This is a genomic window from Sphingopyxis sp. YR583, assembly GCF_900108295.1.
GTDB lineage: Bacteria > Pseudomonadota > Alphaproteobacteria > Sphingomonadales > Sphingomonadaceae > Sphingopyxis.
In genome coordinates this window covers 114308-229650 of sequence record NZ_FNWK01000003.1, presented here as the reverse complement: position 1 = coordinate 229650, position 115343 = coordinate 114308, and the positions used below count along the sequence as shown (strand labels likewise).

General features: G+C 61.8%; 103 protein-coding genes (2 of these 103 running past the window's edge). 57 read left to right on the top strand and 46 right to left on the bottom strand.

The features are described 5' to 3' along the window. The 3 genes from BLW56_RS16680 to BLW56_RS16670 all read right to left on the bottom strand — a co-directional run. On the bottom strand, positions 1–1235 hold the 5' portion of the coding sequence (locus tag BLW56_RS16680; protein WP_093511835.1) for a TonB-dependent receptor. It extends 1120 nt beyond the left edge of the window; only the first 1235 of its 2355 coding nucleotides appear in the window; the start codon lies at positions 1233–1235; the stop codon falls past the left edge of the window. A gap of 695 nt (positions 1236–1930) precedes the next feature. Then, the gene (locus BLW56_RS16675) at positions 1931–4087 is read right to left on the bottom strand and encodes a CaiB/BaiF CoA-transferase family protein (RefSeq protein WP_093511834.1); all 2157 of its coding nucleotides are present in this window, start codon (positions 4085–4087) and stop codon (positions 1931–1933) included. Then, entirely contained in the window at positions 4084–4494 is a 411-nt protein-coding gene (locus BLW56_RS16670) for a GFA family protein (protein ID WP_093511833.1), read from the bottom strand. Before BLW56_RS16670 ends, BLW56_RS16675 begins: the two co-directional genes overlap by 4 nt. Positions 4495–4608: 114 nt before the next feature. On the opposite strand from BLW56_RS16670, the gene BLW56_RS16665 reads away from it, so the two are divergent. Then, positions 4609–6021, top strand: coding sequence for an aldehyde dehydrogenase family protein (locus BLW56_RS16665; RefSeq protein WP_093511832.1), 1413 nt, complete (start codon positions 4609–4611; stop codon positions 6019–6021). A 4-nt stretch (positions 6022–6025) separates the two neighbouring features. After that, positions 6026–7231, top strand: a complete 1206-nt coding sequence (locus BLW56_RS16660; RefSeq protein ID WP_093511831.1) for an acyl-CoA dehydrogenase family protein — start codon at positions 6026–6028, stop codon at positions 7229–7231. Here BLW56_RS16660 and BLW56_RS16655 read toward each other — a convergent pair. Together BLW56_RS16655 and BLW56_RS16650 are read right to left on the bottom strand one after the other, a co-directional pair. Next, on the bottom strand, positions 7228–8232 hold the full coding sequence (locus tag BLW56_RS16655; protein ID WP_093511830.1) for an acyl-CoA dehydrogenase family protein: 1005 nt from the start codon (positions 8230–8232) through the stop codon (positions 7228–7230). The two genes, BLW56_RS16660 and BLW56_RS16655, sit on opposite strands and share 4 nt — an antisense overlap. A 1-nt stretch (position 8233) precedes the next feature. Next, positions 8234–9856: a GMC family oxidoreductase gene (locus tag BLW56_RS16650; RefSeq protein WP_093511829.1), complete on the bottom strand. Its 1623-nt coding sequence runs from the start codon at positions 9854–9856 to the stop codon at positions 8234–8236. A gap of 113 nt (positions 9857–9969) precedes the next feature. Between BLW56_RS16650 and BLW56_RS16645 the strand changes: the two genes are divergently transcribed. Genes BLW56_RS16645 through BLW56_RS16625 form a run of 5 tightly spaced genes read left to right on the top strand, consistent with a single transcriptional unit; the run spans position 9970 to position 15499 of the window. Next, positions 9970–11148 (top strand): aromatic ring-hydroxylating oxygenase subunit alpha, encoded by a 1179-nt coding sequence (locus tag BLW56_RS16645; protein ID WP_093511828.1) that lies wholly within the window; start codon positions 9970–9972, stop codon positions 11146–11148. Positions 11149–11186: 38 nt separating this feature from the next. After that, positions 11187–12686, top strand: coding sequence for a class I adenylate-forming enzyme family protein (locus tag BLW56_RS16640; RefSeq protein WP_093511827.1), 1500 nt, complete (start codon positions 11187–11189; stop codon positions 12684–12686). Between the two features lie 19 nt (positions 12687–12705). After that, positions 12706–13932 (top strand): cytochrome P450, encoded by a 1227-nt coding sequence (locus BLW56_RS16635; protein ID WP_093511826.1) that lies wholly within the window; start codon positions 12706–12708, stop codon positions 13930–13932. Positions 13933–13934: 2 nt separating this feature from the next. Beyond that, entirely contained in the window at positions 13935–14333 is a 399-nt protein-coding gene (locus BLW56_RS16630) for a Zn-ribbon domain-containing OB-fold protein (protein ID WP_177176000.1), read from the top strand. Beyond that, the gene (locus BLW56_RS16625; RefSeq protein WP_093511824.1) at positions 14333–15499 is read left to right on the top strand and encodes a thiolase C-terminal domain-containing protein; all 1167 of its coding nucleotides are present in this window, start codon (positions 14333–14335) and stop codon (positions 15497–15499) included. Before BLW56_RS16630 ends, BLW56_RS16625 begins: the two co-directional genes overlap by 1 nt. On the opposite strand, the gene BLW56_RS16620 is transcribed toward BLW56_RS16625, so the two are convergent. Continuing rightward, on the bottom strand, positions 15496–16128 hold the full coding sequence (locus BLW56_RS16620; protein WP_143043496.1) for a TetR/AcrR family transcriptional regulator: 633 nt from the start codon (positions 16126–16128) through the stop codon (positions 15496–15498). The genes BLW56_RS16625 and BLW56_RS16620 overlap by 4 nt on opposite strands. A gap of 76 nt (positions 16129–16204) precedes the next feature. After that, positions 16205–16924, bottom strand: coding sequence for an SDR family NAD(P)-dependent oxidoreductase (locus BLW56_RS16615; protein WP_093511822.1), 720 nt, complete (start codon positions 16922–16924; stop codon positions 16205–16207). A gap of 74 nt (positions 16925–16998) precedes the next feature. Here BLW56_RS16615 and BLW56_RS16610 point away from each other — a divergent pair, with 74 nt between their 5' ends. From BLW56_RS16610 to BLW56_RS16560, 11 genes are all read left to right on the top strand, one after another. Then, on the top strand, positions 16999–17868 hold the full coding sequence (locus tag BLW56_RS16610) for an alpha/beta fold hydrolase (RefSeq protein ID WP_093511821.1): 870 nt from the start codon (positions 16999–17001) through the stop codon (positions 17866–17868). Between the two features lie 196 nt (positions 17869–18064). Next, positions 18065–20473 (top strand): TonB-dependent receptor, encoded by a 2409-nt coding sequence (locus tag BLW56_RS16605; RefSeq protein WP_256203582.1) that lies wholly within the window; start codon positions 18065–18067, stop codon positions 20471–20473. Positions 20474–20838: 365 nt separating this feature from the next. Beyond that, positions 20839–21078, top strand: coding sequence for a hypothetical protein (locus BLW56_RS16600; protein ID WP_093511819.1), 240 nt, complete (start codon positions 20839–20841; stop codon positions 21076–21078). Beyond that, positions 21075–21821, top strand: a complete 747-nt coding sequence (locus BLW56_RS16595) for an HAD-IIB family hydrolase (protein ID WP_093511818.1) — start codon at positions 21075–21077, stop codon at positions 21819–21821. The genes BLW56_RS16600 and BLW56_RS16595 overlap by 4 nt, the downstream gene beginning before the upstream one ends. A 154-nt stretch (positions 21822–21975) precedes the next feature. Next, positions 21976–24246, top strand: a complete 2271-nt coding sequence (locus tag BLW56_RS16590; RefSeq protein WP_093511817.1) for a glycosyltransferase family 4 protein — start codon at positions 21976–21978, stop codon at positions 24244–24246. A 7-nt stretch (positions 24247–24253) separates the two neighbouring features. Then, complete coding sequence (locus tag BLW56_RS16585) at positions 24254–25558, top strand: glycoside hydrolase family 130 protein (RefSeq protein ID WP_093511816.1); 1305 nt, start codon at positions 24254–24256, stop codon at positions 25556–25558. Continuing rightward, positions 25555–26520: an NAD(P)/FAD-dependent oxidoreductase gene (locus BLW56_RS16580; protein WP_093511815.1), complete on the top strand. Its 966-nt coding sequence runs from the start codon at positions 25555–25557 to the stop codon at positions 26518–26520. Before BLW56_RS16585 ends, BLW56_RS16580 begins: the two co-directional genes overlap by 4 nt. An 82-nt stretch (positions 26521–26602) precedes the next feature. After that, positions 26603–28750 (top strand): catalase, encoded by a 2148-nt coding sequence (locus tag BLW56_RS16575; RefSeq protein WP_093511814.1) that lies wholly within the window; start codon positions 26603–26605, stop codon positions 28748–28750. Between the two features lie 12 nt (positions 28751–28762). Continuing rightward, positions 28763–29995: an NAD(P)/FAD-dependent oxidoreductase gene (locus BLW56_RS16570; RefSeq protein WP_256203578.1), complete on the top strand. Its 1233-nt coding sequence runs from the start codon at positions 28763–28765 to the stop codon at positions 29993–29995. A gap of 131 nt (positions 29996–30126) precedes the next feature. Next, positions 30127–32511, top strand: a complete 2385-nt coding sequence (locus BLW56_RS16565; protein WP_177175999.1) for a GAF domain-containing protein — start codon at positions 30127–30129, stop codon at positions 32509–32511. Positions 32512–32543: 32 nt separating this feature from the next. Beyond that, a complete protein-coding gene (locus BLW56_RS16560) occupies positions 32544–32921 on the top strand; it encodes a response regulator (protein ID WP_218140540.1) in 378 nt (125 codons plus the stop codon). An 84-nt stretch (positions 32922–33005) separates the two neighbouring features. Here the strand turns inward: BLW56_RS16560 and BLW56_RS16555 are convergent, their stop codons facing one another. From BLW56_RS16555 to BLW56_RS16545, 4 genes are all read right to left on the bottom strand, one after another. Then, positions 33006–33764: an NYN domain-containing protein gene (locus tag BLW56_RS16555; protein ID WP_093512065.1), complete on the bottom strand. Its 759-nt coding sequence runs from the start codon at positions 33762–33764 to the stop codon at positions 33006–33008. 171 nt (positions 33765–33935) lie between these two features. Then, entirely contained in the window at positions 33936–34070 is a 135-nt protein-coding gene (locus BLW56_RS20960; RefSeq protein ID WP_256203577.1) for a hypothetical protein, read from the bottom strand. A gap of 95 nt (positions 34071–34165) precedes the next feature. Beyond that, on the bottom strand, positions 34166–34390 hold the full coding sequence (locus BLW56_RS16550) for a hypothetical protein (RefSeq protein WP_093511812.1): 225 nt from the start codon (positions 34388–34390) through the stop codon (positions 34166–34168). Then, positions 34387–34692 carry an antitoxin Xre/MbcA/ParS toxin-binding domain-containing protein gene (locus tag BLW56_RS16545; protein WP_143043494.1) on the bottom strand — a complete coding sequence of 102 codons (306 nt, stop codon included), beginning with the start codon at positions 34690–34692 and terminating at the stop codon, positions 34387–34389. Before BLW56_RS16545 ends, BLW56_RS16550 begins: the two co-directional genes overlap by 4 nt. A gap of 578 nt (positions 34693–35270) precedes the next feature. On the opposite strand from BLW56_RS16545, the gene BLW56_RS16540 reads away from it, so the two are divergent. Genes BLW56_RS16540 through BLW56_RS16525 form a run of 4 tightly spaced genes read left to right on the top strand, consistent with a single transcriptional unit; the run spans position 35271 to position 36709 of the window. Then, a complete protein-coding gene (locus BLW56_RS16540) occupies positions 35271–35906 on the top strand; it encodes a hypothetical protein (RefSeq protein ID WP_143043493.1) in 636 nt (211 codons plus the stop codon). Further along, positions 35899–36189 carry a hypothetical protein gene (locus BLW56_RS16535; RefSeq protein ID WP_143043492.1) on the top strand — a complete coding sequence of 97 codons (291 nt, stop codon included), beginning with the start codon at positions 35899–35901 and terminating at the stop codon, positions 36187–36189. Before BLW56_RS16540 ends, BLW56_RS16535 begins: the two co-directional genes overlap by 8 nt. Then, positions 36179–36412 carry a hypothetical protein gene (locus BLW56_RS16530; RefSeq protein ID WP_093511809.1) on the top strand — a complete coding sequence of 78 codons (234 nt, stop codon included), beginning with the start codon at positions 36179–36181 and terminating at the stop codon, positions 36410–36412. The genes BLW56_RS16535 and BLW56_RS16530 overlap by 11 nt, the downstream gene beginning before the upstream one ends. Positions 36413–36439: 27 nt before the next feature. Beyond that, a complete protein-coding gene (locus BLW56_RS16525; protein ID WP_093511808.1) occupies positions 36440–36709 on the top strand; it encodes a hypothetical protein in 270 nt (89 codons plus the stop codon). 175 nt (positions 36710–36884) lie between these two features. Here BLW56_RS16525 and BLW56_RS16520 read toward each other — a convergent pair whose 3' ends face one another. From BLW56_RS16520 to BLW56_RS16490, 8 genes are all read right to left on the bottom strand, one after another. Next, a complete protein-coding gene (locus tag BLW56_RS16520) occupies positions 36885–37142 on the bottom strand; it encodes a hypothetical protein (protein WP_177175998.1) in 258 nt (85 codons plus the stop codon). 85 nt (positions 37143–37227) lie between these two features. Next, entirely contained in the window at positions 37228–37434 is a 207-nt protein-coding gene (locus BLW56_RS16515) for a hypothetical protein (RefSeq protein ID WP_093511806.1), read from the bottom strand. A 16-nt stretch (positions 37435–37450) separates the two neighbouring features. Beyond that, positions 37451–37594, bottom strand: a complete 144-nt coding sequence (locus BLW56_RS20670; RefSeq protein ID WP_177175997.1) for a hypothetical protein — start codon at positions 37592–37594, stop codon at positions 37451–37453. A gap of 24 nt (positions 37595–37618) precedes the next feature. Then, positions 37619–37876 carry a translation initiation factor IF-1 gene (gene infA, locus BLW56_RS16510; protein WP_093511805.1) on the bottom strand — a complete coding sequence of 86 codons (258 nt, stop codon included), beginning with the start codon at positions 37874–37876 and terminating at the stop codon, positions 37619–37621. 14 nt (positions 37877–37890) lie between these two features. Continuing rightward, complete coding sequence (locus BLW56_RS16505) at positions 37891–38097, bottom strand: cold-shock protein (RefSeq protein WP_093511804.1); 207 nt, start codon at positions 38095–38097, stop codon at positions 37891–37893. Between the two features lie 420 nt (positions 38098–38517). Continuing rightward, positions 38518–39129 (bottom strand): hypothetical protein, encoded by a 612-nt coding sequence (locus BLW56_RS16500; RefSeq protein WP_143043491.1) that lies wholly within the window; start codon positions 39127–39129, stop codon positions 38518–38520. Positions 39130–39154: 25 nt separating this feature from the next. Continuing rightward, positions 39155–39769, bottom strand: coding sequence for an MliC family protein (locus BLW56_RS16495; protein ID WP_177175996.1), 615 nt, complete (start codon positions 39767–39769; stop codon positions 39155–39157). Between the two features lie 27 nt (positions 39770–39796). Further along, positions 39797–41824: a M13 family metallopeptidase gene (locus tag BLW56_RS16490; RefSeq protein WP_143043490.1), complete on the bottom strand. Its 2028-nt coding sequence runs from the start codon at positions 41822–41824 to the stop codon at positions 39797–39799. A 176-nt stretch (positions 41825–42000) separates the two neighbouring features. Between BLW56_RS16490 and BLW56_RS16485 the strand changes: the two genes are divergently transcribed. From BLW56_RS16485 to BLW56_RS16470, 4 genes are all read left to right on the top strand, one after another. Beyond that, positions 42001–42489 (top strand): hypothetical protein, encoded by a 489-nt coding sequence (locus tag BLW56_RS16485; protein WP_256203572.1) that lies wholly within the window; start codon positions 42001–42003, stop codon positions 42487–42489. A gap of 215 nt (positions 42490–42704) precedes the next feature. Next, on the top strand, positions 42705–43412 hold the full coding sequence (locus BLW56_RS16480) for a hypothetical protein (protein ID WP_256203571.1): 708 nt from the start codon (positions 42705–42707) through the stop codon (positions 43410–43412). A gap of 79 nt (positions 43413–43491) precedes the next feature. Beyond that, positions 43492–43791, top strand: coding sequence for a hypothetical protein (locus BLW56_RS16475; protein ID WP_093511799.1), 300 nt, complete (start codon positions 43492–43494; stop codon positions 43789–43791). Between the two features lie 50 nt (positions 43792–43841). Continuing rightward, positions 43842–44651 (top strand): CPBP family intramembrane glutamic endopeptidase, encoded by an 810-nt coding sequence (locus BLW56_RS16470; protein WP_093511798.1) that lies wholly within the window; start codon positions 43842–43844, stop codon positions 44649–44651. Here the strand turns inward: BLW56_RS16470 and BLW56_RS16465 are convergent. Then, positions 44648–45316, bottom strand: a complete 669-nt coding sequence (locus BLW56_RS16465; RefSeq protein ID WP_093511797.1) for a hypothetical protein — start codon at positions 45314–45316, stop codon at positions 44648–44650. The two genes, BLW56_RS16470 and BLW56_RS16465, sit on opposite strands and share 4 nt — an antisense overlap. A 221-nt stretch (positions 45317–45537) precedes the next feature. Here BLW56_RS16465 and BLW56_RS16460 point away from each other — a divergent pair, with 221 nt between their 5' ends. The 4 genes from BLW56_RS16460 to BLW56_RS16445 all read left to right on the top strand — a co-directional run bounded on the left by BLW56_RS16460 (position 45538) and on the right by BLW56_RS16445 (position 52220). Beyond that, a complete protein-coding gene (locus BLW56_RS16460) occupies positions 45538–46047 on the top strand; it encodes an RNA polymerase sigma factor (protein WP_143043489.1) in 510 nt (169 codons plus the stop codon). Further along, positions 46044–47081, top strand: coding sequence for a FecR family protein (locus tag BLW56_RS16455; RefSeq protein WP_093511795.1), 1038 nt, complete (start codon positions 46044–46046; stop codon positions 47079–47081). The genes BLW56_RS16460 and BLW56_RS16455 overlap by 4 nt, the downstream gene beginning before the upstream one ends. Positions 47082–47154: 73 nt before the next feature. Next, on the top strand, positions 47155–50127 hold the full coding sequence (locus tag BLW56_RS16450) for a TonB-dependent receptor (protein WP_177175995.1): 2973 nt from the start codon (positions 47155–47157) through the stop codon (positions 50125–50127). Continuing rightward, positions 50127–52220 carry an Atxe2 family lasso peptide isopeptidase gene (locus BLW56_RS16445; RefSeq protein WP_093511793.1) on the top strand — a complete coding sequence of 698 codons (2094 nt, stop codon included), beginning with the start codon at positions 50127–50129 and terminating at the stop codon, positions 52218–52220. The genes BLW56_RS16450 and BLW56_RS16445 overlap by 1 nt, the downstream gene beginning before the upstream one ends. Before the next feature lie 71 nt (positions 52221–52291). On the opposite strand, the gene BLW56_RS16440 is transcribed toward BLW56_RS16445, so the two are convergent. Next, positions 52292–53203: a LysR family transcriptional regulator gene (locus BLW56_RS16440; protein ID WP_093511792.1), complete on the bottom strand. Its 912-nt coding sequence runs from the start codon at positions 53201–53203 to the stop codon at positions 52292–52294. 98 nt (positions 53204–53301) lie between these two features. Here BLW56_RS16440 and BLW56_RS16435 point away from each other — a divergent pair, with 98 nt between their 5' ends. Then, positions 53302–53679, top strand: a complete 378-nt coding sequence (locus BLW56_RS16435; protein WP_093511791.1) for a nuclear transport factor 2 family protein — start codon at positions 53302–53304, stop codon at positions 53677–53679. After that, entirely contained in the window at positions 53676–54464 is a 789-nt protein-coding gene (locus BLW56_RS16430; RefSeq protein WP_093511790.1) for an SDR family oxidoreductase, read from the top strand. The genes BLW56_RS16435 and BLW56_RS16430 overlap by 4 nt, the downstream gene beginning before the upstream one ends. A 188-nt stretch (positions 54465–54652) precedes the next feature. Here BLW56_RS16430 and BLW56_RS16425 read toward each other — a convergent pair whose 3' ends face one another. The 4 genes from BLW56_RS16425 to BLW56_RS16410 form a co-directional block, all read right to left on the bottom strand. Continuing rightward, positions 54653–55051: a MerR family transcriptional regulator gene (locus BLW56_RS16425; RefSeq protein ID WP_093511789.1), complete on the bottom strand. Its 399-nt coding sequence runs from the start codon at positions 55049–55051 to the stop codon at positions 54653–54655. 54 nt (positions 55052–55105) lie between these two features. After that, positions 55106–57070 carry a TonB-dependent receptor plug domain-containing protein gene (locus BLW56_RS16420; protein ID WP_256203567.1) on the bottom strand — a complete coding sequence of 655 codons (1965 nt, stop codon included), beginning with the start codon at positions 57068–57070 and terminating at the stop codon, positions 55106–55108. A gap of 148 nt (positions 57071–57218) precedes the next feature. Continuing rightward, positions 57219–58397, bottom strand: a complete 1179-nt coding sequence (locus tag BLW56_RS16415) for a molybdopterin molybdotransferase MoeA (protein ID WP_256203613.1) — start codon at positions 58395–58397, stop codon at positions 57219–57221. Positions 58398–58446: 49 nt separating this feature from the next. After that, positions 58447–60003 carry an acyl-CoA synthetase gene (locus BLW56_RS16410; RefSeq protein ID WP_093511786.1) on the bottom strand — a complete coding sequence of 519 codons (1557 nt, stop codon included), beginning with the start codon at positions 60001–60003 and terminating at the stop codon, positions 58447–58449. A 138-nt stretch (positions 60004–60141) separates the two neighbouring features. On the opposite strand from BLW56_RS16410, the gene BLW56_RS16405 reads away from it, so the two are divergent. Further along, entirely contained in the window at positions 60142–60900 is a 759-nt protein-coding gene (locus BLW56_RS16405) for an SDR family NAD(P)-dependent oxidoreductase (RefSeq protein ID WP_093511785.1), read from the top strand. Positions 60901–60962: 62 nt separating this feature from the next. On the opposite strand, the gene BLW56_RS16400 is transcribed toward BLW56_RS16405, so the two are convergent. Genes BLW56_RS16400 through BLW56_RS16390 form a run of 3 tightly spaced genes read right to left on the bottom strand, consistent with a single transcriptional unit; the run spans position 60963 to position 64174 of the window. Continuing rightward, on the bottom strand, positions 60963–61922 hold the full coding sequence (locus BLW56_RS16400; protein ID WP_093511784.1) for an SDR family NAD(P)-dependent oxidoreductase: 960 nt from the start codon (positions 61920–61922) through the stop codon (positions 60963–60965). Then, on the bottom strand, positions 61919–62758 hold the full coding sequence (locus tag BLW56_RS16395; RefSeq protein ID WP_093511783.1) for an enoyl-CoA hydratase/isomerase family protein: 840 nt from the start codon (positions 62756–62758) through the stop codon (positions 61919–61921). Before BLW56_RS16395 ends, BLW56_RS16400 begins: the two co-directional genes overlap by 4 nt. After that, the gene (locus BLW56_RS16390) at positions 62759–64174 is read right to left on the bottom strand and encodes an aldehyde dehydrogenase family protein (RefSeq protein ID WP_093511782.1); all 1416 of its coding nucleotides are present in this window, start codon (positions 64172–64174) and stop codon (positions 62759–62761) included. Positions 64175–64306: 132 nt separating this feature from the next. On the opposite strand from BLW56_RS16390, the gene BLW56_RS16385 reads away from it, so the two are divergent. From BLW56_RS16385 to BLW56_RS16365, 5 genes are read left to right on the top strand one after another with little or no spacing between them, the layout of a single operon-like run. Next, positions 64307–66082 carry an N-acyl-D-amino-acid deacylase family protein gene (locus BLW56_RS16385; RefSeq protein ID WP_093511781.1) on the top strand — a complete coding sequence of 592 codons (1776 nt, stop codon included), beginning with the start codon at positions 64307–64309 and terminating at the stop codon, positions 66080–66082. Beyond that, positions 66079–67386: a cytochrome P450 gene (locus BLW56_RS16380; protein ID WP_256203565.1), complete on the top strand. Its 1308-nt coding sequence runs from the start codon at positions 66079–66081 to the stop codon at positions 67384–67386. The genes BLW56_RS16385 and BLW56_RS16380 overlap by 4 nt, the downstream gene beginning before the upstream one ends. A 56-nt stretch (positions 67387–67442) precedes the next feature. Beyond that, on the top strand, positions 67443–68567 hold the full coding sequence (locus BLW56_RS16375) for a phosphotransferase family protein (RefSeq protein WP_093511779.1): 1125 nt from the start codon (positions 67443–67445) through the stop codon (positions 68565–68567). 11 nt (positions 68568–68578) lie between these two features. After that, positions 68579–70762: a molybdopterin-containing oxidoreductase family protein gene (locus BLW56_RS16370; protein ID WP_093511778.1), complete on the top strand. Its 2184-nt coding sequence runs from the start codon at positions 68579–68581 to the stop codon at positions 70760–70762. Next, positions 70759–71784 (top strand): DUF7065 domain-containing protein, encoded by a 1026-nt coding sequence (locus tag BLW56_RS16365; protein ID WP_093511777.1) that lies wholly within the window; start codon positions 70759–70761, stop codon positions 71782–71784. The genes BLW56_RS16370 and BLW56_RS16365 overlap by 4 nt, the downstream gene beginning before the upstream one ends. A 3-nt stretch (positions 71785–71787) precedes the next feature. Here BLW56_RS16365 and BLW56_RS16360 read toward each other — a convergent pair whose 3' ends face one another. Beyond that, the gene (locus BLW56_RS16360; protein WP_093511776.1) at positions 71788–72378 is read right to left on the bottom strand and encodes a TetR/AcrR family transcriptional regulator; all 591 of its coding nucleotides are present in this window, start codon (positions 72376–72378) and stop codon (positions 71788–71790) included. Between the two features lie 337 nt (positions 72379–72715). Here BLW56_RS16360 and BLW56_RS16355 point away from each other — a divergent pair, with 337 nt between their 5' ends. The 9 genes from BLW56_RS16355 (at position 72716) to BLW56_RS16310 (ending at position 86442) form a co-directional block, all read left to right on the top strand. Continuing rightward, positions 72716–74896 (top strand): TonB-dependent receptor, encoded by a 2181-nt coding sequence (locus BLW56_RS16355; protein WP_177175994.1) that lies wholly within the window; start codon positions 72716–72718, stop codon positions 74894–74896. 55 nt (positions 74897–74951) lie between these two features. Beyond that, entirely contained in the window at positions 74952–76304 is a 1353-nt protein-coding gene (locus BLW56_RS16350; protein WP_093511774.1) for a cytochrome P450, read from the top strand. A 5-nt stretch (positions 76305–76309) separates the two neighbouring features. Then, on the top strand, positions 76310–76627 hold the full coding sequence (locus BLW56_RS16345) for a 2Fe-2S iron-sulfur cluster-binding protein (RefSeq protein WP_093511773.1): 318 nt from the start codon (positions 76310–76312) through the stop codon (positions 76625–76627). A 74-nt stretch (positions 76628–76701) separates the two neighbouring features. Next, positions 76702–79050, top strand: coding sequence for an enoyl-CoA hydratase-related protein (locus BLW56_RS20955; RefSeq protein ID WP_093511772.1), 2349 nt, complete (start codon positions 76702–76704; stop codon positions 79048–79050). After that, positions 79047–80219, top strand: a complete 1173-nt coding sequence (locus BLW56_RS16335) for a CaiB/BaiF CoA transferase family protein (protein ID WP_256203564.1) — start codon at positions 79047–79049, stop codon at positions 80217–80219. Before BLW56_RS20955 ends, BLW56_RS16335 begins: the two co-directional genes overlap by 4 nt. Positions 80220–80512: 293 nt before the next feature. Further along, complete coding sequence (locus tag BLW56_RS16330; RefSeq protein ID WP_093511771.1) at positions 80513–80962, top strand: nuclear transport factor 2 family protein; 450 nt, start codon at positions 80513–80515, stop codon at positions 80960–80962. A gap of 1330 nt (positions 80963–82292) precedes the next feature. Continuing rightward, positions 82293–84584, top strand: coding sequence for a TonB-dependent receptor (locus BLW56_RS16320; RefSeq protein WP_177175993.1), 2292 nt, complete (start codon positions 82293–82295; stop codon positions 84582–84584). 259 nt (positions 84585–84843) lie between these two features. Continuing rightward, entirely contained in the window at positions 84844–85947 is a 1104-nt protein-coding gene (locus BLW56_RS16315; RefSeq protein ID WP_218140539.1) for a cytochrome P450, read from the top strand. Between the two features lie 78 nt (positions 85948–86025). After that, complete coding sequence (locus BLW56_RS16310; protein ID WP_177175992.1) at positions 86026–86442, top strand: nuclear transport factor 2 family protein; 417 nt, start codon at positions 86026–86028, stop codon at positions 86440–86442. Between the two features lie 221 nt (positions 86443–86663). Here BLW56_RS16310 and BLW56_RS16305 read toward each other — a convergent pair whose 3' ends face one another. The 5 genes from BLW56_RS16305 to BLW56_RS16285 all read right to left on the bottom strand — a co-directional run bounded on the left by BLW56_RS16305 (position 86664) and on the right by BLW56_RS16285 (position 92835). Further along, on the bottom strand, positions 86664–88844 hold the full coding sequence (locus tag BLW56_RS16305) for a molybdopterin-containing oxidoreductase family protein (RefSeq protein ID WP_093511766.1): 2181 nt from the start codon (positions 88842–88844) through the stop codon (positions 86664–86666). A 385-nt stretch (positions 88845–89229) separates the two neighbouring features. Next, on the bottom strand, positions 89230–90210 hold the full coding sequence (gene moaA, locus BLW56_RS16300) for a GTP 3',8-cyclase MoaA (RefSeq protein ID WP_093512056.1): 981 nt from the start codon (positions 90208–90210) through the stop codon (positions 89230–89232). A 132-nt stretch (positions 90211–90342) separates the two neighbouring features. Continuing rightward, positions 90343–90921 carry an NADPH-dependent FMN reductase gene (locus tag BLW56_RS16295; protein ID WP_093511765.1) on the bottom strand — a complete coding sequence of 193 codons (579 nt, stop codon included), beginning with the start codon at positions 90919–90921 and terminating at the stop codon, positions 90343–90345. Further along, positions 90918–91889, bottom strand: coding sequence for an acyl-ACP thioesterase (locus BLW56_RS16290; RefSeq protein WP_143043486.1), 972 nt, complete (start codon positions 91887–91889; stop codon positions 90918–90920). Before BLW56_RS16290 ends, BLW56_RS16295 begins: the two co-directional genes overlap by 4 nt. A gap of 58 nt (positions 91890–91947) precedes the next feature. Further along, positions 91948–92835 (bottom strand): MaoC/PaaZ C-terminal domain-containing protein, encoded by an 888-nt coding sequence (locus tag BLW56_RS16285; protein WP_218140538.1) that lies wholly within the window; start codon positions 92833–92835, stop codon positions 91948–91950. A 145-nt stretch (positions 92836–92980) separates the two neighbouring features. On the opposite strand from BLW56_RS16285, the gene BLW56_RS16280 reads away from it, so the two are divergent. After that, entirely contained in the window at positions 92981–94249 is a 1269-nt protein-coding gene (locus BLW56_RS16280) for an acyl-CoA dehydrogenase family protein (protein WP_093512054.1), read from the top strand. Between the two features lie 77 nt (positions 94250–94326). Here BLW56_RS16280 and BLW56_RS16275 read toward each other — a convergent pair whose 3' ends face one another. Beyond that, positions 94327–95694 (bottom strand): aromatic ring-hydroxylating oxygenase subunit alpha, encoded by a 1368-nt coding sequence (locus BLW56_RS16275; protein ID WP_093511762.1) that lies wholly within the window; start codon positions 95692–95694, stop codon positions 94327–94329. Positions 95695–96015: 321 nt separating this feature from the next. Next, positions 96016–96339 carry a Rieske (2Fe-2S) protein gene (locus BLW56_RS16270; protein WP_256203611.1) on the bottom strand — a complete coding sequence of 108 codons (324 nt, stop codon included), beginning with the start codon at positions 96337–96339 and terminating at the stop codon, positions 96016–96018. A 222-nt stretch (positions 96340–96561) separates the two neighbouring features. Here BLW56_RS16270 and BLW56_RS16265 point away from each other — a divergent pair, with 222 nt between their 5' ends. The 3 genes from BLW56_RS16265 to BLW56_RS16255 all read left to right on the top strand — a co-directional run bounded on the left by BLW56_RS16265 (position 96562) and on the right by BLW56_RS16255 (position 98876). Next, positions 96562–97548 carry a thiamine pyrophosphate-dependent dehydrogenase E1 component subunit alpha gene (locus BLW56_RS16265; RefSeq protein ID WP_093511760.1) on the top strand — a complete coding sequence of 329 codons (987 nt, stop codon included), beginning with the start codon at positions 96562–96564 and terminating at the stop codon, positions 97546–97548. Beyond that, positions 97545–98528 carry an alpha-ketoacid dehydrogenase subunit beta gene (locus BLW56_RS16260; RefSeq protein ID WP_093511759.1) on the top strand — a complete coding sequence of 328 codons (984 nt, stop codon included), beginning with the start codon at positions 97545–97547 and terminating at the stop codon, positions 98526–98528. Before BLW56_RS16265 ends, BLW56_RS16260 begins: the two co-directional genes overlap by 4 nt. A gap of 117 nt (positions 98529–98645) precedes the next feature. Then, positions 98646–98876: a biotin/lipoyl-containing protein gene (locus BLW56_RS16255; protein ID WP_093511758.1), complete on the top strand. Its 231-nt coding sequence runs from the start codon at positions 98646–98648 to the stop codon at positions 98874–98876. Between the two features lie 70 nt (positions 98877–98946). Here BLW56_RS16255 and BLW56_RS16250 read toward each other — a convergent pair whose 3' ends face one another. Further along, positions 98947–99549, bottom strand: a complete 603-nt coding sequence (locus BLW56_RS16250; protein WP_177175991.1) for a MarR family winged helix-turn-helix transcriptional regulator — start codon at positions 99547–99549, stop codon at positions 98947–98949. A gap of 178 nt (positions 99550–99727) precedes the next feature. Here BLW56_RS16250 and BLW56_RS16245 point away from each other — a divergent pair, with 178 nt between their 5' ends. From BLW56_RS16245 to BLW56_RS16230, 4 genes are all read left to right on the top strand, one after another. Next, positions 99728–100894 carry an acyl-CoA dehydrogenase family protein gene (locus BLW56_RS16245; RefSeq protein ID WP_093511756.1) on the top strand — a complete coding sequence of 389 codons (1167 nt, stop codon included), beginning with the start codon at positions 99728–99730 and terminating at the stop codon, positions 100892–100894. A gap of 49 nt (positions 100895–100943) precedes the next feature. Further along, a complete protein-coding gene (locus BLW56_RS16240) occupies positions 100944–101705 on the top strand; it encodes an SDR family NAD(P)-dependent oxidoreductase (protein ID WP_256203563.1) in 762 nt (253 codons plus the stop codon). A gap of 190 nt (positions 101706–101895) precedes the next feature. Then, the gene (locus BLW56_RS16235; protein WP_093511754.1) at positions 101896–102795 is read left to right on the top strand and encodes an SDR family NAD(P)-dependent oxidoreductase; all 900 of its coding nucleotides are present in this window, start codon (positions 101896–101898) and stop codon (positions 102793–102795) included. Positions 102796–102829: 34 nt separating this feature from the next. Further along, entirely contained in the window at positions 102830–103636 is an 807-nt protein-coding gene (locus tag BLW56_RS16230) for an SDR family NAD(P)-dependent oxidoreductase (protein ID WP_093511753.1), read from the top strand. A 15-nt stretch (positions 103637–103651) separates the two neighbouring features. Here the strand turns inward: BLW56_RS16230 and BLW56_RS16225 are convergent, their stop codons facing one another. The 5 genes from BLW56_RS16225 to BLW56_RS16205 are packed head-to-tail and all read right to left on the bottom strand — an operon-like array spanning position 103652 to position 108416. Continuing rightward, positions 103652–104836 (bottom strand): acyl-CoA dehydrogenase family protein, encoded by a 1185-nt coding sequence (locus BLW56_RS16225; protein WP_093511752.1) that lies wholly within the window; start codon positions 104834–104836, stop codon positions 103652–103654. Then, entirely contained in the window at positions 104833–105720 is an 888-nt protein-coding gene (locus tag BLW56_RS16220; RefSeq protein ID WP_093511751.1) for an HpcH/HpaI aldolase/citrate lyase family protein, read from the bottom strand. Before BLW56_RS16220 ends, BLW56_RS16225 begins: the two co-directional genes overlap by 4 nt. A 2-nt stretch (positions 105721–105722) precedes the next feature. Beyond that, positions 105723–106178 carry a MaoC family dehydratase gene (locus BLW56_RS16215; RefSeq protein WP_093511750.1) on the bottom strand — a complete coding sequence of 152 codons (456 nt, stop codon included), beginning with the start codon at positions 106176–106178 and terminating at the stop codon, positions 105723–105725. Beyond that, a complete protein-coding gene (locus tag BLW56_RS16210; protein WP_093511749.1) occupies positions 106178–107374 on the bottom strand; it encodes an acetyl-CoA acetyltransferase in 1197 nt (398 codons plus the stop codon). The genes BLW56_RS16215 and BLW56_RS16210 overlap by 1 nt, the downstream gene beginning before the upstream one ends. A 19-nt stretch (positions 107375–107393) precedes the next feature. After that, entirely contained in the window at positions 107394–108416 is a 1023-nt protein-coding gene (locus tag BLW56_RS16205) for a 3-oxoacyl-[acyl-carrier-protein] synthase III C-terminal domain-containing protein (RefSeq protein ID WP_218140537.1), read from the bottom strand. 690 nt (positions 108417–109106) lie between these two features. Here BLW56_RS16205 and BLW56_RS16200 point away from each other — a divergent pair. Continuing rightward, positions 109107–110336 carry an acetyl-CoA C-acyltransferase gene (locus tag BLW56_RS16200; RefSeq protein ID WP_093512053.1) on the top strand — a complete coding sequence of 410 codons (1230 nt, stop codon included), beginning with the start codon at positions 109107–109109 and terminating at the stop codon, positions 110334–110336. 31 nt (positions 110337–110367) lie between these two features. Here the strand turns inward: BLW56_RS16200 and BLW56_RS16195 are convergent, their stop codons facing one another. The 4 genes from BLW56_RS16195 to BLW56_RS16180 all read right to left on the bottom strand — a co-directional run bounded on the left by BLW56_RS16195 (position 110368) and on the right by BLW56_RS16180 (position 115170). Next, on the bottom strand, positions 110368–111927 hold the full coding sequence (locus BLW56_RS16195; RefSeq protein ID WP_093511747.1) for a class I adenylate-forming enzyme family protein: 1560 nt from the start codon (positions 111925–111927) through the stop codon (positions 110368–110370). Between the two features lie 173 nt (positions 111928–112100). Then, entirely contained in the window at positions 112101–112871 is a 771-nt protein-coding gene (locus BLW56_RS16190; RefSeq protein ID WP_093512051.1) for an SDR family NAD(P)-dependent oxidoreductase, read from the bottom strand. Positions 112872–112906: 35 nt separating this feature from the next. Then, positions 112907–113977: a phosphotransferase family protein gene (locus tag BLW56_RS16185; RefSeq protein ID WP_177175990.1), complete on the bottom strand. Its 1071-nt coding sequence runs from the start codon at positions 113975–113977 to the stop codon at positions 112907–112909. A 50-nt stretch (positions 113978–114027) separates the two neighbouring features. Beyond that, positions 114028–115170 (bottom strand): CaiB/BaiF CoA transferase family protein, encoded by a 1143-nt coding sequence (locus BLW56_RS16180; protein ID WP_093511745.1) that lies wholly within the window; start codon positions 115168–115170, stop codon positions 114028–114030. An 80-nt stretch (positions 115171–115250) separates the two neighbouring features. Between BLW56_RS16180 and BLW56_RS16175 the strand changes: the two genes are divergently transcribed. Further along, positions 115251–115343: the 5' end (the start) of an AMP-binding protein gene (locus BLW56_RS16175; RefSeq protein WP_093511744.1), read on the top strand. 1449 nt of this gene lie beyond the right edge of the window; 93 of the gene's 1542 nt are visible here — the first part of the coding sequence; it begins with the start codon at positions 115251–115253; the stop codon falls past the right edge of the window.

The window sequence follows — 115343 nt, the reverse complement described above, 5'->3', positions numbered from 1 at the left end:
CTGCTGGTATTGTCTTCGAACCACATGCCTGCCTGCAGGTGATTGAAACCCGCTTCCCAGCTGAGGCTTGCCAGCGCGCCGGTGCGATCGATCGTATAGCGCGTATCGCGGATCTGGACGGGCACATCGTCGGACGTGTCCGCCGTGCCCTGTTTCGACCAGCCCATGATCCAGTTGTTTCCGGCGCCCTTGTTCTTGTGATGATAGCCCTGGACGCGCAGGCCAAGGCCTTGCGTGATGTCGAATTCGCCCGTCAGATAATAGAGATTGTCGTCGCGCAGGATCTGGCCGTTGGTGAAAGTTACGTCCGAACGTTTTTCGGGGGCGACCGAATCCTTGCATTTCGTCGGCGCGGTCGGACCGGTTACGGCGCAATAGGCGCGGTCGAGATAGGCCTGCCAATTCGGTGCATAGCCGCCCTGATCCCAGCCGAGGCGGTTCAGCATATCCTTCGAAATATAGGCGTCGCTCGCCTGGTTGGTGCGCGAGATATCGGCAAAGGCTGTGATCTTGCCGCCGCTGAATTCATACACCAGCTTGCCGTTGAACTGTCGGCCCGTCGATTTGTTGTAGGCGGCCTGATCGACGAACAGGTCATATTCGTGGATCTGGCCCGACACATAGGCCGAAAAGCCGCCATGTTCGCCGGTGTCGAAGCGCAGATAGGCACGCTTTGCACGTTCGCTGCCGACGCTTCCGTTGAAACGGATGCCCATGTCCTTGCGCGGATCGCTGGAGAAATAGGTTACGGCGCCGCCGAGGTTGCTCGTCGAGGGAATGGCGAGACCGGCGATCCCCGTCGCGAGTTCGGCGCGGCCTAGATTTTCCGAGATCAGCGCGCGGCTGATGCTGAGGCCGTTGTAATTATTATACGCGCCATCGCCGAGCGGCACGCCATCGAGCGTGTATCCGAGGTGCGTCGTGTTGAAGCCGCGTACCTGCAACGACAGCGATTTCTCATTGATGCCCAATGCGTCGATCGACTGCGCGCTCACACCCGGCAGGAAATTCAGCGCCTTTTGCGCGCTGGCTCCCGGGGGCAGCGTGTCCAGATTGGACGGCAGCAGGGTTGAGACCGAACGCGTCTGGCCGCTGCCAATCACGACGATTTCCCCGACATCGACATTGTCCCCATCGATATTATCGACGGGCGAAAGCTCCTGCGCGTTCGCATGCGACGCGTAGCTCAAACAGGCAATCGCCAATGCGAAAGCCGACACGGATTTCTGGAACATTCATACCCCCACAAAAGAAAAACGCCGCGATCCCTCGTTCGCGGCGCCGACCATCGTCTGGGGCGGGCCTATTCCATGCGTTGATGACGCTTTTGCTACGGCATTCGAATTTCAGGAAAAATGGGCAGCGGCGGCCAAGCCGCAGCGGCCAAATGGTCTTAACGTCTGGCTGATACGAATCTCGCTCATTGGCCAACGACCCCCAAATGGCCTGCCGATTGATCCTATGAGGAGGTTTCTGCGACGACCTTTTTCCGATGCTCCGCTTCTTTTGAGAGTCTGTTCGCCGGAGGGCCGGCCGGCATCCGCGATCTGCAAATGCCGGTCGAATTTATCCGCTCCGCCTAGCAGTTGCCCTTAACTCCATCAGCGCAGTCTGCAGCGGATTCAACGTCTTTTCCCGCGCCTTCGACTGTGTTGCAGGCGGGCAGGATCAATAACGATCCACTAATGGCGAAAATTGTCAGAAACTTTCTCATTCTCTCTCTCCAACCACAGGGCGAAGCGCCCTTGAGTTTCGATATTTCGACAACCGCAGTTCGCAGCGATTGTTCCGTTGCATCGGCGTCACGCTGGCCGAAGCGTTCGAAATGATCGCTAGGTTGGGGAGAATGGTCGGGTGTAGCGCTTTCGCAGCGATCCGGCGGATGGATCACCGCTATAAATGGCGTCGCACAAGCGGCCATTACGGTCCGCTATCGCGTCAACTTCTCGCTGTGCTTGCGGATCGTTTCGAACACCGTGTCCCGGGTCGGTTGCAAAACGTCCACTCCTACCAATTGCTCAACTTCCGCTCTGTCGAGGCCCAGCCAATCCTGTACGACCTCGACACTCTGCTCTCCGGCGAGCGGTGCTGGTTGCACGGGGGCAGGGGGCTTGCGCAGGAAAAGCGCGGCGTCGCTTTCCGAAGTCACCGGGTCGGGCAAGTAAGGATGACGATCGACCCGGAAGCTGCCGCGCTCGCGGTAATAGGCGAAATCGGGCAGATCGGCGACGCGCAGTACGGGCGCGGCGGCCAATCCTTCGGCTTGGAGGGCTCTCGCCGCACTCATCGCGTCGAGGCAGGCGACCCGGTCGGCGGTCGACGCCAGATCATGTTCATGCGCGACCGTCACGACGCACCATTCGTCGTCGCCTGCAGCGGGAACGATTGCGGTGACCGGTGCGCTGCTCTTTTCCGGCGTAAGGCATGCCGCAAATTGCGCGAGCATTACCTCGGCCTGCGAGACGCTGGCGCTGCCGCCGCGCCCCGTCCGTTCGCGGCGGACGAGCAGCGCCAGCGCACCGAGCGCGCTGATGCGTCCCGCGACATGGTCGGGATAGACCGTTACCGCATCGCTGAAGCTCTCGGGATCGTCCGCGTAACGCCACATCCGCGTCAGTCCGGTGGCCGCCCGCACGAGGGGGCCATAGCCGAGCCGCTTCGCCCACGGGCCGGTCGGGCCGAAGGCTGAACTGTCGGCCATCACGAGGCGTGGATTGATGGCAGCCAGCGTTGCCCCGTCGAGGCCGAGCGCATCGAGCGTGCCGGGCTTGAAGTTCGACAACAGCACGTCGGCCTTGCGCACCAGATCGAGGAACAGCGCGTGTCCGCCCTCGTGCCGCAGGTCGAGCCCAAGGCTGCGCTTGCTGCGGTGGCCGGCCGCAAAGCTGGCCGACAGACCATAGGGCAGATAGGATTGCCGCGATCCGTCGGGGAAAGCCGCGCTTTCGACTTTCACGACGTCCGCGCCGCCATCGGCGAACATCCGCCCCGCCTCGGCGCCGACGACAATGACGCCAAGGTCGAGAACCTTGAGGCCTTCGAAGGGAAGGGCGATTGCGGCGTCGCCCGGACGCGGGACGTCCGCGTCCGTCGCTCCGCCCACAGGGCCCATGCGCATGCCATCGATTGTCAGCACGCCGTTCGCGACTGTCGTGGTGGTGCCGTCGGCGAGGGGCAATTCGGTCAGCGCCTGACGCGCCGCGACCTGCTCGCTCGCTGCGAATTCGTCGAAGCTCAGCAGCGACGCGATCGGAACGCCGTGCGCCTGACCTTCGCCTTCGAGATCGGCGCGCGTGCGCGAGCGGAAGAAGTCCGCCAGCGCGTCCTGCAGTTCGGCCGATTGCTGGCGCGTGCTGATTTTCGTGAATTCGGGTCCGGCGAAAGCTTCGGGCTCTCCCATCCAGCGGAACATGCCCTGCCACTGACGTGATGCGAGGATGCAAATGCGAACCTGTCCGTCTGCGCAGCGAAAGATCGGATATTGTGTGCCCTTGGCCGGCCGGTCGCGCGAAAGCAGGTGGACCGGACGCCCCATCGTCGCGCTGCCATTGATGCCATAGCCCGGATCGAGCGCCGAAAAGTCGATAAGGTCGCCGCGCCCGGAACGGAGCGCCTTGTACCATGCGGCAAGCACGACATAGGCGCCTTGCGCGGCAGCGCATTGCCAGGCCAGTTCGCCGGGCGGAAGCAGCGGGGCGCGGCCGCGGATTCCAGATCGCGATAAGCTTCCCGATAGCGCGTGCAGCACGGCGTCGCTTGCCTGCCAGTCGCTGAAGCTGTTGCCGATGCCGAACGGGCTGACAAGCATTAGCACGAGCGCTGGATTCTCTGCCGCCAGCGCATGATAGTCGATGTTTGCCGATGGCGGCGCTACGATGATATGCGCGTCGCTCAGCTTGGCATCATCGACGGGCCCGGCATGGAGCGCTTTGCCGGCGTTAGCCGCTATGTCCGCGGTGGCGCCCGTTGCGGGAACGAACCGGTCGACGCGCGCTCCCAACTCGGCAAGATAGCGCGTAATCGGTGCGAGCGGTCCATCGACCAGATCGACGACGCGAAGCCCCGACAATGGGCGTCCGGCGCTCATCCCAGGTTGCGGGGAAATTGCGGCAAGCTGGCCGGTATTTCGACCCACGGCAAGGCGGTCGCGGTCCAGACATGGATAGCCGGCACGAACCGAGTTGGGTCGTCGGCGGTTCCCGCCTTGACGATCGCGACCTTGGGCGACGCCGCCGACAGCGAGCGGATCGGCGACCCGCATGTCGCGCAAAATTGCCGGAGCACCGGCTGGCCGCTTTCGGTGTCATGGTCCTCATGGGTCGTGAGGTCGCCCGTCAGCTTCATCGCATCGGCGGCGACCACGACATTGACCGAAAAGGCGCTGCCGGACTGGCGGCGACAATTGGCGCAATGGCAGACCGCGACCGTGATCGGATTATCGCTCAACCGGTAGCGTACCGCGCCGCAATTGCACCCGCCTTCGATCTTGTTCATTCCGCTCTCCCTTGGCATCTTTCCTGTTGCTCTTTTATCTAATGACATTAGTTTATGGAAACGACAACAGTCAATCGGTCGGTACGATATCGATCGCAAGAGGTGGAGAGGCAGATGAGCAACACTTTCACAATGACGATCGACGGCCACGCGGCGGTCTCCGGGGCAACGATCGATGTTCGCAACCCGGCAACGGGCGAGGTGTTCGCGGTTGCGCCAGACGCTTCCGCTGCCGATCTCGACTCCGCTTTAGCCGCTGCGACACGCGCTTTCCCCGCTTGGCGCGACACACCGATCGCCGAGCGCAAGGCCGCGCTTGCCAAGGCGGCCGACGCGATCGAAGCGCATGCCGATGAACTTGCCGCGCTGTTCGTGAAGGAGCAGGGGCGCCCGCTCCCCGGCGCGAAGATGGAAATCCTGGGCGCGGCGATGTGGATGAAGGCGACGACGATGCTCGACATTCCCGTCGATGTCACCGAGGACAGCGACACCCGCCGGATCGAGGTGCATCACGTCCCTCTGGGCGTCGTATGCGGGATCGTGCCGTGGAACTTCCCGGTGCTGCTCGCCTCGTGGAAGATCGGCCCCGCGCTGATGGCGGGCAACACGCTGGTGCTCAAACCCTCACCCTTTACGCCGCTCTGCACGCTCAGGATCGGCGAACTGATCCGCGACGCCTTTCCCGCGGGGGTCATCAACATCATCAGCGGCGGTGACGCGCTCGGCCCGTTGATGACCGCGCATCCGGGCTTCGCAAAGATCAGCTTCACCGGATCCACCGCGACCGGTCGCCGCGTAATGGAATCGGCGGCGAAGGATTTGAAGCGCATCACGCTCGAACTCGGCGGCAACGACGCCGCGATCGTGCTGCCCGATGTCGATGTCGACGCGGTCGCGGCGCAATTGTTCGAGGGCGCGTTCCACAATACCGCGCAAGTCTGTGTTGCGACCAAGCGGCTCTATATCCACGCTGACATCTATGATCGTCTGCGCGACCGGCTGCACCAGCTTGCAAAGGAATTGCCCGTCGGCGACGGGGCGGAGCAGGGCAATCGCTACGGCCCGATCCAGAACGAACCCCAATATCGCCGCGTTCTCGCGCTGCTCGACGATGCGCGCGCTAACGGGCTGACCCTGCTCGAAGGTGGTGCTGTGCCCGATCGCGGCTATTTCGTGCCGCTGACGCTTGTCGACAATCCGCCTGAGGACAGCCGTGTCGTGGTGGAAGAGGCGTTCGGCCCGGTGCTGCCGCTGCTTAAATTCACCGATATCGACGATGTCGTCGCCCGTGCGAACGACAGCGACTATGGCCTTGCGGGTGCGGTGTGGTCGGCCGATGTCGCCGCGGCGACCGCGATCGCGCACCGGCTCGACACCGGCACCGTCTGGATCAACCAGAATCTCCAGTCGACGCCCTTCACGCCGCTTGCCGGCGCCAAGCAGTCGGGTTTCGGGCAGGAGAATGGTGTGCCGGGTCTGCTCGAATTCACCCGCCCCAAGGCGATCTTCATTCCGAAGGCGGCTTGATCCGATGCAGCTTCGCCCCGAAGACGAAGCGTTCCGTGAAGAGGTCCGCGCCTTCTTCGCGGCCGAGCTGACCCCCGAGCTGCGCTGCGCCGGCAAGCTGATGACCTCGGTCTACGCCGACCATGCGTCGCAAATGGCCTGGCAGGCAAAGCTCCATGCGAAAGGCTGGGCGGCGCCCGCATGGCCGGTGGAGCATGGCGGCTGCGACTGGAGCGTGGTGCAGCACCATATCTTTGCGAGCGAACGCGTCCGCGCGGGCGCGCCCCCGGTGTCGCCGATGGGGATCAAGATGTGCGGCCCCGCGATCATCGGCTTCGGGACCGAAGAGCAAAAGGCGTTCTTTTTGCCGCGGATGCTGAACGGCGAGCATTTCTGGTGTCAGGGCTATTCGGAGCCCGGCGCGGGGTCGGACCTCGCGGCGCTGCAGATGAAGGCGGTACGCGACGGCGATGATTTCGTCTGCACCGGGACCAAGATCTGGACCACGCACGCCAATGTCGCAAACTGGATCTTCTGCCTCGTCCGCACGACGAAGACCGACCGCAAGCAGCAGGGAATTACCTTCCTGCTGATCGACATGACCTCGCCGGGGATCGAGGTGCGTCCGATCATCATGGCGTCGGGCGAGCATATCCAGAACCAGATTTTCTTCGACAATGTCCGCGTTCCGGTCGCCAACATACTGGGCGAAATCGACAATGGCTGGACGGTCGCCAAATATCTGCTCGAATTCGAACGCGGCGGCAGCGCCTATGCGCCCGAGATCGAGGTCGCGCTTGATGAACTGGCGCAGCAGGTCGCGGCGCGACCCGTCGGGCCGGCACGCATGCTGCTCGACGTGCGGATAGCGGAGGCGCGCATTCGCTGCGACATTCTCGGCCGGCTTGAGAGTGACATCTTGACCCGTCTCTCTGCTGGCGCGCCGACCGGCGCCGATGCGTCGATGATGAAGATACTCGGCACCGAATTGAACCAGCGCGTGACCGAACTCGCGCTCGATGCTGCGGGGGCGTTCGCGCGCGCGTTCCAGCCCGGCGTAGCTATGCCGGGCGGGCCGATCCCCGGCCATGACCTCGATGATTATTGCAGCGGCGAAGTGTGGCAGGCGATCGCGCCGCTCCACTATCTCAACGAACGTGCGAGCAGCATCTATGCGGGGACGAACGAGATCCAGCGCGGAATATTGGCGAAGGCGGAACTGCGGATTTAGGCGAGCGCCATATAGCGCGCGAGATGCTCGTCGCGGGTGCCGAACTCGCTCTCGATCACCGTCAGTCGCTTGAACAGCGCTGACACCGGCAGCTCTGCAGTCATTCCCATGCCGCCATGCAATTGCACGGCGTTCTGCCCGACGAAGCGGCCAGCGTCGGCAATCGTAACCTTTGCGGCGCTGATCGCCTTCGACCGTCCGGCCGGATCGAGATCGAGCGCATCGGCCGCCAGCGCTGCCGCGGCGGCGGCACGTCGCGCCTCGATATGCATATCGACCAGCCGGTGCTGCACGACCTGAAAGTCCGAAATCGCTTTCCCGAACTGCTCGCGCTGCACGCAATAGTCCCGGGTGTCGGCGACGAGCCGGGTCATGATCGCGGCGGCTTCGGCTACGATGGCGGCTGCGCCGAGATCGAGAGTTTCGGCAATATCGTCCGGTTCGACGTTTAGCCGCGCCTCGTTCGGCACGGTCACGTCGTCGAGCAAAAGGTCGGCGGCGCGGCGGCCGTCGATCGTCGGATAGGCCTTCATTGCCAGCGCATCGCGTGCGATCAGGAAGGCGGCGGGGCCATCGTCGGTTGTCGCCGTCACGATCGCGGCCTCGGCCTCGGCCGCGCCGATGGCGAGCAACTTGCCGCCCGAAAGCCGCCAGCCCGCAGTGTCGATTGCGGCGCGCGCGGGCTCGCGGTCGTCGACCGTCGCCAGCGCGATTTTCGCCTCGCCCGCCGCGATACGCGGCAGCCAGTGCGCCGCCGCGTCGCCGCCGGCGCGGTCAAGCAACACGCCGGCGAGCAGCACGCATTCGAGGTAGGGCAGGGCGATCGCCCGCGAACCGAGCACTTCTAGCACCGCAAAGCCTTCGTGCGGCGGCAGGCCGAGTCCGCCATGCGCTTCGGCGAAGGGCAAGCCGAGTACGCCCGCACCGGCCAACGCCTGCCAGCCGTCGTCGCCCGACTTCAGCCGGTCGAACCGCGCGGCAAGGGCGTCCTTCAAATCCATCTCAATCCACCTTTGCTTTCGGCGCGTCGCGAAGGATGATGTCGGCGGCACGCCACGCCATCGCCATCGTCGGCCCGTTGGTGTTGCCCGACGGTATCACCGGCATCACCGATGTGTCGATGACGCGGAGGCCTTGGGTTCCGCGGACACGGAGCGCCGGATCGACGACCGACTCTTCGTCCTTGCCCATCCGGCAACTGCCGACGGCATGATAGCCGCAGGTGCCGAAGCGGTCGTAAGCTTCCATGATTTCCGCATCGCTGTCGAATGTCGGCCCCGGCAGCGTCTCTTCGGAAATCATCGCCGCGAGCGGCGCCTGTTTCGCATAGTCGCGCATCACGCGCACAGCGCCGACCATCGCGGCCCGGTCCTCTTCGGTCGCGCGGTAATTGGGCTTGAAGCTGGCCGCGACATCGGGATCGCGCGTCGCGATATGGATGCTGCCGCGCGAGGTCGGGCGCAGCGGATAGAGTACCGCGTTCATACCGGGATGCTTTTCGAGCTGGGTGCGCTGCGTCGCCATGTCGAAGCTGAACGGTGCGATCAGCATCTGCGCGTCGGGGCGGTTCAGTCCTGGCCGCGTCTTGAACCAGCCGCCGATTTCATAGGCCGCCGCCGACATCGGGCCGTCGCCGGTGAGGTAATATTTGACCGTCGCTAGCAGCAGGCGCCAGCCGCCGAAGACGCGGTTCTGCGACAGCGCCGCCTTGGTCAGCTTCCACTGCATGATGATACCGCGATGCTCGATCAGCCCTTCGCCGACCTGCGCATTGTGATGCACCAGCGGGATGTCCAGGGCGGCAAGCCGGTCCCGGTCGCCGATTCCCGACCGTTCGAGGATCGCAGGGCTCGCCATCGCGCCGCCGCTGACGATGACTTCATGCGCTGCGTCGATTGTTTCGCGCTGACCGTTGTGAATGACTTCGACCCCGACCGCGCGCGTCCCGTCGAAGATTACGCGGTCGACCGTACGGTCGGTCAATATGGTGAGGTTGGGGCGTTTCTCGGCCGGGCGCAGGAACGCCTGTGCCGCGCTCTGGCGTTTGCCCTTGAAGATGGTGCGCGGGGCATAGCCGATCGCGACCTGATCGTCGGGCGCATTGATGTCGGGCTTGTTCGTCCAGCCCATCGCTTCGCCTGCCGCGACCTGTGCGTCCGAGATAGGCAGGCGCTGCGTCGGCATCGAAATCTTCATCGGACCCGCGTCGCCGCGTGTCTCGGCACCGCCAAGCTCGTGATTCTCGAACGCGCGATACGCCGCCCCGATATGCATCCAGCTCCAGTCGTCGCTCGACTGTTCGGCGATCGCATCGAAATCGGCGGGCTGGCCGCGGACATACATCATCCCGTTTACCGAGGACGATCCGCCGAGCACGCGCCCGCGGACCCACGCTTCGGACTGGCCCGCAGTCGATGCCTCGGGCTCGCTCATATGGACCCACAGATGCTTCGGGTCCTGCATCACCTTTGCGAGCCCCTTGGGCATCGAGATGAAGGGATGGCGGTCACGCGGCCCCGCCTCGATCAGCGCGACTCTGATCGCCGGATTCTCCGACAGGCGATAGGCGAGAACGCATCCCGCTGCCCCGGCGCCGCAGATGATATAGTCGAAGCGCATCCTCATCGTCCCTCGATTCCGGCCGCTTTTGCGACACTCTCATCCTCTCCATAAAAAACTATTGTCATTAGGTAAAGGGTGGAATAGGCTAAGCCCAACGATAAGGAGAGGATCTGCAAATGAGCGACGTTGCAGAAGTGGCACGCCCCGCGCGCAAGGTCACGACGCTGGCACAACTGACGCCGAGCCAGATCGAGGCGATCCGCAAGATTCCCGCCGAAAAGGACGCTGTCGTCGTGCCGTTCGGTGCAACCCGACCCAATGCGATCTTCACGGGACAAGAGCGCTTCGACCTCGAACAGGACAGAATCTTTCGCCGCTATCCGGTGCCGGTGACCGTCTCGGCACTGCTCGAACCCGGCAACATCATGGCGAATGACAGCTACGGCTTTCCGATGCTCGTCTCGCGCACCCGCGACGGCACGATCAAGGCGTTCGTCAACGCGTGCCAGCATAAGGGATCGAAGCTGCTCGAAGATTGCGCGGTCCACAAACAGGGCCGCGTGACCTGTCCCTACCATGCCTGGACCTATGGCATCGACGGCAAGCTGATCGGCGTGTCGCGCAGCGAAGCCTTCCAGGATTTCGACAAGAGCCAGCGCGGCCTTGCCGAACTCGAAGCGCGCGAATGGGGCGGCATCGTCTATGTTCAGCTTAATCGCAATATTCCCGCAGACTGGTCGAACCTGTCGCAGCAGGTCGCCGACGATTTCACCGCGATCGGTATCCCTTCGGCGTATGTCTATGGCCGCAAGACCTTTGACCTCAAGGCGAACTGGAAGGTCGTGCTCGAACCGTTTCTGGAGGGCTATCATGTCCAGCGGCTCCATGCCGCGTCGATAGGCGACAAATTCCAGGACGCACCGAACATCGTCGACATGTTCGGCCCGAACATCCGACAGGTGTCCGGTCGCATCGGCTATGTCCCCGAAATGCTCGACGAGGACCCGGCGGCGAACGTCCACAAGCTGGTGACGCACGCCTATACGGCGTTCCCCAACTGCGTCGTGGTGACGAGTCAATATTATACCAGCGTCATGCTGCTGATGCCGCGTGGCCCCGATCGGACGACAGTCGAATATTTCATGCTGACCCCCGAGGCGGCCTCGACCCCGAAGGCAGAGGAAGTATTCGCGCGCTCATATGAACTCATTCTCAGTGTCTTCGGCGGCGAGGATTTTCGCGCTGCCGAGATCAGTCAACAAGGCCTCAACGCGGGCGTTCCCGAAGAGACCGTCTACTGCGGACTCGAGACGAATATCGTGCGCTATTATGAAGCGATCGAAGCGCTTCTGTGATGATTGAACCGGCGGCAGACCGGATGGAGAGGGACTGAATGGCGCAGACATTGCCCGGCGCGTTGGATTGGTGGGCGCGGATGCGGCCCGAGCAGCCTGCGGTAGTGCTCGGCGGCGACCGGCTCAGCTATGCCGAATATAAGGACTGGTCCGACCGGGTCGCGGAGATGCTGGAGGCCGATGGGCTACAACCCGGCGACCGCGTTGCGATCTGCTCGACGAACAGCTTGGCCTATTGCGCGCTCTTGATGGGGATTATCCGCGCGGGCGGGATCGTCAATCCGGTCAACTTCCGCTTCACGCCGCGCGAAATCCGCGAGCTCTGTGAAACCAGCGAGCCCCGCTTCACCTACGCCGCGCCCGACTTCGAAGCCAATGTGGTGGAGGCTGGTCTGACGCCGCGCAAAATGGCCGAGGTTGATGCCTTGCGCCATGGCGAACTCGCGACAGTCGCGCACGACCCCGACCCCGAGGCGCCGGTGGTCATCATCGCGACCAGCGGTTCGACCGCCAAACCAAAGGGGGTCGTATTTACCAACCGCTCGATAACCGCCTACGCCGCGAACTGGGCGGTCGAGGAAACCGTATCGTCGCCGGGATCGCGGATCATCAGCCTCGCGCCGCTCAACACCTCGGCGGGTTTCGTCCAGCTGATGCATTATACGGTGCAGGGCTGCACCATCTTCATGGAGCCGGTGTTCGCGCCCGACGCGATCCTGCAATTGCTGCAGGACGAGAAAATCAATTGTTTCGGCGCGGTGCCGACCTTTTTCGAAGCAATTGCGCGCTGCCCCGGCTTTGCCGATGCCGACCTGTCGTCGATCCGCCTTGCGACAGCGGGCGGCGCGCGCGTTAGCCGGCAATTGCTCGACGCTTACAAGGCCAAAGGCATCACGATCCGGCAAATCTATGGCCAGACCGAGATCGGCGGCAATGCGACGATGATGCCCGAACATCTCGCGATGGACGAGCCCGAGAAATGCGGCTGGGGCTGCGTTTTCATGGATCTCCGTGTCGTTCGGCCGGACGGCAGCGATTGCAGGCCGGGTGAGCCGGGCGAAATCGTCATGCGCTCGCCGGGGATGATGCAGGGCTATTGGCGCAACCCCGAAGAAACCGCGAAGGTCATCCGTGACGGCTGGCTATGGTCGGGCGACATCGGCATGCTCGACGAACGCGGCCTGCTGACCTTCGTTGACCGGATGAAGGATCTGATCATCTCCGGCGGCCTCAACATCTCCGCCGCCGAGGTCGAACGTGTCGTGTGCGAGTTCCCGGGCGTCGTCGAGGCGCTCGCGATCGCGGCGCCCGACGAGAAGTTCGGCGAGACGCCGCTCGTCGTCTATCACGGCGCCGCCGAGGTCGACGTCGCGGCACTGATCGATCACTGCAACGTCAATCTCTCGAACTACAAGGTGCCGCGCTACGTCGCTTTTTCGGCCGACCCGCTGCCGCGCCTCGCGACCGGCAAGCTCTCGAAACCCGCAGTTCGCGAAATCTACGCCCGCGCGCATGAAACGATGGAGCGCGTCCGCTGATGCGCCAGGAGAAAAGTCTATGAACGCCCCCTTGGCTGTCGGCGTCGCGGCGCCGCCGCATGTCCCCGCGCACCTCGTCTTCGATTTCGACATCTACGCCGATCCGCGTATCGGCGAGGACGTGCAGGGCACCTATGCCGCCGCGCTCGCTGATGCCCCCGATATTTTCTGGACCCGTCTCAACGGAGGGCATTGGATCGTCAAAAGCTTCGACGCCATCAGCAAGGTCGTGCTCGATCCCGATCATTTTTCGGTACGCGAGATGCAGATTCCGCGTGTCGAAAATCCGCCTTTCTTCATTCCGCTCAGCCTCGATCCGCCCGAGAATCTACCGTATCGCAAGGCGATGATGCCGATGTTCGGACCGAATGCGATCAAGGCACTCGAGCCGCGGATCCGCGAATGGGCGGTCGAACTGGTCGATGCCGTGGCCGCGAAGGGTCGGTGCGATTTCCAGGCCGATCTGGCGAAACTGTTCCCGGTCAGCGTCTTCATGGAACTGATGGGCATGGACCTGTCGCGGCTTCAGGATTTCCGCCATCTCGCCGAAGCCTTTTTCTCGGCGCAGAATGACGAGGCCGAGTTGGGCCGGCTCAGCGCCGCGATCCTCGGCGAGATGAAAGCGCTGATCGAAGAGAAGAAGGCGGCGCCCGACGACAAGCTGATGTCGCATTTCATCCACGTCGACGTCGACGTCGACGGCCGGACGATGAGCGACGACGAAATTCTCGCGATGAGCTTCGTGCTGTTCCTCGGCGGCATGGACACGGTGACAAATGTCACCGGGTTTGCGTTCCAGCAGCTCGCGCAGATGCCCGATGTGCAGGCGCGGCTCGCCGCCGATCCGTCGCTGATCCCGGCCTTCACCGACGAAGCAGTGCGGCTCTATGGCGTCGTCAACACGCCGCGGCTGGTCGTGAGCGATCAAACTATCGGCGAGGCACAGTTTCGTGCGGGCGAGATGGTGCTCAACATTCTCTGCCTCGGTAGCCGTGACCCGGCGAAGTTCGAGCAGCCCAATGTCTTCGATCTCGATCGCAGAAAGACAGCGCATCTGACCTTTTCGTCGGGGCCGCATCTGTGTGTTGGCCATGTCCTTGGCCGCGCTGAACTGCGCATCCTGACCGAAGAATGGGTGAAACGTATCCCGGCGTTCAACGCGACGCCGGGCGAGAGTCACGCCTTTCGCATCGGCACGGTGATGGCGCTCGAAACGCTGCCGCTCGAGTGGACGGTGGCCGCCTGATCATGCACGCAAATGATGGCGCCGACGCGCCCTATTGGAATGGATTGGCCGAAGGCCGCCTGCTGCTCCCGCGCTGCGGAGGCTGCGGCAATTGGCTGTGGCCGGCGGTCAGCCGCTGCGGCGCTTGCGGCAGCGAACGGATCGATTGGGTCGAGCGCACCATGGCGGGGACGATCTTCTCGTGGACGCGGACCTGGCATCGCTTCGGCTTCACCGAAAGCCTCGACCTGCCGTTCGTGTCGATCGTCGCGACGGTCGACGATTGCGGCATCCGCCTGCTCGGCCGTCTCGACGATCCCGACCAGACCGCGCCCGTGATCGGCGAGCCGATAAGCGGCGCCATCGGTGCGACCCGGGTCGGAGAGCGCGACATCCCCACTATCATCTGGAGCCGCGGCTGATGCACCCGCTTTACGGAACCACCGCCGTCGCGGGTATCGGCATGCGCCAGTACAAGCGCGGTGCGTCGCCGCTCCCCGAACAGGGCGTGCTTGTCAAGGCGATCCGGGCCGCCTGCGCCGATGCGGGCTTCGATCCGGCCGAGGTCGACGGCTTCGTCTCCTATGGCGACGACAAGAATGAGCCGGTCAGGCTCATGCCCGCGCTCGGAACGCGCGAGCTCAAATGGTCGAGCGTCATATGGGGCGGGGGTGGCGGCGGTATTGCCGGCGCCTTCGGGCTGGCCGCGGCGGCGATCATCTCGGGACAGGCGAGCGCGGTGGTCGTTTTCCGCGCGCTGGTCGAAGGATCGAGCGGGCGCCTGTCCGCCGCGGTCATGGCGCATCATCTCAACGATCATATGCTCGCCGCCGGGATCGTCGCACCCGCGCAGGTCTGCGCGATCCGCGCCAACCGCATGTACGAGCATCATGGCGTGCCGATATCGGTTGCCGAGGATCTGGTTCGCGCCTCCTATTATCATGGCGCGCGCAATCCCGAAGCCGTCGCCTATGGCGAGGATCTCGATGTCGAGGCGTTCCGCGACGCGCGATGGATCGCCGAACCGTTCCGGCTGTTCGATTGCAGCCGCGAGAATGACGGTGCCGCCGCTTTCCTGATGGTGTCGGCCGAACGCGCGCGCGATCTGAGGAAGTCGCCCGCCTATCTGCTCGGTTGCGCCAACGGAGCGGAGAAGGGGTGGGGCGACCTGCTCGAGAATGACGACGAGGCGCTCTACCCGACCGCCGGATTCCGCCCGATTGCGCGGCGGCTCTATGCCGAAACCGGGCTGTCGCCCGCCGATATCGATGTCGTCCAGCTTTACGAGAATTTCGGCGCGCAGGGCGTCGCCTCGCTGATCGACCATGGGTTCTGCACTTATGAAAATGTTGCGAACGTCGTGCGGTTCGACAATCTGATCGCGCCGACCGGCAAGCTGCCGGTCAACACCGGCGGCGGCAATTTCGCGCAGGGCTTCATCCACGGCATCGGCACGGCCTATGAGGCGGTGAAGCAGCTTCGCGGCGAGTCGTCGAACCCGGTGCCCGATGCGAAAATCTGCCTGCTTGCGGGCGGCCCCGGCGCGCCGACGGTCAGCTCGGCGATTTTCGGGAACGAAATTCCCTAGTCCAGTGATTGGCCGATGCTGTTCGATTTGATCCGTTCGCGAACGCCCACAAGGAACAGGCGCAGCGACTCGACGAACAGCTGCTCGTCGTCGAACGGATTGTCGGCGATCGCCTTGGCAAGGCTCGGATATTTCTCCGCGTCGACGGCCGGCATCGGTTCGATCCCGCGCGCGCGCGCCGAGGCTTCGAATAGCGCGGCGCCATAGGTGTATTTCTCGACCGCATCGATGACCGTCATCTTGATCGGCGTCGGATAAGGTTCTTCGGACGCCGCGCGGTCATAGGCCGACAATAGCATGTAACGCGGAAAATAGCGCAGGATCAGCGGCGCAGCGTTGGGATGCTTGAGCAACGTCTGGCGCGTCGCGACGCAGCGCGCGATGATCTGTTCCTCGAACGACTGGCCGGTCGCGCTGACCGCCGGCATCTTGACCAGCATGATGCGCGCCACTTCCTGAAGCAGCTCCGACTTGTCCTTGAAATGATGGTAAAGCGAGGGAGGGCGGACGCCGATCTTCTTCGCCACAAGGCTCAGGCTCAGTTCTTCAAGCCCGCGCTCGTCGATAACTTCGAGCGCGGCTTCTGCCGCGTTGCTTCGCGAGATCAGCGGTTTTGAAGGTCTTGCCAAAAGAATATCCTGCTTTCCTTGCCGCTCATGGCAGCGGGTGCGCCGAAGTTCCAGCCTAAAAGGATAAGGTTTTGCGTCATCGCAGCATCAGGCCGCCGTCGACCACGATACTCTGTCCCGTAATATAGGAGGCTTGGGGGGAGGCGAGAAACAGCGCCGCGGCTGCGACTTCGGGCGGGGTTCCGAAACGGCGAACGGGAATGGCGCGCAGCGTGTTGCCGCTCATCCGTTCGTCGGCGCGCACGCCGGCGGTCATTCGCGTCTCGATGAATCCGGGCGCGACCAGGTTTACGCGAACGCCATCGCGCGCCCATTGGTCGGCAACGGCGCGGGTGAAACCGAGCAGACCGGTCTTGCTCGCGGTATAGGCGGGGGCATAGCCGATCGCGATGAAGCTCGCGCACGACCCGATGTTGACGATCGTTCCGCCGCGTTCGCGCAAGACCGGAAAGCAAAGATAGCTGAGCTCGACGGCGGCGGAGAGGTTGACATCGATGACCCGCGAATAGCCCTCCATCGAATATTCGTCGGGGTGCGACTGGCCGGCATTGTTGACAAGGATATCGATGGGGCCGGCCGCTTCGACAAGCCTTGCGCGGTCTGCAGGTTCGTCCATCCGCGCTTGCACGTAGGTAAAGCGCGCCAGATCGTCGTCATAGTCTTGGGCCGTTGGGCGGGTTCCACTGACGATGACGTCGGCGCCGCTGGCGGCAAAGGCGGCGGCAATGCCGAGGCCGATGCCTTGCGTTCCGCCCGTCACGAGGACGCGCTTTCCGCTGAAGTCGAACACGATCATTTCGCTCTCCCGATAAATCTATTGACGTTAGATAATGCGAAGCGCAGGCTCTTGGCAAGCAGGAGAGGCGAGGCATGGCGAGCGGCTTGCAACGGACGGTTTTCATTGCACCAGACGGCGTCCGGCTGGTTGCCGACTGTGGCGGCGATGCGGACGCGCCTGCGGTCATCCTGCTCCACGGCGGCGGCCAGACCCGGCATAGCTGGAGCCGCGCGGTCGACCGGCTGCTCGCCGAAGGGTTCCACGTCGTCAACTTCGACGCGCGCGGCCATGGCGAAAGCGACTGGTCGCCCGAGGGAGCCTATAGCCTCGACGATCGTGCCGCCGATCTCGCCGCCGTGGCCGGAACCTTGGGCGCGCCCTTCATTCTCGTGGGTGCGTCGCTTGGCGGCGCGACGTCGATCGTCGCCGTCGATCGCGGGCTGCGGCCCGCCGGACTGGTACTCGTCGATATCGTCCCCGAACCCGAGGCGAAGGGCGTCGATCGCATCGTCGGCTTCATGCGCGGCAACCCCGACGGCTTCGCGACGGTAGAGGACGCGGTGTCGGCCGTTGCAGCCTATAATCCCGCACGCGAACGCCCGGCAGACAGTCGCGGGTTGATGAAGAATTTGCGTGAAGGCACCGACGGGCGTTTCCGGTGGCACTGGGACCCGCGCATCGTCGATGCACCGCCCGAGGCGCATCATCTGGTCGTCCGTGAAGCCGCCGAACGCCTTGCCACGCTCCCCGACGTGCCGGTCCTGCTCGTCCGCGGGCTCGCGAGCGACGTCGTCGGCGATGCGGGTGTCGCGGCGTTTCGGCGTCAGGTTTCGCGGCTTGAACTGCTCGACGTTGCGGGTGCCGGCCATATGGTCGCCGGGGATCGCAACGACGCTTTCAACGACGGCGTAGTCGGATTTGCGCGGCGCATCTTGAGCACAGCATATCGCGAAAATCCTTAAAAATCATTTAATAACAAAGCCATGTTTCATCGCGCCTAAAACCTTACGGCGTTACATTTTCCAATTGACATTAAATCTAATGGGCATAGGTTAATGATCAAGGCTGCGGATGACGGCCTGCTTTTTGGAGAGGACCGTTATGGATCGCAGTGTTTCGCTTCGCGCTGTTCGCAATGCCTGCCTGGCTTCGGTTATCGTGGCTGCCGGGATTGCCTTCCCCGCACTGGCGCAGACGGCGCCGGCCGACACCGCGCCCGTGGCCGATGAAACCGCTACTGTTCCCGCTGACGGCGAAATCATCGTCACCGCACGCCGCCGCGACGAACGTCTGATCGATGCGCCGGTCGCGATCACCGCTCTGGGCGGCGCGGCGCTCGACAATTATGCGGTGACCGATTTCAGCGACATGGCCTCGCTCGTCCCGACGATGGTCGCGGGCAAGGCCGCATCGGGCTCCTCGGCCAGCATCTTCCTGCGCGGCGTCGGTTCGACCGCGCTCAGCGCCGGGTTCGACCAGTCAGTGTCCTTCGTCGTCGACGGCATGCCGATGAGCCGCGGCCGCGAGATCGGCCTCAGCCAATATGACGTCCAGCGCGTCGAGGTGCTGAAGGGACCCCAAGCGCTCTTCTTCGGCAAGAATGCGACCGGCGGCCTGATCGCGGTGACCACCAACAGCCCGCGCGACGTGTTCGAGGCGGGGTTCAAGGCGGGTTACGGCTTCGAGGCGAAGGAGAAATATGGCGAGGGCTATATTTCGGGACCGCTCGCCGACGGCCTGCGCGCGCGTCTTGCCTTCCGCGTCGCCGACAGCGACGGCGCCTTCACCAACAGCGCCGCCGCGACCTATCTCGATCCACTCGGCATGGAGCGCCACCGCAACAGCAAATATCGCGGCGGCGGCCGGACCTATAGCGGCCGCGCGACGATCGAGTGGGATGCGACCGACAATCTGACCTTCCAGGTCAAGACCGGCTACACCGACCAGAAGGATGGCGGGCCGACTGACATCGTCGAACGCATCTGTGGCGGCGGCCGCACGACGCCCTTTTCGCCGAACCCCTTCGGCGGTCCGACCGGCATTCCGCCCAGCCCCAATGCCGATTGCCGCATCAACGGCCGCTCGGACAGCTCGACGCTGCCGGTCGCCGTGGCGAACGCGAATTACCGTTATGCCGGCGACGGCCACATGTATTCGCGGTTGAAGTCGGGATACGGCATCCTCACCGCGACGCTGACCAGCGACGTGTTCGACGTCACCTCGATCACCTCCTATTATCGCTTCAAGCAGAACGACCTCAACAATGTGTCGGGCGAAGCCTATCCGGCAAGCTTCTCGCAGCTCGCCGATTACCGCCAGACCTCCGAGGAGCTTCGCTTCCAGTCGAAATGGGACGGCGCGGTCAACGTGCTGTTCGGCCTGTTCGCGTCGAGCAACAAATTCATCTTCAACACCGACGCCTATATCTTCCCGGTGCCGATCAGCCCGGTGACCGACACCTATGTCACCTTCAAGCGCGACAACGGGTTCAAGGGCAGCTCGATGTCAGCCTTCGGCGAAGTCACGGCCAATTTGACGGATTCGATCGAACTCGCGGGCGGCGCGCGCTGGAGTTATGAATCGCGCGACAGTTATCAGGCGTCGTTGCCGGCGCATCTGGGCTTTGCGGCGGCGTTCCCCGCCGGGCTGCGCCTCGACGACCGTTACCGTGAAACCGACGTCTCGCCGCAGGTCACGCTGCGCTACAAGCCGTCGCGCGATCTGACCTTCTATGCGGCGTACAAGGAAGGCTTCAAATCGGGCGGGTTCAACATCTCGCAGACCCTGACCCCCGCGGCGACCGTCGCGGCGGGCGAATATGGCGCCGAACGCGCCCGCGGCGGAGAGGTCGGCGCGCGCGCCATCCTGATGGGCGGCGCGTTGTCGCTCAACGCCACCGCTTATTATTACGACTATCTAGACCTGCAGGTGCAGAATTTCGATCCGGTGACGATCGGACAGGTCGTCGCCAATGCCGGTACGCTGCGGGTCAAGGGGATCGAGGGCGATTTCAACTGGCGCTCGGGCGGTTTTTCGCTGCGCGGTGCGGCGGCGTTCAACGACGCGTCGTACAAGGATTATATCGGGCAATGCTATGGCGGCCAGACCGTCGCGGCGGGATGCAATCTGCTCGCGCCGGCACCCGGCGCGGCCTTCACCAGCCAGGATTATGATGGCCGGACGCCGCCGAAGGCGCCGCGCTTTGCCGGGCGGATTGGTGCGAGCTACGACATGCCGCTGACGGCATCGGGTTGGACGCTGCAACTCTCGAGCGACGTCAGCTACACCGGAAAATATAACTTCACCGACACGCTGCGGCCCGACGGCGTGCAGAAGGCCTATACGAAGATCGACGCGGCGCTCCGCGTCAACGGACCAGACGACCGCTGGAGCTTCGGCGTCATCGGCCGCAACCTGACCAACAAGCTGGTGGTCACCGCGGCAAACGATATTCCGTTCGCAGGCGGGACGGGAACGGGCACCGCCGGGACGGGCGTGCTGGCCGACATGTCGGCCTTTGTCGACAATCCCCGCGAAATCTACGTCGAGGTCGGGTTCAAGTTCTGACCGGATAACCAGCCTGCCAATTTCTTTCGATAGTTGCTCAAGTCCTTGAAGCCCCGACCGTTGAACGTAATTGCTTCTGTTAATATCACGGCTCGAAGGACGGCAAAGGGCCATTCGCGCGGGAATGGCCCTTGTTGAGCATATTAGCGGATGGAACCGGTTCCGAGAACGGTCGGGCACGGCAACTAATACAGGTCTGCCGATTGAAAGCCGACATTCTGCTACCGGCCAACAACGGATGCGTGATAAAAATGGACCGCTGAGGTTGCAATGCCCCGCTGAGACACCACATCTCAGTCATTGCCGCGCCAAACTGCGTGCCGGTAACTGAGAGACCATCGCGCTCCCGCCCAAGGAGCGAAAATATGGATCTCAATGAACTTCTCTATCATCATCAGATCGCCCTGATGTCAGTCAGTCAAGCGGCGAGTCGCGGGCATGCGGCGGCAAATTTCGATCTGCCGCTCTATTATGCCAAGCGCATCAACGACTATCGCGACATTCGGGGTTTGACGGGCAATCTCATCATGGTCGGGGGGGCACCGCGGGACGTGGGGCTGTCCGGCCGCGTCGAACGCGATCGGTATGTCGGCGACATGCTTTGAAACATCTTATTGCGTTCGATCTCGACGGCACACTGGCCGAGAGCAAGCAGCCTCTCGACGAAGCGATGGGGGAAGCGCTTGCAGATCTTCTCTCCGTTGCCGACGTGGCCATCATCTCGGGCGGCGACTGGCCGCAGTTCGACAAGCAGATCGCCTCGCGCCTTCCGGTTCGCGTCGACCGTTCGCGATTATGGCTCATGCCGACGACAGGCACGAAGCTCTATACTTTCCATTCCGATGCTTGGCAGGCGGTCTATGCGGAACTCTTCGCCGACGAAGAGAAACAGCGCATATTCGAAGCCTTCGACGCCGCGCTCGAAGCGACCGGCTTCGTGCCTGAAGCCGTCTGGGGCGAGCGCATCGAAGACCGTGGCAGCCAGATCACCTTTTCGGCGCTCGGGCAGCAGGCGCCGATCAACGCCAAGGAAAAATGGGATCCGGACTTTGCCAAGCGCAAGATCATCCAGCAGGATCTTCGCGCGCGCCTGCCGGGATTGTCGATCAACATGGGCGGGGCGACGTCGATCGACATCACCCGCGAAGGCGTCGACAAGGCCTATGGGCTGACCAGGCTGCGCGATGCGAGCGCCACCCCGTTCGACGCGATGATGTTTATTGGCGATGCGATTTTTCCCGGCGGCAATGATTATCCTGCAAAGACACTCGGGCTCGACACAGTTTGTGTGCGCGATCCGCGCGAAACGCTGGCGGTTATCGCATCGATCGTCGCTTGCCTGAAATGACCGGGGCTTCGGGGCGGAGCCGGTGCCCGGCGGAACCAAAGTCCCGCTGATTTGTTCTATTTCCGGACGCGTCGCAGCAGATCGACGGGCGTCCCAACACAATCAATCTATTTGGGTGAGGCCTTCTATCGCTTCATTTTGGAAGGTAAAACCTGTGTACGAAGCTCCCGATCGCACGTCGTTCGATGAAGGCCTTGAGGCTTGTCAATCGCTCCGTCCCGCCGTCGCACCGACCCTCCGGCTCGCATTGGTCGGCGGTTTCCTTCCGCGGCGCTGCGGCATCGCGACTTTCACCGCCGATATATACGCATCGCTTGAGGCGGCTGCGCCCGAGATCGCCGTCGATGTCTATGCGATGGCGCCCGCAGCGACCCCGACCATATTCGACCCGGTGGTCCGTTCCGCGATTATCGAGGGTGATGCCGACAGCTTTATCGATGCGGCAAAACAGATCGAGGCGAGCTGCGCCGACATCGTCTGGCTTCAGCACGAGTTCGGTCTCTTCGGCGGCCTGGGAGGAGATATGGTGCTCGAACTCGTGGACCGGGTTTCCGCGCCTCTGATCATTACCCTTCACACGGTGCTTGCCGAACCCGATGCCGATCAGCGCCGCGTCATGGAGCGGTTGATCGACCGCGCGACCAAGCTCGTCGTCATGTCCGAACGCTCGCGCGACCTGCTGCGCATCGTCTATCGTACCGATGAAGATCAGATCGCGCTGATCGCGCACGGCGTTCCCGACCGACCATTTGGCCGCGCTTCGCAGTTCAAACCGCAGTTCGGGTTCGCGGGCAAACAGGTCGCGCTGACCTTCGGGCTCTTGTCTCCCGGCAAGGGGATCGAAGCGGTTATCGAGGCGTTGCCCGCGATCGTCGAGGACCATCCCGACTTTCTCTATTGCATCGCGGGTGCCACGCATCCCAATCTGCTCGCGCATGAAGGCGAAGCCTATCGCGACCGGCTCCAGGCGCTCGCCGTCTCGCTCGGGGTCGATGCGCATGTCCGCTGGATCAACGCCTTCATGGACACCGACGACCTGCTCGATCTGATCGAGGCGGCCGACATCTATGTGACGCCTTACACCGGGGCGCAGCAATCGACGTCGGGCACGCTCTCCTATGCGATGGCACTGGGCAAGGCCGTGATCTCGACGCCCTATGTGCATGCGGTCGAGCTACTCGCCGATGATCATGGCGTGCTCGTACCCTTCAACGACAGCGAAGCGATCGCGAACGAGATCCGCTATCTGCTCGGCGATTCCGACCGGCTGCTCACGCTGCAGCGGCGGGCCTATGATCGCGGCCGCGAGATGATCTGGCCGGTGTTCGCTGAGCGGACCTGCGCGCTGATCGCGGAAAGCCGCGTCCTGCCCAAAGCCGCGACCATTCCCGACCGGATCGGCATCGACGGCTTCCTGCGCATTTGCGACGATACCGGCATCCTCCAGCACAGCGTTCACATGATCCCCGACCGCGCGCACGGCTATTGCGTCGACGACAATGCCCGCGCGCTGATGCTGATGCATCGGCTCGACGAAGACGCCCTCGGCAGGTGCGGGCAGCTGACTTCAGTCTTTGCGGCGTTCGTGCAGCATGCCTGGAACCCGGACCGCGGCGAATTTCGCAATTTCATGGGCTTCGGACGCAACTGGCTCGAGGAGGTCGGGTCGGAGGATAGCTGCGGGCGAACCCTCTGGGCACTCGGCGCGACGGCGCGCGATGCGCGCGATCCCGGTATTCGGCAATGGGCGCATGAACTGTTCGAGCGCACCGCCGCGTCCGCACTGGATTTCCTGTCCCCGCGTGCGATCGCCTTTGCGATGCTTGGCGCCGACTTCCTGCTCGCGACGCATCCCGAACATGATCTGGCGAGCCGGATATTGCGCAGCGGCGCCGACCGGCTGATCACGCTTTACGAGGTCGCGGCGAGGCCGGACTGGCGCTGGTTCGAACCGGTGCTCGCCTATGATAATGGCCGTCTGCCCGAGGCCATGCTGCGCGCGGGCGTGCGGCTGGAGCGTGCCGACGTCACCGCGTGCGGGATCGAGACGCTGCGGTGGATCAACGACATCCAGATTACCGCTCAAGGTCACTATCGCCCCGTCGGGTCCGACAGCTTCGGTCATGCCTACGAGCAGCCGCGGCCGTTCGACCAGCAGCCGCTTGAAATCTGGGCGGCGATCGACGCGTCTTCGGCGGCGTATGATGTCACCGGTGACGATATCTGGCTGACACATGCGCGGCGCGCCTATGAGTGGTTTACCGGAGCCAATGACCGCGGCGTGATCGTCGGCGATGCGCTCACGGGCACCAGCAAGGACGGCATAAATCCGCGCGGGCTCAATCTGAATGAGGGTGCGGAGTCGGTTATCGCCTATCAGCATGCGACCCATGCCATTCGGGATTTCATCCGCAAAGTCGACTGAGGGGATTATGGTGCATCTGGTCCAGGACGAATTGCGGCTCCACGCCGACCCGACGCGCGTCGTCGTGCGGCCCTTCCACCTTGCATGGCAAGCGTCCGGCCCCGATCTCGAACGCGTGCAGCGTCTGGCGCGCGAAATCGTTGCGCTCGACACGCGCACCGTGCGCGCCGAACTCGCCGTGGTCCTGCGCGATTTCGCCGATCGGCACTGGCAGATCGAGAAGGTGTTCGAGGATCGTTTCGAGCAGATCGAACCGAAGCTCGGTCTCGAGGGCCTGACACTGAAGCGCGAGATGCGGCTCTTGATCGGCGCTTACTTCTGCCATGAATATAGCTATGCCGCCGCGGCGCTGATGAACCCTAGCGTCGTGCGTCATCCCGATCAAAGCGGCTTGCAGGAAGGGAGCATCCGCATTCTCCTGTCGCTGCGCGCGGTAGGCGAGGGGCATATTTCGACGATCGCCTTTCGCGAGGGCATCATCACCCACGACCGCGAGCTGACCTTGCTGCCCCAACCGGGCTTCGCCACAGCGGCGATGCTGGGTCAGCATCGCGAGGACAAGCCTGACGATGTCGTCTCGCTCTATCGTCAGAATGACAGCACGCTGTCAGGCACGGTAATCTTTCCGATCACCGAAGCGCAGCGCAACGGTCTCGAGGATCTGCGGCTGCTCGAGTTCGAGCGCGACAGCGGCAAGAGCGAATGGATCGGGACCTATACGGCCTACAGCGGCCGGGACATCCAGTCGGAACTGCTCCGGACCCGCGATTTCAGGGATTTTACGCTGACACCGATCAAGGGCAAGGCGGGGCGCAACAAGGGCATGGCGTTGTTCCCGCGCAAGATCGACGGGCAATTCTGCATGATCGGCCGGCAGGACGGCAAGAATCTCTATCTGCTGCGCTCGGATGCGGTCGATCAGTGGGAGGACGGCGAGTTGCTGCTCGAGCCACGCTTTCCCTGGGAACTGATCCAGATCGGCAATTGTGGCGCCCCGATCGAGCTGGACGAGGGCTGGCTGGTGCTGACGCACGGCGTCGGCGCGATGCGCAAATATGCGATCGGTGCGGTGCTGCTCGACAAGGCCGATCCGTCGAAGGTGATCGGACGTACCCCCAACCCCATCCTCTCTGCCGCCGACGAGGATCGCGAGGGCTATGTCCCCAATGTCGTCTACACCTGCGGCGCGATCCGCGTCGGCGACGATATCTTCCTGCCCTATGGCGTCGCCGACAGTTCGGTCTGCTTTGCGTTCGTCGCGGTCGCCGACATCCTGGCGGCGATGGACTATCCTGCGCGGATCGCCCGTTGAAGGCGGACTCGCGTTCGGCTGATGAGGGGCTCGCGCTCGATGTGCTGATCGTCGGCGCAGGACCTGCGGGACTGACGGCGGGCATGTATCTTGCGCGCTACCGTCGAAGGGTACGGATCGTCCATGACGGCAGTTCGCGGGCGCTCTGGGTTCCGCGCTCGCGCAATATTCCAGGCTTTCCCGAAGGGATCGCCGGCCCCGATCTCATCGCACGCATGAGCGACCATGCCGTGCGCTACGGTGCAGAGATTGTCGAAAGCAGGGTCGAGGAAATCGCCTGCGGACAAAATGACGAGGGCTTTCGTACCCGCCTCGCGGACGGCGCGACGATCGATGCCCGCGGCCTGATCCTCGCGACCGGCGTCGACACCAATCTCGCCAAGCTTGATAGCGGCGATCACGACAATGCGGTTCGGAACGGCGTGCTGCGCTATTGCCCGATCTGCGACGGCTTCGAACATGGCGACGAGCGGATCGCGGTCCTCGGTTCCGACCTCCGTGGCGCCGCCGAGGCGATGTTCCTGCGGCAATATTCGAGCGACGTGACGCTCATCCCGAAATGGCAGGTGGCGCTGACCGATCGGCAGCGGAGCGAACTCGAAGCGAGCGGCGTCGACGTTCTCGAAGGCCGGGTTCTCCGCCTCGACGCTACCGAGGAGGCGATGTTCGTCACGATCGAGGGCGAGACCGAGCCGCGCCGGTTCGACACGCTCTACCCGGCATTCGGATCGACCCCGCGCAGCGAGCTTGCCGCCATGCTGGGTCCGCTGACCGACCCCAATGGCTGCATCCCGTTCGGTGCTTTTTCGGATGGACTGCTTCCCGGCGTTTATGCCGCGGGCGACGTCATCGAAGGTCTCGACCAGATCAGCGTCGCGATCGGGCAGGCCGCGATGGCGGCGACGCGTCTCCACAACTGGCTCCGCGAACAGGACGGGCATGTGATGGCCGATCAGAAATAGTCAGGGAAAGCGACGCACGGCGAAACCTAAGCGCGAGCGAGGGGTTGAGGATGCAAGCCCCTCAAAATTCAAGGAACCGATCATGGCCAAGAATCCCGCGCCATCGCCTGCGACCGTCCACGCCCTCGGCGACCATCAGCCTGGCGAGGGTCGGGTTGCCCCGGCCGGCAGCCGCGGCAATGGCGATGAACTGCACCAGCAGGTCGAAGGCGACGTCACCGATCCGGCCGCATATCTCACCGACAATTTCGGCCACCGCATCTCCGACAACCAGAATTCGCTGCGCGCGGGCGAACGCGGGCCGACGTTGCTCGAGGACTTCGTCCTCCGCGAGAAAATCTTCCACTTCGACCATGAGCGCATCCCCGAGCGCATCGTCCACGCCCGCGGTTCGGGCGCGCACGGCGTGTTCGAATGCACCAAGGCGATCCCCGGACTGACCAAGGCGTCGATCCTGCAGAAGGAGGGCGCGACGTGTCCGGTCTTCGTCCGCTTCTCGACTGTCGCGGGCGGCGCGGGATCGGTCGACACGCCGCGCGATGTGCGCGGCTTCGCGGTCAAGCTCTATACCGACAGTGGCAACTGGGATCTCGTCGGCAACAATATCCCCGTCTTCTTCATCCAGGACGCGATGAAATTCCCCGACCTCGTCCATAGCGTGAAGATGGAGGCCGACCGCGGCTATCCGCAGGCCGCAAGCGCGCACGACACTTTCTGGGACTTCATCGGCCTGATGCCTGAGGCGATGCACATGATCATGTGGGCGATGTCCGACCGCACGATCCCGCGCAGCCTGCGCATGATCGAGGGTTTCGGCGTCCACACCTTCCGCTTCGTCAATGAAAAGGGCGAGGGCAAGTTCGTCAAATTCCACTGGAAGCCGGTGCTCGGCATCCAGTCGACGACGTGGGACGAAGCGGTCAAGATCGCCGGTGCCGATCCCGATTTCCACCGCCGCGACCTGTTCGAGGCGATCGATGCGGGCGACTTCCCGGCGTGGGATCTCGGCGTGCAGGTGTTCGACGAGGCGTTCGCGACCAAGCAACCCTATGATGTGCTCGACGCGACCAAGCTGATCCCCGAGGAGGATATCCCCGTCGAGATCGTCGGCCGGATGACGCTCAACCGCAACGTCGACAATTTCTTCGCCGAGACCGAACAGGTCGCCTTCCTGCCGTCGAACATCATCCCCGGCATCGATTTCAGTAACGATCCGCTGCTGCAGGGCCGGCTCTTCTCCTATCTCGATACGCAGAAGTCGCGGCTGGGCACGACCAATTTCCACCAGATTCCGATCAACGCCCCCAAATGCCCGTTCCACAATTTCCAGCGTGACGGGATGATGCAGACGCTCGTGCCGACCGGGCGGGCCAATTACGAACCCAACAGCCTGGCCGAAGCCGGCGAGAATGGCGGTCCGCGCGCCAGCATCGAAACGGGCTTCAGAACCTTCGAGACCAACGACGAACGGAACGATCCGGCGCAGAAGCTGCGCATTCGCGCCGACCTCTTCGCCGATCATTTCAGCCAGGCGCGTCTCTTCTACCTGTCGCAGACCGAGAATGAGCAGGCGCATATCGCCTCGGCGCTCGTGTTCGAACTGTCGAAGGTGACACTCGATCATGTCCGCGCCCGCGTCGTGGGCCAGCTTCGCAATATCGACGAGGATCTGGCCAAGCGCGTTGCCGCAGGGCTTGCGATCGACCTGCCTGCAAAGGAAAAGGCCGCGCGCGCGCCGGTCGATCTCAAGACCTCCGACGCACTGTCGATCCAGAAAAATGCCGACGACACGATGGAGGGCCGCAAGGTCGCGATTCTGTTCGCCGAGGGGTCGGACAAGGCGGCGATCGAAAAGCTGAAGGGCGCCATCGAAAGCGCCGGCGGCACCGCCTTCCTCGTCGCGCCCAAGGTCGGCGGGATCAAGGTCAAGGGCGGCACGCTCAAGGCCGATGGCCAGCTCGCGGGTTCGCCCTCGATATTGTTCGACGCCGTCGCATCGATCCTGACCGACGAACAGGCCAAGGCGCTGTCGAAGCAGGGCGCGGCGGTTCAGTGGTTCATGGACGCCTATGGCCATTGCAAGACGATCGCGCACGACGAGGCGACGCAGTTGCTGCTCGACAAGGCGGGGGCCGAAAAGGACGGCGGTGTCGTTGCGATCGACAAATTCGCCGACGTTGGAACGCGGCGCCACTGGGCGCGCGAAGCCAAGGTTCGCGACCTTGCCTGATCGCCTTTTTTCGTGAGCCGCGCATCGGCGACCCATCATCGCGACCTCCGGACCGGCCAGTCGATCTGGTCGGCGCGGCGTCGTCCGGCCATTGAGGAAAAGCCGCTGACCCGCGATGTCGCGTGCGATATCGTGGTGGTCGGTGCCGGCATATCGGGCGCGCTGATCGCCGAGCAACTGTCAGACGTCGGGTTCGATGTCGTGATCGTCGATCGCCGCGGCCCCACCAACGGCTCGACCGCGGCCTCGACCGCGATGCTGCAATATGAGATCGATACGCCGCTCCATCAAATGGCCGAACGGATCGGCCGCGACAAAGCCGAACGCATCTGGCGCCGCTCGCGCCAGTCGGTCGACGCGCTGCGCGAACGGACCGAGCGGCTCGGCCTCGACGTCGATGGCGCGACGCGCGGTTCGATCTATCTCGACGGCAATATACTCGATGCGGCGGGACTTGCGCGCGAAGCCGAGGCGCGGCGCCGGGCCGGATTCGAGATCGAATTGCTCAAGCCCGCGCAGGTCGAGGATCGCTATGGCATCAAGGGCCGTCATGCGATCATCGGTTACGGCAATTATTCGGCCGATCCGCGCCGCTTGGCCGCAGGCTATCTGAACGTTGCGATTTCGCGCGGGGCGCGGCTCTACGCCCCGGTCGACATTTGCGATGTCGCTCCCTCCGAGGCGGGCGTGACGCTCCGTTCCAAAGACGGACCTGCCATCCGTGCCCAGCATCTCGTCGTCGCAACAGGCTATGAAATGATGAAGGGCGTCCCGCGCAAGGGGAACAAGATCATCTCAAGCTGGTCGATCGCGACCCGCCCGCAGCCCCGCGCGATCTGGCCGACCGCCGCGATGATCTGGGAAGCCGCCGATCCCTATCTCTACATCCGGACCACCCCGCGCGGCGAGATCATCTGCGGCGGCGAAGACGAGGAAATCGCCGATGCGGCGCTCCGCGACGCGAAGCTTCCCGACAAGACCGCTACGCTGTCGCGCAAGCTTGCCGCTCTGTTGCCGGGCGTCGATGCGACACCCGCGCACAGCTGGGCCGGCAGTTTCGGCGACAGCCCGGTCGGCACGCCGACCATCGGACGGATCCCAGGCATGCCGAACTGCTATGCTGCGATGGGATATGGGGGGAACGGCATAACCTTCTCGATGATGGCGGCACAGATGCTGCGCGGCCTGATTTGCGGCTATGGCGATGCGGATGCCGACCTGGTCAGCTTCCACCGGAAATTTTGACTGCCGACGCCGGATCCATTGCGCCGGAGACCGCTTGCCTCCTTGGGGGCTTTCGGCAGCGCCGGAATATCGGGCGGCGAATGTTTATGTTGGCATCGCACGCGTCAATCGGCATGGTGGCCGCGCTCTGAGTGATCCTGCTGCCGGCAGGTCTCGAGACCCTAGGATACTCCGTGCAAATGTCCGACGCGATAGTTCTTTCCCGCGAGGAGCGGCGGCTCGAGGCTCTGCGGCGGTATGAAATATTGGACACGCCGCCGGAGGAAGCCTTCGACGAGGTGGCGCGGCTGGCCGCGCGCATTTGCGATGCGCCGATTGCCGTGATCAATCTGATCGACGACGGGCGCCAGTTCTTCAAGGCCGAAGTCGGTTTGGGGGTGCGCTCGACGCCGCTTGAAACTTCCTTCTGCGCGACCGCGATCCTGGAGGAAGATTTTCTCGTCATACCCGATGCGACAAAGGATCACCGTTTCAATTGCAACCCGTTGGTAACGGCCGAAAACGGACTTCGATTTTACGCCGGAGCCTTGCTGAAGACCGCCGAGGGCCTGCCGATCGGGACGCTTTGCGTGCTCGATACCCGTCCTCGTAACCTGGGGGACCTCGAGCGGGACGCGCTCCGCACGCTGGCTAACCAAGTGATGGCGCAGCTCGAACTCCGCCTGGCCTTGAAGACACGCGCCGATGCCGAGGCGCGCCATAGCGCGATCGTCGAGAGCGTTACCGACTATGCCATCATCGCGACCGACCTTGCGGGCCATGTCACCGAGTGGAACAGCGGAGCCGAACATATCCTCGGTTGGTCCGAGGAGGAAATGCTGGGGCAGTCGGCAGATCGGTTCTTCACACCGGCCGACCGGGCGGAGGGCGTGGTCGAACAGGAAATGACGGCGGCTGCCTCATACGGCCGGGGGATGGACGAACGCTGGCACCTGCGCAAGAGCGGCGAGCGCTTCTGGGCAAGCGGCGAAATGATGCCGCTCTACAAGCAGGGCGATATTCTTATCGGTTACATCAAGATCCTGCGCGACCGGACGCACGAGAAGCTTCGTGCCGATCGTCTCGCTGCCAGCGAGACGCGCTTGCTCGCAAGCCAGAAGGCCGGCCGGATCGGTACATTCGAGTTGGACGTCGCAAGCGGCCGGATGAGCGTCACGCCGGAATTCTGTGCAATTTTCGGCGTTCCGGTGGCCGATCATCATTCTGCTGCCGAATTCGAGGCGCTCGTCTTCGAAGAGGACCGTCATATTCCTTCCAATATCGCGACCCGGAGCGACGGACGGGCCATCACCGACGTTGAGTATCGCATTCGACGCGCTGACGATGGCGCGGTTCGGTGGGTGTCGCGCAGGGCGGAATTTGCGGTCGATGAGGACGGCCGTACCGCCCGTATGTTCGGGACGATCCAGGACATCACCCAGCGCAAGCGATCGCAAATCAAGGTCGCCGCTCTCCTCGAGATGGGCGACCGGCTTCGGGATGCGGAGGATCTTGGAGAAGTCTTTGCCGCCAGCGCCGAGATTCTCGGTCGGACGCTCGCTGGTCAGCGCGCGGGATATGCCTTGATCGATCTCCAGACCGGCACCCTCACCGTCGAACACGCCTGGGTTTTGGAAGGCGCCGAGAACTTGACCGGCGTTCACGGTTTGAATCGGTTCAGCGCGACGGTCGCGGCGCTTTCGCCGGGCGGCGCTCTCGTCGTGGAGGATAGTCATGCTACCGTCGAACTCGCCCCTGATCGCGCAACCTATGAACGGATGGATACACGCGCGCAGATCATGGTGCCGCTTTTCCGGCGCGGCGAACTTGTGGGTGTGCTCTTTGTCCATAACCGCGATGTGCGGACGTGGACGGACGAAGAGATTTCCTTTGCGCGTAACGTCGCGGACCGCACTTATGCCGCGGTCGCTGCGCTGCAGGCCGAAGCCGATCAGGTGATTCTCAACGAGGAGCTCAGTCACCGGCTCAAGAATACGCTGGCGATGGTTCAGGCGATTGCGACGCAAACCCTCAGGAATGTTACCGAGCGCGATGCGGTCGAGGCGCTGACATCGCGGATTATCGCCCTCAGCACGGCGCACGACATCCTCTTGCAGGACAAATGGCGCGCGGCGCAGATGCATCAGGTCGCCTCCGCTGTGCTCGCCCTGCATGCCGAGCCGGATCAGGTCGAAGTGGCGGGCCCCCCCATCGGCCTGTCGCCGAGGGCCGGGCTCTCGGTTTCCCTCCTGCTGAGCGAACTTGCGACAAATGCTGCAAAATATGGATCCTTGTCGGAACCTCGGGGTCGGGTACGCGTCGAGTGGAATATCGACAACATAGATGGTCGGCCCCTGTTGACCCTGACCTGGACGGAAGCGGGTGGCCCGGCTGTTATCGAGCCCTCGCAAAAGGGCTTCGGATCGCGGCTCATACAGATGGGGCTGGTGGGCATGCGCCAGGCCGAACTCGACTTTGCGCCAAGCGGGCTCATCGCCCGCTTCACTGCGCCGCTGTCGCTTCTACAGCATGATTAGGCACACGGCCTTGCAGGAATGGAAAACAGATCATGGGCCAGTCGATGCCGTTGCGCCGTCCGATTGTGCTGGTCGTCGAGGATGAACCAATCCTGCGCCTGCTTGCGCTGGATCTCGTCGAGAGAGCCGGGTTCGAAGCGATCGAGGCAGCGGACGCGGACGAAGCCATTTTGATCCTCGGAAGCCGCGAGGATATCGCCATCGTCTTCACCGACATCCAGATGCCCGGTTCGATGGACGGGATGAAGCTCGCCAACGCAATTCGTGATCGCTGGCCGCCCATAAAGATCATATTGACCTCGGGACATTGCCGGGAAGAAGAACTGGATCTCGGCCCGGGTCACCTGTTTTTCGCCAAACCTTATGATCCGGTTCGCGTTGGACAAGCGCTAGTGAATATGGCCGGCTGACCCGGATCTGTGGATTTTGGCGAGCCGTTCCGGTGGATAGCAAAATGAATTGCCATTTCTCAGGAGGGCGAGTGGAACCGTCACTCAGGCCTGTCTGGGCTGGCGTCGCGCGGCTTTCTTCATCCTGATGTAAACACCCCGTCCGCGGCTCCTGTCGATTTCGAACGAACCGGTTTTTTCGACGAGGTCGCCGAGCTTGGCATAGCCATAGGTCCGGGGATCGAAGTCGGAGCTGAGCACCGCCAGACGTTGCCCTACGCCGCCGAGGGCGACCCAGCCATCATCGTCTTCAAGCTGTGCCATCGCGGTTTTGATAAGGGCGGTCGCTTGGGGAAGAGGGCGGGTGGTGGACGCCGGGCGCGTGTCGGGCTTGCCTGGCTCGGCGGGGGCCGGCGCTTCGGGAAGCAGATTTTCTGTATAGATGAACCGGCGACATGCCTGCCTGAAGCTTTCGGGGGTTTTGAGCTCGCCGAACCCGTAAACATCGACACCCTGCTCGCGGATGCGCGCCGCCAGCCGCGTGAAGTCGCTGTCGGACGAAACGAGGCAGAAGCCGTCGAACCGGCCGCTGTGCAAGAGGTCCATGGCGTCGATGACGAGTGCGATATCCGAAGCATTTTTTCCGGAGGTGTAGGCGAAGTTCTGATGCGGCATGATCGCGTGCGTCGCGAGGATATCCGCCCAGCTTTTAAGTCTGGTGCTCGAGAAGTCGCCGTAGATGCGGCGTACGCTGGCTTCGCCGATCTTGGCGATTTCTTCGAACAGACCCGGCGCAATGCGCGCCGAGGCATTGTCTGCATCGATCAGGACGGCGAGACGAGGGGAGCGCGGTTCGATTGCCATCATGGCCTTATGCAGCCTTCCTGGCGGTCCCGCCATAACGTTTCGCCACATGCTGACAATGCGTCGAAGGAAGCACCAGCGCCCATCAGCCCGTCGGAAAATATCGACGCCGATATCTTATACGCCGCGGCCGAAGGTTCGGCATCTGAAACACGCCTTTCCTTCATTGCGTTAGCTATGGTCTTTCGGCTTGGCCGTTATTTTCACGGCTGACGCCTCCCTGGCAGCGAGCATCGTTGGGGGCTTTGCCTTGGCGGCTTTGGGTTTGCGGATTTCGCGATTGCTGCGTTTCTGCGACTTGGCCATGGAATATCTCTCCGTTGTGAATGGGCTCGGCTGTTCGATCCGGTTACGCGAGCCGGGAAGGAGCCGAAGCGTGGCTCACCGCAGTGGGTCGGGTTTCAGCGCGACGATGGAGGGCGATAGAAGCGGTGCCGTATGACGTTGCCTTCGATGATATGACCACGAAGTCGCAGCCGCATTTCCTCTGCACCTGTACTCGCGGTGCAGACGAGACGGGTGCCGCCCGACTGCAGCGGCTCGATCGCGCTGATGCTCACGCCCTGCGCAAGGCAAAGGCGTCGAACCTCCTCTTCGGGCAGGGACAGGTTCATCGCGCGGCTCATGACGGGGCGCCGCCTTGTCTGGCCCGAACAGCAGCCGCCACCCGGACGTAGCCCTCGGCGCTTGCAGTCGCCACCGCCAACGGGCGACCGCCAAGCTCGTCATTCTCGGCGTTGAGAAAGGAAACCGCCGGATCGCGGCCACCGAGCAGCAAGAAGGCGAGCTGACTGATATTCCCTTGCCGGCGCGCGGCATCGGGCGCCATAGCAACGCGGCGTGGACGGAAGACAAGTTTCGACCGTCGTTTGGCTGCTGCTGTCTCGGCCAGGCATGAATCCTGAACCTCGTGAATTTCGGATTTCATGCTGCGCCTCCTTCGTAAGCGGGAGCGCGCTGTCTCTCAGCCGCGGCGGCCTACAATGTCCGTGCCGCGATGACCCCTATATGGGTCCTGAAAGCCGGGATGTAAGAGGTCGGCGGTCGGCATGACCGCTTTCTCGATCCATCGCGAAAACGGAATGATTGCGATCGGCTATTCCTGAATAGGCGAAAGGCGGCGGCTATTCGCTGCCGCCTTCGGTCACCAGATTCAGAATCGGCGCTGGCCGTTGCCCCAGTTGCCGACGTCGCATCGCCCGGAGAAGTCGGTTATCGCCTTGACCGTGATGAGTCCCGTCCGGCGGTCGACGGCAATTTTGGGCTTGTTCATTCCGTTGAGGCGATCGTGGCGGTGATCTGGTCGCGCCCGACCACGAGATTTTCGAGGTCCCACCAGCCATAATCGCCGCCCGAGTGGTGTCATGAGCGGCGCGGATCGTTAAAGGTGCATCGAACATGTCTTGTAAATGCTGATGCGACGGCCCATCTAACGAACATCGCTGGCTTCCTTTGGCATGCAGGCGACTGAGAGACCAACGCGCTCCCGCTGAACGGGAGCTGTCCATGGATCTCAATCAACTTCTCTATCATCACCAGATGGCGCTGATCGCCGCGAACCGGGCTCACCGGGACGGGCGCCCCGCCTCCAATTTCGATCTTCCGCGCTATTATGCGAAACGGATTGACGAGTATCGCGCGCGGCGCGGCCTCGGCGTCGGTTCGACACCCATGGCCGATCGAGAGGGCGGCCCGCGGGCAGATCCCCCGACCTCGGGACAGCGCGACGCCTATCCCGTCTTTCTTGGCGACACGCTGGTCGCCGAACTTCTCGTCAATCGGGCGCTGGCCATGACCGAAGCCGAGCGCACCGCATGCGCGCTGGACGGCATCGTCGAGCGCTTGACCGATCTCCACGAAGCGCTGTGGGTCATCGGGCACGACATCTATCAGGCTCTCGATCTCGATGAGGAAAAACTTGCGAAGCTGGCTGACGACCTGCCTCCTCCCGCCTCCGATGACCGGCAGGCCGCGCATTTGCGGCCGTTCGGCTCGCAGTCGGACGAGGGCATCACGCGGAGCTATCTCGAGCAGTTCAGCGTGGGTGGCTTCCATTACAACAATATCGAGGATGCCCGCGCCGCGCTTCGTCGTCAGCGCGGGAGCACCTCGACCGCCGGCAGGCAGGCCAATGATGTCTGACAGCAAAGAGATGCCGGCACGTGCAAATACCAATCCGTTCAGGCGGCGACGATCCTTCGCGCCGCTTCCTCCGCAAGAAGCAAGGCGTCAGGGCGCGATCAGCACGCTCGCATTTCAGTTGCTCGGCGGGCGCGATCCGGCGTTGGCGTTCCTCAACGGCGAGTGCGCGGAACTGCTCGGGAGGCCGATCGCCATCGCGACGCTTAGCGACGCTGGCTTTGCAATCGTCGAACGCGAGATCCGTTCGCGCGCGATGATCGGGGGAGACCGACATGCCGGCTGACCACGAAGCCGAACGGCATATCATCCGCACCTGGTTCGAATGGGAGATCGACGGCCTGGCGCGCAAGGTCATCCTCGTTGTCGAAACCGATCTGGCCATGCAGCCGGACGAGCAGGGGTATGACCTGTTGACGCTCGATACGTTGCGGGCCGCTGCGATCGCCCGGTCGCGGGCCTCGCCGGGCGCGATCGACCGGATCCGTATCGTGCCGGTGCGTTACTGAAGTCCGGAGGGGGCAGGAGAAGCGACGATGGCCGATTATGAAATCACCGGCATCCGGCAAGGCGGCGTCGATGGCCGGCTCCACCACATCGAGGCGGTAAAAGTCGGTGAAAGCCTGTTTCTGGTCGATCAGATTGTCGACTGGATAGAGGGCGGCGTCCATCGCTTCTGGATTTGGTTCCAGGAAGAGAAGATCGGTATTGTGGCGCTATCGCATGGCTCGTCGCGGCGCTTCTATCTCACCGTCGATGGTGGAGGATTCCCGCCGATAGCCTTGCTGTCGCTCCCGCGCGTTTGAAGAGGGCGCGGGAATTCCAACTTTCGTACCGCGCCGGATATCGTGAGGGCTGCTCAGGAGGATCATGAAGTTCCGTCGCAAAAGGGCCTCGCATCTGCATGCGAAGCCCTTTCATCCTCTGCGGTCGTGACCAAAGGAAGCCCATTGGCTTCCCGGGTCGCGAGGAAAGCCTTTGTTATATGACGATAGGCCGATGCTGGGCGATGTCGAGCGCTATCGCATCTGATCCGGCATTTATCATCGGGGCGGGTCGCCGTGCATGTGCGCTGCTATACCCGACAAAATCAGGTTCAAGTCCGCGTTTTGCACGGAACTCGTTGATCCGCCGCGCATAATGGTTCGGCAGATCAAAGCGGGCGGGCGCTTCGCCTTTGCGATGTGTCCGATCGGCGGCGATCACCGCCATCTGGTGATGATAAAAGAGCTGGTTCATATCCATTGAAATTATCCGGAGTTTCGAGTTCGACAGCAACGTGGACGCGGTCGGCCGACCGCGATTCAGCGCGTTGTTTGCGACGTCAGGCAAGGCATTGCGCGCGGACCGCCTCGGCAAGTCGTTCCTTGTCGGCCCGGGCCTGCTCGGATTTGAACTGTCGGTTGGCCAGCGCGTGCCATGCGGCCGCCGAACGGAGATTGCGATCGCGAACCTCCGTCAGGTCCGCCGCGGCTGCGTCGGCCTCGCATCGCTCGGCGTGTTCGCGATAATCGACGCTGGTTGCTGCCACGGCACTTTCCTTTCGTTCAGTCGATCATGTCGGCGATCAGCCGCTTGAGTTCGCGGCGCGAGAGCGTTGGCGAACGGCGCGGCGTGCGGCCTATCACGATCGGATTGCCTGCCAGCGGGAGGCCGGCGAGCGCGGGTAGAATGCTATTGGTCTGAAACATATCGGTCTTCTTGGAATGCACGCGTCAGCGGCGCTTGTGCGCGCCGCCGGCTGGACCGCCGGGTCCGCGATCGCGATAGACGATCCGGCCCTTGGTCAGGTCATAGGGCGTCATCTCGACGCGGACGGCGTCACCGACCACCGAACGGATGCGAAAGCGTCGCATCCGTCCGGCGGTATAGGCGATCAGCCGATGGCCATTTTCTAGGGTGACCCGGAACCGCCCGTCGGGCAGAATTTCCTCGATAGAGCCCTCGAAGCTGAGGACATCTTCCTTGGCCATCGCCGAAAGGCCGGTCAGGCCGTTTCGAGATTAACCGCGGAGATTTTACCGTCGCGACCGGTTTCCAGTTCGTACGAGACGCGCTGGTCCTTGCCCAGCGTCGCCATTCCGGCGCGCTCGACGGCGGTTACATGGACGAAGCTGTCGCCCGAGCCGTCTTCATTCGAGATGAAGCCATAGCCCTTGTCGCTGTTGAAGAATTTGACTGTGCCGATCGGCATTGGATGTTTCCTTTCACGAAAACAGGGTGTCCGCCGGCAAAAGCACCGACAGAGCTGGAAGCGTGAGAAGGGAAGAATCGCCCCGATCGGGGTATCAAAATTCCGTCGCAGGCGACGTTAGCAAATGGCATATGGAGCATCATTTTTGAAAAGTCAAGGATTTTCAATATATTTTAGCGTTACCTCTCAAAATATCCGGGAGAATATTGACTTTCGAAATAGCGGAAAAGACTTGTCGTATTGGGGTTAATCAAGCGTTTTTATTGGTATCCTTGTCCGCGGTTCAGGCGTTTTTCTGTCGGCCATTTCGAAGTGTGCCAAAAATATCGATGCCCTAGAGAGCGAGCGCGCCGAAGCGACCGGAGCGTCCGCTCTCTTTGTTTGGTGGCTGTCTCCACCGACCACTTATGCCGTGATATACTACCGGGATCCCATCTTCCCTTTTTGGCAGCGGATCCCTCCATTGGCGCTGCGCAATTCCAGCTTCTTCGTCCCGGACTTCAGGATTCCCAAGACGGGTCGCCAGCCTGACTTTGTGGTGGGAACCGCAACTCCCCGCACAGATCCTTTGCTGTCGAGCAGAGCAACCCATTCCGGCGTTATCGAAGCGCGCACGCTTCCATTCCAAGGCGGCGGGCTGCATTTCATTTCGGTCGCTGCAGGCGTCGGGTTCGTCCGCAACGCCTTCTGAATCGCCAAGCGCTCCGAATAGGCCGCGGCGACACAATCGCGAGCTGCTTCGACCATCGCGCAAAGGCCGCGACGGCGGAACCAGGTTTCATGTGCCTCGAAGAACATGCTCTCGGGAGGTTCCGCGCCAGCGTCGATGGTCTCGCGCTGCACCGCGCGGTCCATGGCCAGAAGGTCGGGATCGTCGCACACGACCGTGTCGATGGCGTAGACCGTGGCGTTGCAATCGACGCCGCTCTGGGGCGGTGGCGGCGGGATAAATGCTGCGGCTGAGCCGGCCATACCCAGTGACATCAATGCCCCCGCCCACCAAAGCGGCTTGGGATGGCTGGGCTTGCCCACAAGCATTGTCCCGTCTCGGCCCGCTTTATCCTGCGGTCTCGAACTTGCACTTCGCTTCCGCCGCGCCCGGAAGCGCCAGCATCGCTTCGTCGCCCTTGGTCCAGAAGCTGTAGGTGCCGCTCGCGTCCTTGCCGCCATATTTGGCCCCAGACCCGCTGGCTTCCTGTGTCAGCGTAGCCGACTTGTCGCCGCCCCATGTCAAATAGGCAACGCCCGGATCGGCATTGAGATAGCTCACCGAGATCAGCGCATCGATGCCGTCGCACTTGAGTGGCAGCGGACCGATCGAGATCGACTTGGGATCTTCAGCGCGTGCGCCGGCCGATGCCTCGCGCAGCGCATGCGCGCGGGCGGCGTAAAGCGGGACGAGACAGGCCTTCGCGTCCGCACCCGCACCGCACTTTTCGCGCGCGGCGGCAAAGGCGCTCTCGGCCTTCAGCACCTCAGGGATTGCCTGCTTGTCGTTTACCGCGAGCGTCTGGAGCCGGGCAACCTCGCTATCGAGCGCCGCGAGTTGGGCGTCGGCGGTCACGGGCGCAGCGGCGTCGGCCTTTACCGGCGCCTCCTTATCGGCCTTGCTACCGCAACCGGCCAGCAAGAGGGCGGCACTGGCGAAGGCGATTGCTTTGAATGTCGACATCTTGGACTTCCTTTCGATTGTCATTCTTCACCAGATACGCACGCGCTTTTCGGGCGCGATGTATAGATCGTCGTCAGGTGTAACCTTGAAGGCGTCATACCAGCCGTCGATGTTCGCGAGCACGACATTGATCCGCGCATAATTGGGACTGTGCCCGTCCGTCGCGAGCACCTGGCGTTGTAGATCGTCGCGGATCAGTCCGCGCCACACCTGCGCCCAGGCAAGGAAGAAACGCTGGTCGCCAGTGAAGCCGTCGATAACCGGTGGCTCGCCATTTTTGGCGACGTAGCGGCGCCAGGCAGTCCACGCCATTTCCAACCCGCCGAGGTCGCCGATATTTTCGCCCATCGTCAGCGATGGATTGATATGGACACCGGGGAGCGGTTCCTGCGCCGCATATTGCGTGCCGAGCTTGGCCGCTATCGCCTCGAATTTCGCGCTCGCCTCGGGCGTCCACCAGTCGCGCAGCGCGCCGGTGCCGTCATAGCGACGCCCGCCGTCGTCGAAGCCGTGGCCGATCTCATGCCCAATCACTGCGCCCGCCGCGCCATAGTTGACGGCGGGATCGGCTTTGGGATCGAACATTGGCGGACGAAGGACCGCGGCGGGGAAGGTGATCTGGTTGGTGGTCGCCTGATAAAAGGCGTTCACCGTCTGCGGCGTCGTCGGCCAGCGGTTTCGGTCGACCGGCTTGGTGAGGCGGGCCAGATCTTCCTTCCAGCCGAAATTCACCGACCGGACGACGTTGCCGAGCAGGTCCTTGCGATCGATCGTCAGGCTGGAATAGTCGATCCATTGATCGGGGTAGCCGATATGGGGCTCGAACAACGACAATTTGGTGAGCGCCTCCTTGCGGGTCGCGTCGTCCATCCACGGGTTCGAGCGGAAGCGCTCGCCCAGCGCGGCTTCGAGATTGCCGATCAACTCGGCCATTTCGGTGCGCGCTTCGGGCGGGAAATAGCGTTTGGCGTAGAGCTGGCCCACCCCGTCACCGAGGAAGCTGTTAAGCTGGGCCATGCCGCGAACGGACCGCGGGCGGGCGGCCGTGACGCCGTTCAGCACCGTCGAATGAAAAGCGAAATGCGCATTTTCGAACCGCTCGGGCAAATACTCCGCCGCGCCGTCGATCGTTTGGAAGGTGAGATAGTCCTTCCAGCTTGCGAGCGGCACCGTATCGAGCAGACAGCCCACCGCTCCAATGGCCGAGGGGGTGGCGACCCAGAATTTCTTTTGCCCTGCGAGGCCAAGGCCGCCGAGCCAGCCGTCCCAGCCGAATTGGGGCGCGAGTGTCCGCAGGTCATCGAGCGACATCACGTTATATATCTGACGGATGTCGCGCGTCCGTGTCGGTTCCCAATGCGCCGCTGCTATAGCTGTTTCGAGCGCGATGACCCGATCAGCTCGCTTCGCTGCATCATTGATCCCGGCGAGGGTGAACATCTGCTCGACATACCGGCGGTAGGCGACGCGGGCCTTGACGTGGCTATCGGCGCTGCTCGAATAAAATTCCGCCGATGGCAGCGTGATGCCGCCTTGCGCTATCGCCGCGATATAATGGCTGGCGTCGCCGGGATCGTTGAGGATTCCGAGCGAAATCGGGCGCGGCATTTCGTGCTTCGCCATTACCGCCATCAGCGCGCGGCGGTTCGATACGGCATTGATCTCGGCGAGCAGGGGCTTCAGCGATTTGAGGCCATTGGCCTCGATCGTATCGGTGTCCATGTAGGATGAGTAGAAGTCATAAACCTTCTGTCCCGTAGGGCCCTGTTTGGCGGGCGCCGGCGCAAGGTCGGCAAGGATCGCCAGCACCTCCTCGTCGGCGCTGTCCATCAAATTGGTCCAGATCCCGATCGAGCCGCGGTCGGCAGGTATTTTCGCATTCGCGAGCCAAGTCCCATTGACGTAACGATAGAAGTCGTCGCCCGGATCGACCTTGCGATCCATGGCCGACAGATCGACGCCCCATCCGGGGGGAGTTGTCTCCGCGCGAAGCGCAGTTGCGGAGAGACAGGCGCAAAGGCCAGCGACCGAAAGCATCACGACAATCCGAGTCACGCCAGCCCCCTACATTGAAATGATTGAATAATTTCAAGGTAAATTTATGACATTTTCGAGATGCCTTGGCGCCCTTGCCGATATCATTAAACTAAACTAGGCTCAGCGGCGAGTCGATATTTGACTAGTTAAACGTCTGTATACCTTAAGCTTTTTGTGGAGGGGGAGACTTTACGATGTTGTTGACCGCATTGGCGTTGCTTCTGGCTGCCCAGCCATCCGAAGATATGGACGATCGCGGCTATTATGGCGGCATGGACCTTCATCTCATCTGTTATGGCGAGGGCGCACGCCCTCAGGCACAGACGATGACGACGCTACACTGGAACCGACGTCATAAGGAATTCGACAGCGATTATTCGACGATCATATCGCGCCAGGAATTCGACGCCATGGTGCAAGTCGATATCCACGGCGGATATGGTCACATCTTTCTGCCCAAAAAACTGATCCCGCCGGCGCATTCAGGCGGCGATCACGGCTGGTGGGAGATAACCGACCTGGAGGTGGGCCCGCGTGAAATCCGCGGCCGCTACAGGTTGAACGGCCTCAACAAGCCCAAGATCCGGATCGACCGGGTGACCGGCCATGTGTCGATCGAGGGCATGTCGGGTTTCAGCGGCAGCTGCACCGAGGATAATGGCGGGAACACCCGCCGCTTTTGATATTCGTTTCGCGACAGGCGAGCAGCAAAGCTCTCCGCGCGGATGATGATGGCGTCATGTTCGGGCCGCTGGCGCGTGGGCATCCTTGAGGATGCGTTTTGAGCAGGGGAAGACCTATGCAGGCGAACAAGCGGCGCATTCTTATCGGATTGTCAGCAGGCGCGGCACTCGCCGCAGGCGGGATCGCACCGGCCATGGCCCGAAGCGCAAGTCAGATGAGCGACCTTGTCGGGGCGAAAGCGAGTTCCGGCGAAAGCCAACTCGAAGGCCGCGGCTTTACCTTTATCACGGGCAGCAGCGGCTATGATAGCAAAACGAGCTATTGGTGGCACAGCGGCGACAAGAACTGCCTGCAAGTCGAAACGCGCGACGGGCGTTTCGCTCATATCCGCGACGGGTCGAAAGGCGATTGTAACCAGAAGGGCGGCGACAACACTGGCGCGGTCGTCGCCGGGGTCGCCGCAGTCGCAGTGCTGGGCGCAATCCTGGCGCACAAGTCGCACGACCATGACGACAACAAACATTATTCGGATGCGGGCGCCGAGCAGCAATATGAGCGCGGCTATAATGATGGGCTGCACGGAGCAACCTACCAGAATTACGGCCGTAACGATTCCTACTCGAGCGGCTATTCGGCCGGCGTCGAGCAGCGCAGCAGCAATTTGAGCTATCGGCAATATCAGCCCGACCGTGGCGGTTATCATCCGTCGGTCGATATCAGCGACCTCAGCGGCGCGCGTGCCTCGGGCGCCGATGGGGAATTGACGCGGCGTGGCTTCAAGAATGTCGACGGTTTCAAATCGGGCAATACTGCGTACACGATCTGGAGCCGTCGCGACACGCACCAATGCGTTCAGATGACCGTCGCCGACGGCCAGGTCTACGACATCCGCGACATCGGAACCCATCCCAAATGTCGCTGATCCGGCCCCTCCGGTTGAGCCGCTGCTGACAGCAGCGGCTCGCTGGGGCCCGAAGATCGGATTGCCAAGGGAGAATGATATGAAAATGTTGTATTTTGCTGCGTTGATCGCGGCCGCTTCGGTGCCGATCGCCGCCGAAGCCAAGGTGCCGTTCTTCAACGCCACTTGCCCCGGCAAGATCGACGTTCACGCCGATGAGGGCGGTCCCGTTTATCTGAACGGCAAGGAAGCCAAGCTGAAGATCAGCAATCCCAATTATTTCGAGGCGACGCTGAACAAGGTGACGATCTCGGTGAGCAAAAATCCCGATGGATCGCTGAGCGTTTCCTACACCGGACCCAAACGCGCCAATGGCATCTGCCAGGTCAAAGGCGGCTAGGTCGGCCCAATAATGGCGGCTTTTTGCCGTGACGTCGGCAGGGGGATAGCATGAACGCGACGACCGGTCGGCAGGTCCATGGCAAGCTAGGCATCGCCTTGGCGATTTTTCTCGGCTGGGCGGTCATCACAATGGGCTTCGACGTCGCACAAGCGGGCGGCGCGATTTCGCTCGAGGCCCTCGTCAGTCAGCGGATTGTCATCGGCCTTGTCGTGGCGCCGGCCTTCCTGCTCGCCGTCATGGCGTGGCTGCGTTGGGACGGGATCGGTTTCGGGCCGCCGACGCCGCAGCGCGCCCTGCTGCTGCTTTGGCTACCTCTCGCCTATATCGTAGCGATCCTCGCATCGGTGGCTTTACGGGGGTTCCCGCCTGCCGCGACGATTGCCTTCGTGTTCGTCAACACTCTGCTCGTCGGGATTTCCGAAGAGCTGATGTTTCGCGGCATCCTCTTCCGCGGCGCGTTGTCGAGAATGACAATTTGGAAAGCGATCTGGCTGAGCTGCATCTTGTTCGGGCTGATCCACGCCCTCAATGTCTTCATCACCGGCGATCTCGTGCCGGCGCTGCTGCAAGCCTTTGCGGCCTTCATGAGCGGGGTGCTGTTCATGGCACTGCGCATCCGGACCGGTTCACTATATCCGCTGATCATTGTTCATGCGCTCTGGGATTTCTCGCTGTTCGTCGGAATGCCGACGGCTGCAACACCCCAGGCGGCGCCGATCCTTTCACCTCTGGCGATGGCGGCGCCGGTCCTGCTGGTGCTTCCGCTCTTCCTGTACGGCCTGTTTCTGATGCGTCACGTGAGCCGCGATTTTGGCCACTTGTCCGAGGTCGTCGATCGGCCCGCGCTGCGCGGCTAGGTAAAGAGAAAGGCCACGATGATCGAGGCGAGACCAGCCTCGACCATAGCCCAGGACGCCTGCACGAAGCCACGCAGTTTTCCGACCCGCAGATGACGCGAGAACCACAGCGTTTGTAATATGCCGTACCACGCAAGCACGACGATTTGCAGGACGAGACCAGCCAGCTGAACATTGAGTTCGTGCTGGCTGATCAGCAGCGTCGCGAGGCCGGTACCCAAGGCGAAGAGTGCCGCCGTATAACATTGACTGTAGAAGGGCGCTTTCAGCGTGTCGCGATCGAGGCGGAGGTGAAGGCCGCGGACCAGCCGCACAGACATCGCCAACGGGAACAGACTAAACAGAACAATCCGCAGCGCGATGAGGTTTGTGTCATTGGAGATGAGCGATGCGAGGCCATGCTTGCTCGCTATAAGCCCATTCTCGCCGACCAGCGCGATCTCGAGAGCGTGGCTGATGATTAGGGCGAGAAGCAGAAAAAGCGGCGGGCTAAGGGTATCGGTATATTGATCGCTCTCGGCGTCCTGCTGCTCGACGTCCGAATAGTTCATCATGTCGAGAGGGTGCCGAATGATCCTCCAAAGCGTGATGGGGAAGAAAACGAGCCAGGACATGACCTCATAGAGGAGTTCGTCCAACGACTTCAGAATAGAGAACAGGTTCATGGCTCTAACCCCCTGTACAGCAGATAGCGCACCCTAGAGCGTTGATGTCCAATTGTCGTTGTCCAGTGTCAGTCTGGGCAGATTGCTGAGCGTCCGCTTTCGCTCAATCTCGCCGGAAAGCTGCTAGTCCACAATCGGCCATCGGCAGAAATTTCGATTTCGCGTTTCGCAATTGGAAGCCTTGTGCGTCATGGTCATGACGGACAAGGGAAGCGCGACAATTGGGCGAAGTCGAACGAATGGCGTGGCAAAGTGACGATCCGCGATTGCGGATGGCTCTCACTGCATTCTTTTTCCGGCGGGTGGGCAGCTCGGCCGAGGCCGAAGACATGACGCAGGAGGTCTTCGTGCGCCTGGCGCAGCAGGGCGAGCGATCGGTCCGGTCCGCCGATAGCTATATATTCGCGATCGCCGCCAATCTCCTGCGTGATAAGGCTCGGCGCGACCGCGTGCGGGCGACCTACCGCGAGGAAAAGCGCCTTGAGGATTATGTGGGGGTCGATCCACTCGATCCTCACAGGATAGCCTCGGGGCGTGAGAGGCTCGGCAAGCTTGCGCGCTCGCTGGAGACCCTGCCTGACAAGACGCGGCGCATATTCGTGCTTTGCCGTATCGAAAATATCGACAAGGCGACGGTAGCCGAGAGTTTCGGTCTCACAATTCGCATGGTGGAAATTCATATCCGGCGGGCGCTGGAGCATTTGTACGCCGAAGTGGACACTGAAACATGAGCACCTCCGATCCAGCGCCCGAACATGTCGTCATCGAGGCGGCCGAATGGTGCGACCGCGTGGCCGACGGACTGCCCGCACTGGAAGACCAGCTCGCGTTCGAAGCCTGGCTTGACGCCGATCCGCGCCATCGATCCGCCTTCGAGCGCATGGCGGCCATCCTGCTCGACGCGCGGAAGGTAGCGGACGCACCCGAACTGATCGATCTGCGCGCCGACGCGCTGCAGGCGATGCGCGATGCCAACCGGGAAAAGGAAGGCCAGATGCTGCTGCTGCGGCGCCCGCTTCTGGTGGCCATGGCGGCGTGTCTGCTGTTGTTGGTGTCGGGCCTCGTCTATCAAGTCTGGCCACGCGCCGATCTCTACGTCACCGGGATCGGCGAACGCCGTGTCCTCATGCTTGCGGACGGGTCGCGTGTTTCGCTCGATGCCAGCAGCCGGCTCGAAGTCGAATATGACGACGCCAGGCGGAATCTGCGGCTCTTGTCGGGACGAGCGAAGTTCGATGTCGCGAAAGATCCGCGGCGCCCGTTCGCCGTCACCGCCGCCGGGAAGCAGGTCGTGGCTACGGGTACCGCCTTCAGCGTCGAGCTTGTCACCGGGCAATTGCGGGTGGTTCTGTATGAAGGCCATGTCGCGGTTCTGGAGGATGGCCCCCGCGACCGGCCGCCGCGCGCCGTAAGGAACGATCGCGGCCTCGCGGCTGACGAGGCTCTCGTTCCCGGCAAGGCGCTGGTTCTGGACATCTCGCGGGCGAAAACCGCGGTCGAGGATGCCGACCCCGTTCGCTCGCTGGCGTGGGAAGGCGGCCAGCTCGTCTTTACCGACGAGAGGCTCGATCTCGCCGTGCAAAGGGTCAACCGCTATTCGGATCATCGGCTGGTCGTCCGGGGGCCGGCAGCGGCGATCCTTGTCAGCGGGGCGTTCAATGCCGGCGACGCCGAGGGTTTCGTCGATGGCATCGAGGCGCTCTATGGCCTGAAGGCCGAGCGGAGCGGCCGCCAGATCGTCTTGACCGGCGCTGATGGCGACTGATTTCGCAAAATCGAAGCTTGCGCGTCTCCAATTCGACAGTCCGCAGGATGCGGATCGAAAAGGGGGCAATCATATGACCATTCGTGGCGCAATCTATCTTCGTCTCGGGACTTCGGCTCTTGCTGCCTGTCTCGTGCTACCGGCTGCGGCGCATGCGCAGGCCCGTAGCGTCGCAATGACGATTCCCGCACAGGATCTGGGGAGCGCGCTTAAGGCGATCGCCGCCGCATCGGGCGAGCAAGTCATTTTCCGGGGCGACGTCGTCCGTGGGAAACGGAGCAACGCCGTGCAGGGCTCCTATACGGCGGAGCGTGCGATCGCGATTGCGATAGAAGGGAAGGGGCTGTCCATTTCGCGTTCGCCGCGCGGCATCATCTTGGTCGTCGCGAGCACTGCGGTGAGCAAGGTGGGAAAGGGCAGCTCGACTGACGGCGAGATTATCGCTGCCACGCCGGAAGAAGCCGAAATCATTGTTACAGGGTCGCGCATCCGTGGAACTACGCCGCCCGGCGCCAACATCCTGACGATCGACCGGCGGGCGATCGATAGCAGCGGCTACGCCACGACACAGCAAATCCTCCAGTCGATCCCGCAGGCTTATGGTGGCGGTGCGAATGAGGCGACATCGGGGGCGACTGGGGCCAGCGGAGCCAACCAGAATGCGGCCTATGGCTCGACAATCAACCTGCGGGGACTGGGGCCGTCATCGACCCTCGTGCTCGTCAATGGCAGCAGGCCCGCGCTCGGAGGCATATCTGGCACATTCGCGGATATATCGACGATCCCGGTGAGCGCGATCAGGCGGATTGAAGTTCTCGCCGATGGCGCATCGGCGATCTATGGCTCGGATGCCGTTGCGGGGGTCGTGAATATCCTGACGCGCCGGGATTTCACGGGACTGGAGACCAGCCTGCGCTATGCGACGGCTGACGGCGATTTTGACGAGCTGCAGATTAGTCAGATCGCAGGCGCCAAATGGGCGTCGGGCCGGGCCGTCCTCGCTTTGGAATATAATCGTCGCGGGGCGCTTGCGGCGAGTGATCGGGATTTCGCCACACAGGACCTTCGGCGATGGGGAGGGGGCGATTTTCGATCCCAATTCGCCAATCCCGGAACGATTGCAGCCGGAGGACAGACCTTTGCGATTCCCGCCGGCCAGGATGGACGCAGCCTGGCCGGTTCAGACCTCGTAAGCGGCGCGGAAAATCGACAAGATGGTTGGCAAAATGCCGATCTTCTTCCGCGCCAGACCCGATATTCGGCCTATGGGAGCGTGGAGCAGGCCGTGGGTGACAATCTGACCTTCGATGTCGAGAGTCTCTACGCACGGCGGAATTTTGCGCGCCGCGTAAATCCTGCCGGCTATCAATCCAGCATCGTCGTGACGGCCGCCAACCCCTTCTATGTGGATCCGGTCGGTACAGGGATGCCGATCAGCGTCCGTTATGATTTCACCGACGATCTCGGCCCACGGACCGATCTTGGCCATGTCGAGGCCATCAGCGGCACAGCCGGTGCGAGGTTCCGCCGGGGACCATGGGCTATCGACCTGCGCGGTACGTTCGGGCGGCAAAGCGAAGTCTTCCGGACGATCAACATTCCGAACTTTGCCCGGGTTGGAGTTGCGGCAGGGCGAACGGACCCGGCGACCGCGTTCAATCCCTTTGGCGAGGGCTCGAATAGCAGCCAGGCGGTCCTCGATTATATCCGCGGTTCGACAGAAAGCCGGGGCCGTTCGACCCTCTGGTCGGGCTCGCTCAAGGCCGATGGTCCGCTCTTCGACCTTCCGGGCGGACCGGCTCGTCTCGCGCTCGGATATGAGCACCGCGGTGAGCAATTCAGGCGCAACGTCCGGTCCGATCAATATGGCCTCGAGCCAACATTCTCCAATGCCGGGTCGGACGGCGATCGCAATATCGAAGCTTTTTTCGCCGAGCTCGTTGCGCCCGTCGTCGGTGAAGATAACGATATTCCCGGGGTTCGAAGCCTCACGCTTTCCGGCGCGGTGCGCCGTGAGCATTATAATGATTTTGGAGCGACGCTTGATCCCAAGTTCGGGATCAGCTGGGTCGTGATCGACGGCCTCCGGCTGCGGGGAAGTTTCGGAACATCATTCCGCGCTCCCGGATTTGCCGATCTCGTCCAGGACGACCTCTCCAACGTCTCCTTCATTACGCCGCTTGACGATCCCGCGTCGCCGACAGGTACGAGCAACGCACTCTTCATTCGGGGAAACAAGCTTGGAATGAAGCCGGAAAAGGCGCGGACCTTCACGTTCGGCGCCGATATCGAACCGCTCGTTCTTCCTGGCCTGCGGATTGCCGCAACCTATTATGATATCCGGTACAAGGACCGGATCGTCGACTTGACGCCGGTGCTTTTCCAGATGCTGAGAAATCGGGCCTCCTATCAAGCCCTGATTGTCGACGCGCCGCCGCTGGCACTCCTGGAATCCTATATCAACAGCCCGGGTTTTCTCGATTTCTATGGCCTTGACGCATCGGACGTCGACGTCTTCATCGATGCACAGACGCAGAATCTCGCGGTGACGCGCCAGAGGGGCATCGATTTCGACATCCAGTATCGGACGGCGCTCGCGAGCGGGATGGCGCGCATCGGGATCGACGGCACCTATATTCTGCAAATGAAGCAGGCCGCGAGCGGGACCGCGCCCTATGTGAATTTGCTAGATACGATCAACAATCCCGTCGCACTCAGGATGCGCGGCCTTGTCGGCTGGAACAGCGATAGCTGGTCATTGTCCGCGCAAGCAAATTATACCGGCCATTACAGCAACAATATCCTGGCCCCTGCTGAGCGGGTCAAATCCTGGCTCACAATCGATGCGCAGGTCGGATATCGGTTCACTGACCGGAAGGGAGCGCTGTCCGGACTCAGCCTGTCGCTCGGCGCGACAAATCTGTTCGACCGCGACCCGCCTTATGCGGCCTTTTCATTCAACGGTATTACGGCGGTCGGATATGATCCCCAGAATGCCAATCCGATCGGTCGCGTGGTCTCGCTTCAACTCACCAAGAGCTGGTAGTGCGCTTCCGGCTCTTGCAGGGCGCGCTTGCCGTGGCTCTTGGCCTGCTGTGGCCTTCATATGCCCATGCGAATTGCTCCGACGCTGGTCCAGCAGAAGCGGCGCCGGGGACAGAATTGTCGCCGGAAGATCTGGCTCAAAGGCTCGTCCGGCTTCGTGATTTCGGGAGCTTCGGATCTCATCCGGCAAATGATTCGCTGATCGCGGTTTCGCCAGATGGGCACAACATTGCGCTGCAGATCCGCGAAGCGGATCCCGTCTCGAACGATTATTGCCTCTCTTTGCTGATTATCAGCCTTCGGGGTGAAGCTCCTCCGGTCGTCGCCGACAAGGGCGGTGAATTCATCAAGGCAACATTCTCGAATCGCCGCCTTGCGGGTTTCGCCGCCGGCGTGATCCTGCCGGTGGGGCCATCTTGGTCACCCGACGGGAAATGGGTGGCTTATCTTCGCAGGGACGCCGGCGTCACGCGCGTCTGGCGAGCACGCGCCGATGGGGGCGGAGCCGAGCCGCTCCCGACAAAGATCGCTTCGATCGCTAATCTGAAATGGCTCGAAGATGGCAGCCTGCTCATCGTGTCGGACCAGCCGCTCTCGGATGGGCGAGCCGCGATCGAAGAAGAGGGAAGAAGCGGATATCATTTCGATCATAGGGTGTGGCAGATGTCTGGTGCGCGGCCATATCCTGCGGTTGACTACACGCCCACATATGCTCGCCTTGACCCGTCGGGGAATACGGAAAAGCCGGTTCCCCCGGAGCAGGGATCAGCCTTGCTGTCAGCTTGTCCGTCGCAGTGTCCCGCAGAAGCCGTCCAGGCTTCCGCGTCAGGAGACGGCAGGAGGATTGCCTGGGCGGAGCGCGAGCAAATGGACAATATCCACTCGCCGCTCCAGCTTCGTGCCAGAGTTGACGGCAGCAATTTTTCATGTGCTGCCCAAAGCTGTAAGGGGTCGCTGATCTCGAGTTGGTGGACTGGTGCCGGCGATCTGCTCTTCATGCGAAGCGAGGGGCCTGCGCTGCGTAGCCGGCTCGGCCTCTATCGCTGGCGCCCCGGCGCGCGCCACCCGAAGCGGATCATGTCGACTGCTGACCTTCTCCTCGGGTGTGACATAGCGGGTGACGAACTGCTGTGCGCGAGGGAAACGTCCCGGCGACCTCGGCATGTCGTCGCAATCAATATCGAGTGCGGCTCGATAAGAAATGTTTACGACCCTAATCCCGAGTTCGCCCGGATTGCGCTCGGTACGGTCGAACGCCGCGTCTGGAAGTTCCCAGGCGGGGAAGCCTTCGGCGATCTAGTGCTCCCGCTATCACACCGGCGCGGCGATAAGCTGCCCCTCATTATTGTCCAGTACAGCAGTCGCGGGTTCCTGCGCGGAGGAACGGGCGATGAGTATCCCATATTTGCCTTTACGAGGGCCGGATATGCCGTGCTGAGTTTTCATAGACCATCCGATGCCTTTGAAAGCCATCCATCCAGCAACTGGGAAGATAGCATGCGCATCAACGTGGCAGGCTGGGCCGACCGTCGGCGAGTGCTGGCTGCGCTTGAAGCCGGGATAAATGAACTCGTCGCCGAAGGCCTCGTCGATTCTGACAGAATTGGCATCACCGGGTTAAGCGATGGCGCATCGACGGTGCAGTTCGCGCTCCTCAATTCCGTCAAATTCCATGCCGCTGCCGTGAGCTCGTGCTGCGAGGATATGTCGAACTATGCGAGTGTGGGCGAGGAATATTATCGCGATCTCATGAGCTGGGGTTATCCCGCACGAGGGACCGATGGCAACAAATTTTGGGGCGATTATTCGCTCCTCGACAACGCGGCCCGCGTCAGGGTGCCAATTTTGATGCAACTCGCGGACGATGAGTTTCGTATGGCTGTTCCGGCCTATTTCGCGCTGCAGGCCGCCAAGAAGCCCGTCGATCTTCGCGTGTTTGCCGACGAGCACCATATCAAATGGCAGCCGGCTCACCGTTTCGCGATCTATCGCCGAAGCCTCCAGTGGTTCAATTTCTGGCTGTTGGGCCAATATCCGGAAGATCGTGTCGATGGCGAACGATGGATAGCGCTCCGGGCACTTCAGCGGGATTGATGTTTAAGTCCGCTTGCATTTGTCTGAAGCCGATTGCGGGCTGTCCGCTTTCGGCCAGTACCCGTTGAGGTCTAAGACTTTGCCCGGGTTGACGCCAGTTCGCGGGCGACCGACAGGAATGCGGCCAGCCCCGCGGAAGGATGCCTTCGGCCCGGATAGTATAGACAGAGGCCGGGGAAGGGCGGTGTCCAGTCTTCGAGCAGGCGCACAAGCGTTCCATCTTCGATATCGGCCATGACGTCCTGTTCGAAATAGAAGCCGATACCGAAGCCCGCCAACACGGCGGCGCGTGACAGGTTGAGCTCATCGAACGTCATCCGGCCTCTCACCTCGATCTGCGCCGTGTCGCCGCCCTTTTCGAAACGCCAGCGGTAGAGCGCGCCATCGGGCAACCGGACGCGGACGCAGTCGTGGGAAGGCAGATCGGTCGGCACCAGCGGTCGTGATCGCTTGGCCAGGTACGCAGGCGAGGCGACCGCCGCGAAGCGCTGGGCCTCGCCGAGCGGCAGGGCAATCATGTCTGTCGGCACGAGCGACGCGACGCGAACGCCAAGGTCGAAACCGTCTGCGAAAATGTCGCGCAGCTGGCCCTCGGTCACGACGTCGACATGCATGTCCGGATAACGGCGCGAATATTCCAGGAGGAGAGTGGTGAGGGCAGGCGAGCGCGCGGCGAAAGGCGGCGCGTTGATCCGCAGCGTTCCCGTCGGCGTCGCACGGCGTTCGCGGACGATCTCAATGGTTTCGCGAACGTCTTGAAGCGATGGCCCGAGGCGATCGACGAAGACCCGTCCCGCGTCGGTCAGCGCAACGCTCCGCGTCGTCCGGTTGAACAGGCGAACGCCAAGCTCGGCTTCGATCCGCGCAATCATATGACTTAGCGCGGTTGTCGACATTCCAAGATCGATGGCGGCCTGCCGGAAGGACCCGCGCCGCGCAACCGCCAGAACGGCATCGAAGTCCCGAAGAGCAAGTCGCGACATTGTCCCGAATCCTTCACTAGCTCATGTCATATTGGCCCACTTATGCGGATAGTGCCCTGCTCTTACAATGGAGGCAAGTTAAACGAAGGAGACTTGTTATGCAGACCAAGAGTGAATCCGATACCAATCAGCGCGGCACCCAAGCGGTTGTTGCATCCTTGCCCAAACCCATCGCGGACTTTGTTGCCGCCAACGCACAGCTCGATGTAGACGGCATGCTGAAGCCGTTCGCCGCCGATGCTCTCATAGTGGACAACGGCCATCGTCACGCGGGCCACCCCGAAATCAGGGCCCTGTTCGAAGGCGAGGTGGTCGCTGTCAAAGCGATCTTCACCCCGGACAGCGTGCGCCACGAGAAGGGCCGGGTCGTCGTTGAAGGCCCGGCCCATGGCGACTTCAAGGGCAGCCCGATCCGGTTCACCTATGATTTCACGCTCGAGAACGACGTGATCAAGAAGCTTGAGATCACGCTGTGAGCCTCCAGCTTGATCCGGCCGAGTTCGCGGGCAAGCGTGTCGTGGTCAGCGGCGGCACCAAGGGTTTGGGCCGAGCCACCGTCGAACGTTTCCTTGCCGGCGGCGCCCGCGTGATGACCGCCGCGCGCGGAAACCCTGACCCCATTGCTGGCGCCGAGTTCGTCCGGGCCGACCTGACGACGGCGGCGAGCGGCGAAAGCTTGGCTGCAGCCGCGCTTGCGCACATGGGCGGGGTCGATGTCCTGGCTCACGTGATCGGCGGCTCGTCCGCGCCCGGGGGCGGCTTTGCCGCGCTGACTGACGATGATTGGCTCGCCGAACTGAATCTGAACCTTCTTGCTACGGTGCGCCTCGATCGCCTTCTGGTCCCGCAGATGATCGAGCGGGGCGCCGGCGCGGTGGTGCATGTCACCTCGATCCAGTCGGTCCTGCCGCTACCTGAGTCGACCACAGCCTACGCCGCCGCCAAGGCCGCGCTCAGGACGTACAGCAAGTCCGTGTCGAAAGAGCTCGGACCGAAGGGGGTGCGGGTCAATGTCGTGTCCCCCGGCTGGATCATGACCCAAGGTTCTGAAGAGCTGCTGAAGCGGCTGCAAGCCGCCAATGGCGGCACGATCGAGGAGGCTCGGCAACTCGTGCTGGATGGCCTGGGCGGGATCCCGATCGGGCGTCCGGCCGATACTCATGAGGTCGCCGACCTCATCGCCTACCTGGCTTCGGATCGTGCCGCCGCCATCCACGGCGCCGAGTTCGTCATCGATGGAGGCACCGTTCCGACCGTCTGAGGTCATCGCCCCGACGTTCGCACCTCGTGCGGACGTCGGGAGGGCCGGGCCGGCAGTGTCCGTTTTCTCTATTGGTGAACAGGCGGAAGGCATTCTGACGGCACTAAGCTTACGCGTCGCTGCGGCCGACTGATCGTCTGTTTTTTCGACATCTGATCCCAAAATCCGCCTGACCGCAATCGGCCAGCTCACGTCACTGCAGTGGGCCCGAGGGTTTCGATGATCCGGCAGTCGTCGATGGTTCCTTGCTGGCAGGAGGTGATCATCCGGCTCAACTCCGCCCGCATCTTCCCAAGGTCGGCGATCTTGGCGTCGATCTCCGCGAGATGCCGGGTGGCGATCTCGTCGACCGCTCCGCATGGACGCGACCGATCGTCTGAGAGCGTCAGCAGTTCGCGGACATCGTCGAGGCGGAAGCCAAGGTCGCGAGCGCGGCGGATGAACGAGAGCCGCTGTCCATGTTCACTGCCGTAGCTCCGGTAGTTGGCGGCCGTTCGGGCCGCCTGTGGCAACAGGCCTTCCTTTTCATAGAAGCGGATGGTCTCGGTCTTCGTTTTCGTGATGCGTGCAAGCTCGCCGATGCGCATGGATTCAACCCTATAGTTTCTGCAATGTTGGGATAGCGCAGCGACAGGTTACGCTCAACGGCCGCCGAACTTGAACCGGACGCCGCCATTGACCACGAACCCGTCGGTCGGCGCCCAGGCATCGACCGTCCAGCTTCCATCGGGCGCGCGCTGCGGCAGCAGCAGCGGATCATATTTGGTCTGCCGGATATCGAGAATATTCTCGGCGTTCACGAACAGGCTCACCTTGCCGAGGGTGATTTCGGCGAGCGCGCCAAGCTCGAAATAGGGGCGGCTGCGCGCGCGGTAAGGATTGTCGCCGAGTTGCTGACGGCCGGTATAATAGGCCTCGATCCCGATACGGCCCTTGCCATGTTCCTCCCACATGCCGACAAGTCCCGCGGTATGGCGCGGGGTGCGCGGCGTCGTACGGCGCCCGATGCCCGACGGATCGGGTTCGCTGGCGTCGACGAAGACATAGCTGCCGGTGACCGAGAAGCCCTGCCAGCGGTAGCGCAGCATCAATTCGCCGCCGCGCGTGCGCGTCGTGCCGAGTGCATTGATGAGGCGAACGCTGTCGGCGTCGACGTCGACGAGCTGTACCGCATTGTCGATGTCCGATGCGAAGAGGGTGAAGCTCGCCTCGATCGGCCCCTTGGCATAGCCGAAGTCAAGCGAGGCGGTTTTTGCGGTTTCGGTCCTGAGTGGGCCGAGCGGTTCGAGCCGCGACAGGCCCGCCGCCTCGATCTCGTCCACGAAGGGAGTGGGGGCATAGAAACCCTTGCCGAATGAGGCACGGATCGTCCACGGGCCGGGGCGATAGAGCGCCGACAGGCGCGGGCTGAAACGCGTGCCATATTTGCTGTGGAAATCGACGCGCGCGCTGCCCGCGAGCAGCAACTCGTCGGTTAGCTCCTGTTCGACCTGTCCGAACAGGCCGGGGACCGTATAGCTGTAGTCGAAGCCCGGGAAGGCGCGCGAGCGGTAGAGGTCGGCCTGAAACGCCGCGCCCGCGAGCCAGTTCGTCGGCCCGCTTTCCCCGGCGAGCGAGGTTTCGGCGAAGAAGGTGTGCTGCCTGTCGGTTTCGGCGCTGGTGCCGAACAGCTGGCGGTGTCGCTGGGTCATCGCCGAAGCCCGCACGCCTATTTTGCCGAGATTTTCGATCGGGAATTCGGCGACGAGCCCGGCGTCGAGGCGGCGGCTGTCCTGCGTCAGCGGGAAGGGCTGGCCGTCGGGCGTGGTTCGTCCGGCGAGCGTGCCACCGGTCCGGTCTTCGTGCGTCGCACCAACGGTGATCAGCGCGGTTGCGCCATTGTCACCTTCCCAGAAGAGGCGCGGGCGGACCGTCCACCGGTCATAGCCCGGCATGTCGATCCAGCCGTCATCGTCGAGATCCCTGTGCGTCTGGCGGTGATAGCCGCCGGTGAGCGAATAGCTCCAGTTCGCCCCCAGCGGCCGCGAAGCATATCCGGTCACGTCCTGCCCATCGCGGGTCGTTGCGTTGAGCAGCAGTTCGGCTTCCGCGCCGGCCTTCGGGCGGCGCGAGACGAGGTTGATGACGCCGCCAAGCGCCGACGGTCCGTAAAGCGCCGACGCCGAGCCCTTGATCACCTCGACCTGCCCGAGGTCGGTCGGTGGGATTTGGAGCAGGCCGATCGACGAGGGCTGGCCGCCGTAAAGCGGGAGGCCGTCCGAGAGAAGCTGCGTGTATCTGCCCGACATACCCTGCATGCGGATGTTCGACGATCCGAGCGAGGGCGAGGTCACCTGCACGCGCACGCCCGGTGTCTCGGCGACGAGCATCGAGACGTTGCCGGGCGTCATGAGCAGCTTTTCTTCGATCTCTTCGCGGCCGATTACCTCGACGCGGATCGCCTCGTCTTGAACGCGCCGGCCCGAGCGTGTCGCCTGCACAACGATGTCTTCCTCTCCTTCCTCCGCTTCGTCGTGATGACCCTGTGCTTGCACAGCAGGCGTCCACAGCAAGGTGCTATGGAACATCGCAGCCGCTGCAACGGGCAGGAATTTAGAAGGTTTCACGATGGCGTCTCCCGGCTGGTTATTGCGCGACCGCGCGGGAGGCGGCCAACCGGTGGCGCCATAAAGGTTGAAGTCACTACAAGGTCAAGCAATGTCTGCTTAAGCTTTGGGCCCGCTGGAAGCAGACGGTCTCCTAACGGCCGCTTCCTCAAAGGTCGAGCGTTGGGACTTGGGAGCCCGATGCAATCGCAGGCGCATTCGCTGGGCGCCTGACAAGGCTCGTAGAGCGCGCGAGCCTCCGCTGCCCCGAGGCATCCTGATCTCCGAACACGGCGACACCATCGATGCATTCTTCGGCGCAAAGGAAAGACTCACGCGGGCCGTTGGCTTGGAGCGGGGTTCGCGTCCCAAGCATGCGCCAGCGCAATGCGCTCTTGGCGTTTCCGCCAGACAAGCCCGTGATCAGCGGCACGAGAAAGAGCCGGGCTACGGTCAGAGCGGCTGTGGGATTCCCTGGCAGGCCGATGACATGACGAGTATCGAGGCGTCCATACCATGCGGGTTTCCCCGGCTTCATGGCGACATCGGCGAATGCCATATCCAGTCCAATCGAAGCGAGGGCGGCCCGACCATGGTCCCGGTCGCCGCGCGATGCGCCGCCGATTACGACGATCACGTCGCAATCCGTTGCAGCGCACGCGCCCGCGATGAGGTCCGGCGCATCACCGACGCGAAGCAGTGAAGGCGCCACGGCGCCGGCCGAGCGGCATAGATGCGCGATCGCGGCGCCGAGGCTATCCGGGACGAGATGGCTCCTGCTTCGCGCCGTACCCGGCGCCGCAATCTCGTCGCCGGTCGAGAGCAGCAGGACATTCGGCTGCCGCCAGAGCTCGACGCGACCGACATCCGCCGCAGCCGCCGCAACCAGTGCGGCGGGCGTCAACAGCGCGCCGGGATGGAGAAGCACATCGCCTGCGCGAAAGTCGGAACCTTGCAAGCGAACATGGGGCTTCCCAGCCGGGTCGGCGTCGACCTCGATGCCCTCCGCCCAGGCTTGGCAACGCTCGATCATGACTACCCGATCGGCGCCATCAGGGAGCGCCGCGCCCGTCATGATCCGCCAGGCATCGCCACGTCTCAGTTCGCCCATAGTCGCTGTGCCGGCGAAACTCGTTCCGGCCTCGCGGAACCTCGTTATGCCGGCGACAAGGTCGGCGCTGCGGACGGCATAGCCGTCCATCGCAGCACAGTCGCGGCGCGGGGCGTCAATTCCCGCGACGACCGGCGCCGCGAGGCGCCGGCCCCCGACAGTCGCCAGCGCCGCAAACTCGCGGCCCAGGGGCGCGGCTTGCGCGGCCAATATTTCAAGGGCGCGGTCGAACGAGATCGAGACGAGACAATCCGCCGTAAATGGTTCCTCCCGTTCCGCTTGTTCGTCAGTTGGGCTGGCGAGCGGGGTCCGCCGACGTCCCGGCGATCCTGTACCGATCGCGCAGCAGGCGCTTGAACAATTTGCCCGTCGGCTCGCGCGGCAGCGCGTCGGTGAAATCGATCTGCCGCGGCGTCTTCACGCCGCCGAGCCGTTCGCGCAGATAGGCGGTAAGTTCGGCTTTCAGGGCGTCGCTGGCATCGGCAAGGTCGCGCAGCTCGACCACGGCCACCACGCGCTCGCCCATGTCCGGATCCGGAGCGCCGATCACGGCCACGTCGCGCACCTTGGGGTGCAGCGCGAGCGCATTTTCGATTTCCTGCGGATAGATGTTCACCCCGCCGGAGATGATCATGAAGCTCTTGCGGTCGGTGAGATAGAGATAGCCTTGGTCGTCGAGCCGGCCGATGTCGCCGAGCGTCGTCCAGCCCCTGGCATTTCTGGAGGAGCGGGTCTTCTCCTCGTCATTGTGATAGGTGAAGGCAGGACCGCCCTCGAAATAGACGCCGCCTTCCGCTCCGGCCGGCAGCAGCTCGCCCTCGTCGTCGCAGATGCGGATGATGCCGATCACTGCCTTGCCGACCGATCCCTTTCGTTCGAGCCACTCCTCGGGGCCGATAAGGGTCAGGCCATTATTCTCGGTGCCGCCATAATATTCGTGGATGACGGGCCCCCACCAGTCCATCATCGCTTCCTTGACCGGGATCGGGCAGGGAGCGGCAGCGTGGAAGGCGGCGCGCATCGACGAGACGTCGTAGGCGAGGCGCTGGTCGTCGGGAAGCTGGAGCATGCGCACGAAATGCGTCGGCACCCATTGCGACGCGGTGACGCGGTGGCGTTCGATCAGCGCCAGCGCCTGTTCGGCGTCGAAACGCTCCACGATCACGACCGTCCCGCCGAGACGCTGCACCATCATCGCCCAGCGCAGCGGTCCGGCATGATAGAGCGGGGCAGGGGAGAGATAGATGCTGTCCTCGCCTATATGAAAGCGGGTCCGCGCCATCGGCGCCATTGGCGTTTCCGCGGCGATTGGCTGGCCGGGGACGAAGGGACGCCGGATGCCCTTGGGACGGCCCGTCGTGCCCGACGAATAGAGCATATCGGTGCCCGCGCATTCGTCGGCGACCGGCGTCGCTGGAAAGGCCAGCGAGGCTTCGACGATGTCCGGCGCTTCAGGGCCTGCGTGATCGACGAGGAACGCGGCAAGGCTCGCGCCCTCGGTGCGCGCCGCCTCGATGAGCGGCAATGTCCGTCGCGATCCGATGACGCAGCGGGCGCCGCTATCCTGGAGGATATAGGCGAGATCGGCACCGGACAGGGTGTGCGACAGACAGGCGTAATAGAGGCCCGAACGCTGCGCTGCCCAGACCAGGGGGAGGAACCATTCGTGGTTCTCGAGCAGGATCGCGATCGTGTCCCCCGCGGCATAGCCCTGCGACCGCCAGAAATGCGCCAGCCGGTTCGATCGCTCGTCGAGGCTTCGATAGTCGACGCTGATGCCCGAGCTCGCCATGATATAGGCGGGCTTGTCGGGGTGCGCTCGTGCATGGTGGCTGGGATGCATCCCGACCTCTCCCTTGAAATGCGTCCGTCCGGCTTCTTGCCGGTTGCTTGCAACAAATGTTATCTGTTACATATATTGTGACATGTCAACTAACGGAGCCGTCGCAACCGCCGACGGTCCGCAACCGGGAGAAGGGTGATGTTCGATCTGAAGGGGAAGGTCGCGCTCGTGACGGGCGCCGCGAAAGGTATCGGGCGGGACGTCGCCGACACGCTGGAGGGCCATGGCGCGACCGTCGTCGCGAGCGACATCGATCCGTCGCCCGATGGCAGCGCGCGCGGCGCGATGCTGCGGCACGATGTCACGAGCGAGGCAGACTGGGACGCGGTCCTCGGCGACATCAAGGCGCGCGAGGGAAGGCTCGACATTTTGGTCAACAATGCCGGCATCATCCTCAACAAGCCATTCCTCGATACCAGCCTCGACGAACTGCGCCGCGTGCTGCGCATCAATGTCGAAAGCGTCTGGATCGGCATGCAGAAGGCGGCGCCGCTGATGACGGGCGGGAGCGGCTCTATCGTCAACCTGTCGTCGATCTACGGCCAACTGGCCGGGCCGATGCACGCAGCCTATTCGGCGAGCAAGGGCGCGGTGCGCCTGATGACCAAAGGCGTCGCGGTCGAATTCGCGCGCAGCGGTTCGGGCATAAGGGTGAACAGCGTCCACCCGGGACCCGTCGAGACCGCGCTCGGCTTGAGCGGTCTCGAACCCGCGGTTGCCGCCGGCCGCTTTCCCGACATGGAGGCTGCAAAGGCGTTCGTTGCGTCGGGCTTTCCGATGGGGCGCTGGGCGAATACCGGCGATGTCGCGGGGGCGGTGCTCTTTCTCGCGTCCGACGCGTCGCGCTTCATGACCGGCACCGAACTGGTCGTTGATGGCGGCTATTCGCTGCTCTAGGTCCGGCGGGCGCCGCGAGGCGGAGGAGAGAAGGCCGCGGCGGTGCCGCAGCCTTTTCGCATTCAGGCCAGCGGTAGCGCGCGCCCGCAGAGCTTGGCCGCGGTTCCCCAAAGACGTTCGGCCGAAGACGGGTCGATCGCATAGCGCATGACGCCGGTGCGATAGTCGGGCTCGTCGCGCACAGCGGCGACCGCGCAGTCCTGCAGATAGGCACCGCCCTTGCCGGCGAGACGCGGCTCGGTCAGGGCCCAGATCGTCGTCGCGGCGCCCTGGTCGGGCGTCATGAAGTCCTCGGCCGGGATCTCGCCGGTCTTCGCGACCTGCTCGGCAAAATCCTCCTCCACCATCGATCGACCCATGTCGGTGATCACCTGTCCGGGATGCAGCGAGAAGGCGTCGATACCGCGGTGGCGGAGGGCCGCGTTCAATTTGACCGCCATCAGGCAGGTGCCGGTCTTCGATTGCCCGTAGCTTTTCCAAGCCGAATAGGGGCGATTTTCGAAATTGATGTCGCCGAACACGATCGGCGAATAGTGATGGCCGAAGGAACTGACGCAGGCGATGCGGGCGCCGTCGGCAAGCAGGGGAGCGATGCGGCTTGCCAGGACCGCGTGGCCGACGACATTGGTCATGAAGCCCATCTCCACCCCGATCGACGACAGCGCCCTGCCGCCGATAACGCCGGCGTTGTTGACGAGGAAATCGATCGGGACATCGTCAGCGACGAGCCGGTCGGCCAGCGCATCGACCGAGGCGAGATCGCCCAGATCGACCCCGGCACCTTCGACCGATCCTGAAGTGGCGGAACGGACGGTTTCGACCGCCGCGTCGAGCTTCGCGCCCGGTCGGCTCGCGATGATGACGTTTGCTCCGGCCCGTGCCAGCGCCGCCGAGGTGGTGAGCCCCAGCCCGCCCGAGCCGCCGGTCACCAGCGCGGTCTTGCCGGAAAGGTCGATGCCTTCCAATATCTCGGCGGTGCCGGGAAAGCGGTTCGGCGATCTGAAGGCGATTGTCTCGGTCATCGGTCGTCTCCCATTGTCTTGTGAGCGCTATCGTTCGGCTCGCAGGCCGACACGGCCTCGAGCATCGTCCCCGACGCGAGCGCTGCGTCCATGCTGGCGAGTGCGGTGTCGCTCGCCGCGAGATGCCGGCCGAATGCGATGCGTTCGTCGCCGAGCCGGTGCTGGACCGGGCCCTCATGGGCGGAGCGGACGAGCCGCTTGATCTCCCCCAGGGCCCGGGGATCGCGCTCCGCGAGTGCCTGTGCGATGTCGAGCGCGGCGGCGATGGCGTCGTCAGCCAGGTCGCCGACGATCCCGAGGTCATAGGCGCGCTGCGCATCGACGGTGCGTCCGCGCAGCGCGATGTCCAGCGCCGGTCCTTCGCCCACAAGGCGCGCCAGCCGTATCGTTCCGCCGCCGCCGGGCAATATGTCGACGCGAATCTCGGGGAGGCCGATATGGTCGACATCGCGCTGGGCGATCCGGATGTCGCAGGCCAGCGCGACCTCGAACCCGCCGCCCATGCAGATGCCGTTGATCGCGGCGATCACCGGGACGGGCGAGGTCGCAATCCGGTCGGTCATCCGTCCGAAATCGGCATCGACGAAAGCTTCTGCGTCGATCGCGCCCGAACGGATGGCATCGGCTGCCTTGCGGATCGCCGCGAGATCATAATGGCGGATGAACACGCCGCAGTCGGCGCCCGCGATGATCAGCGCGCGAACCGCGCTGTCGCCGAGGACCTCCTCCACCGCCGCCGCCAGCTCCTTGGCGCCGCGGGCGCCCAGGATGCCGTGCGGGGGCGAGGCGACGCGGATCAGCCGGACCGCGCCATGCGCTTCGATCGAGACGCCCATTCAGGCCGCCGGGAAATAGACGGCTTGCGGCACCATGTATTCGAGCAGGCCCTCGATCCCGTTCTCGACCCCGAGACCGCTCTGCTTGTGCCCCGCGAACGGGACGTCGGGTCGCAGCATGAGGTTGGAGTTGATCCAGACGGTGCCGGTTTCGAGCCGCCGCGCGACCGCCTTCGCCTGTTCGATATCGGAGGACCATACCGCCCCGGCCAGGCCATATTCGCTGTCGTTTGCCCGCGCGACAACGTCATCGATATCGCCGAACTTGAGCAGCGGGAGAACCGGGCCGAAAGCCTCTTCGCGCACGACCCGCGAATCTTCGGGCGGATTGTCGACCAGCGTGATCGGAACGAAATAGCCCTGCTCGGGAACCGCAGAACCTTCAAGGAGAACGAGGCCACTTGCGCGTGCGTTCTCGATGAGTTCGGTGACGCGTTCGAACTGTCGCCGGTTCTGGATCGGCCCGAGGTCGGTGCCCTGTTCGCTGCCGTCGCCCACCTTCGTCGCGCGCGCTATCTCGACCAGCTTGTCGCGCATCCGGTCGTAGATATCCTCGTGGATATAAAGGCGCTTCGTCGCGATGCAGATCTGTGCGCTGTTGAAGAAGGCGCCGTAGAAGATGCGCGCCGCGACCTCGTCGACATTCGCATCGGGCAAGACGATCGCGGCATCGTTGCCCCCCAGCTCCAGCGTCACGCGCTTCAGGTCCTTCGACGCCGCCTCCATCACCCGTTTGCCGGTTGCGGTCGAGCCGGTGAAGCTGATTTTCGCGAATCCGGGATGGGCGGTCATCAGCGGGCCGAGACCATCGTCGCCGGTGATCACGTTGAGCACGCCGGCAGGGAAGAGACTGTTCAGCAGCTCGCCGATCTTGAGCATGCACAGCGGTGTGAAGGGCGACGGTTTCAGGACGATGGTGTTGCCGGCCAGCAGGGCGGGCGCGATCTTCCAGATCGACAGGTTCACCGGGAAGTTCCACGGGGAAATCGCGCCGACGACACCCAGCGGGACATATTGGGTCTCGATCATCTGGCCGTCGCCGCCATCGACCCGGTGCACGGGGGGCTGCATCACCGAGTGGGCGCGCAGCCAAGCGACGCCGATCCCGACTTCGGCCATGGCGCCCTCGACGGGGCGCCCCTGTTCGCGCGTGAAGAGCCGTCCGATGTCCGCGGCATTGGCCTCGAGGAGATCGGCTGCTGCGGCGAGCAGGCGCTGGCGTTCGGCGATCGGGGTCGCGCGCCAGCCGGGGAAGGCGGCCTTCGCGGCTGCCACCGCCCGGTCGAGCTGCTCCACCGAGCAATTGGGGGCTTTGGCGAACGCCGCGCCCGTTGCCGGATTGACCACGTCGATATGCGCTTCGCTGTCGACGAGTGTCCCGTTGATGGTCATGCGATAGGCCGAATCGAAATCCATTTCTCTCTCCCGAAATTCCGAAGCGCTTTTGCGGCTTTGCTGCGTCGAAGCGCAGAAAAGCGCCGGATACGCCGCGCTTCGCTATTGTTGACACGCGACAATGTTTGTAACATATTCGGCAAATAGACAAGAATGAAATTGGGAAAGGAATTCGGCGTGGAGGAGTATGATCTCCTGATCCGGAATGCCGAGGTCGTCGACGGCACCGGCGGACCATCGTTTCGGGGTGACATCGCGATCACCGGCGGCCGCATCGCCGCCGTCGGCTCGCTGGCCGTCCGGACCGCGAAGCGAATTCTCGACGCCGGCGGAAAGGTCGTCGCACCGGGCCATATCACGCAGCACGCGCATTATGACGCCGCGATCTTCTGGAGCCCGCAGTGCCTCGACTCGGGTCCGCAGGGCGTGACGTCGATTCTCAACGCCAATTGCGGGTTCAGCATGGCGCCTGTCCGTCCGGCCGATCGCGAGCGGACGATGGCGATGCTTTCGACCACCGAGCAAATCCCGGTCGAACAGCAGCGTGCGGCCCTGCCATGGGACTGGGTGACCTTTCCCGAGTTCATGACAAGCCTGAGGGCGCTGCCCAAGAGCGTCAACATCATGACCTATCTGCCGCTCAATCCCTTGCTCATCTACGTGATGGGCATCGATGCGGCGAAGTCCCGCCAGCCGAACGCCGACGAGATCGCCGAAATGCACCACCTCATCAACGAAGCGATGGACGCCGGCGCGATGGGCATCTCGGCGTCGGTCATGGGCGCCGAGGGCAATACCCATGTCGATTTCGACGGCACCTCGATGCCGACCGACACCTTGACGCGGGAGTCGATCATCGCGATCGCGCGCGGGCTGATCGATCGCGGAAGCGGGATTGTCCAATTTTTCGCCAATGTCGGACCGAACGGCGACCGCGAAACGTCCGAGGATGTCGCGCGCGCCGCCAAGGGGTCGGGCGTGCGGGTGATCCACAACATCCTGGTGACGGTGGAGGGGCATCCGGCTCTCGTCGAAACCGATCTCGACTGGATCGACGGCATGCGGAAGGAGGGGCTCGATATCACGGGCGCGACCCTCCTCCATTACGGCTGGGTCGAAGGCGGGATCCGCGACCTCGACACCTCGGCTGGCGACATGGCGGGCGTGCGCGCCATCGTCTCGTGCCAGTCCGACGAGGAAATCCTCACGCTGCTTGCCGATGCTGCGTTCGTGAAGTCCTTCTCGGAAGAGTATCTGCGCGACGGTCCCTCGAACAGCGCTGCGGGCTTCGAGGCCTTCACCCTGGTCGATCTCGGCGGCGTCGCCGAACTCGATCCCTATCTCGGACGAACGCTCGGCGATATCGCGGCGGACGAGGGCCGGTCGGTCGTCGAGGCGCTCTGCGACATCGCCGTCCGCTCGGGCCTGAAGTTGCAGCTCAAGTCGGCTTCCTTCTCGGCATGGGACGCAAGCCTTCCCGCGCGCATGCTGTCGCATCCCTCGATCGCCGCGGGCGTGTCGGATGGCGGGGCACATACCAAGTCGATGTCGAACGGCTTTTACGGCACCGAACTGCTTGTTCGCATGGGGCGCGAACAGAAGGTCATGTCGCTCGAGGAGCTTCATTTCCAGCTCAGCTTCAAGATCGCCCGGACGCTCGGCATTCGCGATCGCGGCGCGATCTTGCCCGGCTATTGGGCGGACCTGCTTGTCTATGATCTCGCCGACCTCTATGTCGATTATTCGAAGTTCGACATCGTCCACGACATGCCGACCGGCGATTGGCGCCGCGAAGCGCGTGCCGGTGGCTATGCGCATATCTTCGTCAACGGGGTAGAGACTTTTTCCGGCAGCGCGTGGACCAAGGCGACGCCCGGCGCGCTCATCACCCCGTCCGCCGCTCCCGCTCCCGTCCTGGTGGCCGCATGAACGCGATCAGTCAGCCGAACGCGCCGATGGGCAGCGGGCCGGTCATGCCGGCGGACATGGCGCAGAAGCTCGCCACGCCCGCCGTCTATGCCACCGAGGAGCTTCACGACATCTATCGCTGGTTGCGTACGAACATGCCGGTCGCGCGTGCCGAGCCCGAGGGATTCGACCCCTTCTGGGTGGTGACACGGCACGCCGATATCCTCGCGGTCAGCAAGAATAATGCGATGTTTCCAAGCGGCGACCGCGCGACGACCTTCGTCAATGCCGCGCATGTCCGGCGCAACCACCAGATCACCGGCTGCCCGCATCTCGTGAAGTCGCTGGTGACCATGGACGGGCCCGAGCATCGCCAGTACCGCGGTCTCACCCAGGGCCAGTTCATGCCGGGGAAACTCCGCGAGCGTGCGCCCGCGATCCACGCCCTCGCCGAAGAGGTCGTCGCGACGATGGCCTCGCTCGGGGGCGAATGCGATTTCGCGGTCGATGTGTCGATGCCGTACCCGCTCCGAGTCGTGATGGAGATATTGGGCGTCCCGCCCGAAGATTATGCCCAGATGCTCCGCCTGACGCAGGAGATGTTCGGGCCGCAGGATCCCGACACCGCGAAAGCGATGGCGGCGCTCGACGCCAGCCAATATTCGGCGATCGTGCAGGGCGCGGTCGATGGCCTGACGACTTATTTCTCCGCGATCAGCAACGATCGCCGCGCCAACCCGCGCGACGATCTCGCGACGCTGATCGCGAACGCGGTGATCAACGGCGAGCCGATCGGAACCGCGGAAGAGGTGGGCTATTACATCATCGTCGCGACTGCGGGCCACGACACGACCTCGTCGTCGATCTCGGGCATCATGTGGGCGCTCGCGACCCAGCCGGGGCTTCTCGACCGGGTCCGCGCCGATCCGGCCCTGCTACCCGCGCTCGTCGAAGAAGGCATAAGGTGGGCGACACCGGTCAAGACGTTCATGCGCTCGGCCGCCGAGGATGCCGAGATCGGCGGGCAGCCGGTCGGCAAGGGCGACTGGATCATGCTGGCATATGCGTCGGGCAACCGCGACGAGGCGGTGTTCGAAGATCCCTTCGCGTTCAGCATCGATCGCAAACCCAATCCGCAGCTTGCGTTCGGCTTCGGTGCGCACACTTGCCTAGGGCAGCACATGGCGCGCCTCGAGATGCAGGCGCTCTTCGAGGCGATGCTTCCAAGACTGGAATCGGTCGAGCTGAACGGCGAGCCCGAGTTCATCCAGAGCGTTTTCGTGAACGGGCTCAAGCGCTTGCCGATCCGCTTCCGGATGCGCTGAGCCGCGACGCAAAAAAATATGCGCCTCGAGGGAGACGGCGCGGGAGGAGAGTTTGAATGACAGTTGATGGAGTGGGTTCGCTGAGCGCCTTGCGGTCGCTCGCGGCCGATGCGACGCAGGTCAGCGAAGAAAATATTGCCGATTTTGTGCGCTCGCACGGCGGCGAGGGCGACATCTCGGTCGTCTTCACCAACGGCAATCTCGCGGCAGGCGCGTCGGGCGGGACCTTGATGTTCGACCTGCACCAAGGGCAGGGCGGCGCCGTTGTCGATCCCTGCGTGCTGCGGTTCGATCTCGGTTCGGACGGCATTTTCGCACAGGTCTCGCTGAAGGATCAGTTCGAGATCATGCGCGCCCTCGGAGAATTCGGTCTCAAGGTTCCGGACGTGCGCTGGCTCGATACGGAAGGGCGCATCGTCGAGGGGGCCGATGCCCTCGTGATGGGACGTATCGAGGCCCTGACGCCCTGCATCCAGTATCTCCAGATCGGTCCTTACGCAGAAGCCTCGGTGGCCGAGCGCGACAAGATGCTCGCCGGGCTGATGCGCTTCGTCGCGCAATTACATGCTGTGCCCGCGGCCGATCTCGGCGTCGCCTCGCTCTATTCGCGGGGCGGCGAGGGGGCCTATTTCATCGACCGCGAGATCGACTGGGCACAGGCCGAGCTTCATGCGCGCTTCCCCGAGGTCGAAGAGGGCGAGCGCGCGGCATTGCATACCGAGATGCGTTCGACGATCGACGCGGTCGCCGATGTTCTGAAGCGGACCGCGCCGCGCGGCCTTGCGCCCACGATCTGTCATGGCGATCCCACTTTCGCCAACGCGATGTTCGACGAGGATCGAAATCTGGTCGCGATGCTCGACTGGGAACTCTGCCATCATGGTCTGCCGGCCGAGGACGTCACCTATTTCCTGTCGGCGGCGCGCGTCATCGCTTCGCTCGGCTCCACCAAAGCCGATCCGCCCGATCGCGACCTCGCGATCGCGGCCTATGAAGCCGCAGGCGGCAAGCTCGACCATTGGGATTTCGCGGCGGCGCTGTCGACGTTCCGCCTCGCGACCTGGGGCGCCATCGGGATGCGCCGCATGCCGCGCGAGCATTGGGAAGGTCAGCGGCTGATGTGGGAGTTGCAGCGCTCGGAGCTCGTCGCCGCGCTCGAGGCGCTTGGAGAAACCGTCTGAGGGAATAGGCCATGGTCGAAGTTCGTGAAGCCAAGTCGTCCTGCCGGATCTGCATCGGAACCTGCGGGGTCCGCCTGACCGTCGAGGATGGCCGCGTGACGCAGGTGCGAGGCGACAAGGACCATGTGCTGAGCCGTGGCTATGCCTGCATCAAGGGGCTCGGCGCGGCCGATGCGATGAACGCGCCCGACCGCATCCTGCACCCGATGAAGCGGAATGCCGACGGCGGTTGGGAGCAGATCCCCTTCGAGCAGGCGCTCGACGAGATTGCCGAACGGATGGGCGCGATCATCGCCGAGGAAGGACCGGAGTCGGCGGCGCTGTTCAAGGGGACGCAGGCCTATCTCAGCGTATCGGCGGCGCCGATGCTCGAGGCGTTTCAGCGTGCGATCGGATCGCCCTCCTTTTTCACGACCATGACGATCGACCAGTCGGCCAAGTTCGTGGGCATGAACCGCATCGGCATGTGGGGCGCGCCGATGCATCATTTTCATGACGCAGAGGTGCTGATGCTGTGCGGTGGAAATCCGCTCGTGTCGCTATCGGTGCAAGGCGTGATCCCGTTCAACATGACGAAACAATTCCGCGACGCGAAGGCGCGCGGGATGAAATTGATCGTCATCGACCCGCGGGTGACCGAGACCGCGCAGATGGCGGACATCCATCTGCAGGTCCGGCCCGGCGAGGACCCGACGCTGATGGCGGGAATCCTCCGCGAGATTCTTGCGCAGGGATTCGAGGACAAGGCGTTCTGCCGCGATTATGTGGCCGAGCTCGAGGACTTGCGGCGCTCGCTCGATCCCTTCACGCTGGACTATACGGCAGCGAGGGCGGGTGTGCCTGCCAAACTCGTTGCCGAAGCGGCGCGGATGTTCGCCGCCGACAACCGCATCGGCTCGGCCTTCTCGAGCACGGGGCCGAATATGGCCGCGCGATCGAACCTTGCCGAGCATCTGATCCAGGTCCTCAACATCCTCTGCGGGCGGTTCATGCGCGGCGGCGAGAAACTGCGCAATCCGGGCGTGATCAATCCGCTCTGGCTCCGCCCGCCGGTCGCCGAGGTCATTCCGGCGTTGCGCGAGTTCGAGACGGGCCCGAGGAGCCGCGTTCGCGGGATCGGGGCGATGTTCGGCGAAATGATGAGCGGCACGCTGCCTGAGGAAATACTGACGCCGGGCAAGGGACGTATCCGGTCGCTCTTGGTGACGGGGGCGAACCCTGCGATCGCCATGCCCGACCAGATCAAGACAGTCGAGGCGCTGAAGGCGCTCGACCTGCTCGTCGTCGTCGAGCCCTTTCCGACGGCAACAACCGAACTCGCGCATTATGTGATCCCGCCGAAGCTGCTCTACGAGCGCGAGGATGTTTTGATGACGCCAGCCTATGAAGGGCTGTTCATGCCGGTGCCCTATCAGCGCTACTGCCCCCCGGTCGTCTCGCCGCCCGAAGGCTCCGAGGTCGTCGACGAATGGCGGGTCTATTGGGGGCTGGCGCAGCGGCTCGGAAAGCAGATCATATTCGAAGAGAGTGCGCTCGACATGGTCGAGGCGCCGACGACGCGTGATCTCATCGCGCTCGTGATGCGGCATTCGCCGATCAGTATCGACGAGCTGGCATCCTTTCCCGACGGCAAGATATTCGAAGGGCTTCCCGATGCCGTCGTCCAGCCGGGCGAGACCGGAACCAAGCGATTCACCGTCATGCCGCCCGATGTCGCGACCGATATGGCGGAGATGCTCGCCGACGATCCGGCGCGGCTCGACGCCGATTTTCCGTTCCGCCTGATTTCGCGCCGCATGCGCGAAAGCCAGAACAGTTTCGGGCGCAATTTTCCCGCCGTGCGCGAGCGCTTCCAATATAATCCGGCTTTCATGAACCCCGCCGACATGGAGGAACTCGGACTGGCGGCGGGGGATGCCGTCGAGATCGTTTCGCCGCGTGCTGCGATCGAGGGGCGGGTCCGGCCCGAGCCTTCGCTGCGCCGCGGGGTCGTCTCGATGGCGCATTGCTGGGGCGGTTTGCCCGATAAGGAACTTCCCTATGACGAGGGCGGATCAAACACCGCGAGGCTCGTCAGCCTCGACGAGGATTGCGAGGCCGTGAACCACATGCCGCGCATGTCGGCCATTCCCGTGCGCATCTCTCCCGCGCCCCCAGTTACGCCCGAAACAACAAAAGAAAAGGTAGTCTCATGATCGTCAATCCCGTCCTCATGCCCGAAAATTCCGAGTGGCCGCACGATCATAATGGCGACGAATGGTGGCAGGAAAGCGTGGTGCTCAGTTGGGCCGATCCCGAGAAGGAGATGGGCGGCGTGATGCGTATCGGGCACCAGCCCAATCGCGGCTTCACCAAATGCTGCTTCGGGATCGTCTCGCGCAACGGCCCCGGCTATTCGCGTAATGCGCAGGACCTGCCCTTTCGCTCGTCCGATAGGCTTCCGACCGGCTTTTCGACCGATGATTTCGTGTCGGCGACCTTCGACGGCAAGACGAGCCGGTGGACGGCGCGGGACGAGTATTGCGAGATGGAGATCGACGTCGTTGACGTCCATGATCCCTATGATTTCATGTCGCTGACGCCGCGCACGCAAACGACCGAGACCTGGTTCTCGAACCACATTCAGGGTGCGGGTAATTTCAAGGGGCGCGTTCGCCTCGGCGACCGATGGTTCGATGTCCAGGGTGGCACATACCGCGATCACAGCTGGGGTACGCGGCTGATCCACAATCCCCGCGCGGACCTCTACGCCGGCTGGTGGCTGGGCGGCTCGTTCGGCCCGAATTACAGCTTCGGATTCCAGAACGGGCGTTCGCAGTCCGGCGATTCCATGCCTTGCGCCTATTTGGTGATCGACGGTGTCACCTATCTTGCCGAGGTCGTCGATGCCGAAGTCTCGGTTGCCCTCGGCGACGGCATCTCGCCGAAGGGCGTCAAGGTGGTGGTATATGAGCCGACCCTCGGCGAATTGACATTCAAGGCGCGCGGATATGGCAGTGTCGTCATGGCGCTGGAGGGAAAGCATTTCGAGCTTTCGATGCCATGCACCGTGCAGTGCGGGGACCTGATTGGCGGCGGCAGCGTCGAGACAATTCTCAATCCGCGCAATGGCACGACGCGGCCGTTCTGGATCGAAGGCGGGGCGCTCGAGAACGGGCCCAACGAGTTTCAGGGCGGAAAGCTGGTCCAGGCTCCGTTCGGGCCGCCGCAGGTCTGATCGTCAGAGCCTCAGCGAGGGGAGGACGAATTTCTGCAGGATGCGGCGGTGGTCTTCCTCGACATAGTCCGGTCGGACGTTGAGGAAGTGGCCGACGTTGTTGAGCCATTCGATGATTTCCGCGTCGCTCACACCGTCCGCGATTTCATTCGCTTGGCGCGATGCATTGATGAGCGGTTGCCAGGCATCGAGCATCGCCTTTTGAACCTGCTCGGTCCCGCCGAATTGGAAGGTTGTGAAATGCGCGTCGCCTTCCTGGAGAATGATTTCCATCAAAAGCTCATCGGCGCGACCCAATTTGATGGAATAGACCATCCCCTCGACAATCGCTTCGCTCAAGCGGCTGTATTGGGCAAGGAACTTCGCGAGGTTCGCCATGAGTATGTCGATGCGCTGGGTCGCTATATATTCCAGCAAAACCGACCGATTCTCGAACAGGCGATAGAGCGTTTGGCGGGAGGCGCCGTAAGCGTCGGCGATATCGGCCATCGAAGTCCGGTGCACGCCATATTGCTTAAAGCACTGGATCGCAGCGGCGACGACCTTTTGCTTCGTCACTCTCTGCTTGCCGCCCGGTTTCTTCGATTCGGTCAAAAACGTCTCCCCCGGTTACCTCCCATCGGCGACCGCGCAAAATCGCGTTTATGGGCTTTTCCCAATTTCAGCAACCTCTTCAGGCTGCCGCATCGCCTTACAAGAATTGAAGTTGACATGGAACATGTTTTGTAACAAGTTCGGATCAGTCGGACGAAGATCCGGAGTGAACGGGACGGATGCAACGGGCCGACCGAAAGGTCTTCCGCGCTGCGCGGCGATGATCGGCAACGCCCTCTCTTCACTTCGATAACGTCCGATGAAAAGCGGACAGATCCGCATACCCCATTGGCCGGACAAGAGCCTTAGGGGAACCTATTGGTGGGAGGATGAAGGCATGCGTATTTCGAGGTCGATGCTCAAGGCGGCGGCTGCCGTCGTGTTCGTTCCGGGAATTGCCGTTGCGTCGCCGGTTCAGGCTCAGGACGCAGCGCCCACAACCGCGCCCGTCGACGAAACGAGCGGCGACGGCGACATCGTCGTCACCGCGCTCAAGCGGTCGCAGTCGCTGCAGGACGTGCCGGCGTCGATTTCCGCCGTCTCGGGAGACGATCTGTCGGCAAAAGGCCTGAGCGACATTCGCGATATCGCGAAAGTCATACCGAACCTGAACTGGGGCGAGCATTTCGGCACCACGCTGATCACGATCCGTGGCGCCGGCTCGAACGTCGACTCCGGCGCGACCGAGCCGACCGTCGCGCTATATGTCGATGGTATCTATCTGCCGCGCTCCGACATGGCGACCTTCCGCGCTGTCGATCTCGATCGCGTCGAGGTGCTGCGCGGTCCGCAGGGTACCCTTTACGGCCGAAATGCGACTGGCGGCGCCATCAACTTCGTTTCGCAGCAACCCACCGAAGAGCTCACAGGCAAGATCGAGGTATCGACCGGCTCGCGCGACGCGATCGGCGTCAACGGCTATGTGTCGGGATCGATCGCGCCGGGCGTTGCCGTCCGGGTCAGCGGCGGCCGCGAGAAGCAGGATGGTTATGTCCGAGTCCTCAATACCGGACAGCAGCTGAATGGTGTCGACACCATCTATGGCCGCTTCGCGCTGGCGATCGAACCTGTCGGCTCGGATCTCCGCAATGAAACCTCGCTTCGCTACGAGCGGAACAAGGCAGCGGTCGCCTATCAGCAGGCGATCGGTCCGCTTGTATTCCCGGCGGTGACCTATATCGCCGAGCCGAACAAGATCCTTGCCGACGGTCCTTTCGGAGGTCGGCGCGAGACATTTATCGCCTCCAACGTCCTTACCTGGGAAGCGTCCGACGATCTGACGATCAAATCGCTTACGGGCTATATCGACCACAACAGCCACGCGGCCGTAGACGCCGACGGGTCGCTGGTTCGGTTCCAGGACGTGTTCGACTTCGTGCGGACCTCAAAATCGATCAGCCAGGAAGTCAATTTCGTCGGTACGAGCGGTAATCTCGACTGGATCGTCGGCCTCTACTATTTCCACGAGAAATATTACGGCAACCTGCCGGTGACCTTGCAGGCCGACCTCGCGCCTGCGCAGGGTCTGCCGGTAGGCGCCACAATCAACCTCGGTCAGCGCGCGAACATCAATAACTATGCCGCGTTCCTCGATCTCAACTACCGGTTCAACGACGTCGTGTCGGCCAATCTCGGCATGCGCTACAATTATGAGGACAACAAATATCGCGAGATATTCTCGCTCGACCCGATCGTCCCCGAATTCGAGGGTGCCTTTACGAGCAAGGGCGGCAAGTTTATCCCGAAGATAGCCCTGAAGTTCGACCTCGCCGACGACGTGCAATCCTATATCCAGTGGTCGAAGGGTTATAAATCCGGCGGCGTCAATCTCCCGGGCGGCGCTGGCACGATCCTTCCGCTCTATCGGCCCGAGGAAATGAGCGCGTTCGAGGCCGGCATCAAGTCGCAGTTCCTTGACCGGACCGTCACACTCAATGTCGCGGCCTGGTACTATGATTACAAGGATCTGCAGATCACGCGAAACGTTCCGCCGGCGACGACCGAGGTCAACAATGCCGACGCCGAGATTTATGGCGTCGAGGCGGAACTGCGATGGAACCCGACGCGAAACCTTAACTTGTTTGTAGCTCCGACGTGGCAGCACGCGGTCTTCAAGGATTTCACGACCTTCGACAGCGTCACTGCACAGCAGGTCGATCTCGATGGCAGCCCGCTTCCCCGCGCGCCCAAGTTCACGGTCAACGCCGGGATCTCGAACGAATTCGACCTCGGGGGTCAGCTCCTGTCGTCGCTTCGCCTCGACGCCAACCTCCTGCACAGCTCGCGCGTCGTGCTGCGTTATGAAAATCAAAATCCTCTCGAAAGCCAGAAGCCTTATACGATCGTCAACTTCTCGGCATCGCTGACCGATGCTTCTGAAAAGACGCAGCTGACCGCATTTCTGAACAACGCCTTCAACGTCGATTACAAACAGAATGTGATCAACTTCGGGATCGGGTTCATGGGGAACTACGGACCGCCGCGGACGTGGGGTCTGAAGCTGTCGCGGAAGTTCTGAACCCAAATGCCTGGCAGGCCAGCAGAATTTGTTCAATCGAGATGTGGAGTGAGACATGGGTAGCACGGCTATCGACAGGATCGCGGCAAATCCGCTGCTCGACCAGGAGGCGATGCTGCGTCTCGACGGGGTGATCCGGGAGATTCCCGACGAGCAATTGCGTTCTGCGGATCACGGCGTGGCTGGTCTTGATCCTGCGGTGTCGATCGACCCGTTCGGCCATTTCGGAAAACTGCGCGATGCCGGCCAGGACGTGATCCAGTACATCGACGGGAAATATGGACCTCTCGCCGTGTACAATGGTTTTGGTCGCGATCTAGCCCTGCCGAACTTCGCGGTCGTCGGGTATAGCGCGCTCAAGTCGATGGTGCTGGATCCCGCCTCCTTCGTCAACGAAGGAGCCTATGGCGCGCACGGTGATGCCCAGAATCCCGGCTTTACCTTCGTGAACGAACTCGACGGGGCCGACCACAAGGCGATGCGCCGACTCTTCGAGCAGGAGGTGTTCTCGCGCCGCTTCCTGACCGACCTTGCCGACGATACGATTGCGCCACTTGCCGAGTTCCTGACCCAACGCATTCGCGGCATGGTCGACGACGGCGAAGAGGCCGATCTCTGCCGCGACCTTGCCTTGCCGCTCCTTTACATGAGCATGGCAAAGGTGATCGGCATCGACATGGTCGATCTCGCCTATTTCGTCGGGCTCGGCGAAGCCGTCTTCGGCGGCCCGCGCGACTTCGAGGCCGCGGGACGGGCTGCGGAGGAGCTCGACCGATATTTCGGGCAGGTCTATGAAGAGCGCAAGGCGAAGGGCGACCTCGACAAGGGTGATCTCATGTCGCTGATGAGCCAGGCCGAACGCGAAGGTCTGCGTTTTTCGGCGCGCGAAATCATCGTCTACTGCCGCTTTCTGCTGCCAGCGGGGATCGAGACGACGTGGCGGCAGGCGGCCAATATCGGCTATTCGTTGATGCTTCACCCCGACCAATATCGGCAGATCGTCGCCGACCCGTCGCTGACCACCGCCGCAATCGAGGAAGCGACGCGCTGGATGCCCTCGGGTTTCGTCCTTCCGCGCACTGCGGCCAAGGATACCGAGCTTGCCGGGGTCCATATTCCTGCGGGATCGAGCATGTACGGCATCTTCGGCGTTGCCAATCGCGACCCGCGCATCTGGCCCGATGCCGATCGCTTCGACATTCATCGCAAAAGGACGCCGCACCTGACCTTCAGCGCGGGAAGCCATACCTGCATGGGGCAACAGCTGGCGCGCCAGAGCTTTGCGCATGTCATGCGGTCGCTGACTACCAACCTTCCCGACATCGAACTTGCCGTCGACCCGTCGGAGGTCCGCACGACCGGTTTCATCATCCGCTGCCCCGACGCGGTCCCGGTTCGCAAGGCCTGAGCGCAATGTCCAATCTGATCGTTGTGAGCCGCGACGGCGCCGAGCATGTGATCGAGGCGAGCGAAGGGTTGTCCGTGATGGAAATCGTTCGCGATGCTGGCTTCGATGAACTGCAGGCGCTGTGCGGTGGCTGCCTTTCGTGCGCGACCTGCCATATCCACGTCGATCCTGCCTTCGCGGAGCTGTTGGACGACCCTAGTGACGACGAAGCCGATCTGCTGGACACCTCGTCCGATCGCGACGCATTTTCGCGGCTGTCGTGCCAAATCCCCTTTAGCGAGCGCATTGCGGGCATGCGCTTCGTGATCGCGAAGGAAGACTGAGCGTCCCTATCGGGCGCCGTAAGGCGTAGCGGCGCCTCGCTGCGCGCATCGAGACATGCCGAGCGAGGAAGAGGATGCCGAAATTGAATCCGCAAACGCCCATATTGGTCGGGGTCGGCCAGGTCGTCCGCCACTGGTCGCCATCCGACGGGGAGTCGGCGCCGAGCCCGCTCGACCTTCAGGTCGCAGCAGCCCGCGCGGCGCTCGCGGACAGTGGCGCGGCCGAGCGGCTCGTTGCGACGATCGACGGCGTCGTCGTCGTCCGTTCGATGCTCGACTCGGTCGAGGGCAGCCGCCAGCCTTTCGGGCGCTGCGCGAATCCTCCTGCGACCCTCGCGGCCGACCTTGGCATCGCCTCTGCCTGTTGCATCTACTCGGTCGTTGGGGGCGATCAGCCGCAGGCGCTCGTGAACGAAGCGGCGGAGGCGATTTATGCCGGCGATGTCGATGCAGTGCTCCTCGTCGGCGCGGAAGCGACCGCCGCGATGAAGCAGGCATTGAAAGTCCGGCAATCGCTCGACTGGTCGCGCAGTGTCGATGGACCCTGGCAAGACCGCGGGCTCGGCCCGGCTTTGCTCACCGAGCATGAGATCGCCAATGGGCTCGGGGCGCCGACACAGACCTATCCCGTGTTCGAGCAGGCGCTTCGCACGCGTCTCGGCCTCAGTCGCGACGATTATGCCGACCAGATGGCTGAGCTATGGGCTGGCTTTTCCGAGGTTGCCGCGGGCAACCTCTGTTCGCAATTCCCCGAGGTGCGTTCGCGGGAGTTCCTGAAGACCGAAGGCCGGGATAACTACCGGGTCGCCGATCCCTACCTCAAATGGCATGTCGCGCAGGATGCGGTAAACCAGGGAGCCGCTCTCATTCTGACTTCGGTGGGGGTCGCGCGAAAACTCGGCATAGCCCCCGAAAAATGGGTTTACTTGCATGGCTATGCCGCGGCGAAGGACCGGCCGATATCCGAGCGCGCCGATCTGTCGCGGTCGACCGCGATGGAAGCGGCCCTGAGCGGCGCGCTCGCCATGGCGGGCAAGACCGCGTCCGACATGGCTCATATCGATCTTTACAGCTGCTTCCCTTGCGCCGTCTTTCTGGCGGCCGAGGCGCTCGGGGTCGATTGGCGCAGCCGTGCCTGCACGGTTACAGGCGGGCTCCCTTTCTTCGGCGGCCCCGGCAACAATTATTCCATGCATGCCATCGCGACGATGGCGGAACGTCTTCGTGCCGAGCCGAACGCTTTCGGCCTGGTCCTTGCGAACGGCGGCTATCTCTCGAAGGAAGCGGCTGGTGTCTATTCGGCGACACCGGTTGACGCCTGGGCGCCGCGAGCTGGCGATGGGGCGCAGACAGCGATCGACGTGGCCGCAGCGCCCGAGCTACTCGCCGAGACTTGCAGAGCCGTGATCGAGGCTTGCAGCGTGACCTGGAAGAAGGGCCGCCCGTCGCGCGGATATGTCATTGCCGCCAGCGAGCGAGGACGGATCATTGCCCGTGCGCGGAGCGGCCACCGCGCAACCCTTTTCAGCCTGCATGAGGATGATGTGATCGGCCGGTCCGTGCAGATCGTGCATGAGAAGGGCGTGAACTTCATCGAGCCCGGGAGCCGGCTTTGCGAAGCGGCCCCCGCCGATGGCTTGGCCACGAGGCGCTTCGACCATGTGCTTCTCGAGCGGCGGGGTCCTGTCCTGGAGGTGACGCTCAATCGGCCCGAGGCGATGAACGCGCTCTACAGCGCGGTCCATTTCGAACTTCACGAGATTTGGGATGCGTTCGAGCGCGACCCGGGTCTCTGGGTGGCGATCGTCACCGGGGCGGGCGAGCGCGCCTTTTGCAGCGGCAACGACCTCAAGGTGACCGCAAAGGGCGGCGATCTGACGATGCCGCCGACCGGCTTTGCCGGGCTCTGCGAGCGTTTCGATCGCACGAAGCCGGTAATTGCCGCGGTCAACGGGATCGCGATGGGCGGCGGTCTCGAGATCGTTCTGGCCTGCGATCTGGCGGTTGCCGAAGATCAGGCGCGCTTCGCGCTCCCGGAAGTGCGCGTTGGACTCTATGCGGCGGCAGGCGGCGTACAGCGGCTTACGCGCCAGATCGGGCGCAAGGCCGCGATGGAACTGATCCTGACAGGGCGGCACTTCGACACCGCCGAAGCGATCGAGCTTGGCATCGTCAACGCCGGCGCCGACACCCGCGGCGCGCTCGCCGCAGCACGCGATCTTGCCGACAGGCTCTTGCAGAATTCGCCATCGGCGATCCGCGCGTCGAAGGAAGCTTTGAACAAGCTCGAAGAGCTGGAATCGCTTCAGGCTGCGCTCGCCGCCAATGGACGGATTTTCGGGAGGCTCATGCGGACCAGGGATTTCAGGGAGGGCGTTGCAGCCTTCGCCGAGAAGCGACAACCCGAATGGAGCGGATCATGATTGCAGCGGGCGATACCATGCCGATGCTGAAGGGGGTGAAGGTCGTCGACCTTACGAGCGTCGTCTTCGGGCCATACTGCACCCATATCCTCGCCGACCTCGGCGCCGAGGTCGTCAAGGTCGAGACGCCCCATGGCGGGGATGCTTTTCGATGGTCGGGCAAGGCAGCGGCCACCCCCGGCATGAGCCCCGCCTTCATGACGATTAATCGCGGTAAGCAGTCGATTGCCCTCGATCTCAAGAAGCCCGACGATCTGACCGCGATGCAAACGCTGTTGCGCGATGCCGACGTGTTCGTTCTCAATGTCCGAGGCAAGGCGGTCGAACGGCTCGGGCTCGACTATGCGTCCGTGAAGGCGATCAATCCGGAGATCGTTTACGCCCACTGCGTGGGCTTCGCACAGGATGGTCCCTATGCCGATCTGCAAGCCTATGACGATGTCATACAGGCCGCGACCGGGACGGCCACGCTGTTGCCTCGTGTCGATGGCAATCCGCAGGCGCGCTATTTGCCCTCGCTGATCGCGGACAAGGTCGCTGGCCTGCACGCGGCCTATGCCGTGCTTGCCGCTCTCATTCACAAGATGAGAACGGGAAGCGGCCAACTCGTAGAGATTCCGATGTTCGAGGCCTTCACCAATTTCATGCTTCTCGAGCATCTCGGCGGCTTGACGTTCGATCCGCCCAATGCGCCGGTCGGATATTTCCGCCAGATCGACCCCGACCGGCAGCCGTTTCCAACGGCGGACGGGTTTATCAGCATCGTCGCCTATACCGATGAGGCCTGGCCGCGGGTCTTCGAGATATTGGAGCGGCCCGAGTTTCTGGATGATGAGCGTTTCGCGAGCCGCAAGCTTCGCGCTGTGAATCTGGCACTTCTGTACCAGGAAATGGCGCGCTTGACGCCAAGCTTTGCGACCGCCGAACTCTTGCGGCGCTGTCAGGACGCTCAGATCCCGGCCCAGCCGGTCCGCGATCTTGCTGACATCATGGACGATCCGCATCTTGCGGCGACTGGCTTTTTCAGCAGGCAGGAGCATCCCACAGAGGGCGGATATTTTGCGATGGCACATCCCGTGCGGTTTGGCCCAGCCCTCGGTGCGCAAAGAGCGATGGCGCCTCGCTTGGGAGATCAAAGTGATCAGTTGAAGCGCATCCTCGGTTCCTAGAGGCGATAACCGGTGCAGATGCCGAGTTCTGCGGGATGTCCAAGCGTGATTCTGGCAGCGCTACTCAGGATGCACATTGTCCGCAATTCCCGAATTGGAACTAAAACCGGGCAGTCCGCCAACGGCCAATCACGTCGTCCTATTCGCCTTGGAATGCCTGGCTGGATCGCATCAGCATACGCGAGGATCGCGCGCCGCAAAATTACGCGCTTGAAGATTCCAGTCTGGTCCGCTCGAATGTCGAGCGGAGTTTCGCGGCCCTTTGAGCCGCTACACGGGAGCGGAAGTATATCATGACTGAAGGCGTCAATCTTGCTGCGATCGAGGAAATTCGGTTGCTTAAAGCGCGTTATCTGCGCGCACTCGATACAAAGGACTGGCCCTTGTTGCGCAGCCTGTTGACCGACGACATGGTCGGCGACTTCCGCGAAATGCCGGGCGGCCTGCCGGACGAAAAATTGCTGACGACCGGCGCCGAAGCCTTTGTGGCGGGGGTCGCCGCAGAGCTCGACGAGGCCACGACTGTCCATCATGTCCACAGCTTCGAAATCCGCTTCACCGGCGCGCGCGACGCCGAGGGCATCTGGGCGATGGACGATCATTTCTGGGCAGGCGAAGGTAGCGACCTTGCCGGCCGGTCGCGCCACGGCTTCGGGCATTACCATGACTGCTATCGCAAGGCGAGAGGGCGCTGGCTCATCGCCAAGACTCGGCTCAGCCGCATCCGCGTCGTGCGCGACTGACGCTTGGTGCGCTTCATTCGGCTATCGGTGCGGGACTGGTGGAGGCGCAATCCGGGGCAGTGGTGATCAGCCAGATTCCAACAATTCGAGCAGCCATCGAACGGGGTAAAAAGACGCCCACCCAATAGAAACCGGGCGGGCGTCAGATGAAGATCTCTGATTTCCTGAAAGGAAGAGCTCTCTTGGGTCGCACGGCGCGGATAGGGTCGCCCTCTCGCAAGAAGATGCCAACTCCCAATAAGGTGCATGAAGCGACGGATGATGACGAATGTTGCTGTTAGCAGGGCGCGATGGAATCAGAGCGTGGGCTGTATTTCCAATGCAAGGGGACGAGTGAGGCGGCGGCCGCGCTTCAGGCGACTGGCATGACTGCGGCGGAGGTAATCAAATTCTCTACAGGTGATGCTCGTGATTATTTTTCTACGATCATCTCTCGGTAATCGATCAAACTGTATTAACCTGCGATTCAACCTTAGTTTGTCATCTAGCCTGGCAGTGTTTCGCTCGATTACACTTGAGGCAGGGGCATCGAAATTGGCGATGGCCTGACAGCCCGATGTTCGTCACCCGTCACTCGTTGGCGCCGCTCTTTACGAGACTGGTAGATGCACTCGAAATCACGCTGCACGCCACGACTGCGCCCACCTCATCGATTTTCAGTTCGTAGCCGACAGCACCCCCCGGACTGCGGGCAGGCACGTCCCTCCGAGATGTCAGGCGGGCGCGAAATTCGCTTCCATCGCTCCAGCGGTGGGTTGACTCGCAGCATTGCAAGCCAAACCGCCCGCGCCTCTGCTCGGGCGCGGCCCCCCGCAGCTTCGCGCTCGACTGGGTGGGCATCTCACCGACCAAATGTAGCCCTGACAGCGAATGTTTCATGGAACGCCATGCGTGTGCGCGATGCCTTCGCCGGATCGATGCGCCACATAATTGATGAACTTCGGGACTTTAGCGAGCAGTCCCCGACACTGTGCAGCCGACGGCTTCGCAAGCAGAACACTCCCCATTTAGTACGTTGACACACGATAAGTGAGCGTGCGATACCTATGCTTGTCGCGGTTGATTCTGGGAAGGTGCTGCAGGACGAAAAGGCGATTTGCTCATGAGTTTGTGATGTGTCGGATGACCACAACAGACCTCTGCCTGCTGAGCGATCTCGCAGGCAAAATCTGATCGCCGACAGGAAATGCAGCGTAGGAGCGACAACTCGCTCCAACGCCATCGGGGATGGATGACTGAGTAAGCATAGATGATCCGAAGCCTTATGCGGCAATGCGAAATAATATGCTCAGTTTCTAAACGGGCAAAAAACAGAAAAGGGAGGGATGAAATGAAGAAAATCACTCTATTGGCGACGTCTGTATTGGCCATCGCCGCGGCGAGTCCCGCATTTTGTCAGCAAGCCAACATTCCGGAAGCCGGTGACAGCACCGACAGAGCGAATGCGGAAATCGTCGTGACTGCTCAAAAGCGCGAGCAGCGTCTGAGCGACGTCGGCATCACAATCACTGTCCTTGGCGACGAGCAACTCAAGACCAGCGGCATAAACGATGTCATAGATTTGCCAAAAATTACGCCCGGTCTGAGCACTGGACTTGCGTACACCGGCTATCCGGTCTTCTCAATTCGCGGTGTCAATTTCAACTCCGGGCAGTTGGCGACACCGCCGGCGGTCAGCTTCTATGTCGACGAGGTACCGATCCCCTATGCTCCACAAGCTGCGAACATGCTGTTCGACTTGGAGCGCGTTGAAGTTCTGAAGGGTCCTCAAGGAACGCTATTCGGACAGAATTCGACAGGTGGTTCGATCAATGTGATCGCAGCCAAGCCAACGGATTATTTGACTGGCGGGTTTAACGCTGAGGTCAATAATTTTGGCCAGGTGATTTTCGGAGCCCATGTAAGCGGGCCGTTGACCGACACTTTGCGCGCCCGATTAGCCGTCAATACGACGCAGTTCGGTGCGTGGCAGCGGGGTTATTTTCTCAACGACCAGAAGAATGGGGATTCGAACAAGCTTTCGGGGCGGCTGCTGCTTGACTGGACGCCTACCGAACGCCTCACCGTGGGTGTCAACCTCACTGGCTGGTATGATCATGGCGAACTCCAGCAGCCGCAGCTCGCGCTGCTGGCGCCCGCCGTTCCAGCGGCGACATTGCCGGCGTTGATCGGCTATCCTCTGCCCACGTCTGCACGAGACGCTGATTTTGACCTTGGATTTGATACCCATAAGAAAAATCGGCAATTGCTTGCTGCATTGCGTGTGAATTACGAACTCAGTGATGCCATCAACCTCACCTCTTTGAGCAGCTACATATCGACAAAGATCGATCAGCCTCAAGACTTCGACGGCGTGGCGCTATCGGTCATACCGGGCCTGGCGGAAGGAACGATTAAGACAGTTTCCCAGGAATTGCGCCTGAGCGGCATGTTCGCGGGTGACCGCGGCAGTTTTGTTGTCGGCGGTAATTATCTAAAAAACAAAATCTTTGACCGCGTGGTCTACTATCAGGAGGCATATTCCGGGCTACCCTACGGAACGATTCTCGACGGACCCTATAATCTCACCGACAGAGCGTTGGGCGTATATGGGAATGTAGATTTCGAGGTGGTGCCACAGATTACGCTGACGGGCGGTATCCGCTACACGACCACCAAACAGACCGTAAACGGATGCACGACGGGCAATGCTTTGGCTGCCGGTACCCTCGGGTTCCTTGCTGGCCTTGGTAATCCGGCAGCGAGCGCTGCATATGTGCCGGGAGGATGTCTGACGATCGGTCCGGCTCCTGGATTTTTGCCGGAGCCGACCATTCTCGAACAAAAGCAGCATAATGTGTCCTGGCGGGCTGGCATAAACTTCAAGCCGACAGATGACAGCTTGATCTATGGGCTTGTCAGCCGTGGTTTCAAGTCGGGAACGTTCCCGATCACCGCGATCCTTCTCTCATCTCAAACGCGGAACCTGAGTCAGGAAAAGCTCACCGCGTACGAGGCGGGCGCAAAGCTGTCCCTTTTCGATCGACGGATGCAGTTGAATGTCGCCGCATTCTATTACGATTATCGCGACAAGCAGTTCTTTACGCTCGTCCCCGTCCCGTTCATCGGGGTGTCGGGGACATTGGTGAACATTCCGAAGTCCAAAGCCAAGGGCATCGACGGGGATGTGACGATACGTCCTGTCGAAGGTTTGACGCTTCGCGGTGGGATCACATATATTGATACCAAGGTCGGGACTTACTCGGGTTTCAATTCCGCCGGAACGCCGGTTGATTTCACGGGCAGCGAATTCAATTTTGCGCCACCAATCAGCGCGAATTTCGATGTCGAATATCGAGGGGAGATGTCTCCCGGTCTGGAAGGCTATGCCGGTGTCGGCGGCTTGGTGAACAGCCGCACATTTGCGGATCTGGGCGAGCCCGATCGACAGAGAATTCCGGCCTACACCACGCTCGATGCAAGGGTTGGCGTCGAGTCCGAAAAAGGGTGGGGAGCAGGTCTGTTCGTGCGAAATCTCACTAACAAATACTACTGGACTACCGTAAATTACACGGGTGACACGCTGACAAAATATGCAGGCATGCCGCGCACGTTCGGCGCGTTCTTCAAGGTCGCCTTCTGACAAGGCCGAGCCAGACCGGCAGCCGCTGTGCGGTCGGTCTGGTGGCTATCAAGTTTACCCAGTCCACCCGGACGTAATTGTGCGGCATCGAGCAGGGTCACGTTCCCAAAGGGCATGCAGAATGGACAGGACGTCAACCAGTGTCGCTAACGAAATAAGCTTCGCCAACCCTGACGTTCAGCGTTGCCCATTTCCGTCCTACGCACAGCTTCGGAGCGAGCGGCCCGTTTATAAGGATCCTATCACCGGGACGTATATATTGACCCGCTACGAGGATGTCCGCAAGGCATTGCTTAACGTCAAGGCACTTCGCAACGATACGGGGCTCACGTCGACTACCAAAGACCCCGCGGCCAATGCCGTTTTCAAGGAGAATGGATGGCTGCCGCTCGATACGCTTGTATCGAACGATCCGCCTGATCACCGTTTTTATCGCGCCCTAGTGGACAAGGTTTTTACCAGCGCTCGCGTGGCCATGCTGGAACCTCGAATTCAGGAAATCGTCGACGGCCTGATAGATCAGTTCGAACATCGATCCGAAGTCAATTTTGTTGACGTATTTGCTATCAAGCTGCCTATGACCGTGATCGCCGAGCAACTCGGCATTCCCAGCGATCATATGGATCAGTTCAAGCGATGGTCCGACGTCTCGATCGAGTCGGTCAACCCCGTTATTTCGACCGAGCGAAGTGTCGAAATCGCGTATATTTTAACGGAAATGCAGAGATATCTGGCCGCCGAGATAGAGCGTGTCCGGTCCACGCCGACCGGGACCATCCTGAGTGATCTGGCGAACGCAGAGGTGGATGGTCGTCGGCTCGACATGCGCGAGCTTCTAAGCATCATTCACCAGCTGTTGGTGGCGGGCAACGAGACGACTACGACGACCTTGGCATCAGGAATGAGGTTGTTGATCGAGCGGCCGGAGCTCTGCGACCGGATATACAGCGACAAGGACCAAGTCGTTTCATTTGTAGAGGAAACGCTGCGTGTTCTGTCTCCGGTACAGACTCTGTTTCGCCGAGCGGCCGAAGATGTGGAGATCGCAGGGGTCGTGGTTCCTGCCGGGTCGCTCGTCGAGGTTCGTTATGGAGCCGCAAACCGCGATCCTGAGCGTTACGCCGAGCCGGACGAGATTCATCTGAATCGCGAAAAGGTGACGAGCCATCTCGCCTTTGGGGCCGGAATCCACATGTGTATCGGCAATCAGCTCGCGCGAGGCGAACTGAAGCTGGCATTTCTCGCTCTCACTGCGCGGCTCAAGAGCTTTGCATTGACGCGCGGTGAAGACAGCTATCGTTGGATATCCAGTTACGTCGCGCACGGCCCGGCAGAACTCTGGATGACGTTTGAGAAGCGTTAGTTGCCGATTTTATCAGCCAGACATGCTTGCAGGATGGCGGATACCGATTTGCGAGCCGGTCTTACAGGGGATCAGTCAATGAGTAGCCCGGAAACAAACAAGGCGCTGGTGCGCGAATTTCTGACAGCTCTCGGACAGGGTGACAGCGCGCGGCTTAGCAAAATGTTGCACCCGGACTGCCGCGCGATCGCTACCGGCACTTGCTCGCTTTCCGGAGAGCGTGACCGCGATGCCATCCTGGAGATGGTGGATACACTGGATCATACGACACAGAACGGTATCGCGTTTTCGATCATTTCGATGACCGCGGAGGAAGATCGCGTATCCGCCGAAGTGGAGGGACAATCAATTCTCGCAAACGGTGAGCCCTACAATAATCAATATCATTTTCTCTTTCGTTTTCGCGGCGACACCCTCGTGGAACTGAAAGAGTATTTTTGTACCAAGCTCGTGGAGGATGTACTCCTGCCCAGCGCTGCGGTGGCCGAGCGCTGACTTTTAATAACTGAGAATGACTGGAGCCCATATCTCAGTCAGACATAATAATATCAGTCAGACACAAGGGCAGACCGCGTCAACCTCTGTCAGTTTGGTGTCAATCGTTGCGCTGCATGCAGCGCACGCCGGCGTGACAACCCTTGCCGCTAGATTGAGCCGTTATCCGACAGTTGGCCGGGCTTCGTACCGAGCTGTAGTGCGGTTAGGGACGATCTCGCCTACGCTTCCACGAGCGACCTAATGGAGACCGGGATCGCCCCCATACGCGGCATTCCGTGATATGGATCGAAGTCATCGTCCCAGCGTATCAGGCGGTTCGTGTTAGCGCCATCACGCCGCGGATCATAGCCTGCGTCGCCGGGATTGCCAAATCCGTGCGACATTGAGACCACGCCATCGCGAAGATCGTCGTCAGCCTCAACAAAAGCCTGAAGCGAACCTCCGCGTGACATTATTTCGATGAAGTCGCCGTTCTTCAGGCCCAGTCTAGCCAAGGCGGCGGAATGTAAATAGGCGGGGTTGTGCCTATTCTTCCCGAGAGGCGGTTCGGGCCGGTAGCCTGCATTGGTCACGCTCTGCACCCGCCGCGGGATCAAAAGAAATGGAAAGTCAGTAGCTAGGACACGTGTCGAAAAGTCTTCCGCCCGCACCGTTGCTAGTTCGTCTAGCATGGTTTGGTTCGCTACGTTGAGCCAGTGGTCACACTCCGGATCTCTCGGCCCCACAATACGGCGCGCCTCGTCGAACAAATGTCCGTCCGGAAAGGCTTTCACACGTTCAAACGGAACGGCCGAGTTATTGGTGATCAGTCCGTAGATTTCGTCGGTCGATGGCTCGTTCGTCATGTCCATCGGCACGGCAGCGCTCTCCCCATCCGGCAGACCTTGATCCGCGCCGAATGAAGTATATCCCAATGGTATGCCAAGGTGCTTTGCCATTCGATAATAGAGTTGCCACGCCTCCATGATATCGCTTCCTGGCGGCGGTTTGACTAGCGCAGGCTGATAGGCGGCGTAAGGCTCGCCCCAGCCGTAACCGTTATGAAAGCGCCCCATCAGCTCGGGCCAATGCGACATCACGGGCACCTCGAACGGCAGTGCTGTCGCGATCACATAATGCGCCCGTCGCGACGTCGCCGAAAATGCGATGTCGTAGGCGACGAGCAGGTCGAGCGCGTCGAGTGCTTCGTTGCTTCGTTTCTCATCCGGCCAGGTAATGGATGCCCCGGCGTGCAAGAAAAGCGCACGCACGCGGCCTTCTCCAGGTGTGAGAATTTCATCCACCAAGCCCGCAACGGGCATTCCTGCTGCCGTCTCCTGAAACCCGTAGCCGCGCAATTTGGTCCCGAAGCCCCAGGCAGGATAGGTTGGAGCCGGCTGCGCCTTGGGCGTCTGTGGCGGCAGCAATACCGAGGGCCGCAACTGCTCCTGCCCTTCTCGAGCCCAAAATCCCCGTACCGTCTGCAGACATGCCGCGAGATATGCGGTCAATGTGCCGCGCGTCGCCATGCTAGGTCCGGTACCCGTCCCGATATCTCCCGTTCGCGCTTCCCCGATGATGCGAGCCGCCTCGCGGAGATCTTTTTCATCGACACCCGCGCGCTCCGCCACATACTGCGGAGTGAACGGTGCGACCGCTGCATCGAGCGCAGCCAATCCCTTCGCGTTCATTTCGACAAATTCGGAATCGACGTGCCCAGAGCCTAGAATGAGATGAATCAAACCCGCCAAGATGGTCGGATCTTCACCCGGAATGCATTGAAGATGGACCGCCGCGCGGCGCGCCGTTTCAGTCCGACGGGGGTCGATGACGACCAGCTTCATTCCCCCCTTTACCAGTCGTTTGAGCTGTTGGCCCGGATTCTGAGAAAAATATTGTTTTGAAATGATCGGGTTTCCGCCCACGAGCACGAAGACTTCAAGATCCTCGGGCCGCATCCGGCCACCCGACCAGACCCCATGGAGCGCGTCTGCTACCAGGATTCCTGGCTGATCTATCGTGGACGCGCTGAACAGCATGGGCGAGCCGATCGCCTGCAGGAACGTAGCCGTCATAGCTGCGGAAGCCTGTTGCTCGCCGCAGACACTGCCCACGTAAGCGGCGACGGTCCGCGGCCCGTCCTCCTTCATGAGCCTGGCGACTTTTTCCGCCACCTCTTTCACAAGGTCCGCGTTCGAGATTGGTGCGTAGCTGCCGTCAGGCTGCCGTTTGAGGCTGTGGAGTAGCCGGCGCGGATCATTGTGCATATCCGTCAATGCGCGTCCCTTCGGACAAATAAATCCCTCATACAGCGGTGCACGATGATTGCCTTCGACCTTGAGAATATTGCCCTCATCGATTGTCACATCCACTGGGCAGTAGGCGAGACAGCTTCGGCAGGTCGACGTGACTTTGATCATCAAAATATCCTCCCGGTTGGGCGGCTGCGCAGACGCGTAAAACGAATTCGGTACGCGTGGATATGGTAAGCTTGCAATATAAATTGCACCTTTGATACCGTCAAGTCCGGCATGATCAGCTCGAACGCAGCTGAGCCGGTTGTCGCTTGCGTTCGTGCGAACCTGGAGCGCCGCCCGAGCGAATTATAAATAAGAGCGCGGGCGTGCTTTTTCGCCATCCCCAGATCGAGTGCCTGACTGCCCCGTGGTGCTCCGCCTTATCGCGTCGCAGACAGGTGATCGCTTCGCGGGCGATGCCAAAAAGGCTTTCGCTCCGCACTCTTGTCCATCGCGCTTTCGATTGTTTGCCGCTTGCGCAGTCAGAGGGCGTGGCGAACCTTGCCGCTCAGCCGCCAGTCACGCTCATGTGACGACGCGTGGCGCTTACACCGCGGCCGATGGCGAACTCGTGGCGCAGTGGTTTGGCGCCCAGCGCGCGATCGATCATTGCGTCAAGCGCGCCGGCACCCCCTGAACGGAAAGCAGCCTTGAGATCGACATGGTCCTCATGGCCCAGGCACATGAAAATCTTGCCTTCGCAAGTCAGCCGCATGCGGTTGCAATCGGCGCAGAAATTCCGGGTCAAGGGCGTGATTATGCCCAGCTTTACTCGCATGCCCTCAACGGCGAAGTAGCGGGCGGGACCGCCCGTCCGCACAGGCAGGGGCCGTAGTTCAAGTGCTGCGCGCACGGGCGCCAGCGCTTCGTCCATCGGCAGATAATGGTCCGTACGGTCTTCGCCCGTGTCTCCTAACGGCATGGTTTCGATTACGGTCAGGTCATGGCCCCGTCGATCGCACCAGCGCAGCATCGGGAGCACTGCGTCTTCGTTCAGCCCCCTCAAGGCGACCATGTTGATCTTGACACGGTGGCCCGCTGCATTCGCTGCTGCGATCCCAGCGAGGGTCTTTTCGATGTCGCCACCGCGCGTGATATGCGCGAAAATTGCAGGGTCCAGCGTATCCAGGCTGATGTTGATACGCCGCACGCCTGCATCGAAAAGCGAGCCGGCATACTCGGAAAGCCGCGTTCCATTCGTTGTTAGTGTGAGTTCGTCGAGTGACCCGCCGTTCAGATGTCGCCCAATCCGCCGGACAAGGTCTCCCACATCGCGCCGTACCAGCGGCTCGCCCCCTGTCAGCCGGATTCTCCTTACACCGCGTGCTATGAAACGCTCCGCGATGATCGCGACCTCGTCCAACGTCAGAACCTCGTCGCGCGGGAGAAATGTCATGCGTTCTGCCATGCAGTAACGGCAACGCAAATCGCACCGATCCGTTACTGAGATTCGCAGATATTCGATATGGCGACCGAAGCCGTCTGACATTCGTGGGGAAAGCGACTCGGTCAAATCGAAGACCTCCTGGCCAACGTAATACACCAGGCGGCGCAAAGGCGCGCGTTCATTGTAGCCTGCCGCATTTGAATTGGAATGACGTCCATTTTTTTAATTTGGCTATCAGCGTTGCCCGATGAACCAGAGAATTTGCGCTACCATCGCTCCGAGCTGATCGACGACGCGTTCCTCCGAACATTGAGACTGCTCGTCGAACTTCGTCTCGAGGCTATTCACCGCAACGCCGATGGGTGTTGGCCAACCACGCATGGCGTGCACGACCGATCGGAGCGCCGCGAGCGTGCTACCCGTCGCTTGCCAGCCATAAGCCGTAACAATCAGCCCGACTGGCAGCTTGTCGAAATAGACGCGCTCATCTTTGGCGGTGTCCTCAAGCAGGTCTATCGCGTTTTTCACCATGCCGGCGATGCCGCCATGATATCCAGGCGACGCGATAATAAGCGCATCTGCCTTACGCACCGTGCGCACGATCTCGGCTTCGGAAGCGGTTCGCTCGGGCATCTCAGGATCATAGATGGGCAGTTGCGAGAGGAAGTCCCCGTCGAACAGCTTCGTTTTTGCTCCGCTGGCTTGGGCGAGGGACAGGGCGAGCCGAAGCGCCCGTTCAGTCGAAGACCCAGTGCGGGTTGTACCGCCGATCCCGACGATTAGAGGTCCATGAGAAAGTCCTGATCTTGTCACAAATCTGTCCCTTGTTGGTTGGGTATTATTGGCTGTTTTGCGCTTACGAGGAGCCGTCCGAGTGAGGCCAAGGCCCTCTCTTCAAGCGGGAACGAGCGACGGCGATCGAGGTCAAGCAGCAGTTCCACTGCCTCAAGCTCGGCAATCGGAGTGCGCGTTGTGCGATCAAGCATCCAGTAAAGCGTCTTGCGGCTCCGTTCGCTCAGCGCGGACAGCCCTCCTCGCACGACGTAGCGATCGCCAGCTCGCGGGCGATGATAGTAACGCAGTCGGCATTCGACACCGGCGCTTCCGATACGCGCGGGCGCTCCGGACAGAGACTCCGCCGCGCGGTGAAATTCATTCGTGAGGCTACGTGTCGAGTCCGATAGAAGCGCTATGATATTTTCTGGACGCAGCCGTTCCTCGCGATCGCAGGCCTCATCCGGAATGATGCCATTTCCGGTCTCGATCATGCCAAGCGCGTCGGCTTCGCCAAGCCCTATCAAAAAGGGCGATGTGGCAGTCAATCCGCGTGGCTGGCAAAGGCCAGGAAGGGGATGCAGGCTGACGGCTGAAACGAAAGCGTCGGGCCAAGCAGCTTTGGTTTTCGAGCCCTTCTTTCGGGCCTCAAGGTCGATCAGAAACGTCGCCGAAATTTCACCGGTTGCACTATGAAACAGCGTGAAGGCCGCACGCAGCGTCTTTGCCTCGATAGCGACTATCCCGCCGCGAAGGTGAAGCGGAGTTCCTGCCCGATTCTCAAGCATGAGGCGCAAATGATGGGTGACAGGCCAAGCTTCGATTTCGTCATTGGCGGGTTTCACTCGAAGGCCTCCTCGCGCGAGCAATTCGCGAAGACCCTCCATTGCCCGCGCCACGTAGAAGCGAATATTTTGGTGACCCATCTCATCGCACTCCCACGCGTGCGCGCAGCCGCGCCACAGGTCGGGCTCGCATCCTTCCCAGAGTTCCGGGCGAATGCTCACGCGCGTGCTGCCCGAATCGTTTCACCAGGTGATCGACGAGGCAACATCGACGCGCGATCTAGGCAAAAGCTGCAGTGCAGCGGTCCAAGACGATGCGATCATCCCCGTCGATGAGCGCGCGGAATCGAATTTCGCCTTCACCCTCCTCGAAGAATTCGAAACGGATAGTTTCACCGGGGATGACGGGCTTTGTGAAGCGAACGAAGAGGCGGATTAAGCGCCTTGGATCGTTGCCGCAATATTCGCGAACAAGGGCACGGCAGGCAATGCCGTTCGTACAAAGTCCATGCAGGATCGGGGCGTCGAACCCCGCCTTGCGCGCGATCGCCGGATCGGCATGGATAGGATTCCAGTCGCCGCTCAGGCGGTAGACCAATGCTTGCCGCGGCGAGGTGGCTATGGTGACGATCCGATCGGGAGCACGGTCGGGTAGTGCCTTGGCCGGCGCGACGCCTTCGCCATAGCCGCCCTGCCCACCATCTCCGCGCAGGAAAAGCGTCGAGCGAACCGTCGCGACGTGACTATCGTCGGCAACGTCGAACAGGGCTTTTTCTTGGTGAAGCAGGGCTCCGCGGTCGGCGCCCTTGTCCTCGACGCCGGCGACGCGAAAGGTGCCGCGAAGCGTTCCCGTCGCTGGAAGCGGACGATGCATCACAAAGTCCTGCTCGGCATGCAGTAGCCTCACCCAGTCGATATCAAATTCGGGGCGTTGCGCCCAGAAGCCGGGATGGCAAAGAAGATTGGCGTAAGATGGCAGAATCCGGAGACCCTCTTCGTACACAAATGGGAGGTCCTGCTCGTCGAGCGGATTTTCCCCATAGCCGAGGCCGAGCGCATACAGGATCGTGTCCCGCTTGTCGTAGGTCTGCTCGATCGCCGCAATATCGAGGCCGCGGATAAGTTCCAAGTCCATTACGGCGCACCTTTCCAACCAGTGTGTATGCATATGATATGCTGATGTACCCAATTTTATATCGGCTGGATACCAAATTGAATATAAAAATGTCGAAAAAGATATGCTAGCGCACTATTTGAGTGGGCGTGTCTCCCGATTGGGTGGGAGGGAGCCCGGCGATCACCGGAGACAAGATATGATGCGCGGCCAAAGCGATCGATCAGCCCGCCTGGCGCAGGAGCTGCAACAATTCATGGATGACTATGTCTATCCCAACGAGACACGTTATCAGGAACAATTGTTCGAGGGGCCCGAGAAGTTTCGCGTCCCGCAAGTTCTGGAAGAGCTGAAGGAGAAGGCCCGCGCATGCCAGCTCTGGAACCTGTTTTTGCCGGACTCGAAAAATGGCGCCGGGCTGACGAACCTCGAATATGCGCCGCTAGCTGAAATCATGGGGCGGTCGCATTATGCCGCCGAGATCTTTAATTGCTCTGCACCTGACACGGGAAATATGGAGGTTCTGGATCGTTACGGCACAGCGGAGCAAAAGAAGCGCTGGCTTGAACCTCTCCTCGCGGGGCAAATCCGGTCTTCCTATTGCATGACCGAACCGGGGGTCGCTTCTTCGGACGCCACAAATATCGAGACGCGCATCGAGCGCGACGGCGATATGTATGTCATCAACGGTCGCAAATGGTGGATCACCAACGCCTATCACCCGAAAAACGCCCTGTTCATCGTCATGGGAAAAACTGATCGGGAAGCGCCACGTCACCTCCAGCAATCCCAAATTCTCGTTGATCCGTCCACGCCCGGTATCTCTCTGGTTCGATCGTTACCGGTCTTGGGGTTTCATGACGAGCCAAAGGGCCATGCGGAAATTATCTTCGACAATGTGCGTGTTCCGGCGGACAATCTCATTCTTGGCGAAGGGCGAGGGTTTGAAATCTCGCAGGGGCGACTGGGCCCCGGTCGTATTCACCATTGCATGCGCATTATTGGCCAGTGCGAGCGAATGCTGGAGCAGACCTGCCGTCGTCTCGCGAGCCGGATCGCGTTCGGCAAGCCGCTCTCCCGCGAGTCCGTATGGGAAGAGCGTGTGGCGATCGCCCGCACCAACATAGGCATGCTGCGCCAATTTACTCACCACACCGCGCACTTGATGGATACGGTCGGGAACAAGGGCGCGCGGAGCGAAATTTCGCAAATAAAGGTCGCGGCCGTTCGGATCGGCCGGGAAGTCGCTGACCTCGCACTTCAGGCGCATGGCGCTGCTGGCCTGTGCGATGATTTCGGCCTTGGGTTCTCTTATGCGCGTATGCAAATGATCCGCATGGGCGATGGACCAGATGAGGTTCACAACCGGACGATCGCGCGATTGGAGTTTGCAAAATATGAAGCGAGGCGCGGCGACCGGGAGGCACCGACAGGTGGCACCGGGGGGGCGGCAGTCGGCAGGGCCTAAGGGACCGCTGACACGAAACGGGCCCGGGGTTTTTTCCCCGAGCCCCTTGTCTTTGCCAGTGCAGCTGGAAAGCGGCTTCAGGCGTCGAGGTACCGGTCTACCTCCGCCAGATAGTGCCGGATGCGGACCTCCGCCTCGCCGAGGAGCAGCCCCTTGAAACCGGGCGAGCGGATGCCCTTCTGGAGCTGCGGCACCAGCATGATATCCTGATGCAGGACGTAGCCGAACTCGGCCGGGTCGGTCGGTCGGTTGCGTGGAGGCCGAACCGAGCCATCAAAGTTCATGGGGCCCTTTGCCTCAGGTCCAAAGTTATTGATGTCCCAAATCTTGTAGTCGGGATCCGCCACGGGATTTGCGAACGTGATGGCGCTGTAATGGCTCTTCTCGGGGTCCGTCGCATGCGGCAGCCAGCGCTGGATCAGGAACACGTCGGAAAACAGGTTGATCGTCACGTTCGGGAAAATCGAATAATTATAGTCGTCGACGACCTGGCTGTCGGTCAGATGGGTAAAGTCGATCCCATTCTTCGCCGCCCATTTGCGCTTGGTCCTCACCAGCGCTGTCTTAAAGTCGGCGCCGTTGAGGTCCAGGTCAGGATGGTCTTCCGGCGTGCCTTCCCAGATAGCGAGAGACTGTTGAACCTCGGGAGCGACCGAGTCGCCTTCCTTGAAGTCGCGCGGGAGGCCAATCGGAATGATCATCCGGCTGTGCCCGTTCGGCAGAACGTCATATTGGATCTTGCGGCTCTCGGTCATCGGGATGGCTTCAGGGTGCACATCGTCGCCGTGGTAGAATTCGAGAAAGGCCTCTTCGGCAGTCTTCCAATTCGCGTCCCAGCTTAAAGCATCGTCGCGATAAGGGCGAAACTGATGCATCCGGAAGGCGGCAAGATGCTCAGGCAAGGGATGAAGGAAATCCAGCAGCGGCCGCGGGCTCTCGTTCATTGTGATGAAGACGAGGTTCTCCCATATGTCCAGTTGCACCGGCGTGAGACCGGGACGGTGGGCAACAAGTTCGGGGCGGAAAATCTCCTCGTCGCGAATCTTCGTGAGCTTCCCGTCAAGGCCATATTCCCAGCCGTGGAACGAGCAGTGGAAGCAGCCGCCAAGCGAGCCAAAGTCACTATCGACCATTGGGTTGGCGCGGTGCTGACACACATTGTGAAAGGCCCGGAGCTCGCCGTCCTCGCCCCGCACGACCACGATCGATGCTCGTCCGATGTCGAACTTGAAATAATCGCCAGGATTAGGGGCGTCGGACGCAATTCCGGCGAGCAGCCAGGTCTTGGTCCACAGCTTTTCCCACTCTCGTTCGTGCGTCTCTCGGTCCCAGTAGCGGCGCGTATCAACCGGTTGTGTGCCATAATCAATATAGGGCATTTTCTCGCCCCAGGGCGTTTCGGCATCGACGACGAAGCCCTGTTCATAGTCAAATTGCTCTTCCATTGGATCCTCTCTCACTCGTTCGGTCGCGCCGGGTCAGATTGAACAAGGGAAGCGGCGTCGCCAGAACCGGACGATAGTAACTAAGCATACTTTGTGCATGCCGTCAAATGCCGGACGTGCTTTATCTGCTTGGATCGGGCGGTCGAAAGGCAGTTAAAGCAGACCCGATCCGCAATATTTGGCCGCGGTCAGACCTTCGAGCGGACAATAAAAATTATTATTCTTCAATAGTTTGTAGCGTTCAGCGCTAGATCGTGCGCGCAATGTGCCAATCTTGCTCGACCTAGGATAAGTGGAGGAGGTGAACCCAGCAGTGGTCCTTCAGCCTGTAGGGGCTTCATCCCATTCCGCCGGAACTCGCGCAGAAATTTCGCCGCTCGTGACGGCGATTTCGTAAATCTTCAGCGGCCGAATCGCGCCGGCGATCGCGCGGCCATCGGTGAGGCAGAAGCGCGCCCCATGGTGCGGGCAGATGATCTCGTTGCCGATCAGTCGGCCGCCTTCGAGAGGCAGCGCCTTGTGCGTACAGCGGTTCTCGATCAACGAAAAGCCTCCCGCCGTGTGGCAAAGAAGCAGCGATCGACCAGCGATTTCAATTAGTTGCGATTTACCGGGTCGGACGTCGGCTGTCGCGCATAGCTTCATCCAGATATGCGGCACTTCATCATTTCCGCCGCCTGAAATCGTGAACATCCTATGTCCCTTCCGTCCCCGCGACGGCCAAGACCCGATCGCCGGTAGCCTCCGCAGCTACGCAGTTCGGCGAGTTCTGACAAGCCGCCCATGCGAATGATTGACGGCACTACAGGTAATTGTTACGAGGCTGATCGTATGGAAGCGAACTAAAACACGCAAGGAGAGTCCGTCGTGAGCAACCAACCTGCGCCGACACCTGAGGTCTTACTCGAAATCTACCGCAAGTGCGCGTTGATCCGGCAGAATGATGATCGGGCGCACAAGGTCATCCGGTCTGGCCGTATGGTGATGCCCTACTATAGTGCGAAGGGCCAGGAGATCATTCCGTCGGCAATCTCGGTAAACCTGCGCGCCGACGACTATATTTGCACGACCTATCGTGGCCTCCATGATTCGCTCGCCAAAGGGCTTCCGCTCGCGTCGCTCTGGGCCGAGCTCGGGGGGAAGGCGTCCGGCTCTTGCAAAGGCAAAGGTGGCCCGATGCATATCACCCACCCCGAGGCCGGGATAATGGTGACGACAGGCATCGTCGGCAGCACCATGCCAATCGCGAATGGCTTGGCGTTCGCGTCGCAGATTGCGGGGCTAGATCGAGTTACGATTGCCAACTTTGGCGACGGAGCCTCGAATATTGGGGCTTTTCACGAATCGCTCAATCTCGCAAGTCTATGGAAACTTCCGGTCATTTTCGTGTGCCAGAACAATCTGTACGGCGAACATACCGCCTATGCGAATGCGACGTCGGTCGATCAAATCTCCAAGCGCGCCATAAGTTATAACATGGCGGGGGTCACGGTGAACGGGAACGATCCTGACGAAATGTATGCTGCAGCTGCAGCCGCAGTCGCGCGCGCGCGCGTCGGCGATGGACCGACACTGATCGAGGCTATGACCTATCGTCACTACGGCCACCTGCTCGGAGACGAAGGCCATTACATGCCCGCCGAAGAACGTCAGGCCTATATTGCGGCTGATCCTGTTCCCAAACTGCGGGCACGTCTCATCGCCGAAGGAATTGCAAGCGAAGCTGAGCTCAAGGCGATTGAAGATGCGATTGAACGCGATCTTGACGAAGCCATCGAGGCGGCGCTTGCCGCCCCGTTCCCCGGCCTTGAAGAATTGACGCGCGATGTATTTGCAGAAGGAATAGCGGCATGATCGGCGAAAATGTCTCGATGGTCGAAGCTTTCCGGCTCGCGCTCGAAGACGCGATGGCGGAAGATGAAAAGGTCGTCGTTATCGGCGAAGACATCGCCGACCGCGAAGGCGGGGGTGTGCTGGGCCAGACGCGCGGCTTGACCGATCGCTTCGGCACCGACCGGGTCCGGTCGACGCCGATAGCCGAACAGGCAATCATGGGAGCAGCGATCGGCGCAGCGCTTGCGGGGTACCGCCCGGTTGCAGAAATCATGCTGATGAACTTCACGACTGTCGCGATGGACATGATCGTGAACCACGCTGCAAAGCTGCGCTACATGTCGGGTGGTAAGCTGCAGGTTCCGCTCGTCATCCGCACGATGACGGGCTCGGGATTTGCGCTCGCCGGCCAGCATAGCGATTATCTTGAAGCCTGGTTCGCCCACACCGCGGGGATAAAGGTCGTCGCGCCTTCCAATGCCGCCGATGCCTATTCCTTGCTACGGGCAGCGATTTCGGACCCTGACCCCGTTCTTTATATCGAGAATGTGCCGCTGGGAGCGAGCAAGGCGCAGATCGACCGATCGCGGATCGTTGAGATCGGGAAGGGCGAGACAGTGCGCGCTGGCGAGGACCTGACGATCGTGGCGCATTCGCGCACATTGGTCGAAGCTATGGGTGCGGTCAAACAGCTTGAGAAAGAAGGCGTGAGCGCTGAACTGATCGACTTGCGCAGCGTAAAGCCTTGGGACCGTGAACTGGTTCTCAGCTCGGTTCGCAAGACTGGCCGTCTGCTTGTCGCTCACGAAGCCGTAAAAGAGTTCGGCATCGGTGCCGAAATCGTCGCAGACGTGACAGAGAATGCGTTTGGCGCGCTCAAAGCCGCACCGGCCAGGCTCGGGGCGCCGTCGGCACCTGTGCCTTTTTCCCAAGGTCTCGAACCCTTCTTTGCGCCGGGAGCGGCAGCGATCGCTGCAAGCGCAAAGGGATTGCTCGGCTGAGGCAAATTGCTGCGCGTCACGGGTTCATCCCCACCGCGCAAACCTGTTCGGCCTCGAGGGCCGCATGAGAAGCCGGGAGCGGGATCATCCCCCCACGGCAGTTGAGGAGTGTTAGTAATGGCGTTCGAGGTGATCTTGCCAAAACTCGGTTTTTCGATGAATGAGGGTGAGTTGAAAGAATGGCTGGTTGCCGACGGCGGGCAGGTCACCGAAGGGGAGCCGCTGTTCGCGCTGGAAAGCGACAAGTCCGTTCAAGAGGTCGATGCCCCGGCGTCGGGAACCTTGCGTATCATCAAGGAGGTTGGTGAAACCTACGAAGTGGGCACAGTGCTCGCCGAAATCACCTGATACTTCCAGATCGGCCGCCGCAACTGACCATCCATCGCGCAGTTCATTCGCCGACCGCGGTAAAGGCCGATCACTCGAGGGTGGGTATACGGCTCCCGAACTCCTCGGACTCGCCCGAATCGACGAAGTCCTGGCCCATCTCCTTCAGGTTCCCCTTCACGTGGAGGAGTACCCGCTCGACCGTTTCAATCTCGAGCGGCGTAAGGCCCTTGAGCATGCGCCGGTTCATCTTGCCCGAGACGGCAATCATGATTTTGATGACTTCAAAGCCCTGGTCGGTAATGAAGACGCGCTTCGCGCGCCGATCGAGCTTGTCCGCCTGCCGTATGACATGGCCGCTTGCCTCGAGCCGGTCGACAAGACCCCCGACGGTGACCTTGCCCATCTCGAGCAAGCGCGCGAGATCGACCTGCATCATGCCGTTGTTGCCGCCGCGCGACAGAGCGGTGAGCACCGACCATTGCGAACGGGTGATGCCGTAAGGCCGCATGACCTGGTCAATCACGGTCCTGCGCACGCGCGAGACGTCATGCAGCAGGAAGCCGAACCTGAAGAGTTTGACGGCAGGACGCTTTGCGGAAGCCCCGCCATTTTCCTCGTCCGGAGCAACGGGTTCCGAAGCTGACGGTTCGCTGGCTTTCGGTTGCCGCTTGCTGGTTCGTTTGGTTGCCATTCTTGTCCCGTGCATATTCTGAGCCCAATCTCTTCATCTGACCTAAACCGGACGGAAGCGCAACACCCCGTGTGTTCGAACCTTTTTCGCAAACACGCGTTTCCACTTGCTGATTGGAAACTAGCGTATAAAATGCATGCGAACTATAATTATTTCGAGATGAAGAAGGGTAGGTTAAATGGATATCCGCCTGACCGAGGATCAGATGGCAATCAGCGAGGCCGTCAAGCGGGTGTGCGACCAGTTTGATGACGAATATTGGTCGTTGTGCGACACGGACAAACGCTTTCCGTTCGAGTTTCACCGCGCCATGGCTGACGCGGGATGGCTCGGCATCACAATGCCCGAAGAAGTGGGCGGCAGCGCCCTCGGCGTGACCGAGGCTGCCATCATGATGCACGAAGTTTCGCGCAGCGCCGGGGGATATTCCGCCGCCAGCACCTTGCATCTCAACCTCTTCGGTCCGCATTCGGTTGTCGTCCATGGAACGCCCGAGCAAAAGGAACGCATGCTGCGTCCTCTCGTGACGGGCGTCGATCGCGCCTGCTTTGGTGTGACAGAGCCTGATGCCGGCCTCGATACTACCAGTATAACGACCTTTGCGACAAAGGTGCCGGGTGGCTACCGGGTGACCGGACGGAAGATATGGACGTCTTCCGGGCAGGTCGCCAACAAAATCCTCCTGCTTGCACGCACGACGCCGAAGGACCAGTGCAAGCGGCCAACCGACGGCATGACGATATTCTACACCGATCTGGACAAGGCAAAGATCGAGGTTCGCCGTATTCCGAAAATGGGCCGGAACGCTGTCGATTCCAATGCGACTTTCATCGACGATTATTTCGTTCCTGAGGAGGACCGGATCGGCGAAGAAGGGAATGGGTTCCACTACATCTTGAACAGCCTCAATCCCGAAAGAATTCTGGTCGGTATCGAAGCGGTCGGGCTGGGCCGCGGGGCGCTCGAGCGCGCGTCGCAATATGCGCGCGAACGGAAAGTTTTTGGCAAGATCATCGGCGAAAATCAGGGGATACAGCATCCGCTAGCTGAAAACTGGACCTTCCTTGAGAGTGCCTACTGGATGATCATGCGCGCGGCGAACCTCTATGACCGAGGCGAACCGTGTGGGGCGGAAGCGAACGCGGGGAAATTCCTTGGCGCGCGGGCCGCGTTTGACGCCTGTACGCAGGCTGTCCTGACCCATGGCGGAATGGGCTATTCCACCGAATATCAGGTCGAGCGGCTGTTCCGCGAGTCTATCCTCCTGCGTCTCGCGCCGATCACCGAGCAGCTTATCTTGAGCTTCATTGCCGAACGCGTGCTCGACCTGCCGAAATCCTATTGAGCCGAAATCCTACTAATGGGCCGACACGCCGAAAAGCCGATTCTCAAATTTGGAAGTCGAGGTCATGAACGACCACCTGTTCGATTTCACCGGCAAAGTTGCGCTGGTTACGGGCGGTAGCCGAGGCCTCGGCCGCGAGGCTTGTCTTGCATTGGCGAGCCGCGGGGCAGACGTCGTCGTATCCAGCCGTAAGCGTGATGCGTGCGAAGCGGTAGTGGCTGAAATACGAGCGCTTGGCAGGCGAGCGATTGCGATTCCGGCGCATGCGGGGCGGTGGGAAGAGCTCGATCTGCTCGCGGCGGCGGCCTATGCCGAATTTGGCCGCATCGATATTCTGATCAATAATGCCGGGATGTCGCCGATCGCGCCATCCTCGCTCGCGACCGAGGAAAAGCTCATCGACGCCGTTCTCTCGCTGAACTTCAAGGGACCCTTTCGACTAGCTGCACTAGTTGGCACCCGAATGGCTGCGGGGGCGGGCGGCTCGATTATTAATATAAGCAGCATGGGTGCCATTCGCCCGAGCGCCCTCATCGCGCCCTATGCTGGCGCAAAAGCCGCGCTCAACGCGATAACGCGCGCGCAGGCTGAGGAATTCGCTCCGAAGGTGCGTGTGAACGCCATCCTGCCAGGTTCCTTCCGCACCGATATCTCAAAGCATTGGCCGGAAGACAAGGAAGCGACGACGCCGGCAATGATGAAGCGCTTTGGCGAGCCGAACGAGATCGTCACGGCGATCCTCTATCTCGCAAGCTCGCACTCGAGCTTTACCACTGGCACCCTTCTCCGCGTCGATGGCGGGTGGCCGTAGCCAACGGAATCGTTGCGAACTGCCAAAGGACAACGGAAGGGCTTGCACCAAAAATATAGTACGCATACTAACCGATATGACATCGACTGATTCGTACGTGTGCTTATTGTTTTGCTTGGCCTGTCGACTGGCCGAGCGATAGGGTGTCTTGGCCAGCAGCTCGGACACGCCGTCAAATTGGGGAATAGATATGAGTTTTTTGGCGAACAGGGTGGCGATCGTGACCGGTGGCGCGCGGGGTGTCGGACGCTCTTACGCGTTGAAGCTTGCCGAGCACGGAGCGAAAGTTCTTGTGAACGATCTTGGCGCGACGGCAGCGGGCGAAGGCGCCGATCTGTCTCCGGCTCAAGAGGTCGTAGATATCATTCGGTCGAACGGTGGTGAGGCCGCGGTCAATGGCGCGGACGTGGCTGACTTCGAACAAGCCCGTGCCATGATAGACCAGGCGGTATCCACTTTCGGTCGGCTCGACATTCTGATCAACAATGCCGGGATTTTGCGGGATCGCATGATGGTGAACATGTCGGAAGACGAATGGGATTCGGTGGTTCGCGTTCATCTGAAGGGCACATTTGCGCCGACCCATCATGCGGCGAACCACTGGCGCATGAAAAGCAAAGCCGGCGAGGCAGTCGATGCCAGGGTCATCAACACGACGTCGCACTCGGGTCTATTTGCGAATATCGGACAGGCCAATTACGCCTCGGCAAAAGCCGGCATCGCGGCCTTCAGCATCGTGACGGCTCGAGAGCTGCAGCGGATTGGGGTCACGGTGAACGCTATCGCGCCGCGCGCGAATACGCGGATGACCGAGGGGCTGCGTGAATGGACGCCTGAGCAACTGGACAAGCGGGATCCGGAATGGATTGCGGGGCTCGTCGCATGGCTGGCGAGTGCTGAATCGCATTTCGTCAGCGGCCGCGTTTTTGAAGTGTGGGGCAATGGCATCACGGTCGCGGAGAGCTGGCAGCACGGGCCGACAACCGATGCGTCGAAGGATCCGACCACATTGGGACCAGGGATCGAGAGCATCTTGACCTACGCCCGGGCCAACGCGGGGATCGACCTCAATACTTGGTCCAATCCCTGAGCGGGCCGCTGGAACAAGCGATGCAGGCGAAGCGATGAGCATCGCTGGCGAAACGGTTCGCCATCCGTTGCTGACCTCGCTCTTCAACCTTGACGGCCGCACCGCTCTCGTAACCGGCGGTTCTGCAGGCATCGGCAAGATGATCAGCCGGTCGTTGGTCGAGGCGGGGGCCAGGCTCTGGATCGTCTCTCGCGATCCCGATCGAGGCGCCGCAGCAGCTGCGCAATTGTCCAAGGGGGGACGCTGCGACCATATCGCGGCAGACATTACGTCCGACACGGGCATTGCAGCGGTGCGCGCACGCTTGGCGAGCGAGGGGCAGCCTCTCGACATTCTTGTGCACAATGCCGGGATGACCCACCAAGCGCCGATTGGTGAGGTTGACGCTGACGACTGGGACCGCGTCATGGCGCTGAACCTGCGAGCGCCCTTCCTCTTGACGCAGGCGCTCATCCCTCACATGCGGCGTAGGCCCTCGTCACGTCCCGCACAGCTGATAATGATTGGGTCGTGCGCGGGGCTCTCAGTCGCCACGAGCACGTCATTTGCCTATTTTGCCAGCAAGGCGGGCCTGCACCATCTGACCCGCGTGCTAGCGAGGGAACTGGCAGGGCAGGGGATCGCTGCCAACGCGATCGCGCCTGGATATTTCCGGACCGAGCTGATCGATCGCATTGCCGACAACGATGCCGAGCGGAACAGGCTGCTGGCCAATGTGCCCGCGGGCCGGTTTGGCACGTTCGAAGATATTGCGCGCGTCATCCTGATGCTGGCGTCGGGAAGCTATACAACGGGCAATATCATTGCGCTCGACGGCGGCTATCTCATGCGCTCGCCTTGAGCCGCAAGGGCTCGATCACGAAGACAGCCGGCCCTTGAACAAATCCCGCCCGATGATCTGTTTCATCACTTCTGCAGCGCCCCCGGCGATCCGGACAATGCGCGCATCGATATAGGCGCGTGCGATGGGATATTCGGTCATATAGCCATAACCACCAAAGAATTGCAGGCACTGGTCAACTACCTTCACGTGAAGGTTGGTGACCACGAGTTTGACCTTTGCCGCTTCGACACTGGTCAGTTCGCCCGCCAGAAAGCGCTTGATGCACCAATCGGTGAAAACGCGGGCCGACAAGGTTTCGGCTGCGAGATCGGCCAAAACGAATTGCGTATTCTGGAAATCGGCGAGGGTGTGACCGAATGCCTTGCGCTCAGCCGTATAATCGACCGTCCACTGGATCGCTGCTTCGGCGACGCAAATGCTTCGCACGGCCTGGGTCAGACGCTCCTGCGCGAGTTTCCCCATCATGATGCCAAAGCCGCTTCCCTCGTCGGCTAGCCGCCGCCAGGCCGGGGCGCGTGCGTCCTCCAGAAATATTTCCGAGGTGTCCTGCGCTTTCAGTCCGATCTTTTCGAGGTTGCGGCCGCGCTTGAACCCGGGCTGATTGGCATCGATCGCAATGAGACTGACGCCGCGAGCGCCTGCAGCCGGATCGGTCTTGCACGCCGTGACCATGATGTCGCATAGTTGCCCGTTGGAGATATAGACCTTCTGCCCGTTGATTACATAATCATCGCCGTTACGCACCGCGCGTGTTCGAATTTCTTTCACGTCGGAACCGGCGCCCGGCTCGGTCAGGCCGAGCGCGCCGATGATTTCGCCAGTCGCCATGCCGGGCAGCACTGAATTCTTCAGCTCTTCGCTACCGGCCGCGAGGATATAGGGCGCGACCATTTCGCTGTGAACCATGAACCCCGGACCCGTGATTCCCTGCTTGGCCAGTTCTTCGATAACGACCACATTGTAGAGCCAGTCCGCGCCAAACCCGCCAAATTCTTCGGGGATTGTGGGACAAAGCATCCCGACTTCACCCGCGCGCTTCCACACCTCGCGCGGCACGACGCCCGCATCTTCCCATTCACCATGATGGGGGGCGAGTTCCTCATCGACAAATCGGCGAACAGTCTCGCGAAACTGCTGATGCTCGCTGGAGAAAATACCGCGGTCGCCGCCTGATAGCGCGTCGTAGGTTTCGGTCATGAATAGGCCTTGTGAATTGCAAGGAGCCGCAGCGCCTGTTTAAGGTGAGGGATATCGAGCATTTTGCCCTCAAGCCCTAGCGTGCCGGCGTCAGGGTTGGCAGCGAAGAGGTCGACTACCCGGCGCGCGAACGCGACCTCATCGGGTGAGGGCGAAAAAGCCTCGTTGATAATGTCGACCTGCGCGGGATGGATCGCTATGCGGCCCGAAAATCCCTCGGCGCGCGCTGCGCGGCTGGTAGCGCGCAACCCCTCGGCGTCGCGAAAATCGACATGGAGCGTATCGACGGCTTCGCCGTCTGCAGCATGCGCACCCAACAGGCAGAGCGAGCGTACCATCTTGTACGTATGCGTCCACTCCCCGTCGTTACCGGTATTTCCGCTCGCGCCGATCGCAGTGCTCAAATCCTCGGCGCCCCAAGTCAGCCCGTAAAGTCGGCCAGCAGGCGTCGCTGAATAGTCGCCGAGCCGAAACGGGGCCAACGCCGTCTCGGTGGCAACAGGAAGAATCCTGGTTTTCCCTACGCCTAAGCCTGCCGCGGCCTCGAACGCACTGAGATAATGCGCAACCTCGGTGACGTCCTTTGGGCCGTTCACTTTCGGGAGCATGATGCCGTCCGGAATGGAGGGCATGACCGCCGCGAGATCGGTCAGCGTCGCACCGGTGTCGAGCGGGTTCACGCGCACCCAAAGCTGCGAGCGGCGATTGGCCTGCGGTCGGCTGCCTAGAACATCGGCTACCAATTGTCTCGCCGTCGCCTTGCGGGCAGGCGCGACTGCGTCTTCAAGGTCGAGAATGAACGCATCTGCGGCGACCATGTCGATCTTGGCGATTTTTTTCTCGCTGTCGCCAGGAATGAAAAGAAAGGACCGGATCGGACGCATGGCTATTCTGCCGGCCGCTTGAGCTGCAAGCCTGAACGTTTGCAGGAGGCAACAAGTTCGGATTTCTGGTTATATGCCTGATGCAGAAACGTCACAATCCCAGCCTCGGGCCGCGATTTCGATTCGCGCAGGTCGACCACCGTGGTCACTACATGGACGGTATCTCCGTGAAAAAGCGGTTTGGGGAAGCGCACTTCGTCCCATCCCAGGTTCGCGACGGCCGTGCCAAGCGTCGTGTCGCCGACGGAAATACCGACCATTAGCCCGAGCGTGAAAGCGGAGTTCACCAGTCGTTGTCCAAAGGGTGTTCCCTTCATATACTCTTCGTCGAGGTGAAGCAGCGCCGGGTTGTGGGTCATGGCACTGAACAGCACATTGTCCGTCTCGGTGACCGTCCGCCGAATGGCATGCTCGAAGACCTGGCCGATCTCGAGATCGTCGAACCAGACGCCGGCCATCAGTGGAGCCCCAGGATGGAAATCGCAGCGACCCCTTGATAGGGCACGCCGCCGAGATTGTGCGTGAGCCCCAGTGAGGGAGCTGCAAGCTGGCGCTCGCCAGCGCGCCCGAGCAGCTGCAAATAAACTTCGTATGCCATGCGCAATCCGGTCGCGCCAATCGGGTGCCCGAAGCATTTAAGACCCCCGTCGATCTGGCATGGAAGTTGTCCATCGCGATCAAACTTGCCGTCGAGGATGTCAAATACTGCCCGGCCGTCGTTGGACAAGCCGAGATCCTCCATGGTCACCATCTCGGTGATCGAAAAGCAGTCATGAACCTCGGTGAGCGAAAGCTGCGTCTTGGGGTCGGTGATCCCCGCCTCGCGATAGGCGGCCGCCGCTGCATTTCGGGTGTTGGCAACATAGGTGCCGTCCCAGCTACTCGTCTGCGACTCGCGCCCCGAACTGGTCGAAAGCTGAAGCGCTTTGATAGTCACGAGGTCGGACTTACCCATAGCGCGGGCGATTTCGGGGGTCGTCACGATTGCGCAAGCCGCGCCATCGGAAACGCCGGAGCAATCGTAGAGACCGAGGGGGTCGGAGATCATCGGTGCGTTCATGATCGTCTCCATGGAGACGGTCTTGCGAAAATGCGCCTTGGGACTGAGCGCGCCGTTTTGGTGGCTTTTCCATGAAACATGGCTGATCGCCCGTTTCAGGTCCTCCCGCGTCGTACCGTATTTAGCGCGATAATAAGGGGCGAGTTGTGCAAAACCGGCTGGTGCCGACCCCATCGGCATCCACAGGTCATTGAACGTGCCCTTGAAGGGCGAGGGCAGGCCGCCAAAACCGGTGTCTTTGAGCTTTTCCGAACCGATTGCGAGAGCGATATCGACTGCGCCGCTTGCGACCGCGTAGGCTGCGCCCCGCAGCGCTTCCGTTCCGGTTGCGCACATATTCTCGACCCGGCTTACCGGAATGCCTTCGAGCCGCAACGCCATGGCGGCCGGGATAGAAGAGTTTCCAACGTTGATGCCGTCACCCCAGCAGCCGAACCAGGCTGCCTCAATCCGTCCGCGGTCGATCCCAGCGTCGCTCAGCGCCTCCTCGAAGGCTTCGGCCATGAGATCGGGGGAGCCCGCATCCCATCGTTCGCCGAATTTCGAGCAACCCATCCCGAGAATCGCGACCTTGTCCTTGATACCCGTTGCCATGATTTTCTCCTCGCGCCGCTCAGAGCGGCGCGGCCTTCCAGAAATAGCGATTATAGCCTCGCTGGCGATCGCGCTCCTTGATCCGGAAGCGCATGTTGACGGTGGCGCCCGTGTCGATACCCTCCGCCCCGATATCGACCATCTCCATAAGAATGCGCGCGCCATTGTCGAACTGCACAAAACCGACATACATCGGCGGTGCCGGATAATAAGTCAGCCAATCTGCAGTTGAGGTCAGGACCGTCGCATTCAGGTCGCGTAATGCAACGTCGATGAAACCCGCACTCGGCGCATGGCATTGGACGCAATATTGTAGCTGAGGGAACTGCACGGCGCTGCAGCCGCCGCATCGACCGGCATTGAAGCCTTCCATCTGTGCGCCCGAACGAAATTGTTCGCTGAGCGCGGTCTTGGCGCTCCGCTCGGCGCGCATTCCCCATTCGAGCTCGATCCCGCGGTAGAAGGATAACATTCGAAGATAGCTGTCGGTTGCGATCCCGCCCGCGATCGAACCGCTGACCCCTCGGGACGGCCTTGCTGCTGGCAGTGCGTCGGTTGTCTCGAAAATCAGCGCGTCCGCGCCTTGGCCGAAGCCGATTAGCAGGATGCGATCGCCCGGCCGGGCCCGCTCCAATGTCTCGGCGAGCATCAGTAGTGCATGTGCCGCGCCCGCATATCCCACGCCGTCTTCGAGCCCCGGGGCGACTTCGCCGCTGAAACCGATCAGCTTTGCAACATTTGCAGCCGCGCCCTTCAGATAGGACGGCATCACGAAATGCTGGACATCGGCAATATCGAGTTTCGCCGAAGACAGTGCTTCGCGGACGGCTGCCGGAACAATCTTCGCATAACCCTCGTCCCGTATCCAGCGCTCCTCCCAGCCATAGTCGCTTGCGGCGTCGGCCGAGCGAAAATGATCGACGAACAGATGCGAAACGGTGGCCGATCCTATAAGCTTTGCTGCGACGTCGCGATCAGAAACGATAAAAGCAGCGGCGCCTGCACCGAAGGAGATTTCCTGAACGCTTGCCGGCGTTGACACGGGATTGTCCGAGGCCACGACCAGCGACGGGATGGCTCCTTGCAGGGCCTGCAGCAGAGCCGACGTGCCAGCGCGCTGGGAGCCGCCAGTGTCGGACGTCGCGATTTCCGCGGGGAGGCCGATGGCGCTGCCGACGATTGCCGCGTTTTGAAGGTCGGCATAGGGGAGATTTGTCGAGGCAAGGCGAAGCGCCCTGATATCTTGATGTCCAGAACCCGCCACTGCGTCCCGTGCCGCCTCCACAGCCATGGTAACGCTATCTTCGTCCCAACTGGTAAAAGCGCGTGATCCTCTCGCCTGTCCCTTGAGCGAGGGCGCCATCCAGCGATGCGCCTCCGCAATATGAGCACGATCAATACGAAGACGCGGGACGTAGGCGCCGTAAGTGGAAATTCCGAATTCTGACATTGACCCCACCGAATTGAAGGCTGTCGGCGGCCGCGCCGCGCCCGAGCGCCGGCTCAAGCAGCTTGCATATAGTACGATAGATTACTTCTTTCAAGCGCTCTGATTGTTTTTCGCTTGACGCTGCGCGGGACCGCATTGAGGCCCACAACAGCGAAATGACGGCGGAAACTTCGCACTAGATAGTGCGCTTGCGTCCTAGTTCGGCGGATGGCATGGAGATGACCTTATGATCGGGCGGGCGTGATTCGCCGTGCTGCGCGACGAATGATGGAAGGGAAGAGATTGAACGAGATCTGGATCATCGACGCCTTGCGCACGCCCCGCAGCATCGGAAAGCCAGGCAAGGGTGCGGTCTACGGGCTTCATCCGCAGCGGCTGCTCGCCAACGCGCTCCGTCCGCTCGCTGAGCGCAACGGCATCGCAACCGATCAGATCGACGACGTGATCGTCGGCTGCGGCACCCCTTTCGGACAACAGGGCTATTGTATCGCGAGGATGGCCTCGCTCCTCGCCGGCTATGGCGATAGAGCGCCGGGAATAACCGTCGAGCGCTTTTGCGGATCTGCGCTGAGCGCAGTCAATTTTGCTGCTATGGGCGTCGGATCGGGGATGCAGAATCTCGTCGTAGCTGGCGGCATTGAGATGATGTCCTACACAACCAGCCTTCAGCGTCCTCCGCTGATGGACGCTGAAAATCCTGCTCTGCGCGAAGCAGTTGTGCAATTCAGCCAAGGCGTCGCGGCGGATATCATTGCGACGACCGAGGGGTTTTCCCGTGCAGACGTCGACGCGTTTGCACTGGAAAGCCACGTGAGGGCAGCGACGGCGATCGCTGGCGGCCATTTTGCAAAAAGCCTTGTTCCGGTACTTGATGATGCGGGCACGCTTGTTCTCGACCGGGAGGAGTTTGCGCGGCCAGACACGAGCGCAGCCGGCCTGGCTGCTCTTAAACCCTCATTTGCAGGCGTAATGGACCGCGAGCTCGGGGATACAGGCCTTACGACCCGAGATTTGGTCGAGCGCGCTTTTCCAGGCCTTGCTGTGGACCATGTCCATCACCCGGGAAACTCGTCGGGCGTGGTCGATGGCGCCGCCGCTGTCCTGCTGGCTTCTCCAGATTACGCATGCGCGCACGGCTTGCGTCCTCGCGCACGGGTCCGCGCCCTCGCGACGGCCGGTGATTCGCCGCAGTTCATGCTCAACGCCACCGTTCCTGCAGCTCGCAAGGCGCTCGCGCTGGCTGGTCTCGAGGTTGGCGATATCGATCTCTTCGAAGTGAATGAAGCTTTCGCAGCGGTCCCAATGAAGTTCATGAAAGATCTCGCTGTCCCACACGATAAGGTCAATGTGAACGGCGGCGCAATCGCGCTTGGGCACCCGATCGGCGCCACCGGAGCAATGCTGGTGGGAATGTTGGTCGACGAGCTTGAGCGCCGTGATCTGGCGACAGGACTGGTCACGCTTTGCACGGGCGGCGGCATGGCGCCGGCAATGATCGTCGAGCGAGTCTGACGAGCGGGGTGAGGGCGCCTCATCTAGGGCATCAGCCAGTACGGTCCGCGTTTTTCTCGGCCCGTTCGGCAAATAGCCGCTGGAGCTCAAATTTCTGAACCTTCCCCGAGGTGTTGCGCGGAAACTCCTCCACGATCATCCAGTGTTTCGGCACCTTGTGCCTTGCCAACTGGAGAAGAAGGAACTCGCGCACATCAGCCGGTTCGACACCGGGTGCGTTGAGCCGAAGCGCGGCCGCGACCTCTTCACCCCAACGCGGATGCGGTACCGCGAACACGGCGCATTCGCTTATGCCCGGATATTCAGCGATCGCATCTTCCACCTCGCGCGGATAGATATTCTCGCCCCCGCGAATAATGACTTCCTTGAGCCGACCATTCATGCGCAGCCTGCCATTTTCGTCGATGCTACCGAGGTCACCCGTTCGAAGAAAACCGTCCTCGTCGAACAACGCCTCAGTCGCCTCGGGGTCACCGAAATATCCATATGTTGCGTAGGGGCTAAGCAGCCGTATCTCGCCTACTTCTCCGATGTTCTTCGTCTCGCCGGTGACGGGGTCCGAAATCTTCAAGCTTGTCCCCGGGAAAGGCACGCCGACAGTCTCCTCGATCGCCTCGTCAGGATCCCCGCGAAGAGTCTTGGTGATTTCGGCGCAGCATTCGGTCTGACCCAGAACGACCTGCACATCGCAGCCAAGCTCCTGGCGCACCAGTTTGACGAAGGCGGGGGTGATAACCGTGCCGCCCACTTGGAGGTGATGAAAGGAGGAGAGATCTGTCGTCTTGAAGTCGGGATGTTCGACGAGCCCCGCGACCATCGCCGGTACCAGCGCGGAATAATTGATCCGCTCCTTCTCGATAAGCCTGAGGATGATCTCGGGCTGAAATGCCGGCATGATGATCTGCGTACCGAGATTGCTGACGGCACCCATGCTCATCGTTACCGTCCCCCCCACATGGAAGGTTGGAAGCGACGCAAGCCATATGGTCTTGGGAGCCAGACCGAGGCGTTCGGTCGCAATCTTGGGATTATTCACAATACCGCGATGATGAAGGATTGCCGCCTTGGGTTTCCCGGTAGTCCCTGAAGTGAAGACGATCAAACCCGGATCGTCGGGGCGGGTGGTTGATGGCGCGATATCATCCGATCCCTGTTCAACCTGGTCGCGCCACTCGTCAAGATAATGAATATGCGCAAGGTCAGGCAGTCGGCCGCGAAGGTCCGCGACGGCCTGCACCAAATCCTGGCCCCGATAGCTTCGGTCCATGATGATGCCCTTTGCGCGGCTCTTGGTCAGCATATAGTCGAGCTCTGCAGGTCGCGACGCCGGGTTCATCGTGACAAGAACAAGCCCGAGATGGGCAGCCGCGAATTCATAAAGGAGCCAGGGACCGCTGTTCGTTGCCCAGATCGCGACATGATCGCCGAAGCTGTAAAAGGTTGACAGATAAGAGGCGATCCGGCGTGCGTCAGCAAGATACTCGCTGTACGTCCAGACGATCTCCTCGCCAAAGCCTTCGAACGGCTGCTTGACAGCGATCTGGTCCGGGGCCTGTTCGGCGGCCCAGGCAAGCAGTTCGATACTCGTCATCTCGAGTAGCGGAACGGCGGGAACTTCTATGAAAGCCTTCGCTGGAACAGACACCTTTATCTCTCTCCGTGTTGATGAGCGCCTTTGACAGTCAGCCTGCGGCTATAAAGCGCAATTCAGTGCGCAAGCTAACCAAATTGAACGTGCCGTGCAACTTCGCGAGTGCGGTTCGATCAGCGGCACGTGTATCCGCCGTCGACAGGAAGCGCGATCCCGGTCACATAAGAGGCACGCGGCGATGCCAACCACAGCGCTGCGTCAGCGATCTCCTCAGGGCGAGCAAAGCGGTTGAGCGGTACGCCAGCGAGGACGCGCGCGCGATATTCGTCGCCCGTCATCGAGTTCGACCCTTGATCCAGCAGCCGCTGCATGAGCGGTGTGAGTACCGGACCCGGGCAGAGAGCGTTCACGCGGATCGCATCGGCCGCGACGCGCTGAGCGAGCGATTTGACGTATCCGACAACGGCGAATTTGGTCGCGGTGTAGATCGCGCCCGACATCGCGCCCACCAAGCCTGAAGTCGAGGCGGTGATAAGGATAGCCCCGTGCCGGGACCGGCGTAGGTGCGGTAGTGCCGCTGCGCAGCTCAGGATCGGCGACGTCATGTTGACCGCGACCGCAGTGGCATAAGCGTCGCCATCGATGTCCTCGATCTCGGTAGGGCCCATGATTCCTGCGTTGCACCAGAGCGCATCAAGCCCGCCGAGCTCGGCGGCGGCAGTGGCAACCACGCGTTCAGAGACGCCGTCTTCCGCCAGATCTCCGCCGATAGGCACCGCATGTCCGCCGCGCGCGACGATCAGATCGGCAGTTTGGATGGCGCGCTCCAGATCACTGTCCATGACGGCAACCTTAGCGCCTTCATGCGCGAAGCGTTCAGCCCCGGCGCGGCCGATGCCGCTGCCTGCGCCGGTAATCAATACTTTCCAGTCCTCGAGTTCCATCGTCTCTCCCATGGCGCTGCGGCGCCGTTTGCCGTCTAAAGGCACTCGAGTGTCTGTACGGCCATCCGCGCGATCGCGGCGACCCTCTCTTGCCGGTGGAGAACGCGGCGGCTGGAGGCCGTTCCGGTAGCCGCCCGCTTCAATATGCCCTGGATCATCGCCGCGTAGCGATATTGCGCAAAGGCCAGATAATAGGCGAAATTGGAAGGTTTCTGCAGACCACGGTTGGAGAAATAGAGGTCGGCATAACTATCCATGTCCGGGATGCCGAGGGCGGCAAGGTCCAGTCCAGCCAAGCTCGATGTACTTCCAGCTTCGTGATCGGGGATATCCCACCAGGCGCGCAAATGATGGGCAAGGTCGACAAGGGCGTCGCCTCTTGTCGCCATCTCCCAGTCGAGAACCGCGGCGATCCCTGCCCCTCGCTTCTCGACGATGATATTGTAAAGGCCATAATCGCCGTGGATCATCACGGCGGGCTGCGCCGGCGGCATCGCGGCGCGAAGGTCGTTTGCCAGGCGAGCCATGTCGGGAATATCGGCGAGTTCCGACTGATCGTAGATGCTGTTCCACCGTGCAAGGTTTCGCGCGACATAGTCTCCGCCGCGCGCCGGCACGAGATGATCGATTTCGCTCTTGGGTAGGCTGTGGAGTTCCGCTAGAAAGCGGTTCATGCCCGCATAGATAGCTCCGCGCTCCATTGGGTCCAGTCCGGGCAGGTCGGCGTTCCAGAAGATGCGGCCGTCTACATATTCAACGAGGTAAAAGGCCGTGCCGAGGATCGACTCATCTTCGACGTATAGCAAGGGCTCCGGAGCGGCGAAGCCGCGCGCGTGCAGCGCGGAGATCACGGCGAATTCGCGGTCAATCGCATGGGCGCTCTTGACGAGAACGCCGGGCGGCCGCTTTCGCAGAACGATTGATTTCGCACCTGCGTCAACCCGGTATGTAGGGTTCGACTGGCCGCCCTTAAACTTCTCGATATTGAGTTTGGAGGTGTCGAGCCCGAGACGCTCCCGCAGAACCGCAGCCAAGCGCTCGGGAATGATATGAAGACCCTCCGACGGCGTTTCGGTGCCTTCGAATAGGGCTTGCCTGTCGATCACGTCCTGTTTCTCCGGTAGAAACGGCTTTGAAATGAGCGGCAACGGCAGATTCACATCGCGCCTGAGCGAATAAGCTCTGTGCGGCGGTCAATATCGATCCCCCAATCTGCGAGCGCCGTTTCATTATGCTCACCTGCGCGCGGCGGACGATGGCGAACGCGACCGGGCGTCGCGGAGAAGCGCGGTATCGGCGCCGGTTGAACAACGCCCTCGATATCCACGAAACTGCCGCGGGCAATATGATGCGGATGACGCGGCGCCTCTCCGAGAGAGAGGATTGGTGCGAAACAGGCGTCGACCGACTCAAGCAGATCGCACCAGTCGGCGCGGCTCTTCGTGGCGAAGACTTTTGCCATCCGGGCTCGTGCGGTCGGCCATCGGGTCTGATCCATCTGATTGTCGAAAATCGGTTCCGTCAGCCCGGCGGCATCGCGCAAAATTTCGTAAAATTGCGGTTCGATTGGCCCGATCGCGATCCACTTGCCATCGCGGCACTTGTAGCTGTTGTAGAAATGAGCTCCACCGTCGAGAAGGTTCTCGCCGCGATCGTCGGTCCAGCGGCCCATCGCCCGGTAGCCGTAGAACATCGACATTAGCGAGATCGCGGTTTCATTGATTGCACAGTCGATAGTCTGCCCGACGCCGGTCGCGCGAGAATGGAGGATGCCCGCAAGCAGTCCCAGCGCCATGTAAAGCGAGCCCCCGCCGAAGTCGCCTACAAGGTTCAGCGGTGGAACAGGTGTTTCCTTTGTTCCAATCGAATGGAGTGCGCCGCTGAGCGCGATATAGTTTATGTCATGTCCCGCGCGCTTGGAAAGCGGCCCATCCTGTCCCCAGCCGCTGAGCCGTCCATAGACTAGCGATGGGTTTTGGCCGTGCGCGACGTCGGGACCGAGCCCGAGACGCTCCATGACGCCCGGGCGATATCCCTCGAACAAAGCATCAGCCTTTTCGATGAGTGTGAGACATAGGTCGATCGCCTCAGGGCGTTTGAGGTCGAGCGCCACAGACCGCCGTCCCCGGTTGGTCACCGCTCGAGAATCGTCGCCAGGGCCTGGCCCCGTATTGCCGCTCTTGCGATCGATGCGGAGTACGTCGGCGCCGAGGTCTGATAGCAGCATACCGCAAAATGGGCCGGGCCCGATACCTGCAAACTCGATTATGCGGATTCCCGCAAGAGGGCCGTTGCTCATCCTCGTTCCACCCGGTAGCTTGCAATTTTTCAAAATTTGGACAACATACTTATCATCCGTTAGCGAACTAGTTTGGCGATATGCAAGAAGATTTTCTCCGTAACTGGGCACTCCAGGTTCCTGATCGACCCGCCGTCATCGTCGACGGGCTGGAATCCGTGAGTTTTGCCGAA

What these genes read in the sequence shown, in the direction of transcription:
- BLW56_RS16675 (WP_093511834.1), bottom strand. Translation starts at nt 4,087, where the DNA reads ATGAGCGCCGGACGCCCATTGTCGGGGCTTCGCGTCGTCGATCTGGTC.
- BLW56_RS16670 (WP_093511833.1), bottom strand. Translation starts at nt 4,494, where the DNA reads ATGAACAAGATCGAAGGCGGGTGCAATTGCGGCGCGGTACGCTACCGG.
- BLW56_RS16665 (WP_093511832.1), top strand. Translation starts at nt 4,609, where the DNA reads ATGAGCAACACTTTCACAATGACGATCGACGGCCACGCGGCGGTCTCC.
- BLW56_RS16660 (WP_093511831.1), top strand. Translation starts at nt 6,026, where the DNA reads ATGCAGCTTCGCCCCGAAGACGAAGCGTTCCGTGAAGAGGTCCGCGCC.
- BLW56_RS16655 (WP_093511830.1), bottom strand. Translation starts at nt 8,232, where the DNA reads ATGGATTTGAAGGACGCCCTTGCCGCGCGGTTCGACCGGCTGAAGTCG.
- BLW56_RS16650 (WP_093511829.1), bottom strand. Translation starts at nt 9,856, where the DNA reads ATGAGGATGCGCTTCGACTATATCATCTGCGGCGCCGGGGCAGCGGGA.
- BLW56_RS16645 (WP_093511828.1), top strand. Translation starts at nt 9,970, where the DNA reads ATGAGCGACGTTGCAGAAGTGGCACGCCCCGCGCGCAAGGTCACGACG.
- BLW56_RS16640 (WP_093511827.1), top strand. Translation starts at nt 11,187, where the DNA reads ATGGCGCAGACATTGCCCGGCGCGTTGGATTGGTGGGCGCGGATGCGG.
- BLW56_RS16635 (WP_093511826.1), top strand. Translation starts at nt 12,706, where the DNA reads ATGAACGCCCCCTTGGCTGTCGGCGTCGCGGCGCCGCCGCATGTCCCC.
- BLW56_RS16630 (WP_177176000.1), top strand. Translation starts at nt 13,935, where the DNA reads ATGCACGCAAATGATGGCGCCGACGCGCCCTATTGGAATGGATTGGCC.
- BLW56_RS16625 (WP_093511824.1), top strand. Translation starts at nt 14,333, where the DNA reads ATGCACCCGCTTTACGGAACCACCGCCGTCGCGGGTATCGGCATGCGC.
- BLW56_RS16615 (WP_093511822.1), bottom strand. Translation starts at nt 16,924, where the DNA reads ATGATCGTGTTCGACTTCAGCGGAAAGCGCGTCCTCGTGACGGGCGGA.
- BLW56_RS16610 (WP_093511821.1), top strand. Translation starts at nt 16,999, where the DNA reads ATGGCGAGCGGCTTGCAACGGACGGTTTTCATTGCACCAGACGGCGTC.
- BLW56_RS16600 (WP_093511819.1), top strand. Translation starts at nt 20,839, where the DNA reads ATGGATCTCAATGAACTTCTCTATCATCATCAGATCGCCCTGATGTCA.
- BLW56_RS16585 (WP_093511816.1), top strand. Translation starts at nt 24,254, where the DNA reads ATGGTGCATCTGGTCCAGGACGAATTGCGGCTCCACGCCGACCCGACG.
- BLW56_RS16575 (WP_093511814.1), top strand. Translation starts at nt 26,603, where the DNA reads ATGGCCAAGAATCCCGCGCCATCGCCTGCGACCGTCCACGCCCTCGGC.
- BLW56_RS16560 (WP_218140540.1), top strand. Translation starts at nt 32,544, where the DNA reads ATGGGCCAGTCGATGCCGTTGCGCCGTCCGATTGTGCTGGTCGTCGAG.
- BLW56_RS16555 (WP_093512065.1), bottom strand. Translation starts at nt 33,764, where the DNA reads ATGGCAATCGAACCGCGCTCCCCTCGTCTCGCCGTCCTGATCGATGCA.
- BLW56_RS20960 (WP_256203577.1), bottom strand. Translation starts at nt 34,070, where the DNA reads ATGGCCAAGTCGCAGAAACGCAGCAATCGCGAAATCCGCAAACCCAAA.
- BLW56_RS16550 (WP_093511812.1), bottom strand. Translation starts at nt 34,390, where the DNA reads ATGAGCCGCGCGATGAACCTGTCCCTGCCCGAAGAGGAGGTTCGACGC.
- BLW56_RS16545 (WP_143043494.1), bottom strand. Translation starts at nt 34,692, where the DNA reads ATGAAATCCGAAATTCACGAGGTTCAGGATTCATGCCTGGCCGAGACA.
- BLW56_RS16540 (WP_143043493.1), top strand. Translation starts at nt 35,271, where the DNA reads ATGGATCTCAATCAACTTCTCTATCATCACCAGATGGCGCTGATCGCC.
- BLW56_RS16535 (WP_143043492.1), top strand. Translation starts at nt 35,899, where the DNA reads ATGTCTGACAGCAAAGAGATGCCGGCACGTGCAAATACCAATCCGTTC.
- BLW56_RS16530 (WP_093511809.1), top strand. Translation starts at nt 36,179, where the DNA reads ATGCCGGCTGACCACGAAGCCGAACGGCATATCATCCGCACCTGGTTC.
- BLW56_RS16525 (WP_093511808.1), top strand. Translation starts at nt 36,440, where the DNA reads ATGGCCGATTATGAAATCACCGGCATCCGGCAAGGCGGCGTCGATGGC.
- BLW56_RS16520 (WP_177175998.1), bottom strand. Translation starts at nt 37,142, where the DNA reads ATGAACCAGCTCTTTTATCATCACCAGATGGCGGTGATCGCCGCCGAT.
- BLW56_RS20670 (WP_177175997.1), bottom strand. Translation starts at nt 37,594, where the DNA reads ATGTTTCAGACCAATAGCATTCTACCCGCGCTCGCCGGCCTCCCGCTG.
- infA (WP_093511805.1), bottom strand. Translation starts at nt 37,876, where the DNA reads ATGGCCAAGGAAGATGTCCTCAGCTTCGAGGGCTCTATCGAGGAAATT.
- BLW56_RS16505 (WP_093511804.1), bottom strand. Translation starts at nt 38,097, where the DNA reads ATGCCGATCGGCACAGTCAAATTCTTCAACAGCGACAAGGGCTATGGC.
- BLW56_RS16495 (WP_177175996.1), bottom strand. Translation starts at nt 39,769, where the DNA reads ATGTCGACATTCAAAGCAATCGCCTTCGCCAGTGCCGCCCTCTTGCTG.
- BLW56_RS16485 (WP_256203572.1), top strand. Translation starts at nt 42,001, where the DNA reads ATGTTGTTGACCGCATTGGCGTTGCTTCTGGCTGCCCAGCCATCCGAA.
- BLW56_RS16480 (WP_256203571.1), top strand. Translation starts at nt 42,705, where the DNA reads ATGAGCGACCTTGTCGGGGCGAAAGCGAGTTCCGGCGAAAGCCAACTC.
- BLW56_RS16475 (WP_093511799.1), top strand. Translation starts at nt 43,492, where the DNA reads ATGAAAATGTTGTATTTTGCTGCGTTGATCGCGGCCGCTTCGGTGCCG.
- BLW56_RS16470 (WP_093511798.1), top strand. Translation starts at nt 43,842, where the DNA reads ATGAACGCGACGACCGGTCGGCAGGTCCATGGCAAGCTAGGCATCGCC.
- BLW56_RS16465 (WP_093511797.1), bottom strand. Translation starts at nt 45,316, where the DNA reads ATGAACCTGTTCTCTATTCTGAAGTCGTTGGACGAACTCCTCTATGAG.
- BLW56_RS16455 (WP_093511795.1), top strand. Translation starts at nt 46,044, where the DNA reads ATGAGCACCTCCGATCCAGCGCCCGAACATGTCGTCATCGAGGCGGCC.
- BLW56_RS16450 (WP_177175995.1), top strand. Translation starts at nt 47,155, where the DNA reads ATGACCATTCGTGGCGCAATCTATCTTCGTCTCGGGACTTCGGCTCTT.
- BLW56_RS16440 (WP_093511792.1), bottom strand. Translation starts at nt 53,203, where the DNA reads ATGTCGCGACTTGCTCTTCGGGACTTCGATGCCGTTCTGGCGGTTGCG.
- BLW56_RS16435 (WP_093511791.1), top strand. Translation starts at nt 53,302, where the DNA reads ATGCAGACCAAGAGTGAATCCGATACCAATCAGCGCGGCACCCAAGCG.
- BLW56_RS16425 (WP_093511789.1), bottom strand. Translation starts at nt 55,051, where the DNA reads ATGCGCATCGGCGAGCTTGCACGCATCACGAAAACGAAGACCGAGACC.
- BLW56_RS16410 (WP_093511786.1), bottom strand. Translation starts at nt 60,003, where the DNA reads ATGCATCCCAGCCACCATGCACGAGCGCACCCCGACAAGCCCGCCTAT.
- BLW56_RS16405 (WP_093511785.1), top strand. Translation starts at nt 60,142, where the DNA reads ATGTTCGATCTGAAGGGGAAGGTCGCGCTCGTGACGGGCGCCGCGAAA.
- BLW56_RS16400 (WP_093511784.1), bottom strand. Translation starts at nt 61,922, where the DNA reads ATGACCGAGACAATCGCCTTCAGATCGCCGAACCGCTTTCCCGGCACC.
- BLW56_RS16395 (WP_093511783.1), bottom strand. Translation starts at nt 62,758, where the DNA reads ATGGGCGTCTCGATCGAAGCGCATGGCGCGGTCCGGCTGATCCGCGTC.
- BLW56_RS16390 (WP_093511782.1), bottom strand. Translation starts at nt 64,174, where the DNA reads ATGGATTTCGATTCGGCCTATCGCATGACCATCAACGGGACACTCGTC.
- BLW56_RS16385 (WP_093511781.1), top strand. Translation starts at nt 64,307, where the DNA reads ATGAAATTGGGAAAGGAATTCGGCGTGGAGGAGTATGATCTCCTGATC.
- BLW56_RS16380 (WP_256203565.1), top strand. Translation starts at nt 66,079, where the DNA reads ATGAACGCGATCAGTCAGCCGAACGCGCCGATGGGCAGCGGGCCGGTC.
- BLW56_RS16375 (WP_093511779.1), top strand. Translation starts at nt 67,443, where the DNA reads ATGACAGTTGATGGAGTGGGTTCGCTGAGCGCCTTGCGGTCGCTCGCG.
- BLW56_RS16370 (WP_093511778.1), top strand. Translation starts at nt 68,579, where the DNA reads ATGGTCGAAGTTCGTGAAGCCAAGTCGTCCTGCCGGATCTGCATCGGA.
- BLW56_RS16365 (WP_093511777.1), top strand. Translation starts at nt 70,759, where the DNA reads ATGATCGTCAATCCCGTCCTCATGCCCGAAAATTCCGAGTGGCCGCAC.
- BLW56_RS16355 (WP_177175994.1), top strand. Translation starts at nt 72,716, where the DNA reads ATGCGTATTTCGAGGTCGATGCTCAAGGCGGCGGCTGCCGTCGTGTTC.
- BLW56_RS16350 (WP_093511774.1), top strand. Translation starts at nt 74,952, where the DNA reads ATGGGTAGCACGGCTATCGACAGGATCGCGGCAAATCCGCTGCTCGAC.
- BLW56_RS16345 (WP_093511773.1), top strand. Translation starts at nt 76,310, where the DNA reads ATGTCCAATCTGATCGTTGTGAGCCGCGACGGCGCCGAGCATGTGATC.
- BLW56_RS20955 (WP_093511772.1), top strand. Translation starts at nt 76,702, where the DNA reads ATGCCGAAATTGAATCCGCAAACGCCCATATTGGTCGGGGTCGGCCAG.
- BLW56_RS16335 (WP_256203564.1), top strand. Translation starts at nt 79,047, where the DNA reads ATGATTGCAGCGGGCGATACCATGCCGATGCTGAAGGGGGTGAAGGTC.
- BLW56_RS16330 (WP_093511771.1), top strand. Translation starts at nt 80,513, where the DNA reads ATGACTGAAGGCGTCAATCTTGCTGCGATCGAGGAAATTCGGTTGCTT.
- BLW56_RS16320 (WP_177175993.1), top strand. Translation starts at nt 82,293, where the DNA reads ATGAAGAAAATCACTCTATTGGCGACGTCTGTATTGGCCATCGCCGCG.
- BLW56_RS16310 (WP_177175992.1), top strand. Translation starts at nt 86,026, where the DNA reads ATGAGTAGCCCGGAAACAAACAAGGCGCTGGTGCGCGAATTTCTGACA.
- BLW56_RS16305 (WP_093511766.1), bottom strand. Translation starts at nt 88,844, where the DNA reads ATGATCAAAGTCACGTCGACCTGCCGAAGCTGTCTCGCCTACTGCCCA.
- moaA (WP_093512056.1), bottom strand. Translation starts at nt 90,210, where the DNA reads ATGTCAGACGGCTTCGGTCGCCATATCGAATATCTGCGAATCTCAGTA.
- BLW56_RS16285 (WP_218140538.1), bottom strand. Translation starts at nt 92,835, where the DNA reads ATGCATACACACTGGTTGGAAAGGTGCGCCGTAATGGACTTGGAACTT.
- BLW56_RS16280 (WP_093512054.1), top strand. Translation starts at nt 92,981, where the DNA reads ATGATGCGCGGCCAAAGCGATCGATCAGCCCGCCTGGCGCAGGAGCTG.
- BLW56_RS16275 (WP_093511762.1), bottom strand. Translation starts at nt 95,694, where the DNA reads ATGGAAGAGCAATTTGACTATGAACAGGGCTTCGTCGTCGATGCCGAA.
- BLW56_RS16270 (WP_256203611.1), bottom strand. Translation starts at nt 96,339, where the DNA reads ATGAAGCTATGCGCGACAGCCGACGTCCGACCCGGTAAATCGCAACTA.
- BLW56_RS16260 (WP_093511759.1), top strand. Translation starts at nt 97,545, where the DNA reads ATGATCGGCGAAAATGTCTCGATGGTCGAAGCTTTCCGGCTCGCGCTC.
- BLW56_RS16255 (WP_093511758.1), top strand. Translation starts at nt 98,646, where the DNA reads ATGGCGTTCGAGGTGATCTTGCCAAAACTCGGTTTTTCGATGAATGAG.
- BLW56_RS16250 (WP_177175991.1), bottom strand. Translation starts at nt 99,549, where the DNA reads ATGGCAACCAAACGAACCAGCAAGCGGCAACCGAAAGCCAGCGAACCG.
- BLW56_RS16245 (WP_093511756.1), top strand. Translation starts at nt 99,728, where the DNA reads ATGGATATCCGCCTGACCGAGGATCAGATGGCAATCAGCGAGGCCGTC.
- BLW56_RS16235 (WP_093511754.1), top strand. Translation starts at nt 101,896, where the DNA reads ATGAGTTTTTTGGCGAACAGGGTGGCGATCGTGACCGGTGGCGCGCGG.
- BLW56_RS16230 (WP_093511753.1), top strand. Translation starts at nt 102,830, where the DNA reads ATGAGCATCGCTGGCGAAACGGTTCGCCATCCGTTGCTGACCTCGCTC.
- BLW56_RS16225 (WP_093511752.1), bottom strand. Translation starts at nt 104,836, where the DNA reads ATGACCGAAACCTACGACGCGCTATCAGGCGGCGACCGCGGTATTTTC.
- BLW56_RS16220 (WP_093511751.1), bottom strand. Translation starts at nt 105,720, where the DNA reads ATGCGTCCGATCCGGTCCTTTCTTTTCATTCCTGGCGACAGCGAGAAA.
- BLW56_RS16215 (WP_093511750.1), bottom strand. Translation starts at nt 106,178, where the DNA reads ATGGCCGGCGTCTGGTTCGACGATCTCGAGATCGGCCAGGTCTTCGAG.
- BLW56_RS16210 (WP_093511749.1), bottom strand. Translation starts at nt 107,374, where the DNA reads ATGGCAACGGGTATCAAGGACAAGGTCGCGATTCTCGGGATGGGTTGC.
- BLW56_RS16195 (WP_093511747.1), bottom strand. Translation starts at nt 111,927, where the DNA reads ATGACGAGTATCGAACTGCTTGCCTGGGCCGCCGAACAGGCCCCGGAC.
- BLW56_RS16190 (WP_093512051.1), bottom strand. Translation starts at nt 112,871, where the DNA reads ATGGAACTCGAGGACTGGAAAGTATTGATTACCGGCGCAGGCAGCGGC.
- BLW56_RS16180 (WP_093511745.1), bottom strand. Translation starts at nt 115,170, where the DNA reads ATGAGCAACGGCCCTCTTGCGGGAATCCGCATAATCGAGTTTGCAGGT.